98 protein-coding genes, 4 tRNA genes, 3 rRNA genes and 1 pseudogene (1 of these 106 cut by a window edge) are annotated in these 115,343 nt (G+C 44.9%); 56 read left to right on the plus strand and 50 right to left on the minus strand.

Annotated elements, in window-relative coordinates; all coding sequences use genetic code 11:
- From RBI_RS00475 to RBI_RS00490, 4 genes are all read right to left on the minus strand, one after another.
- Positions 1-2,097: the 5' portion of a beta-propeller domain-containing protein gene (locus tag RBI_RS00475; RefSeq protein WP_038670260.1), read on the minus strand. It extends 372 nt beyond the left edge of the window; 2,097 of the gene's 2,469 nt are visible here — the first part of the coding sequence; it begins with the start codon at positions 2,095-2,097; the stop codon falls past the left edge of the window.
- Positions 2,097-2,630: an RNA polymerase sigma factor gene (locus RBI_RS00480; RefSeq protein ID WP_022288710.1), complete on the minus strand. Its 534-nt coding sequence runs from the start codon at positions 2,628-2,630 to the stop codon at positions 2,097-2,099. Before RBI_RS00480 ends, RBI_RS00475 begins: the two co-directional genes overlap by 1 nt.
- 389 nt (positions 2,631-3,019) lie before the next feature.
- Positions 3,020-4,507: a PH domain-containing protein gene (locus RBI_RS00485; protein WP_148303535.1), complete on the minus strand. Its 1,488-nt coding sequence runs from the start codon at positions 4,505-4,507 to the stop codon at positions 3,020-3,022.
- Positions 4,508-4,531: 24 nt separating this feature from the next.
- Positions 4,532-4,987 (minus strand): hypothetical protein, encoded by a 456-nt coding sequence (locus RBI_RS00490; protein ID WP_038672833.1) that lies wholly within the window; start codon positions 4,985-4,987, stop codon positions 4,532-4,534.
- 142 nt (positions 4,988-5,129) lie between these two features.
- On the opposite strand from RBI_RS00490, the gene RBI_RS00495 reads away from it, so the two are divergent.
- Positions 5,130-6,422, plus strand: a complete 1,293-nt coding sequence (locus RBI_RS00495) for an alanine/glycine:cation symporter family protein (protein ID WP_038670262.1) — start codon at positions 5,130-5,132, stop codon at positions 6,420-6,422.
- A gap of 426 nt (positions 6,423-6,848) precedes the next feature.
- On the opposite strand, the gene RBI_RS00500 is transcribed toward RBI_RS00495, so the two are convergent.
- The 10 genes from RBI_RS00500 to zapA form a co-directional block, all read right to left on the minus strand.
- Positions 6,849-7,691, minus strand: coding sequence for a fumarate hydratase (locus tag RBI_RS00500; protein ID WP_038670264.1), 843 nt, complete (start codon positions 7,689-7,691; stop codon positions 6,849-6,851).
- A gap of 2 nt (positions 7,692-7,693) precedes the next feature.
- Positions 7,694-8,158, minus strand: coding sequence for a chemotaxis protein CheW (locus RBI_RS00505; RefSeq protein ID WP_022288705.1), 465 nt, complete (start codon positions 8,156-8,158; stop codon positions 7,694-7,696).
- A gap of 25 nt (positions 8,159-8,183) precedes the next feature.
- Positions 8,184-9,173, minus strand: a complete 990-nt coding sequence (locus RBI_RS00510) for a CheB methylesterase domain-containing protein (RefSeq protein ID WP_051706218.1) — start codon at positions 9,171-9,173, stop codon at positions 8,184-8,186.
- The gene (locus RBI_RS00515; protein WP_038670266.1) at positions 9,170-10,006 is read right to left on the minus strand and encodes a CheR family methyltransferase; all 837 of its coding nucleotides are present in this window, start codon (positions 10,004-10,006) and stop codon (positions 9,170-9,172) included. Before RBI_RS00515 ends, RBI_RS00510 begins: the two co-directional genes overlap by 4 nt.
- Positions 10,007-10,031: 25 nt before the next feature.
- Positions 10,032-10,475, minus strand: coding sequence for a chemotaxis protein CheW (locus RBI_RS00520; protein WP_022288702.1), 444 nt, complete (start codon positions 10,473-10,475; stop codon positions 10,032-10,034).
- A gap of 2 nt (positions 10,476-10,477) precedes the next feature.
- Positions 10,478-12,541 carry a chemotaxis protein CheA gene (locus RBI_RS00525; protein WP_038672837.1) on the minus strand — a complete coding sequence of 688 codons (2,064 nt, stop codon included), beginning with the start codon at positions 12,539-12,541 and terminating at the stop codon, positions 10,478-10,480.
- 723 nt (positions 12,542-13,264) lie between these two features.
- Positions 13,265-14,413 carry an amidohydrolase gene (locus RBI_RS00530; protein ID WP_038670269.1) on the minus strand — a complete coding sequence of 383 codons (1,149 nt, stop codon included), beginning with the start codon at positions 14,411-14,413 and terminating at the stop codon, positions 13,265-13,267.
- An 18-nt stretch (positions 14,414-14,431) separates the two neighbouring features.
- Positions 14,432-14,872, minus strand: a complete 441-nt coding sequence (dut, locus tag RBI_RS00535) for a dUTP diphosphatase (RefSeq protein WP_022288698.1) — start codon at positions 14,870-14,872, stop codon at positions 14,432-14,434.
- A 1-nt stretch (position 14,873) separates the two neighbouring features.
- Positions 14,874-16,946 carry a U32 family peptidase gene (locus tag RBI_RS00540; protein ID WP_038670271.1) on the minus strand — a complete coding sequence of 691 codons (2,073 nt, stop codon included), beginning with the start codon at positions 16,944-16,946 and terminating at the stop codon, positions 14,874-14,876.
- A complete protein-coding gene (zapA, locus tag RBI_RS00545) occupies positions 16,946-17,452 on the minus strand; it encodes a cell division protein ZapA (RefSeq protein ID WP_022288696.1) in 507 nt (168 codons plus the stop codon). The genes RBI_RS00540 and zapA overlap by 1 nt, the downstream gene beginning before the upstream one ends.
- Positions 17,453-17,656: 204 nt before the next feature.
- On the opposite strand from zapA, the gene RBI_RS00550 reads away from it, so the two are divergent.
- Together RBI_RS00550 and RBI_RS00555 are read left to right on the plus strand one after the other, a co-directional pair.
- The gene (locus RBI_RS00550; protein WP_038670273.1) at positions 17,657-18,091 is read left to right on the plus strand and encodes an RrF2 family transcriptional regulator; all 435 of its coding nucleotides are present in this window, start codon (positions 17,657-17,659) and stop codon (positions 18,089-18,091) included.
- A 358-nt stretch (positions 18,092-18,449) separates the two neighbouring features.
- Positions 18,450-19,001 carry a TIGR04002 family protein gene (locus RBI_RS00555; RefSeq protein WP_051706220.1) on the plus strand — a complete coding sequence of 184 codons (552 nt, stop codon included), beginning with the start codon at positions 18,450-18,452 and terminating at the stop codon, positions 18,999-19,001.
- Positions 19,002-19,134: 133 nt separating this feature from the next.
- On the opposite strand, the gene RBI_RS00560 is transcribed toward RBI_RS00555, so the two are convergent.
- Complete coding sequence (locus RBI_RS00560) at positions 19,135-19,764, minus strand: phosphoribosyltransferase (protein WP_022288693.1); 630 nt, start codon at positions 19,762-19,764, stop codon at positions 19,135-19,137.
- Positions 19,765-20,100: 336 nt separating this feature from the next.
- On the opposite strand from RBI_RS00560, the gene RBI_RS00565 reads away from it, so the two are divergent.
- The 5 genes from RBI_RS00565 (at position 20,101) to RBI_RS00585 (ending at position 26,071) form a co-directional block, all read left to right on the plus strand.
- On the plus strand, positions 20,101-20,376 hold the full coding sequence (locus RBI_RS00565) for a hypothetical protein (RefSeq protein ID WP_038670275.1): 276 nt from the start codon (positions 20,101-20,103) through the stop codon (positions 20,374-20,376).
- A 416-nt stretch (positions 20,377-20,792) separates the two neighbouring features.
- Positions 20,793-22,238: an efflux RND transporter periplasmic adaptor subunit gene (locus tag RBI_RS00570; RefSeq protein ID WP_051706223.1), complete on the plus strand. Its 1,446-nt coding sequence runs from the start codon at positions 20,793-20,795 to the stop codon at positions 22,236-22,238.
- A gap of 12 nt (positions 22,239-22,250) precedes the next feature.
- Positions 22,251-22,937, plus strand: a complete 687-nt coding sequence (locus tag RBI_RS00575) for an ABC transporter ATP-binding protein (protein ID WP_022288690.1) — start codon at positions 22,251-22,253, stop codon at positions 22,935-22,937.
- Positions 22,934-24,781 carry a biotin/lipoyl-binding protein gene (locus tag RBI_RS00580; RefSeq protein WP_038670277.1) on the plus strand — a complete coding sequence of 616 codons (1,848 nt, stop codon included), beginning with the start codon at positions 22,934-22,936 and terminating at the stop codon, positions 24,779-24,781. The genes RBI_RS00575 and RBI_RS00580 overlap by 4 nt, the downstream gene beginning before the upstream one ends.
- Before the next feature lie 15 nt (positions 24,782-24,796).
- A complete protein-coding gene (locus RBI_RS00585) occupies positions 24,797-26,071 on the plus strand; it encodes an ABC transporter permease (protein WP_038670279.1) in 1,275 nt (424 codons plus the stop codon).
- A gap of 271 nt (positions 26,072-26,342) precedes the next feature.
- Here RBI_RS00585 and metF read toward each other — a convergent pair whose 3' ends face one another.
- The gene (gene metF, locus RBI_RS00590) at positions 26,343-27,197 is read right to left on the minus strand and encodes a methylenetetrahydrofolate reductase [NAD(P)H] (RefSeq protein ID WP_022288686.1); all 855 of its coding nucleotides are present in this window, start codon (positions 27,195-27,197) and stop codon (positions 26,343-26,345) included.
- A gap of 280 nt (positions 27,198-27,477) precedes the next feature.
- Between metF and RBI_RS00595 the strand changes: the two genes are divergently transcribed.
- Positions 27,478-28,893: a sugar transferase gene (locus RBI_RS00595; RefSeq protein ID WP_051706787.1), complete on the plus strand. Its 1,416-nt coding sequence runs from the start codon at positions 27,478-27,480 to the stop codon at positions 28,891-28,893.
- A gap of 249 nt (positions 28,894-29,142) precedes the next feature.
- On the opposite strand, the gene spo0A is transcribed toward RBI_RS00595, so the two are convergent.
- Both spo0A and spoIVB read right to left on the minus strand, forming a co-directional pair.
- A complete protein-coding gene (spo0A, locus tag RBI_RS00600) occupies positions 29,143-29,925 on the minus strand; it encodes a sporulation transcription factor Spo0A (protein WP_022288684.1) in 783 nt (260 codons plus the stop codon).
- 270 nt (positions 29,926-30,195) lie between these two features.
- Positions 30,196-31,422 (minus strand): SpoIVB peptidase, encoded by a 1,227-nt coding sequence (gene spoIVB / locus RBI_RS00605; protein ID WP_022288683.1) that lies wholly within the window; start codon positions 31,420-31,422, stop codon positions 30,196-30,198.
- A gap of 249 nt (positions 31,423-31,671) precedes the next feature.
- Here spoIVB and RBI_RS00610 point away from each other — a divergent pair, with 249 nt between their 5' ends.
- From RBI_RS00610 to RBI_RS00630, 5 genes are all read left to right on the plus strand, one after another.
- Entirely contained in the window at positions 31,672-32,310 is a 639-nt protein-coding gene (locus RBI_RS00610) for a hypothetical protein (protein WP_038670282.1), read from the plus strand.
- Between the two features lie 138 nt (positions 32,311-32,448).
- The gene (locus RBI_RS00615) at positions 32,449-33,348 is read left to right on the plus strand and encodes a LacI family DNA-binding transcriptional regulator (protein WP_051706225.1); all 900 of its coding nucleotides are present in this window, start codon (positions 32,449-32,451) and stop codon (positions 33,346-33,348) included.
- A 246-nt stretch (positions 33,349-33,594) separates the two neighbouring features.
- Positions 33,595-34,962, plus strand: a complete 1,368-nt coding sequence (locus RBI_RS00620; RefSeq protein ID WP_038670284.1) for an ABC transporter substrate-binding protein — start codon at positions 33,595-33,597, stop codon at positions 34,960-34,962.
- 73 nt (positions 34,963-35,035) lie between these two features.
- Positions 35,036-36,004, plus strand: coding sequence for a carbohydrate ABC transporter permease (locus tag RBI_RS00625; RefSeq protein ID WP_022288679.1), 969 nt, complete (start codon positions 35,036-35,038; stop codon positions 36,002-36,004).
- Positions 36,004-36,867, plus strand: a complete 864-nt coding sequence (locus RBI_RS00630) for a carbohydrate ABC transporter permease (RefSeq protein WP_081855888.1) — start codon at positions 36,004-36,006, stop codon at positions 36,865-36,867. Before RBI_RS00625 ends, RBI_RS00630 begins: the two co-directional genes overlap by 1 nt.
- A gap of 159 nt (positions 36,868-37,026) precedes the next feature.
- On the opposite strand, the gene RBI_RS00635 is transcribed toward RBI_RS00630, so the two are convergent.
- The gene (locus RBI_RS00635; protein WP_038670287.1) at positions 37,027-38,304 is read right to left on the minus strand and encodes an aminotransferase class I/II-fold pyridoxal phosphate-dependent enzyme; all 1,278 of its coding nucleotides are present in this window, start codon (positions 38,302-38,304) and stop codon (positions 37,027-37,029) included.
- Between the two features lie 607 nt (positions 38,305-38,911).
- Between RBI_RS00635 and RBI_RS00640 the strand changes: the two genes are divergently transcribed.
- Complete coding sequence (locus RBI_RS00640; RefSeq protein ID WP_022288676.1) at positions 38,912-39,910, plus strand: glycoside hydrolase family 130 protein; 999 nt, start codon at positions 38,912-38,914, stop codon at positions 39,908-39,910.
- Between the two features lie 168 nt (positions 39,911-40,078).
- Here RBI_RS00640 and RBI_RS00645 read toward each other — a convergent pair whose 3' ends face one another.
- Together RBI_RS00645 and RBI_RS00650 are read right to left on the minus strand one after the other, a co-directional pair.
- Complete coding sequence (locus tag RBI_RS00645) at positions 40,079-40,573, minus strand: hypothetical protein (protein ID WP_038670290.1); 495 nt, start codon at positions 40,571-40,573, stop codon at positions 40,079-40,081.
- 13 nt (positions 40,574-40,586) lie between these two features.
- Positions 40,587-41,405 (minus strand): AraC family transcriptional regulator, encoded by an 819-nt coding sequence (locus tag RBI_RS00650; protein WP_038670292.1) that lies wholly within the window; start codon positions 41,403-41,405, stop codon positions 40,587-40,589.
- A gap of 225 nt (positions 41,406-41,630) precedes the next feature.
- Here RBI_RS00650 and glmU point away from each other — a divergent pair, with 225 nt between their 5' ends.
- Positions 41,631-43,058: a bifunctional UDP-N-acetylglucosamine diphosphorylase/glucosamine-1-phosphate N-acetyltransferase GlmU gene (glmU, locus tag RBI_RS00655; RefSeq protein WP_038670295.1), complete on the plus strand. Its 1,428-nt coding sequence runs from the start codon at positions 41,631-41,633 to the stop codon at positions 43,056-43,058.
- 47 nt (positions 43,059-43,105) lie between these two features.
- Here glmU and RBI_RS00660 read toward each other — a convergent pair whose 3' ends face one another.
- Positions 43,106-43,321 (minus strand): helix-turn-helix domain-containing protein, encoded by a 216-nt coding sequence (locus tag RBI_RS00660; RefSeq protein WP_022288672.1) that lies wholly within the window; start codon positions 43,319-43,321, stop codon positions 43,106-43,108.
- Between the two features lie 138 nt (positions 43,322-43,459).
- Between RBI_RS00660 and RBI_RS00665 the strand changes: the two genes are divergently transcribed.
- The 10 genes from RBI_RS00665 to RBI_RS00715 all read left to right on the plus strand — a co-directional run bounded on the left by RBI_RS00665 (position 43,460) and on the right by RBI_RS00715 (position 54,723).
- On the plus strand, positions 43,460-44,020 hold the full coding sequence (locus RBI_RS00665) for a DUF6591 domain-containing protein (protein WP_038670297.1): 561 nt from the start codon (positions 43,460-43,462) through the stop codon (positions 44,018-44,020).
- Between the two features lie 31 nt (positions 44,021-44,051).
- Positions 44,052-44,606: a hypothetical protein gene (locus RBI_RS00670; RefSeq protein WP_038670298.1), complete on the plus strand. Its 555-nt coding sequence runs from the start codon at positions 44,052-44,054 to the stop codon at positions 44,604-44,606.
- Between the two features lie 138 nt (positions 44,607-44,744).
- Complete coding sequence (gene pth, locus RBI_RS00675; protein WP_038670301.1) at positions 44,745-45,368, plus strand: aminoacyl-tRNA hydrolase; 624 nt, start codon at positions 44,745-44,747, stop codon at positions 45,366-45,368.
- A gap of 25 nt (positions 45,369-45,393) precedes the next feature.
- Positions 45,394-48,849 (plus strand): transcription-repair coupling factor, encoded by a 3,456-nt coding sequence (mfd, locus tag RBI_RS00680; protein ID WP_038670302.1) that lies wholly within the window; start codon positions 45,394-45,396, stop codon positions 48,847-48,849.
- A gap of 706 nt (positions 48,850-49,555) precedes the next feature.
- Positions 49,556-51,067: ribosomal RNA gene (locus RBI_RS00690) — 16S ribosomal RNA — on the plus strand.
- Positions 51,068-51,213: 146 nt separating this feature from the next.
- Positions 51,214-51,289, plus strand: a tRNA-Ala gene (locus RBI_RS00695).
- A 49-nt stretch (positions 51,290-51,338) separates the two neighbouring features.
- Positions 51,339-51,415: transfer RNA gene (locus tag RBI_RS00700), tRNA-Ile, on the plus strand.
- A 159-nt stretch (positions 51,416-51,574) separates the two neighbouring features.
- Positions 51,575-54,411 (plus strand): 23S ribosomal RNA (locus tag RBI_RS00705).
- Positions 54,412-54,485: 74 nt separating this feature from the next.
- Positions 54,486-54,602: ribosomal RNA gene (rrf, locus tag RBI_RS00710) — 5S ribosomal RNA — on the plus strand.
- Together the 16S, 23S and 5S rRNA genes with 3 tRNA genes alongside form the textbook arrangement of a ribosomal RNA operon.
- Positions 54,603-54,647: 45 nt before the next feature.
- Positions 54,648-54,723, plus strand: a tRNA-Asn gene (locus tag RBI_RS00715).
- A gap of 265 nt (positions 54,724-54,988) precedes the next feature.
- On the opposite strand, the gene RBI_RS00720 is transcribed toward RBI_RS00715, so the two are convergent.
- Together RBI_RS00720 and RBI_RS00725 are read right to left on the minus strand one after the other, a co-directional pair.
- Positions 54,989-55,735: a GNAT family N-acetyltransferase gene (locus tag RBI_RS00720; RefSeq protein WP_242843650.1), complete on the minus strand. Its 747-nt coding sequence runs from the start codon at positions 55,733-55,735 to the stop codon at positions 54,989-54,991.
- Complete coding sequence (locus RBI_RS00725; RefSeq protein ID WP_022287125.1) at positions 55,698-56,453, minus strand: tRNA threonylcarbamoyladenosine dehydratase; 756 nt, start codon at positions 56,451-56,453, stop codon at positions 55,698-55,700. The genes RBI_RS00720 and RBI_RS00725 overlap by 38 nt, the downstream gene beginning before the upstream one ends.
- A gap of 226 nt (positions 56,454-56,679) precedes the next feature.
- On the opposite strand from RBI_RS00725, the gene RBI_RS00730 reads away from it, so the two are divergent.
- Positions 56,680-58,830 carry a Tex family protein gene (locus RBI_RS00730; RefSeq protein WP_038670307.1) on the plus strand — a complete coding sequence of 717 codons (2,151 nt, stop codon included), beginning with the start codon at positions 56,680-56,682 and terminating at the stop codon, positions 58,828-58,830.
- Positions 58,831-59,050: 220 nt separating this feature from the next.
- The gene (locus tag RBI_RS00735; protein WP_038670309.1) at positions 59,051-59,776 is read left to right on the plus strand and encodes a LytR/AlgR family response regulator transcription factor; all 726 of its coding nucleotides are present in this window, start codon (positions 59,051-59,053) and stop codon (positions 59,774-59,776) included.
- A gap of 166 nt (positions 59,777-59,942) precedes the next feature.
- Here the strand turns inward: RBI_RS00735 and RBI_RS14860 are convergent, their stop codons facing one another.
- Positions 59,943-60,200: a hypothetical protein gene (locus RBI_RS14860; protein ID WP_147343129.1), complete on the minus strand. Its 258-nt coding sequence runs from the start codon at positions 60,198-60,200 to the stop codon at positions 59,943-59,945.
- Positions 60,201-60,219: 19 nt separating this feature from the next.
- Between RBI_RS14860 and RBI_RS00740 the strand changes: the two genes are divergently transcribed.
- The 3 genes from RBI_RS00740 to RBI_RS15325 all read left to right on the plus strand — a co-directional run bounded on the left by RBI_RS00740 (position 60,220) and on the right by RBI_RS15325 (position 61,941).
- Positions 60,220-61,101 carry a sensor histidine kinase gene (locus RBI_RS00740; protein WP_158455018.1) on the plus strand — a complete coding sequence of 294 codons (882 nt, stop codon included), beginning with the start codon at positions 60,220-60,222 and terminating at the stop codon, positions 61,099-61,101.
- Between the two features lie 155 nt (positions 61,102-61,256).
- Complete coding sequence (locus RBI_RS00745) at positions 61,257-61,820, plus strand: accessory gene regulator B family protein (protein ID WP_158455021.1); 564 nt, start codon at positions 61,257-61,259, stop codon at positions 61,818-61,820.
- Positions 61,807-61,941: a hypothetical protein gene (locus RBI_RS15325; protein ID WP_256320430.1), complete on the plus strand. Its 135-nt coding sequence runs from the start codon at positions 61,807-61,809 to the stop codon at positions 61,939-61,941. Before RBI_RS00745 ends, RBI_RS15325 begins: the two co-directional genes overlap by 14 nt.
- Positions 61,942-62,480: 539 nt before the next feature.
- On the opposite strand, the gene RBI_RS15060 is transcribed toward RBI_RS15325, so the two are convergent.
- Positions 62,481-64,814: an InlB B-repeat-containing protein gene (locus RBI_RS15060; RefSeq protein WP_178086257.1), complete on the minus strand. Its 2,334-nt coding sequence runs from the start codon at positions 64,812-64,814 to the stop codon at positions 62,481-62,483.
- A 344-nt stretch (positions 64,815-65,158) separates the two neighbouring features.
- Here RBI_RS15060 and RBI_RS00755 point away from each other — a divergent pair, with 344 nt between their 5' ends.
- The 7 genes from RBI_RS00755 to RBI_RS00775 all read left to right on the plus strand — a co-directional run bounded on the left by RBI_RS00755 (position 65,159) and on the right by RBI_RS00775 (position 72,399).
- Positions 65,159-65,854: a LytR/AlgR family response regulator transcription factor gene (locus tag RBI_RS00755; protein ID WP_015558963.1), complete on the plus strand. Its 696-nt coding sequence runs from the start codon at positions 65,159-65,161 to the stop codon at positions 65,852-65,854.
- Positions 65,855-65,859: 5 nt separating this feature from the next.
- A complete protein-coding gene (locus RBI_RS00760) occupies positions 65,860-67,149 on the plus strand; it encodes a sensor histidine kinase (protein ID WP_157864625.1) in 1,290 nt (429 codons plus the stop codon).
- A 118-nt stretch (positions 67,150-67,267) separates the two neighbouring features.
- The gene (locus tag RBI_RS00765) at positions 67,268-67,858 is read left to right on the plus strand and encodes an accessory gene regulator ArgB-like protein (RefSeq protein ID WP_022127259.1); all 591 of its coding nucleotides are present in this window, start codon (positions 67,268-67,270) and stop codon (positions 67,856-67,858) included.
- On the plus strand, positions 67,839-68,012 hold the full coding sequence (locus RBI_RS15480; protein ID WP_353681360.1) for a cyclic lactone autoinducer peptide: 174 nt from the start codon (positions 67,839-67,841) through the stop codon (positions 68,010-68,012). Before RBI_RS00765 ends, RBI_RS15480 begins: the two co-directional genes overlap by 20 nt.
- The gene (locus RBI_RS14380; protein WP_022127260.1) at positions 68,012-68,167 is read left to right on the plus strand and encodes an AgrD family cyclic lactone autoinducer peptide; all 156 of its coding nucleotides are present in this window, start codon (positions 68,012-68,014) and stop codon (positions 68,165-68,167) included. Before RBI_RS15480 ends, RBI_RS14380 begins: the two co-directional genes overlap by 1 nt.
- A 34-nt stretch (positions 68,168-68,201) precedes the next feature.
- On the plus strand, positions 68,202-71,519 hold the full coding sequence (locus RBI_RS00770; protein ID WP_022127261.1) for a lecithin--cholesterol acyltransferase: 3,318 nt from the start codon (positions 68,202-68,204) through the stop codon (positions 71,517-71,519).
- A 16-nt stretch (positions 71,520-71,535) separates the two neighbouring features.
- Positions 71,536-72,399: a hypothetical protein gene (locus tag RBI_RS00775; protein WP_022127262.1), complete on the plus strand. Its 864-nt coding sequence runs from the start codon at positions 71,536-71,538 to the stop codon at positions 72,397-72,399.
- Positions 72,400-72,636: 237 nt separating this feature from the next.
- On the opposite strand, the gene RBI_RS00780 is transcribed toward RBI_RS00775, so the two are convergent.
- The 3 genes and pseudogenes from RBI_RS00780 to RBI_RS15485 form a co-directional block, all read right to left on the minus strand.
- The gene (locus RBI_RS00780) at positions 72,637-73,230 is read right to left on the minus strand and encodes a recombinase family protein (RefSeq protein ID WP_015558960.1); all 594 of its coding nucleotides are present in this window, start codon (positions 73,228-73,230) and stop codon (positions 72,637-72,639) included.
- A gap of 18 nt (positions 73,231-73,248) precedes the next feature.
- A pseudogene (locus RBI_RS00785) lies at positions 73,249-74,820 on the minus strand (relaxase/mobilization nuclease domain-containing protein); the annotation flags it as partial.
- Positions 74,736-75,407 carry a plasmid mobilization protein gene (locus RBI_RS15485; RefSeq protein ID WP_015558958.1) on the minus strand — a complete coding sequence of 224 codons (672 nt, stop codon included), beginning with the start codon at positions 75,405-75,407 and terminating at the stop codon, positions 74,736-74,738. The pseudogene RBI_RS00785 and the gene RBI_RS15485, both read right to left, overlap by 85 nt.
- Positions 75,408-76,354: 947 nt before the next feature.
- On the opposite strand from RBI_RS15485, the gene RBI_RS00795 reads away from it, so the two are divergent.
- From RBI_RS00795 to RBI_RS00805, 3 genes are all read left to right on the plus strand, one after another.
- The gene (locus tag RBI_RS00795; RefSeq protein ID WP_015558956.1) at positions 76,355-76,753 is read left to right on the plus strand and encodes a hypothetical protein; all 399 of its coding nucleotides are present in this window, start codon (positions 76,355-76,357) and stop codon (positions 76,751-76,753) included.
- A gap of 138 nt (positions 76,754-76,891) precedes the next feature.
- Positions 76,892-77,089, plus strand: a complete 198-nt coding sequence (locus RBI_RS00800; RefSeq protein ID WP_038670326.1) for a hypothetical protein — start codon at positions 76,892-76,894, stop codon at positions 77,087-77,089.
- A gap of 93 nt (positions 77,090-77,182) precedes the next feature.
- Positions 77,183-78,847 carry a recombinase family protein gene (locus tag RBI_RS00805; RefSeq protein WP_015558955.1) on the plus strand — a complete coding sequence of 555 codons (1,665 nt, stop codon included), beginning with the start codon at positions 77,183-77,185 and terminating at the stop codon, positions 78,845-78,847.
- Here the strand turns inward: RBI_RS00805 and RBI_RS00810 are convergent.
- The 6 genes from RBI_RS00810 to RBI_RS00835 form a co-directional block, all read right to left on the minus strand.
- On the minus strand, positions 78,781-80,466 hold the full coding sequence (locus RBI_RS00810; RefSeq protein WP_038670328.1) for a hypothetical protein: 1,686 nt from the start codon (positions 80,464-80,466) through the stop codon (positions 78,781-78,783). The genes RBI_RS00805 and RBI_RS00810 overlap by 67 nt on opposite strands.
- Before the next feature lie 59 nt (positions 80,467-80,525).
- Positions 80,526-80,912: a hypothetical protein gene (locus RBI_RS00815; RefSeq protein WP_051706227.1), complete on the minus strand. Its 387-nt coding sequence runs from the start codon at positions 80,910-80,912 to the stop codon at positions 80,526-80,528.
- Between the two features lie 178 nt (positions 80,913-81,090).
- Complete coding sequence (locus RBI_RS00820; protein WP_038670329.1) at positions 81,091-81,720, minus strand: response regulator transcription factor; 630 nt, start codon at positions 81,718-81,720, stop codon at positions 81,091-81,093.
- Complete coding sequence (locus RBI_RS00825; protein WP_038670331.1) at positions 81,717-82,967, minus strand: sensor histidine kinase; 1,251 nt, start codon at positions 82,965-82,967, stop codon at positions 81,717-81,719. Before RBI_RS00825 ends, RBI_RS00820 begins: the two co-directional genes overlap by 4 nt.
- A complete protein-coding gene (locus tag RBI_RS00830) occupies positions 82,964-84,625 on the minus strand; it encodes a hypothetical protein (RefSeq protein ID WP_148303603.1) in 1,662 nt (553 codons plus the stop codon). The genes RBI_RS00825 and RBI_RS00830 overlap by 4 nt, the downstream gene beginning before the upstream one ends.
- Before the next feature lie 107 nt (positions 84,626-84,732).
- Positions 84,733-84,809 (minus strand) — tRNA-Arg (locus RBI_RS00835).
- A gap of 17 nt (positions 84,810-84,826) precedes the next feature.
- On the opposite strand from RBI_RS00835, the gene RBI_RS15330 reads away from it, so the two are divergent.
- On the plus strand, positions 84,827-84,970 hold the full coding sequence (locus tag RBI_RS15330; RefSeq protein ID WP_272481044.1) for a manganese efflux pump: 144 nt from the start codon (positions 84,827-84,829) through the stop codon (positions 84,968-84,970).
- Positions 84,971-85,022: 52 nt separating this feature from the next.
- On the opposite strand, the gene RBI_RS00840 is transcribed toward RBI_RS15330, so the two are convergent.
- From RBI_RS00840 to RBI_RS00855, 5 genes are all read right to left on the minus strand, one after another.
- Positions 85,023-86,909 carry a diguanylate cyclase domain-containing protein gene (locus RBI_RS00840; RefSeq protein ID WP_051706229.1) on the minus strand — a complete coding sequence of 629 codons (1,887 nt, stop codon included), beginning with the start codon at positions 86,907-86,909 and terminating at the stop codon, positions 85,023-85,025.
- A gap of 317 nt (positions 86,910-87,226) precedes the next feature.
- Positions 87,227-88,156 (minus strand): acyl-CoA thioester hydrolase/BAAT C-terminal domain-containing protein, encoded by a 930-nt coding sequence (locus RBI_RS00845; RefSeq protein WP_038670335.1) that lies wholly within the window; start codon positions 88,154-88,156, stop codon positions 87,227-87,229.
- A 234-nt stretch (positions 88,157-88,390) separates the two neighbouring features.
- Complete coding sequence (locus RBI_RS14395) at positions 88,391-88,537, minus strand: FeoB-associated Cys-rich membrane protein (protein WP_158455027.1); 147 nt, start codon at positions 88,535-88,537, stop codon at positions 88,391-88,393.
- On the minus strand, positions 88,534-90,540 hold the full coding sequence (feoB, locus tag RBI_RS00850; RefSeq protein WP_038670337.1) for a ferrous iron transport protein B: 2,007 nt from the start codon (positions 90,538-90,540) through the stop codon (positions 88,534-88,536). The genes RBI_RS14395 and feoB overlap by 4 nt, the downstream gene beginning before the upstream one ends.
- Positions 90,537-90,779 (minus strand): FeoA family protein, encoded by a 243-nt coding sequence (locus RBI_RS00855; RefSeq protein ID WP_022287113.1) that lies wholly within the window; start codon positions 90,777-90,779, stop codon positions 90,537-90,539. Before RBI_RS00855 ends, feoB begins: the two co-directional genes overlap by 4 nt.
- Before the next feature lie 226 nt (positions 90,780-91,005).
- Here RBI_RS00855 and RBI_RS00860 point away from each other — a divergent pair, with 226 nt between their 5' ends.
- From RBI_RS00860 to hypE, 14 genes are all read left to right on the plus strand, one after another.
- A complete protein-coding gene (locus RBI_RS00860) occupies positions 91,006-91,251 on the plus strand; it encodes a TM1266 family iron-only hydrogenase system putative regulator (protein WP_022287112.1) in 246 nt (81 codons plus the stop codon).
- Between the two features lie 235 nt (positions 91,252-91,486).
- Positions 91,487-92,710, plus strand: coding sequence for a [FeFe] hydrogenase H-cluster maturation GTPase HydF (gene hydF / locus RBI_RS00865; RefSeq protein ID WP_038670340.1), 1,224 nt, complete (start codon positions 91,487-91,489; stop codon positions 92,708-92,710).
- Entirely contained in the window at positions 92,688-93,728 is a 1,041-nt protein-coding gene (gene hydE, locus RBI_RS00870; protein ID WP_038670341.1) for a [FeFe] hydrogenase H-cluster radical SAM maturase HydE, read from the plus strand. Before hydF ends, hydE begins: the two co-directional genes overlap by 23 nt.
- A complete protein-coding gene (locus tag RBI_RS00875; RefSeq protein WP_038670343.1) occupies positions 93,728-94,492 on the plus strand; it encodes a nitrogenase iron protein NifH in 765 nt (254 codons plus the stop codon). Before hydE ends, RBI_RS00875 begins: the two co-directional genes overlap by 1 nt.
- The gene (locus tag RBI_RS00880; RefSeq protein WP_038670345.1) at positions 94,489-95,781 is read left to right on the plus strand and encodes a nitrogenase component 1; all 1,293 of its coding nucleotides are present in this window, start codon (positions 94,489-94,491) and stop codon (positions 95,779-95,781) included. The genes RBI_RS00875 and RBI_RS00880 overlap by 4 nt, the downstream gene beginning before the upstream one ends.
- A complete protein-coding gene (locus RBI_RS00885; RefSeq protein WP_038670347.1) occupies positions 95,778-96,896 on the plus strand; it encodes a nitrogenase component 1 in 1,119 nt (372 codons plus the stop codon). Before RBI_RS00880 ends, RBI_RS00885 begins: the two co-directional genes overlap by 4 nt.
- Positions 96,897-96,929: 33 nt before the next feature.
- Positions 96,930-97,691 (plus strand): AAA family ATPase, encoded by a 762-nt coding sequence (locus RBI_RS00890; protein ID WP_038670349.1) that lies wholly within the window; start codon positions 96,930-96,932, stop codon positions 97,689-97,691.
- The gene (locus tag RBI_RS00895; RefSeq protein ID WP_038670351.1) at positions 97,684-98,985 is read left to right on the plus strand and encodes a nitrogenase component 1; all 1,302 of its coding nucleotides are present in this window, start codon (positions 97,684-97,686) and stop codon (positions 98,983-98,985) included. The genes RBI_RS00890 and RBI_RS00895 overlap by 8 nt, the downstream gene beginning before the upstream one ends.
- The gene (locus RBI_RS00900; RefSeq protein WP_038670354.1) at positions 98,982-100,049 is read left to right on the plus strand and encodes a nitrogenase component 1; all 1,068 of its coding nucleotides are present in this window, start codon (positions 98,982-98,984) and stop codon (positions 100,047-100,049) included. The genes RBI_RS00895 and RBI_RS00900 overlap by 4 nt, the downstream gene beginning before the upstream one ends.
- Positions 100,046-100,447 carry a hypothetical protein gene (locus RBI_RS00905; protein WP_022287103.1) on the plus strand — a complete coding sequence of 134 codons (402 nt, stop codon included), beginning with the start codon at positions 100,046-100,048 and terminating at the stop codon, positions 100,445-100,447. The genes RBI_RS00900 and RBI_RS00905 overlap by 4 nt, the downstream gene beginning before the upstream one ends.
- A complete protein-coding gene (hypF, locus tag RBI_RS00910; protein WP_038670356.1) occupies positions 100,447-102,726 on the plus strand; it encodes a carbamoyltransferase HypF in 2,280 nt (759 codons plus the stop codon). The genes RBI_RS00905 and hypF overlap by 1 nt, the downstream gene beginning before the upstream one ends.
- A 274-nt stretch (positions 102,727-103,000) precedes the next feature.
- A complete protein-coding gene (locus RBI_RS00915) occupies positions 103,001-103,210 on the plus strand; it encodes a HypC/HybG/HupF family hydrogenase formation chaperone (RefSeq protein WP_022287101.1) in 210 nt (69 codons plus the stop codon).
- The gene (gene hypD, locus RBI_RS00920; protein WP_038670358.1) at positions 103,207-104,259 is read left to right on the plus strand and encodes a hydrogenase formation protein HypD; all 1,053 of its coding nucleotides are present in this window, start codon (positions 103,207-103,209) and stop codon (positions 104,257-104,259) included. Before RBI_RS00915 ends, hypD begins: the two co-directional genes overlap by 4 nt.
- Before the next feature lie 28 nt (positions 104,260-104,287).
- Complete coding sequence (gene hypE / locus RBI_RS00925; RefSeq protein ID WP_038670360.1) at positions 104,288-105,295, plus strand: hydrogenase expression/formation protein HypE; 1,008 nt, start codon at positions 104,288-104,290, stop codon at positions 105,293-105,295.
- Between the two features lie 234 nt (positions 105,296-105,529).
- Here the strand turns inward: hypE and hemL are convergent, their stop codons facing one another.
- The 10 genes from hemL to RBI_RS00975 all read right to left on the minus strand — a co-directional run bounded on the left by hemL (position 105,530) and on the right by RBI_RS00975 (position 115,123).
- Positions 105,530-106,789, minus strand: coding sequence for a glutamate-1-semialdehyde 2,1-aminomutase (gene hemL / locus RBI_RS00930; protein WP_038670362.1), 1,260 nt, complete (start codon positions 106,787-106,789; stop codon positions 105,530-105,532).
- The gene (gene hemB / locus RBI_RS00935; RefSeq protein ID WP_038670364.1) at positions 106,789-107,757 is read right to left on the minus strand and encodes a porphobilinogen synthase; all 969 of its coding nucleotides are present in this window, start codon (positions 107,755-107,757) and stop codon (positions 106,789-106,791) included. Before hemB ends, hemL begins: the two co-directional genes overlap by 1 nt.
- A gap of 13 nt (positions 107,758-107,770) precedes the next feature.
- Positions 107,771-109,231 (minus strand): uroporphyrinogen-III C-methyltransferase, encoded by a 1,461-nt coding sequence (gene cobA, locus RBI_RS00940; RefSeq protein ID WP_038670366.1) that lies wholly within the window; start codon positions 109,229-109,231, stop codon positions 107,771-107,773.
- Positions 109,228-110,088 carry a hydroxymethylbilane synthase gene (gene hemC / locus RBI_RS00945; protein WP_038670368.1) on the minus strand — a complete coding sequence of 287 codons (861 nt, stop codon included), beginning with the start codon at positions 110,086-110,088 and terminating at the stop codon, positions 109,228-109,230. The genes cobA and hemC overlap by 4 nt, the downstream gene beginning before the upstream one ends.
- A complete protein-coding gene (locus RBI_RS00950; protein WP_038670369.1) occupies positions 110,085-110,705 on the minus strand; it encodes a precorrin-2 dehydrogenase/sirohydrochlorin ferrochelatase family protein in 621 nt (206 codons plus the stop codon). Before RBI_RS00950 ends, hemC begins: the two co-directional genes overlap by 4 nt.
- Before the next feature lie 2 nt (positions 110,706-110,707).
- Complete coding sequence (hemA, locus tag RBI_RS00955) at positions 110,708-111,820, minus strand: glutamyl-tRNA reductase (protein WP_038670371.1); 1,113 nt, start codon at positions 111,818-111,820, stop codon at positions 110,708-110,710.
- Positions 111,817-112,368, minus strand: a complete 552-nt coding sequence (locus RBI_RS00960; protein ID WP_038670373.1) for a DUF3877 family protein — start codon at positions 112,366-112,368, stop codon at positions 111,817-111,819. The genes hemA and RBI_RS00960 overlap by 4 nt, the downstream gene beginning before the upstream one ends.
- A 63-nt stretch (positions 112,369-112,431) precedes the next feature.
- A complete protein-coding gene (locus RBI_RS00965) occupies positions 112,432-113,352 on the minus strand; it encodes a LysR family transcriptional regulator (protein WP_022287091.1) in 921 nt (306 codons plus the stop codon).
- A gap of 131 nt (positions 113,353-113,483) precedes the next feature.
- A complete protein-coding gene (locus RBI_RS00970) occupies positions 113,484-114,053 on the minus strand; it encodes a restriction endonuclease subunit S (RefSeq protein WP_038670375.1) in 570 nt (189 codons plus the stop codon).
- A 5-nt stretch (positions 114,054-114,058) separates the two neighbouring features.
- On the minus strand, positions 114,059-115,123 hold the full coding sequence (locus RBI_RS00975) for a helix-turn-helix transcriptional regulator (protein WP_038670378.1): 1,065 nt from the start codon (positions 115,121-115,123) through the stop codon (positions 114,059-114,061).
- Positions 115,124-115,343: the final 220 nt, after the last annotated feature.

Consider the following 115,343-nt stretch of genomic DNA (forward strand, 5'->3'; position numbering starts at 1 on the left):
GTTTTCGTTGTCTGTTATTATTGAATTTGAAAAAACAGTGCTGGCGGATCTTTGGGTCATATCCTTTCCGTCAACTGTTGTTCCCATTTCTTTCTCGTGATATTTGTATTCCTGTATAGTCTTGAAGAAGTTGAATTTCTTTACTACCTCTGTGTCATAGACCTGCACCTGATCCACTGTGCCGTTAGCATTCGCTATGCCCTTGCCGCTTGAGCCGTATAAAAGCGTTTCTTGCTTTTCTGTTTTGCTCTTGTCGAGTATCTTTACGCTGAAAGAGTCAAATGACGTGCTGTCGGTGCGCACTGCAATATCATCGTTATAGTTCGTCAGGCTGTATTGAAAAGATACTCTTGACGCTGAGTCTGACACTGCTATAATTTGATCGTCAGTTTTCACCTGAGTTATCTTGTTAGGGTCTGAGAAATCGTATGTTTCTTCAAGCTGGATATCGTTCGCTGCCTGATAAGTGTCATCCATGCTGTATGCAAATGAATATTCTCTGTAAACATACAGCATGGAATGATAGAATGTGCTATACCTTGCGCTTTCGAAGTCGATATCCTCGTATGTGAGGGTCTTTTTCACAGGGACGCCAAGGTCATTGTCAAAAAGCCACAGGGTGCAGATATTAATGCCGCTATAATAGGTATTGTGTGTGCTGATATCGTAAATGTTTGCAGAGTCGTTTGAGAACAGCGACAATCTGCCGTTATACTCATCTCCTGATATGGCGTGGCTTATATGCTCGGCGTCTGCGCCTGTGACGGTCTGGGTTTTGTTAAGCTCCATGTCGCCGCCACCGTAGTTTATTCTTGTAATAAGCGCTCTTGTTGGCACTGTGCTGTAATCATCGTCTGTTTTTTCAAAGCCATATGCTCTTAAAATATAAATGTTGTCTGTTCCCATTAAGATGCTGCTTTCACCGCAGGCGATAAGCTTTGAAGCCATGTATGAGCCTTGATTTTTTCCGTCAAAGGACGAAAGCAGGATCATGGACGGTGTATTATCTCTGGCTGTGATATACATTTCACTTTCTTCAAAAAGCTGTTTTTCACCATTGATGTATCGCACTGGTGCGATATCCTCGGGCTTTTGGTCATCTAAGAGCAGTGAAGCCGCTCGGGTGTAGCGTGACACGATGAAAAATTTTCCGTCAACTTTTCTTATGCTCTCCAGCACGCCGGGCTGTTCAAACTCGCTTATGAGCTTGATATTCTCAGGGTCGCTCACGTCAAACATGCACATTCCGCAGTATTCGATATCGAGGTTTTTCTTTCCTGCCTTCACGGGTAAGATAAAGTCGAAGAAAGCGTAAAGCTCGTTATTATCCAAATACATTGCAACAACGCTTGGAGCAAACTTACAGCCGTACTGTTCGTATTCGGCAATGTCAACAAGACCTTTTTTAAGGAAGGTTTCCGCAAAGATATCCTGTTCTGACTTTGTGATATTTCCGTTTTGGGTAATATAAACGTCGATACCGCCATTGTCAGTAATGAAATGGGCATTTCCGTAGGTTATGTTTGTTTCCAGCTCATCTATGCTGGTTGTGGGGGTGATATCCACGCCTGAGCGAGTGAGCTGTATATCAGCGGGGTTAGGGGTGAGCTGGTGATCTCTAAGTGCCTGCTTATACAAAGCCACATGGTCATCGTCATCAACAGTCAAAGTGTCGATGTTTTTGAATATATAGCTATTGTCAACTATAAAGTCCTCTATGTTTTTGCTGTTGCTATTTATATAGTTGTAAAGACCCTTATAGGTCGTTCCACGGAGGCCGTCAAGACCTGAGGCGTCAGCGGACTGTGAAGAAGCGGAATTGGGGTATTTTTTGACGAACTGGGTATTGCTGAACCTAAGCACAGCAAATCCGCCTACCACAAGGACGAAAGCCGCCACCACAGCCAGACATCTCAGGGCGTTGCTTCTGCCGCTGTTTATTTTTATCTCTGCACTATTTGGAGTATTTTCGATAACGGGTCTGAAGCCTGCCACGTCCAGCATATCTTTTATTTCCTGGGGCATGAGCTTATCAGGAATTTTGTTTGCCTGTTCCATTTGTCTGATAAGCTTTCTGCGTTTTCTTAAATTTCTCATCATGTCACCTCCTTTCCAAACAGCTTACTGCGTATTTTTGCTTTACCTCTGGATATATGGGAACGGACTGTCGTATCTTTAATACCTGTTATCTCCATTATCTCCCTGCCTTTGTAGCCTGCTATACAGTGAAGTGATATACAGAGTCTTTCCGCTTCACTGAGATCAGCAAACTCTTCTAAGATCTCGCACCGCTCGAATCCGTTTTCGTCCTTGATTATTGCGTCGCTTTCATTAATATAATCGAGGTTAGAGCGTCTTTGGGCGTATTCCTTTTGTTTTTGTTTGATCTTGGCGACCAGAATTTTGAACATCCAGCTATCGAAAGCTTCGCTTTTCCGCAGCGAGGAGATGCTCATATAGCCGTCCAGCACAGCGTCCTGCACTGCATCGGCGGCGTCCTCGGCATTTTGCAGGTTAGCGAGGGCGTAATAATAAAGCTCCTTATATATCTCTCCATAGAGCTTAGAAAAGGCGTCCGTATCGCCGTTCACCGCAAGTTCTGCGAGCTTTTTTCTTCCCTTTTTGTCCAATCTGATCCCCCCTGTCGTCCGTCATAATATAAGTGTATATTTTTCACTGAAATGTTGCAGTGAAAAAAATTTTTTGAATAAAAAAATCGGGGACGAGGTGGTCGTCCCTGATGATATTTGTTTATTAAACTGTGTAGGTGCTGGCGTCCTCGACAGCCCATTTCCTATTTGCCTGTACGAGCTTGCGTTATCCGCACAAAGTTCGGCGCAACAATTCACAACATTGTCTGCTTCTTTTCATTCGTGAAAATTCCAAGCTTAGCCGCTTCGATATCGGGCTGTCGAGGGCGCCAGCCCCTACACCAAAGTTCTACCGCTGCAAAATCGCTTAGCTCGGTGCTGAGGGGGTAACTTTGGTCTGCTATGCTAATTCCTCATTCCTCATTTTTTCACACCGCATACCCATTCCTGTTCAACAATTTTATGACCTTATCATAATTAAGTCCCTTTACAGTATGATAGTCTGTACTCTCCGAATTGGTATAAACTCTCACGGCACAAGTATGGCTTATCTTCTGAAACGGATTTTGCATGACAGTTACCATTGACACTCTGTCAAGTGCGGCTATTGATTTATGAAAGCTATACCATTTACAATATGACAATGTACAATACCCGTTTTCAAAGCCTATTGACGTTGTGAACGCTGCCGCCGCCTTGACCATCACGAGCCACAGCAATGGTATGGTAGTTAGTATAACAAGTATGGTTATTTCTCTTTTCCAGTTAGGAAAAAAGTAAAGCGTTCCTCTTCCTGATACGATAGGTATAAACGTGCATATGAGCGGTATCGTTATAAATCTGCCAAGGTCGGCTTTTCCTGTGGAGATGTCGCTTTTCACCGGCGGTATTTTCGGCATGAGCATCTTCAGGGAGCGGTCAACCTGTCCGTTTGTCGTTATCGGTATAAGTGCTGATATTTCAAGCCGTCTTTTTCCGTATCCTGTACAGTGGGCAGACACAGAGGTTATTTTGCATATCTTCATAAGCAATGATTGTCTTAGGTCGATATAGTTTACTCTATCTCTATAGAGGACGTGTCTGCGTCTTGTGCCTATCCCGCTTCTGATTATGAAAAGGTCGGCACAGCGTGTGCAGGAAAAATTCCAGTGGCGCATTAGATTCGACAGAAATGATATGAGCCAGCCTCCTGCCAGCACACCGCCTGCGATAAGGATATATTCAGGCACTTCTGCAAGCACCGGAACTTTTGCTATCTCCGTATTCACTCTGCGGAGTATTTGTTCCTCCGCCTCTCGTCCTACTATCCTATATGCTTCGTAAAGTACCGACAGAACGATTATCATGCCTGACAGAGTTGATGAAAAGATAAGAGAGAATATAACGAGCAGGCTTTTCTTTGAGTTGTAGACATATTTAGGTTTGTTTTTGCATTTGGCAGTGGCAAAATGATAAAGCTCAAAGGCTCGTTTTTTTGTAAGGGTGAGCATTATATCTGCATTTTGCAGTGATTTTGCATCGGTGTCTATGTATACGGCACAGGAATGTATAAGTCTGGAAATATATCCTTGTGACAGTGACAATGAGCTTATCTCGGCAAAATAGACCTTAGTTCGTGTTATGCCGAAATAGCCTGTGTGGGCTATGATGCAATCTTCTTCAAGCTCATAGTAGACAAATATCCAACGCAGGAAAGCGTAGCCGAAGATAAATGTGATAGTGAGGATATCGACCCAATGTGCCTGAAACCAGCTTTGAAAGTTGAATTTTGCGGCTATGAGATACTTGGCAAGAGGGATAGCAAGAAGCCACATATATTTAGTTGTATAAGATAATATCATTATAGGGTGCTGGCGGTGGGTGAAGAAATTCTTCAGCCAGCTTCTTTTTTCCTTGATAGTTTCTCTGCGGCTCATTTAAACCTTTCCTGTCTTTGGTATCTAGTCTTCTTTGCGTTCTCTGTTTCGTATGGAGCTGTTTACTATGGCGGATATTTCCATGGCATCACGGCGGCTCATAAAAGGTATAAGAAGTCTTGCGCCCAAGGCGTTTAAGACAACGAAGTTAAGTCCTGTTATACTGCCCAGTGGGGTTATGATAGTTGTGACGGATTTTATTGCCGAGGTGGGCATAAAATGCCGCATGGTAAAGAAAAGCCCTGTAAAGGCGGTGACTTCTTTTGAGCTGACGGTGAAATAAGATCTGATGAAGTAAAAGGGAAGCACCAGCAGGCAAAAAAGTGCGGCGATTATCCACAGTGGCATAAGGATATAATTCACGGAAAATGGGATAAGTTTTTCTATGAGATTGACCGCATAGCGGATAAGAAACAATATTACCGCAAGGATAGCCCAGAAGATAAAAAGCGGTATTTTTGAGGGCTTATATCTGTGCATTTGAGGACGTTCACCTCGCTGTTTGTTTTTTTGCGTATTTGTATGTATGGTTATCTCAGTTTTCAAGAATTAATCTCCCTTTTATATCATATCATTTATAAGGCAATTATTTGCACGAAAAAAGTGTTTTCGGGGGAAAGCTATGGAACTTACGGCTATAATAAACAAGATAAATTCGTTTTTGTGGGGCGTTCCGCTTTTGATACTTTTGCTTGGGGGCGGAATATATCTGAGCATAAAGCTTGGATTTCCACAGATACACATTTTAAAAATAATGAAGAAAACGGTTTTTACGCTGTTTAAAAAAGAAAGCTCCGAAAGCGATTCTCTCTCGCAGTTTCAGACATTTTCCACGGCGCTTGCGGCAACTGTAGGAACAGGCTCGGTGGTGGGCGTGGGGGAATGTATCAGGATAGGGGGCGCAGGCTCGGTATTCTGGATGTGGGTGTCTGCATTTTTCGGAATGGGGCTTGCTTACTGCGAAAACTATCTGGGAGTGAGATGCTCTGACGGAAAGCTTTGCGGTGCGGCGTCTTATCTCGAAAAGATAGGCAGAACGAAGCTCACGGCTGTTTTGTTTGCAGTTTTTACGGTGGGTGCGTCCCTTGGAATGGGCAACATGGTGCAGACGGGTTCGGCGGCTGCGGCTGCCCGAGAGGGGTTTGGGATACCCTCATATATATTTGCACTTGTGGTGCTTATTTTCGTATTTTTAGTAGCTGTGGGAAAAAACTCAGCAGCTTGTCTTTGCGAAAAGCTTGTGCCGATAATGGCGGTGCTTTTCATAGGCGGCAGTTTGGGAGTGATAATATTTCACCCATTAAAAGCCGCAGGAGCGATAGCAATGATAGTAAAAAACGCCTTTTGCCCCACAGCCTGCATAACAGGCTCGGTGGCAGGGACGATAATATTTTCCATGGTGGAGGGGTTAAAGCGTGGAGCGTTTTCAAACGAAGCAGGCTTAGGCTCGACGGTGGCAGTACACAGCTCGTGCAGGATAAAGTCGCCTGAATTGCAGGGAACATGGGCAATGGCTGAGGTTTTTATAGATACCTTTGTCATATGCACTTTGACGGCTGTGGTGATAATAATAAGCGGCACTGACCTCACGGGGGAGGACATGGCAGTGCGGGCTTACAATGCTGCTCTTTGTGGAGCGGGGAAGTATTTCATGTCAGGTTCGCTGATACTTTTTGCATTAGCGACAGTGGCAGGGTGGTTTTTCATTGGAGAGAGGGCTTGGAGATACCTTTTCCCTCGAAGTGATATGATCTATAGGATCATGGCGATAGCTTGTGGGTGCATTGGAACGATGTGGAGCATGGAGCTTGTGTGGGGAGTGTCGGATATTTTCAATGGACTTATGGCAGTGCCGAATGTTATCGGGGTGTTGGTGTTGTGGAGAAAAGAGGTAGGAATGAGGAATGAGGAGTGAGGAATGAGGAGTGAGGAATGAGGAGTGAGGAGTGAGGAATTGGCAAAGCTGACCAGAGTGGGATATCCAACATCGAGCGGAGCGAGAGGTAAAACGCAGGCTCAAGCCCGGCGTAAGAGGGCTTGCAGGGTCAAGGGACAGAGTCCCTTGCGGAGTTTGAGGCAGAGCCTCATTCGGCGTAAGCCGACTAGGTGCAGATTTAATGAGAAAAAAGCATATGAAAGTCCGATATTAAACAAATGTGATATCGGAGCAAAAATCTGCACCGTTTTCCCTATCCCTTAGCAAATGTAAATCCGCAAAGAGCGGAGCGATTTTGCGGCGGAAGAACTTGCCCGAATAAGATGTAGGAGCTTGTTTGATAAATAATAAGATGTGCGTGCTGTGGAAAAGGCGGGTGAACACTGTTCGCCCCACATTATGCCCTTATATCTCTCCGCTTGCGTGTCTTGTCACATGACAGCCTACGTTCACTGACACCGGCAGGCCTGCGATATGGGTCGGTGCTTCTTCTATATTTACTGCAAGACAGGTCTGTGTGCCGCCAAAGCCTTGTGGTCCTATGCCAAGGAGGTTTATCTTCTCCAGCATTTTCGCTTCAAGCTTTGCATAACGTTCCTTTGGATTTCTCTTTGATACGCTTCTGCACAGTGCTTTCTTTGCAAGGTATGCGCACTTCTCAAAGTCGCCGCCTATGCCTACGCCTATGACTATTGGCGGACATGGGTTAGAACCTGCTTTTGCACACACTGACACTACCCAATCCACTATCTCGTCCTCGGTAACTGACGGGGTCATCATTTTAAGCTGTGACATATTTTCGCTGCCAAAGCCCTTTGGTGCCACCATTATTTCTACCTTTTCGCCCTCTGCTATTTTAAGATGCACAACAGGCGGTGTATTATCCCCTGTGTTTACTCTTTCCAATGGGTCGGATACTATGGAACAGCGCAGTCTGCCCTCGGTGTAGCCCCTTGCTACACCTTTATTTATGGCTTCATTCAGCGAACCGCCTACAAAATGCACGTCCTGTCCTATGGTCATGAAGATAACTGCCATGCCTGTGTCCTGACAGATAGGGATAGTTTCTTCTCTTGCTACTCTCATATTGTCAAGGATATCAGCAAAGACGTTCTTTCCCACCGGGGACTGCTCTTTCTTGGCGTTGCACTCTATACAGCTTTCCATATCCTCAGGAAGATACAGATTGGCTTTTATGCACAGATCTCTTACAAGTTCTTCTACTTCTGAAACGTTTATCTCTCTCATTTTTATTTATCCTTTCGCTCTGTATTTGCTACCTTTTCACGGTCGCTGAGCTTTATTACTTTTTCGCTGTCAAGGACATAGCATGGCTTGCCCTCCAGAAGAAATTCTCCTTTTAGAAAATCTGCGCAGGCTTCTTCGTTGACGTTTGGGGCTTTACACAGCTTATCCTCGGGAATATCCGTGAAGCCTGCTACGTTGTCGCACAAAAGCCCTACGGAAACTTCTTCGCCCATTGTGATTATTATGCAATCTCTGTCGGAGATCTCTTTTGGCTCATAGTGGAAACGTCTGCGCAGGTCTATGACAGGCACTACCTCGCCCTCGTTCACCACTGTTCCCGGCACATAGTCGGGAAAATCAGGCACGGGAGTTGGGGTCTGCGCCGCTATGATTATTTTTATATCCTCAAAGGGCAGTGAAAAGCTTCGCCCTGCTGAGGTGAAAATGAGATATCTGCTGTTTTCCACAGCTATCCCTCCTTGTTATATTTTATCATAAGCCGTTGTCGATGCGATAATGTATCTCCTGTGCTATCTTGTCAAGGGGACACTGCTTTGACACTGAGCCGTTTTCATATGCGGCTTTGGGCATACCATAGACTATGGAGCTTTCTGCGTCCTGTCCGATATTATATGCTCCCATTTTCTTCATGTTGAGCATACCCTTTGCACCGTCACAGCCCATGCCGGTGAGGATAACGCCTATAGCGTTACGCTTTGCGCTGTATGCTACAGAGTCAAAAAGCACGTCAACTGACGGACAGTGACCTGAAACCTTTACACCTGCTTCAGAGGTGACAAAATAGCCTTTTTTATCCCTGAACAATCTAAGGTGCTGACCGCCCTGCGCTATTACCACCATGCCTTGGCTGAGATACAGACCGCTTTTGGCTTCCACAACGTTGTGACCGGTTTCAGTGCATAGCTGTTCGGCATATATCCTTGTATAGCCCGCAGGCATATGCAGGACTGCCACTATAGGGGGCAGGTCGTGGCGGAGGTCTTTAAGGATAGCTTTCAGGGCTTCCGTTGAGCCTGTTGAACCGCCTATGGCTATTATTCCGGAGGTATTTATGGCAGGTATATGCACAACAGAATTAACTCTTGCTTTTTCAAGGCGCTGTATGCTTTCGGCAAAGCGTTTCTGAAAACGCTCGTTATCAGACGGAGTGCCGTCAGGTTTATATACGACGTCTATGGCACCTGCCTGCATCATGGGATATTTATTGTTGTGCTGAATGGTAAGATAGATTATAGGCACAGAATATCGTGGGGCAAGGCTTATGATGTAGTCGTCCATATTGTTTTGGCAATCACCGTCGAGAAGAACATAGTCGGGAGAAAGGGCAGTGACGCTTTTTCTGCCGTTGCTAAGGCAGGCTGAGGCAAGCTTTGAGCTTTGGAAGCCTGCGTTTGTAAGGGATTTTCTGCAAAGCTGTGCAAAGGCTTTGTTTTCGGTTATCACAAGAAAGAGAGGCGTCATTTTTTATCCCCTCCCAGCTTGCGGTATATTGCAGGGGCAACTTTTACAAAAGGCATATACTTCGGCACTGATTCTGCGTGACCGATATAGAAATAGCCGCCATCCTCCATTGCGTCATAGAATTTTCTGCATATCTCGGCTTTTGTATCGTCGTCAAAATATATCATGACGTTACGGCAGACGATAAGGTCGAATTTCTTTTTGAAAGTGAAATCATCCATAAGATTGTGGTAACGAAACTCAACATTCTGCCTTATTGTATCGCTGACCTGCCAGAGATCCTTTGTGTTTGAATATGGGTGAAAATATTTTTTACGCCAATCTTCGGGGATATTCTTTATGGACATACTGGTATAAATGCCGTTTTTGGCAGAACGCAGTGCGTTAAGGGAGATATCCGTGGCAAGTATTTTCAAGTCCCAGAAACGGCGGTCAAAGCCGAAATAATCGTCCATACACATGGCAAGATTATATGGCTCGTTGCCGAATGAGCAGCCTGCACTCCATATACGCATATCATGATCGAGGACGTTTTTTTCGGCATAGGGGAGAAATTTCTCCATGAAGTGTTGGAAATGGTCCGTTTCACGCATGAAATATGTATGGTTGGTAGTAAGGCGGTTTATAAGGTTGGCAGTTTCTCTGCCTGTTTCATCGCTGTAGACGGCGCTGAGATATTCTGAAAAGCTGTTGAAGCCGCAGTCCAACACATAGTTGCTCAGCCTGCTTTCAACGATAGACTTTTTCCTTGCAAGGTCAAGACCGTATTTTTCTTTTATGAATGCAGTAAGCTCGTCAAAGTCTGACTGAGAGATCTCAAGACGTGACAGCATTCCTCTTCCTCCTTGTTATTATGTTTTACCTGTTTGTTCTGACCAGAATATCAGGGTCAAGCAGGGATATGTTTTTGTTGTTTGCGTTTATAAAGCATTTTACAAGGCTGTTTTTTACGGGCGACACGGCGGTCTGCTGGGGGAGGATATCCTCAACGTCCAAGACCTTATCGCATATTATGCCAGCCTGATTTGAGCCGACTTCTATCACTATGGTACTGCTTCTGTTGTCATACTCTCCTTCGGGTAGTCCAAGGCGCAGGCGGAGATCTATCACGGGAACGGCTTTTCCTCGCAGATTTATAACGCCTTTTATGAACTTTGGTGTTTTCGGGAGCCTTGTGACGGGGAGAAGCCCTATTATATCGGTGACATCTTTTACCTCAAAGGCGTAATATTTTTCATCAGAAACAAAGGAGAGTATTTTTCCACCCTTCTGACAAAATTCGTTTATATCCTGTTCTGACATCTTTATTCACCCTTTCGGAAGTCATAATTGCCGAGAAATTCTTTCATATCCAGTATTATGGTTATACTGCCGTCACCGAGGACCGAACAGCCTGCCATGCCTGATTCTTTGAGGGGATAGGCGTCAAGGAGTGGTGAGAACGGTTTTACTACCACCTGCTGGTCAACTGTTATCCTGTCTGCCATGAGGACGGCTTCCTTGCCACCGTCTTTACAACAGAGCATTATGCCCTTTGTTACGTCCTTTTCGGCATTTGGTATATCAAAATGGTCGCTCATTCTGATAAGAGGCAGACATTTTTCACGGAGCATTATAAACTCGTTGCCCTCGGGGTCGGTGATAAAGCTTTCGGCTTTGCAGGAGAAAGCTTCGGAAACTGCGGAAACAGGCAGAGAGAAATTCTCGCCCCCTACGTCAACGCTTAAAACGTCAAGGATAGACAGAGAGAGTGGTATCCTTATAGTAAAGACAGAGCCTTCGCCAAACTTGGAGTCAACATAGAGCTTTCCGCCGACTTTCTCAAGGTTTTTCTTTACAACGTCCATTCCCACGCCTCTGCCTGAATATTCGGTTATTTTATCATTGGTGGAAAAGCCTGCGGCCACAACAAAATTGAATATCTCTTTGTCGGTATATTCATTCTCAGGCTTTGTGAGCATACCATTTTTCTTGGCTTTCGCCATAAGCTTTGCGGTATCCATTCCTGCACCGTTGTCACGGCAGGAGATAACCACTTCGTTGGAGTCATAGCCTGCGCTTAGAGTAACTGTGGCAGGTTCGGTCTTGCCTGCTTTTGCACGGACTTCGGGGTCTTCTATGCCGTGGTCAACTGCGTTTCTCACAATGTGCATAAGGGGGTCATTGAGGATATCTACGATAGATTTATCCACTTCCGTTTCCTGCCCTTCGAACACAAGAGTAACGTTCTTTTTGAGCTTTTGGTTCATATCCCTGACAACACGGTTCATCTTCTGAAATGCTGTGGAAACAGGCACCATTCGTATGGACATTACAACGTCCTGAAGCTCATCGGTAAGCTTTTTCAGCTCACGGGAGGATTTATTGAAGCGGTCAAGGTTTATCTCGGCTTTTTTCAGGTCGGGAGAGGAGATAACAGAGCCTTCGGTTATAACGATCTCAGCCACAAGGTCAAGAAGTCTGTTGAGCTTATCGAGCTTGACGGATATCATGGACTGCTCATGCTTTTCGGCAGGCTTTTTGGGGACTGCATTTGCAGGCTGAGCAGGCTTTGGGGCTGACTTTTCCGGAGCAGACTTTTGGGCAGGCTGAGGTTTTTTGGCTGCGTTAGCAGGTTGCTCAGGCTTTTTCGCCTGCTCGGCTTTGTCAACGTTCACGGCGTTTTTCATAAGGTCAAGAACGCCATTCGGGTCATCGGTGATAAGCTTTATGTAAAGTCCCTTTTTGGATATCTCGTCCCCTGCATTGTCGGCGTCAAGATCCTCAGGGAAAGTTTTTATTACCTCGCACATTTTACCTAAGGCACGCAAAAGCACCAATGCACGCATATCAGGCATTGCACAGCTTTCGGAATATGTGACCTTATAGGTGAGAACGCCTTCTTTTTCATCATCAGGGAAAAGCCCCTCATAGGTGTTGGTATCGGCTGAGGAAGTATCGGAACTGTCTGTGGCAGGCTGACCTTTCATGGTGGCAGCAAAGGCGTGTATCTTATTTTCAAGCTCTGAAAAATCGGTGAGCGGAGCGTCGTCATAGAGTGAATCAAGCTCTGATTTAAGGTTATCGGAGGCTGAGAAAAGAAGCTCATAGAGAGCAGGCTTGTCATATTTCACAGTAGGGTCTTCACGGATAATGTAGAAGAGATCCTCAACTGAGTGGGCAAGGGTAGACATATTGTGCATACTCATCATGGCGGCAGAGCCTTTAATAGTGTGCATGGTACGGAATATCTCGTTGATATCATCGGAGGAGATAGAGTCTTCCTGCTCGGTGCGCATAAGGATCTCGTCCAACTTTTCCAGAAGGTCGCCTGTTTCAAAGACGAACATATCCGCCATATTTTCCATACCGCTTTCAAATTTCGGCAAAAAAGTCACTCCCTTTCGGTGCTGTTGAAGCATACGGATATAATCAATAATATTATAGCAAATTTTTTGATATTTTTCAAGCATTTTTGTGCATTTTAAGTAAAAGAAACGATCAAGTGAGGAGTTAGGAATTAGGAATGAGGAATGAGCAAAGCTGCCCCCAAGCACCGAGCGAAGCGATAGATAAAGCGCACGCTCAAGCTCGGCGCTGGAGGGCTTGTGGGGTCTAGGGGCAAAGCCCCTAGCGGAGTATGAGGCAGAGCCTCATTCGGCGATAGCCGACTAGGTGCAGATTGTAGTATTAAAAGCATATAGAAATAAGATATCAGACAAAAGAAATATCGGAGTAACACAATCTGCACCGCTATTCTATCCCAAAGCAAAACGTATATCCGCAAAGAGCGGAGCGATTTTGCGGCGCAGAAACTTGCCAGAATACCTGTAGGGGAGCAGCGCAATTTCTGCTTTGCAGAAATACGACGTCCCGTTTCGAGGAGTTGCGGGGGGGTGAATTTGTACAAACCATGTAGGCGAATAAAGGCGGGCGAACGCTGTTCGCCCCTACCGCCATTTGTGGGGTTATCGCAGGATTGAGCAGGCAAACAGGTGCGGGCTGTCGAGGACGCCAGCCCCTACATGGTTTGTAAAGTGCATAACAAAGTGCGGCTAACACAATTGCAAATAAAAAATGCGAAACGAAAACCGTTCCGCATTGGTATCATATCAAATTATTTTTCCGCCGCATATCACCATGTCAGGTGATACCATTACATCAAGGGGGTCGCCGCTGAATAGGGTGAGGTCTGCGTCAAGCCCTGTCTTTACAGAGCCTACCCGGTCGGATATGCCTGCTATCTCTGCCGCTGTGCAGGTGATAGCTTCAATGCCCTTTTCATAGTCAAGACCGTTTTTTACTGCAATAGCCGCTGACAAGGGCAGATATTCTATCGGCACTTCTGCGTGGTCGGTGCAGATTGCTACCTTTATGCCGTGAGAAGAAAGTATGCCGGCATTGGCTGGGGTAAGATTTGCCATTTCAGGCTTGCACCTGTCGCATATTACAGGACCTATCACACAGCTTGCTTCTTCCTCTGCAAGCTCGTCAGCTATGATATGACCGTCAGTGCAGTGTATAAGCACATAGTCAAGCTCAAATTCTTTCGCTATCCTTATGGCGGTGAAAATATCGTCCGCCCTGTGACAGTGAAAATGCGCCTTGACTTCGCCTCTGAGAACAGGGAGCAGAGCCTCCGACTTCATGTCAAACTCCGGCATATCCTCCTCGCTTCCCATTGCACGCTCGACCGCTTCACCGTATTTCTGCGCCTTTATAAGTGCTTCTCTTATTATGCCTGCCACTGCCATTCGGGTGTAGGGGGCGTCCTCTTTGTCAGAATAGGTGAGTTTAGGGTTTTCACCCATTGAGAATTTCATTCCAACTGTGCCTACAAGCATTTTATCTATTCGCTTGCCATAGGTTTTTACTGCCGCAATACTGCCTGCAACAGGATTTGCTGAGCCTGGGGATACAAGACAGCATGTTACGCCTGCTTTTCTTGCAAGCTCAAAGGAATAGTCGATGGGGTTTATGCCGTCAACAATGCGGATATGTGCTGTGCATGGTTCAGATTCCTCGTTGAAATCTTCGCCCTCCATGCCTACGCCGCTTGTGGATAGTCCAAGATGTGTGTGAATGTCGATAAAACCAGGGTAAACTGTTCTGCCGTTGCCGTTTATGTCCTCGGCTGTGACAGCTTCGGGAGAGCCGCTTTCTACAGCGGAAATAATGCCGTCTGTTATCTCCACCCAGCCGTTTTCAATAACACGTCTGTCGCTGTCCATGGTCTTTATTTTAACGTTGTAAATTTTCATATGCAGTTTTCACCATTCTTATTTGCCTGTTGAGCCAAAGCCGCCTGCGCCACGCTCTGTATCGGAAAGCTCTGTCACTTCCTCTACTTCGGGAGTGAAAACAGGGGTTATCACAAGCTGTGCGATCCTGTCGCCACTGTTTATGGTGTAGTCCTTGTCTGAACTGTTGTGGAGAGCGCAGATTATCTCACCTCTGTAGTCCCAATCGACAACGCCAACGCAGTTTGCAGGGGCAATGCCGAACTTTGATGCGAGTGAGCTTCTTGCATAGATAAGAAGAACACAGTTTTTCTCACCCTGAACCTCGGCTGATATGCCTGTGTGTATTTTCTCGGTCTGACCTGCTTTTATGGTTACAGGTGCGTCTGTGCAGGCACAAAGGTCATAGCCTGCGCTAAATTCTGTTTGTCTTGCAGGGATAACTGCATTTTCCTTAAGCTTTTTTATAAGTAATCTCATTTTATAAAACTCCTCTGTAGTATAGGCCATTGGTGGCGTTTTCGGGCTTTGCACCCCTTTCGCCATGGTAAGCCTTTATTATTTCGTTTATCCTGTGGGCATTCTCCTCATAGAAGTGAAGCTCCATATAGTCGGCATTATCAAAATCGTCGAGCTTGTCTGCAAGATACAAAATATCGGAATTTAGTATCTCTGCGCAATCTCTGCCCTTTGGACATCTCACCGTAAACTCTCTGCCTGTGCGGTCAAAAAGCTTGCCCTTGCAGTTTTTACAGCCCATATCGTTTCTTATAGGACAGTTTGCAGTGAGCATAAGGGGAAGTCTGCCGTATGCCACAAAGCCTATCTCAATGGGCTTCTTTAACTTTTCTATCTGCGACGCTTTAAGCTCAAAGGAAACTGTGCAGTCTTTTGCACCAAGTTTTTTTACCTCGTCCAATGCGGCTGAGTTGCAGAGATTGAATGAATAGCCTGAGTGAAGCTCAAAGCCAAGGTCATTCGCAATAAGGCAGTGGCCGATATTCATGGCGAGCATTTTTGTTATGCCTGCTTCTTTTGCGGCTGAAAGCTTTTCACATAGGGCTTTCTCGTCGAATGTGAAGCGTGGCATTATTATCATAAGCTTGCTTTTGTCTGACACGATCTTTGCCGCTTCTGACGCTATCTCTATTGGCACGCCAACAAGCTCTACATTGTCAAGGTCAACACCCTCAAGCTGAGAAAGTTTTGAGAGCATTATGCGTATTTTTTTGCGCTCATAAGCTTTTGGCAAGGCAGAGAAATCAGCAAGTGATTTGTCGGTAAAATCGGCGGTATGGGTGAAAAAGTCTATACGCTTCTGGTCAAGCTTTTCTACCGCCTGCCGTCTTAGGTCATTAAGTGCGGAAGCTGGATAGGCAAGGTCTTTGCCTATGGCGGCTTCAAGTCCTCCGAACTCGTATATGGTGTCCCCAAGCTTGGAGAGCTGTTTTTTTACATAGTCGCTGTCGCAGGCCTTTTTCAAGGCTTTTTGTGGTATATCGCCGTAAACGGTCACGGTGTTTCCCTCGCTGTCACGGAGAGAAAGCTCCGCCTGAGAACTTTCCTGAAGCTTTATGGTGAAAAAGGCTTTTGTGCGCTTTTCACATCTGCGGTAAAGCTCATGAAGCTCGGGAAGAATTCTGGCGGTGGCGGAAACGTCCTCTTTCTGCCTTGTGCCGAACATTTCTCTGCCTAATCTGCCATTGTAATAGCCGTCTGTAAAGCCACCGCGGGAAAAGACCGCTTCAAGGGCTTTTAGGTCATAAGGCTTGTTTTCGAGAGAATTTTTACAGCAGTTCACTGCCGCCGCAACATATTCGGGGCGCTTCATTCTGCCCTCTATTTTAAGAGAGGAAACTCCGTCCTTTTCGAGCCTTTGGAGCTTATCAACATAGGACATATCTTTCAGAGAGAGGGCGTAACGCTCCTGTCCCTTTGTTATCTTATCCCCTTGTGCAGGCAGTCTGCAAGCCTGAGCACAAAGTCCCCTGTTGGCACTTCTCGAACCTATCAACGCACTCATATAGCACTGACCTGACACGGACATACAAAGTGCGCCGTGGACAAAGACTTCTGTTTCGATGCCAAGGTTGGTGAGGTCTTTTATGGTATGCTCGGGAAGCTCTCTTGACAGGACGGCTCTTGAAAAACCGAGGTTTTTAGCCATTTTCACACCGCTTTCGCTGTGGATGGTCATTTGGGTGGAGGCGTGATATTCAAGGTCGGGGCAACATTCACGGCATATTTTCACAAGGGTCAGGTCTTGGGTGATAAGTCCGTCAACGCCAATTTCTGCGGCAAATTTGACGGCTTTTTTGCACTCTTCGAGCTGTTCGTCAAAGACAACAGTGTTTATCGCCTGATAGACCTTTACACCTCGCAGGTGACAGAGCCTTACGGCTTCTTTTAGCTGTTCATCTGTGAAATTGGCGGCATTTTGTCTGGCGGAGAATTTCTCTCCCCCGAGATAAACTGCGTCACAGCCGCTTCTAAGGGCGGCTTCGAGAGTTTCAAAAGAACCGCAGGGGGCAAGTATCTCAGCTTTGTGAGCCATTAATGGCTTCCTCCCTCGGGTCTGTAATTTACTGTGCCGACAAAATTGCCGTTGTTAGGCTGATTAGGGTGGACAGGTCTTTCGATAGCGTTCTTTATCTCCTGCGAAAGAAGCTCGTTTGCGTTTATAACTTCGTCCTCAGGCTCTCTTTTTACAACTGTGCGTGCTTCGAGCTGTTCTTCAAGGTCATGGACTTTTGCCTGAAGCTCTCTTATTTCTTTCTGAGCTTCGTCAGCCTGACTTCTTGCTCTGCCTGCGTCGTCAACATAGTCCTTTATCTGGGTGCGGATATTCTCAATATTTTGATTTGCCTTGCTAAGCTCGTCAAGACAATCAAGTGCTGTCAGCACTGCGGCGTCCTGAACGGAAAGGCTCGGGATAGCTTTCATCATGCCTTTTATCTTTGAATTTATCACCAACGCAAGTTTATTGGTATACTCCTGCGATTCTTCGGAAAGCAGATTGTATGTACGGTTATAAATATTTACTTTAAGCTTGTTTTTCATAGCTTTTGACCTCCCTTTATTTTCTTTGCTGTGAACTTGTATACTTAATTGTATTATACACTACTTTTTGAGAAAAATAAAGAGGGTAAAAAGAAGTTTTTTGTAAATACGCCCTTTGCGGTGGTTTTTGCTTGACATTTTTACAAATATGATATATAATTAATCATAGATTTTCTATAGGATTTATGAAAGGATCTGACGCTGATGAAAATATCCACAAAGGGAAGATATGCACTGAGGCTTATGCTTGACCTTGCTTTACATGAGCAGAGCGGATATGTGCCTATCAAAGCGATCGCTGAAAGACAAGACATCAGCGACAAGTATCTTGAACAGATAATATCCATTCTTGCAAGAGCGGGCTTTGTAAAGAGCGTTCGTGGTGCAGGTGGCGGATACAAGCTGGCAAAAACGCCTGCGGAATACACTGTGGGAATGATACTTCGGCTCACAGAGGGAAGTCTTGCTCCTGTGGCTTGTCTGGAGGGGGAAGAAAATACCTGTCCACGTCAGGACAGCTGTGCAACGCTGACGGTATGGAAAAAGCTTTACGGTGCTATAAATGATGTTGTTGACGGCATTACTTTGCAGGACCTTGTAAATCAGGAAAATGCAAGGATAGATGATTACGTTATTTGATATTTTGTAGGGGCGGGCTTTGCTCGCCCGTTTTTTGTGCGATTTTAAGCTGTCTGTTTGCAGAATGGAGTGGTCTTGCCCATGACCGCTCTTTTTTTACGCCTTTTTATCTTCTACCTATAGCACAAAAGAAAGCCTATATGACAGCTTGGTTTTGTGCATAATTGATTTTGTCATGTTCTTGTAAAATTATTGTGGGATATGGTATTGCTTTGATGCACAAATGTGATGTTCGGATAGGACTTTTGGATTGTGCAAAAGATACAATTTGCGGTGGAAAAAGTGTGAAACTGAGGCATTTGCAAATCATAGTCTGGAGGTATAAAATAAGGATAGAAATTAAATTGGAGTGATAATAATGAGTACAACAGTTCAGGTAAAAAATTCAACAAAGCATATTCAGCTTATTTGTGTGACAGGTCTTTTTGCGGCAATGATATATGTTCTTACGGCATGGCTGCACATTCCTACGGGTGCAGGCTACACACACGCAGGTGACGGACTTATTTATCTTGCGGCTTCAATGCTTCCTACACCTTATGCAATGGCGGCAGGCGCTATCGGAGCAGGTCTTGCAGACGGACTTTCGGGATTTGTGGTATGGCTCCCTGGAACTATCGTTATAAAGGCGATAACTGCTCTTTGCTTTTCAAGAAAGACAGAGAAGATAATCTGCGTGAGAAATCTTCTCGGCATTATCCCTGCACTTGTTATATGCGTGGTATGCTACAGTCTTTATGAGGGAATTTTTATGGCAGGCGGTTTCTCAAAGAGCGCAATAATTTCGGCTTTCGGTCAGACTCCTGCTTACTGCATACAGGTGCTTGCAAGCTCGATACTTTATATAGTGCTTGGTCTTGGTTTTGACAAGGCTGGGCTTAAAAAGAAATTTTCACATTTGTTTGGATAATTTATTGGCATAAAAGCGTGATAAGCAAAGTGGACGACATCAGGTCGTCCCTACGCATTTTGGCAAAAGAAAAAGGGGCGGAAGTCAAATTCCGTCCCTTTAACGTTATTTTTATGGAGAATGAAGTTACAAGCTATATCTTTGAATAGCCGAAGCTGTTTACCAAAGCGTCGACCTTCTGTCCTGATTTGCACATTGGGCATTCTGATGATGTATATGTCATGTAATCAGGCAGATCCTTTTCTGTGAAAAGGGCGTGGATAGCAGTGCCGTTGTTCTCTTTGATAGCGGAGAATATGGAAGCTATTCCTACAAGGTTGCCGTTATAGTATTTCAGACAGTCCATTGCTCTGTTTATGCTCTTTCCAGTTGAAACGGAAGCGATAAGCAGAAGCACCTGCTTGCCCCATATCTTCTTCTGAGTGTTATCTCTGAATATCATCTGATTTACAGCGTTTAGCTCAGGTGTTACTACATTTACGTCTGCACCGCTGTTTATGCCGCTTTCGCCAAGGCTTTCAGCGAGAAAGGCACCGATGATCTCTGTGCCTTCAAGACATATGATAGTGTCGATATGTGTTGAAACATAGGTGGCTGCCAATGCCTTTGCGGCTTCCTTTGCCATTTTATAACCAGTTTTAAGAGATGTTATATCTACATAATAATTGATATGCGAGTGGTTAGTTGCATAGTGACCCGGTATAACGCCTATCTGTATCTTGCTGTTGCCTGCTGCCTGTATAATTTGCATACGTTCTTCCAAAATAAAGACCTCCTTACAAGTAAAGTGTGAACAGTATGTTGCTATTCGTTATTATATCACATATGAACAAGATTTTCAATGCTATTTTTGATGAATTTTGCTATATATTTTTGTGACAATACACAATTAATAAACTGATAAATCAAAATTTACAGCGATTTATTTGTAATCCGTGAGGTGTTGTGTATATTGTTGTGTAAACTAATGTATGATTTGTACAAAATTCTGCTTGTAATTTTATTGGAAAATGTGTATAATTGAATGAGGAAAACTTTAAGCAGCTCTGTGATAAAGCTTTGCTGTTGATAAATGGCGTATCGGAGGAGGTCTTTTTATATGAGGACGAGAAAGCTTTTGTCGGGGCTTGGGGCGACTGTGATGTCGCTTATGATGATAATACCGTGGGCGGTGTATGCGGACAGCCCTCAGGTGGAGGACAGCTCCATTGTGACGGAAAGCTCTGCGGCGGAGGCTATGGCGGAGCAGGAGGTTATCAAGGCGCAGAAAAACTCCACCCAGAACACTGAGACCGATTGGGTGCTTTTCGGCTGTATCGGCGGCGGTGCGGTGGTAGTGCTTATAATGATAGGGCTTATGGCTAAGAAAAAATAATACATATTAGGGCGGCGTGGGCTGCCCTTTTTTTGTTGGGGTGATTTGTTACAATCTGTATTGGTGAATGCTGTTTGCACCGAGAGTGTTTAAAAACATCAGGTGCCTCTGCGGGATAGTACGAGAAATTTTTTTTGTTTGCAACTTTTTTTGTTATTGCACGTCTTTATAGATGAGGGAAATTCTTATGAGTTTCTTAAAACAACGTCTTTTTTTATTGACTTGTATTCTTTTTATGGTATAATGTATACATAAAAACAGATAAGAACAAAAGACAACAGGACAGCAAGATAACAAAGAATAATACGCTCATGCTATACCCTTATGGGGAGAGTGGGGCTGTTTTATCCGTCTGGCTGCTGTCAGGCGGATTTTTTTTATGCTGTTTTGAAAAAATCACAAACGGAGGTATTGCAATGACCACGAAAAAAAGGATATGCACTGTTATAATAGTGCTTGTTATCGTCTGCGCAGTGTGTGTGGGAGGCTTTTTCGTATGGAAAAAGACCGGCAAGGGAGGCTCAAAAAGCTCACAGAAGGTATATGTGCAGAAGGTATCGTCGCTTAACACAGTGTCGGACTTCAAGCTTTCTAATTGCTCGTTTTTGGGCGTTGTTGAGGCGCAGGAGTCTGTGGACGTAAAGTATGACAGCTCAAAGACGGTGGACGAGATACTTGTTAAGGACGGTGACTCTGTTAAAAAGGGTGACAAGCTTCTTACATATGACGTTGAGGCTATAAACCTTCAGCTTGAGCAGGCTAAGCTTGAGGTCGAGAGGCTTCAGAACGAGATAACCTCAAACAAGAGCCAGATAGCTGAGCTTGAAAAGGAAAAGAAAAACGTTGATCAGGACGCCGCTGTGTCATACACGACACAGATACTTTCTTTGCAGAGCGACATCGCCAAGAACGAATATGACATAAAGGCTAAAAACGTTGAGATCAAAAAGCTGGAGGTTTCCACAAAGAACGCATACGTCACCGCTTCTATTGACGGAACTGTTAAGAACGTCAAGACGGTGGACAAGCTTCAGGAGGACGGCGGTGACGTTATAATGCAGATAACAGAAGAGGGCGACTACAGAATAAAGGGCAGATTCAACGAGCAGAACAGCACTGACATCATGCAGGGCGTTTCTGTTATCGTAAAGTCAAGGCTTGATGATTCCACTTGGAAGGGCGAGATAACTTCTGTTGACACAAGTCCGCAGAAAAATTCTGACGATATGTACATGTACAGCTACGGTTCAAGCGATGAGATGAGCCAGTCTTCAAACTATGCTTTCTATGTTAAGCCTGAGAGCTTTGACGGACTTATGCTCGGTCAGCACGTTCTTATCGAGATAGACAACGGACAGGACACTTCTATAAACAAGACGGGCATATGGCTCTATTCCGACTTTATCTGCAAGGACGGCAAAAAGAACTACGTCTGGGCTAAGAACGAGGACGGAAAGATAGAAAAGAGATATGTTGAAATAGGTCAGAAGGACGAGGATAACGGTGACTGCGAGATAAAATCAGGTCTTGAAAAAGGCGATTATATCGCATACCCTGACAAGTCTATCGAGGAGGGCATGACGGCTACCACAAATGAGGCTGACGTGTCTGTTCCGCCTAATGACCTTGACCCGAACGACAACACGGACGGTGACGATAATATCGAGGGCGGTGACGAGGACATCGTTTATGACGGAAGCGATGAGGACGGCATGGCTATAGACGAGGATATGCTTGCAAGCATGACGGACGAGGAGATAGAAGAATACTTCAACAAGCTTTACGGTGAAGAGGAAAATGCAGAAAATGCAGACGGTGAGAATGCCGACGCTGCTGATGCTGACGCAGCTTTCGCTGAATAAGGAGGGCTTGCAATGGTATTTGAACTGAAAAATATCTACAAGGATTATTTGCAGGGCAAGGAAGCTGTGCCTGTGCTTAAGGATATTTCCCTTGAGGTCTCAGAGGGGGAATATGTGGCGATAATGGGTCCGTCAGGCTCGGGAAAGTCTACGCTCATGAACATTATAGGCTGTCTTGACAAGCAGACAAAGGGAAGCTTTGTTTTTGACGGCTGTGACATTATGCAGGCAAAGGATAGAAAGCTTTCGGAGATAAGAAACAAGAAGATAGGTTTTGTATTTCAGAACTTTAATCTGCTCCCAAGACAATCAGCACTTGAAAATGTGGAGCTTCCGCTGCTTTATGCGGGGGTAGGCAAAAGAGAAAGACGTCAGAGAGCAAAGGCGGCTCTTGAAAAGGTGGGGCTTGCACAGAGAATGATGTTCAAGCCTACTCAGCTTTCAGGCGGTCAGAAGCAGAGGGTGGCTATTGCAAGGGCGATAGTCAACAATCCAAAGCTTCTTCTTGCAGACGAACCCACAGGCGCTCTTGACACAAAGTCGGGCGATCAGGTAATGGAGCTTTTCAAGGAGCTTAATGACGACGGTGTTACTATCGTTATGATAACACACGAGCCTGACATTGCAAGATGTGCAAAGAGGATAATGTATATTCGTGACGGCGAGCTTCATGGAGAAAAGGCAGGTGAGCAGGAATGAAAAAGGTAATAATAACACTCCTGTGCATAGCTATCCTCGGCGGAGGCGGATATGCGGGAGCAATGAAATATAAGAAAAATCAGGACAAGAAAACTGTTGTGGCGGTAGTTCCTGTTGACCTTATGGCGGAAACTGCGGATGCGTACGAGTGGGACAGCTCGGCGAACATGGATGGGCAGATAGTTTCTGCCAACGCTCAGAGAATTACTCTTGACAACGAGAAGCTTGTTAAAAAGGTGTTTGTGAAAAAGGGCGACACTGTGAAAAAGGGCGACACTATACTTGAATATGACATGACGGTGGTGGAGCTGGAGCTTTCACAGAAAGAAAATCAGGTAAAGGTCTGCGAGCAGAACATCAAAATGGCTGAAAAGGAGCTTGCTAAATATAAGCTTTTAAAGCCTTCTGAGGACGCACCGCAAGAGCCTGACGATCCAGAGCCTGAGCCGGAACCAGAGCCGGAACCAGACCCAGAGCCAACTCCAGATCCTGAGCCAACTCCTGAGCCTATGGAAACTGTGGACGTTGTAAAGGCTGTTTTCCAGACGAAAAATGCAGGCACAAAGGACGATCCTTACATTATAAACTGCAACAGGAACACAAAGGTATCCAGAGCGTTTCTTGATAGGATAAAGACAACGGGGGCTTATGCGGAGCTTTGCGTTTATGATGATAACTCAAACTTTATATACAAGTGGATAGTCAACCGTGAAACAATTGGCAAAAAGGCTCTTGCAGACTGGACAGTTTCACAGGGGATAACTGAGGATAAGGAAAGCGGTACGCTTTCTCTTGACACTTCTGTGGAGCAGTTCGGCAAGTTCTCTATCGTTGTGCCTGCAGGCTCAGACCGCAGTGATGACAGTGCTGACGACAGCGATGATACTGATGATACCGACAATGGCGGTGATGTGGATATATCTGATAACGGTGATCATGATGATAATGACGCTGGCATAGATGTCACTCCTGCTGACCCGTCACAGACGGACGGTACAAATTCAGGCTCTGAGGACTATATGCACAGCCGTGCAGAGATAAAGAAAATGATATCAGAAAAAGAGGACGAGATAAAGAGCTTAAAGCTTAACCTTAAGTCTGCAAAGCTTGACTACAATGACGCTTTGAAGAAAAAGACAGACGGCAAGGTAGTGGCTAATATCGACGGAGTCGTTAAGAAGATAGGCACTGTAGGCGACGCTGCCGCAGAGGGTGATAATTCGGACGATGGTGACGACAAAGACGATATGGACATTACGGACAGCAGCATGGACTACAGTGGTGACAGCTCTGATGATGACGTTTTCGCAATAATCGAGGGCGAGGGCGGAGTTTCCGTTACTTTTAGTGTGGGCGAGCTTAATCTTGACAGAGCGGCTGTGGGAAACACTGTTATGGTGAACTCATACAACACGGGAATGAGCATTGACGCTGAGATAACAAAGATAAGCAGCGAGCCTACGTCATACTCGACAAACAACTGGGGTGACAATCCTAACAGCTCCACCTACACTATAGAAGCTAAGCTCAGCGACAGCACGGATTTCAACGTGGGCGACTGGGTAGGCGTTTCATTTGTGAATGACACCACGACCAGTGATAGCGTTTATCTGCCTATACATTATGTAAGGCAGGAAAACGGAAACTACTATATAATGAAAGCCGACAAGGACGGCAGACTTGTGAAAAGCTACATAAAAACAGGCAAGATAATGTATGGCACTAATATCGAGGTCAAGGGCGGACTTTCTATGAAAGATAAGATATGCTTCCCATACGGCAAGGACGTCAAAGAGGGCGTAAGGACAAAGGAGACCGACAAAGTCCTTTATCCTGAGTATTAAAAGGGGGCGGATAATATGATAGAAAATATCAGACTTTCATTTAAGGGAATACTTTCACATAAGATACGCTCGTTTCTTACTATGCTTGGTATCATTATCGGTATTGCGGCTATCATTGCTATAGTTTCCACTATCAAGGGTACAAATGAGCAGATAAAGAACAATCTTATCGGTGCAGGAAACAACACTGTGAAGATCCAGCTTTCAAATGGCGACACTGTTTGCGACTTTTCTTATGAAGCGCCACCGTCTAATGTGGCAATGTTCACACCGGACACTAAAAAACGTATCAACGAGCTTAAAGAGGTGGAGTCAAGCACTTTTTACCGCACAAGAAACAATCCTGACAATCTGTTTTATCTTAACAACAAAATGGATTCGTCAACTATATACGGAGTAGACAAGGATTATTTTGATACTGTTGGATACGAGATAGTTGAGGGAAAGGGCTTTGCGGAGAGAAACTTTACCAAATTTGACAAGGTGGCAGTGGTAGACAAGACGCTTGCAGAGGGTCTTTTCCAGGGTGAAAGCCCTGTGGGAAAGGTCATAGACATAAGTGGCGAGCCGTTCACTGTGATAGGCGTGGCTGTGAAAAATTCAAACTTTGAGCCTGTTATAAGCTCAGTGGAGGACTACTACACATACAATCAGACATCAAGCGGACTTGTCTTTATCCCCACAAACGATTGGGGGATAGTTTTCCGCTATGACGAACCAGAAAACTGTATCGTAAAGGCTGTGGACACGGACTCGATGACGAATGCGGGCAAAAAGTCGGCGGATATTCTTAACGAGAACGTTTCGGCTGTAAAGGGCGGAAGTAAGGAAACCAGCGCTTCTGTGGAATACAAGAGCGATAGCCTGCTGGAGCAGGCGAAGTCATTGCAGGATCTGAGTTCATCGACTAATAAGATGCTTATATGGATAGCTAGCATCTCTCTGCTGGTAGGCGGTATAGGCGTAATGAATATTATGCTCGTGTCGGTAACAGAGAGAACGAGAGAGATAGGACTGAAAAAAGCACTGGGAGCAAGGAAAAAGAGAATTCTTGCACAGTTTTTGACAGAAGCGGCAGTGCTTACGAGCATAGGCGGAATAATCGGTGTGCTGACGGGCATAGGGCTTTCGCAGGTAATAGCGAAGGTAGCGGAAGTGCCTGTGGCGATATCCTCGGCGTCAATAGTAGTGTCGGTGGTATTTTCAATGGTAGTTGGAATAGTATTTGGACTTATTCCGTCCATAAAGGCGGCGAAGCTCAATCCTATCGACGCTTTGAGATATGAATAATAAGCTATAATAAAGCGGTGTCGGAGTGTAAAGCTCTGACCCGCTTTTGTTTGCCTACACAGCTTTATGATAAATCAAACCTTAACGCTTCGATGTGGGGACGTCGGGGGCGCCGTCCCCTACATTTGGGTGCAGTGTTTATACAATGTAATAATCAGTAGGATCGTGAAAAAATGAAACGGGCGAACACTGTTCGCCCCTACAGTTGGTCTGTGCGGAAAACAAAAAAGCAGGCGGAGATCAATTCTCCGCCTGCTTGCGTTTGTGTAGATCAGAAAAGCGACTTCACCGCTTCACATATCTTCTCCGCTATATATGGATTGTTCATGGTGTAAAGGTGTATGCCGTCTACATCATTGGCGATGAGATCTACTATCTGCGATACCGCATAGGCTATGCCTGCATCTCTCATTGCTATTGGGTCGTTCTCGTATTTGTCCATTATCTTTAGAAACTTCTTCGGCAGGGTCGCATGACAAAGAGTTGTCATTCTAAGTATCTGCTTTTTGTTGGTCACAGGCATTATTCCTGCTTCGATAGGCACGTTTATCCCTGCTATGGCTGTTTTTTCTCTGAAATCGTAAAATGTGCTGTTGTCAAAGAAAAGCTGGGTGATAAGCTGTGAACAGCCTGCGTCTACTTTATCCTTCAGGTGCTTTATATCATCTACTATGCTGTCGCACTCCGGGTGACATTCAGGATAGCATGCGCCTATTACGTTCATGTCGCTGTGTTCTTTTATGAAAGATACAAGGTCGGAAGCGTAGTGAAAATCACCTGCCGGCTCAAAATCAGGGTTTCTGTCACCTCTCAAAGCAAGTATGTTCTCAATATTCGCAGACTTCATCTCTTCAAGTTGCTCTAATACTCGTTCCTTTGTCTGATAAAGGCATGGAAGATGTGCCACCGACTCTATCTTGTGGTGATTTTTTATAGCCGAGCATATGTCGATAGTTGCATTGTTCGTGCTTCCGCCTGCTCCGTATGTTACGCTGATAAAATCAGGGTTAAGTGGCTGGAGCTGTGATATTGTGCTGTATATGCTCTCAACAGGCGTTGAACTCTTTGGTGGGAACACCTCAAAGGATAATGTTGTCTTTTTCTTGAAAAGCTCGCAGGTCTTCATTTATTTTCCTCTTTTCTGTTATCTATATAAAAATATATTTTTTATTTTTTGTAAAGTATATTATAACACAAAATTCCTAGTAAATCAATAATTTTTATTTTATGGTCTTCCATAGCTTAAAACTATATCGAATGGAGATACAGGTATTATCTTGAAAAATCAGGCTGAAAAAGGTGGCAGTCGGTGAAAATTGTGTGTAATGCTTGATTATTGGCGAAAAGTATGCTATACTTTACTCATTGAGCAGATAACAAAAACAGCAGAGAAAGGCGGTTTTTTGTTGAATAACAGAGATCAGTTCAAAAAGATACTTAACTATCTCAGTGCACTTGTTATAATCTGTGCCTTTATGAAGTGCTTCGACACGGTTTGGAACAACTTTTACAACAAGGCGATGCGTGACCCGTTCTGGCATAATGGTAACATTCTTATGGTGGCTATCTATGCGGTGCTCTATATATCCATGGCAAAGACCTTTAACGGCTTCCGTCTTGGATATGATAAATTCACGGGGCTTTTTGGCTCGCAGGTGCTGGGTGTGCTGGGTGCGAATTTTATAGAATTTATACTCGTTTCTCTTATCGGACGAGGCAGGCTCAACATAGCGCCCATACTTGTTATGACGGTAATTCAGGTGGTCATAGCCTTTGCGTGGAGCTATGTTTTCACTTGGATATATCAGGCGGTATACCCTCCACGGCGAATGATAATCGTTTATGGAAACAAGAACGCTAAGTACCTTGTTTCAAAAATGAGCGTAAGAAATGACAAATACAGGATATGCGCTTCTATAAGCTGTGAGGAGAGCCTTGAGGATATCGAGCGTGAGATATTAAAACACGAGGCTGTTATAATCTCGGATATCCCAAATGACCTGAGAAACAAGCTTTTGAAATTTACTTTTGAAAATTCTATCAGGACTTATATAAACCCTAAGCTGTCAGATATTATCGTAAGGGGTGCGGAGGATTTCCACCTTTTCGATACGCCCCTTTTGCTGGCGAGAAATGACGGCTTGCGCTGGGAACAGCGTGCGATAAAGAGAATACTTGACATTGTGCTGTCGGCTGCCGCACTGGTGGTGGCGTCACCGTTTATGCTAGTGACGGCTATTGCAATAAAGGCTTATGATGGCGGTCCTGTGCTTTATTCTCAGAAAAGGCTCACAACGGGGGGCAGGGTGTTCAAGGTATACAAGTTCAGAAGCATGATAGTTGACGCTGAAAAGAAAAGCGGTGCGACCCTTGCAAAGAAAAATGACAGCCGTATCACTCCTATAGGTAAGTTTATAAGAAAAGTAAGGATAGACGAGCTTCCACAGCTTATAAACATACTAAAGGGCGATATGTCGTTTGTAGGGCCTAGACCTGAGCGGCCTGAGATCGCGCAGAAGTATGAAAAAACAATGCCTGAGTTCAAATACAGGCTGAAAGTCAAGGCTGGACTTACGGGCTATGCGCAGGTAATGGGAAAGTATAACACTACGCCTTATGACAAGCTGAAGCTTGACCTTATGTACATAGAGCATCAGTCGCTTATGCTTGATCTTAGAATATTCTTTATGACGGTAAAGACCTGCTTTATACCAGAAGCCACTGAGGGCGTAAAGGATTCGGCTCCTCTTGAAACTCACCGTGACAGGATAGAGCATGACAACAGCAAGGACGAAAAGAACAGCGAAGAGATAAAGCTGTGATAATATGAAAATGCAGAGGGCGGATCATTTTCGCCCTCTTTTTTGTATTTTGTGTGTAGGGGCGACCTGAGGTCGCCTGTGTTCGGAAATGCAACGTCACACCCAAAGCGAAAAAGTTTGTCTTATTGCAAATTTAGCAGGCGAACAAAGACGGACGAACACTGTTCGCCCCTACATTTATCAACAAGTAACAAAAGAGCAGAACGTGAAAATGCGTTCTGCTCTTTTTGCATATATGACTTATGACCCCTAGACCGCCATGGTGGTCTTGAATTTAAGGCTTATTTTGTCTGCGATAAGTGCGATAAATTCGCTGTTTGTGGGCTTGCCCTTGCCTGTGTTTATGGTGTAGCCGAAGAAGCTGTTGAGGGTGTCGATATCTCCTCTGTCCCATGCTATCTCAATGGCATGGCGTATGGCTCTTTCCACTCTGGAGGGCGTAGTTGCGAATTTTTTTGCCACTGCAGGATATAATAGCTTTGTAACGCTTTCAAGCATTTCCTTATCGTTCACGGACTGTATGATAGCTTCCCTGAGATAGTGATAGCCCTTGATGTGGGCAGGTACGCCTATCTGATGGATTATGTCTGTGACGATTATCTCAAGGTTTATGCTCTGCTTGTTTTTCGTATAGCTTGAGTCGGAGGATATATCGGTGTCGATATCCAGCATGGACTTTATCCTCTCGCCAAGTATCTTTATGTCGAATGGTTTGAGCATGAAATATGATGCTCCCGCGTTCATGACCTGTGTTTCTATAAATGAGTTCTCATAGGCGCTTGTGATTATAAAAAGCGGTTTCTGATAGGACGAGTTCTGTATCTTTCTGATAAGCTCGATTGCGTCAAGGCTCGGCATCACTGCGTCTGCGATAACAACGTCCGGCTGTTCGTTTTTGATAGCGTCATAGATAGTAAGTCCGTCCTTGGGACGTGTTATCACGAAAAAGCCCATTGCTCTCAGTGAGGAAGCACACGCTACCCCGTACTGTGCCGAATCGTCGCCAATAAGAATTTTGATCTTGTTTGTCATTGTCATTTCCTCCGTCGTATAATCTGTCATTTTTGTTTGAGAGCGTTTGTTTTAACTCTCTTTCACAAGATAAATGATAACACATTTATTTGTTAAATGCAATAGTTTTTTAGAAAAATCGTCAACAAATTATCGACTTATTAATGCAAAGTGTACAAATATCAGTGCGTGAATATGCCAAAACAAGATAATTAAGCATTGTTCGACTGTAGATGATATTTTTCTCTATGCAAAGCCTTTTCATAAATCGACAGCGATCGGCAAAGGTCGCTAACCTGCGTTTTCTATGGTGCTTTCGGCAAGCTCTGAGGTCTTTGAATACATTTCGTCAGCGAAGATACCGTAGCCTTTGGCGGTGTCCTCGATAAAAACATGGGTCACTGCGCCCACGAGTCTTCCGTCCTGAATGATAGGCGAGCCGCTCATGCCCTGCAAAATGCCCCCTGTTTTTTCAAGAAGCGTCTTGTCAGTTATTTTGATAACAAGGTCATGCTCGGCAGAATCTGAGAGATTTATTTGCTCGATAGAAATTTCGTACTCTTTTGGTCCGTCATTGTCAATAGAGGAGAGTATTTTGGCTTTGCCGGGGTGTATTTCCTGACGGAAGCCGAGAGGAAACTCTTTTGCATTTGGGCAAGGGTTTGCATTCAGTGTGCCGAACACGCCGCTTTCGCAGTTTTTCAGGATATCACCTGTGGAGGCGGAGTTTGCAAACTCGCCTAAAAGCTGTCCCGGACAGCCTGAGCGTGACTTGTTGAAGCCTGTGAGGTTTATTTCGCCAACTGTGCCTGCGGAGAGGGGGAGGGGTTCTTTTGTGTCTGCGTCACATACGGGGTGACCAAGGCCTCCGAAAGTTCCGTTTTCAGGGTCATAGAATGTGAGAGTGCCTATGCCTGCGGAGGAGTCACGCACCCACATTCCTGCTTTGTAGCTTCCGTTCTCAAGGCGTGGGCAGAGCTTGAAGGTCAGGTCGTTGCTTCCACGCTTTATGCGCACTGAGCAGGCTTCACCGTTTGAGCTTCTGATTATCTTTGCAACGTCTGCGTTGCTTTTGACTTTTTCTCCGTCGATAGATACTATAACATCGCCCTCTCTTATACCGCAATCTTTGGCAGGGCTTGAAGAATCCACCTTTTGCAGATCGACTACCATTACGCCCTCTGTGAGAAGCTTTATGCCGAATGGCTGTCCGCAAGGATAAAGCATTGGTCTTTCCATTGTCTTTGATTCAACCTCCTTGACTGGCACTGCCCCAAAAAGCATGAGCATATTTTTTGTGTATCGTGATGCTCCTGACGAACCGCCTGACACCGCCACTGTCACCTTGCTTTCGCAGGGCTTTGAGGATATGGTGAAAAAGGAGTTCACGCTAAGCTCGCTGCCCTTTGAAACAAGGTAGAAATCGGGGAGCGTTGTGGAATAAAATCCTATAAGACCAAACAGCCCCAGCAGTATTATCCCTGTGACGCAGGCTGTTTTTTTGAAAAATGACGACATTTTTTCACGTTCCTTTCTGTTTTTCTTTTCGCTTTTATTGTTGACCTGCTGAGAAATTTAATTCAGCCGTCGGCATAAGTATTATTTGTCTTGGAAAGCCTTTTTCAATTTTATTCTGCCTTCTTAACAGTGCAAAGGAAGAAAATTTCATTTGTATGTGTTGAATTTCGTGGCATACTATGATATAATAAAATATCTGATGAGAACACTATGATACGATAATATTTTAATACATAAAAGAGGTACATTATGTCAAAAAAAGACAGACTTAAAGCACAGAAAGAAAAGCAGGACAGGCTCAGAAAAGAAGAGGAGCTTGAAGAACAGAGAGAGCGTGAGGAAGCCAGAGAAAGGCAGAGCCGCTCGGCGAAAAAGATGATGAAAAAGGCGAAACGCACAAAACCGAACGGTGAGCCTGTTTATTATCTTATTTTGAAGCTTCTTATGATAGTGCCGTTTGCGTATTCGGGATTTTTCTACGGCGGTGTAACTATCGTGGGCATCATGGGCAAGTATATAGAACCCGTTCCGCCAAAGTGGGTGCTGTGGGCAATGGCGGCAGGCGTTGTTGTTATGTTTGCAGGAATATTGTTTGCGTTTTTCAAAAAATATATCGTTTCCTTTATACTTAGCCTTGGGGGCATGATATCGTTTCTTAAAGCGGGCGGATATCTTATAAAAAGGATACAGGACAAGCTGAGCAATTCGGCTGTAGATCAGTCTTTGCAGAATATGGATAAGGAATATATGTGGAGATTTTATCCTATAATAGGCGTTGCTGTTATATCAGCGACTCTGCTCATCTGCACTATAATAAGAAAACTCATTGAGCGAAAAAGACTGCAAAGAGAGAGGGATAACGCTCCTGTTGAGAGCATTATCAACTGATTTTGGTCTGCGTTTTTGTGTAAATGTGAGATTTTGCAATATTCTATTGACTTTATGTCATAAAATGATATAATTGAATGAGAATGTTATCAGAGTTTATTTTAAGGAGTTCATTAAGAAGAAAAAGCGGTGAGAATTTTGAAGAAAGCAGTTACACTTATAGATATAGCCAAAGCCTGTGACACAAGTAATGTCACTGTGTCAAAAGCCCTTGCAGGAAAAAGCGGAGTTAGCGATGCTCTCAGAGAGAAGATAAAGCAGGTCGCTGACGAAATGGGTTATGTGGGCGTTAAAAGCACTCAGAACAGGGGAGGAAATACTATCGGTGTGCTTATCCCATCAAAATTCATCAATCCTAACGGTTCATTTTATTGGGCATTGTATAACGCTCTTGTAACAAGGCTCAAAAAAGAGAATATGTTCTGCATAATGGAAAATTTAGATCAGGAGGACGAGGACAGGCTCATGCTCCCGCATTGTATCGAGGACAAGCAGGTTTCAGCACTTATTTCACTGGGACAGCTTTCAAAGAATTATGCAAAGCTTCTTAATGACAATGTGAAAGATCTTGTACTGCTTGATTATTATGTGCCGTCCTTAGACTTGGACGCTGTTGTGACAAATGGCTACAGCGGAGGCTACAAGCTTACTTCATATCTTATAAAAATGGGTCACAAGAAGATAGGATACATAGGAAGTAAATTTGCCACAACGAGTATTTTTGACAGATATATGGGCTATGTAAAGGCTATGATAGAGCATGGCTATGAGGTCAACGAAAAGTGGCGTATCGACGATCGTTACAAGCGTGATTTTATCACTATGACTTTCCCTGAGGACGATATGCCAACGGCTTTCGTATGCAACTGCGACGAGGCGGCTTACCGTGCAATAAGACAGCTCCGTGGCATGGGATATAACGTGCCTGAGGATATTTCCATCGTGGGATATGATAACTATTTGATCTCCGAAGTTTCAGACCCGACTATCACGACTATAAACGTTGACGCAGATTATATGGCGGACCTTGCGGCATGACCCCGTTGGTTGTGTCGGTTGTCTGATCTTGGCGACAGTCTTTGTTAAGACTGTCGCTATTTTTTTTGTGCATATTGCTAAAATTCAAGTCCTTAAGTTTATATTTGTTCACAAATTTGCGATTAAAAAGATATTAATTTCTAAAAAGATATTGACTTAATATTATTTAGGATGTATACTTAATATTGTCGTTGAAGACAAATTAATTTACTTAATAAAATTAAGCTAATTCGGAGGTTATCAAGTATGAAAGCAAAGAAGATATGTGCCGGTGCAATGGCACTGGTTTTGTCAATGGGAACAATGAGTGCGTTCACAGGCTGCGGAAGCTCTACAGATTCAAGCAGCAAGGCTGTTACACCTGAAGTATCGCAGGCTGATATCAAAGACTCATTCGACGCAAAGGGTGCAAAACTGGAAGTTCTTACGAACAGAACTGACAGAAAAGAGGACGGCAAGCTCGACGCTCTCACAGACAAGTTTGAGGAAGCTTACAACTGCACAGTTGAATACACTGCATACAAGGATTACGATACAGATGTAGCAACAAGAATGGGTACAGATGATTACGGCGATGTTCTTTGTATACCTTCAAGCCTTAAGCTTGAGGAACTTCCTACATATTTCGTATCTCTCGGAACTTATGACGAGTTCAAGGACACATATCGCTGGTCAGACAAGAAGATGACGGCTGACGGCAATGTTTACGGACTTGCAGTAGGCGGAACAGCTACAGGCGTTCTTTACAACAAGAAGATATGGGAGCAGGCTGGTATCACAGAAACTCCTAAGACTCCTGACGAGTTCCTTGCAGATCTTCAGCTCATCAAGGATAACACAGACGCTATCCCTTACTACACAAACTTCAAGGACGCAAGCTGGACTATTACTCAGTGGCAGAACCTTGTTCTTTCAGCAGCAGGCGGTGCTGAAGCTGAAAACAAGCTTCTTCAGGATAAGAGCGACCTCTTTGTAGAGGGCAACGGCTATTATGAAGTATACAAGCTGATGTATGATCTGTTCTCAAAGCCTGACCTTCTTGAAGAAGACCACGCTAACACAGAGTGGGAATCATCAAAGGTATGGTTCGGTGAGGGCAAGATCGCTACAATGGTAATGGGTTCATGGGCAGTTTCACAGTTCATGGAACAGGCTGAGAACCCTGACGATATCGGTTATATGCCTGTTCCTGTCACAGCGGCTGACGGAAAGGTATACGCAGAGGAAGGTCCTGACTATACTCTCGGCGTAAGTGCAAACTCCAAGAATCAGGATCTTGCAAAGGCATATGTTGAGTGGTTCGTTTCTGATTCAGGTTTCTCTGAGCAGGAGGGTATGATCTCAACAGTTCAGAACAAGGAGCTTCCAAGCACACTGTCAGGATTCAAGGACGCTGTATTCTTCGAGAAGGCTGTTTGTCCGGATGACCTCGTTGGTAAGTTCGACGAGATCGACAAGGAGTCAGGCGTTGGCGTATGGCAGGGCGACGAGGACAACTTCAAGATCAAGCTTGCTGAGGCAGCATTCGCAGGCAAGGGCGACGACGGTTTCAACGAGATCATCGCTGATGTAAACAAGAAGTGGGCTGCTGCAAGAGATAAAGTTCTCGGCTAAGACTTAAGATAAATCCCTTATCAGGTACAGGCATTGTTCCTGTGCCTGATAATTGTGTTCAGGAGGACCTCAAATGCAAAACGGCAATAGAAAAGGCATTGCACAGTGGTCAAAGACTTATGCGGGTAAAAAGTTCTATACTTCTATACTGTTTCTTGCACTGCCGATAATCCTGCTTGTAACGTTTACCTTTATCCCTGCTCTGGATATGGTCATATTCAGTTTTCAGAACAGAGACCCATACGGCACTAACCCTACATATGCAGGCTTTTCAAATTATGTAACGATATTCACCGACAAGGACTATCTTGAAACTTTCAAGAACAGCCTTTATTATCTTGTTGGTTCATTCATTCAGCAGGCACTGGCTTTGCTGCTGGCGTCTATCCTCTGCTCAAAGATAAGAGCAAAGGGACTTTTCAAGGGAATACTTTTCTTCCCTTATCTTATGAACGGTGTTGCGGTATCTATCATATTCCAAAGATTTTTCCTCAAAGGTCAAAAGGGTCTTACCCCTGACGGAACGCTCAACACTATCCTTACCACACTGGGCCTTGACCCGATACTGTGGTTCGATGTTGACAGGCCGTTTCTTGCAAACTGCTGCTTGGTGTTCATTTCCATATGGAAATACATAGGCTTTGATATCATCATGTATATCGGTGCTATCCAGTCTATTAGCCCTGACCTTTACGAGGCGGCTGACCTTGACGGTGCGAACCCATGGCAGAACTTCAGATATATCGTATTTCCAAGCATAAAGCCTATCATCTCATTGCAGCTTATCCTTGCTGTAAAGGGTGCTATCTCAGTATTCGAGATACCATATATCACAACAAAGGGCATGATGGGCACTACCACATTCGTTATCAAGACTATCAACACGGCGTTCTCGCTGAAAAAGGTGGGTCTTGCTTCGGCAATGGGTATCGTGCTGCTTATCATAACGATAATCGTAACGTTTATACAAAAATACTTCTTCCGTGAGGACGACAAGACCCCTAAGGAGAACAAAAGGAGCAGAAAGGGGGCTGTGAAATAATGGCACAGAATGAAAACAAAGATTCAAAGCCGCTTTATATCGGCTCAAGGGTACTGAACATTTTCAAGTATGCTTTTCTTATACTCTGCTGTCTTATAGTAATAGTACCGATACTTGTTGTGCTCATAGGCTCGCTGAAAACTTACAAAGAGCTTTCAAACACCACGGTGTTCACTCTTCCGGAAGTGCCTCAGTGGGAGAACTTCAAGACAGCGTTTTTTACACAGAACATTCTTCTTGCATTCAAAAACACGGCTATAATCATTGTTGTATCCTGCGTTGGTTCGATAATAACAGGTACGATGACGGCTTATGTCGTTCAGCGCTTCAACACCTATTTTTCAAGAACAGTAAAGACAGCGTTCCTTATTGCAACGCTTCTGCCTAATATCACAATGCAGGTAACGGTATTCCAGATAGTTTACAAGCTTGGTCTTTACAGATCTATGCTTGCACCTATCATTTTGAATATCGGTACTGATATTATTTCTATCTATATTTTCATTCAGTTTTTGGGGCAGATATCATATTCCCTGGACGAAAGTGCTATTATGGACGGCGCTTCTTATCCAAGGGTTTATTTCAGCATAATTCTCCCTAACCTTAAGCCTGCAATAGCAACAGTGCTTATCATCAAGTTCGTTGGTATCTACAACGATTTCTACACTCCAAAGCTTTATATGCCTGATGATGACCACGTTGTTATCTCAACTGTGCTTTACAATCTTATGAACGCCACTTCTGTACAGTGGGAGGTAGTTTTTGCGGGAATCGTAATTTGTATCATTCCGACTCTTATTATATTCCTCTTACTGCAAAAGTACATCTACAGCGGACTTGTTTCGGGAGCTGTAAAAGAATAAGCTTTATTCCCATTTTAATTTCCTTACCATAGCGGGCGGTATGACCTTTTAGGAGGTCGATACCGCTTTTGCTTTATAGGCAAACAAAAAAAGCGATGAACCTTTTGCAAGGTCATCGCTTTTTTATATAGAGAGTATTGTTATCTTGACTTAGTTGAATTATTTTGCAAGAAGCTTTTCTACACTTGCAAGCTTAACTGCTGTAGCGAACACGTCGGCTGCAATTTTAAGCTCGTTCTCAGGCGGGAATGTAGGAGCAATTCTGATGTTTGAATCATCAGGGTCCTTTCCGTAAGGGTATGTCGCACCTGCACCTGTGAGGACTACGCCTGCCTCTTTGCAAAGCTGACAAATTCTCTTTGCACAGCCGTTAAGAGCGTTGAAGCTTATAAAGTAACCGCCGTTTGGCTTCTCCCAGCTTCCGATTCCCAGAGGTGCTATCTCCTTTTCGAGAGTGTCAAGAACTATCTTGAACTTAGGTTCGATTATAGCTCTGTGCTTCTTCATATGCTCCATAAGGTTTTCATATGTGCCGAAGAACTTAACGTGGCGGAGCTGATTTATCTTGTCATAACCGATAGTCTGAACTGTCATCATAGATTTGAGGTACTTGATGTTCTTTTCAGATGACGCTATCATTGCAACGCCTGCACCAGGGAATGTTACCTTTGAAGTGGAGGCAAGCATATAAACTCTGTCAGGGTTGCCTGCCTTTTCGCACTCGTCAAGAATGTTGAGAAGTTTGTCAGGCGTATCAGAAAGGTGGTGGATACAATATGCGTTATCCCAGAATATCTTGAAATCCTTAGCCTTTGTCTTCATGGCTGCAAGACGTTTTACTACTTCGTCAGAGTATGTTGTGCCTGTAGGGTTAGCATACATTGGAACACACCATATACCCTTTATAGTATCGTCTTCGGCAACGAGCTTTTCTACCATATCCATGTCAGGACCGTTTTTGTCCATTGGAATGTTTACAAGCTCAAAGCCCATTTTTTCTGTTATAAGAAAATGTCTGTCATATCCAGGAACAGGGCAGAGCCACTTGACTTTTGTGTCCTTCCAAGGCTTCTCACCATCGCCTGTGCCAAAAAGCACGAACTTTGCGATAGTATCATACATGATGTTAAGGCTTGAGTTTCCGCAAATGATAAGCTCATCAGGTGTTACGCCGAGCATAGGAGCAAAAAGTGCCTTAGCCTCAGGCAGACCGTCAAGACCGCCGTAGTTTCTACAATCTGTGCCGTCCTCAGCGAAACAATCCTCGCTGCTCTTTACTGCTGTGAGCAGACCCTCTGTCAGGTCGAGCTGTTCGGCAGACGGCTTTCCTCTTGCCATGTTCAGCGAAAGTCCCTGAGCCTTGAAATCGTCATATTTTTTCTGGACTTCTGCTTTGAATGATGCCAGTTCCTCTGCAGACATTTCTGTTAGTTTCATATCAATGTCCTCCACTTGTAAATTATAAATTATAGTACACTATTATACAGAACAATTCGGCAAATCCCGACTTGCGCCGCACTCTGCCGAACGTATCCGATATCCTTACTTATATTGTATACCCTTTTCACTGTTTTTGCAAGTGCTTTTTTCTATTCTTGCAAAAAATCAGAAACTTGCACGAATATGCTTATGCTAATATGACCATTATGGGCAACTTTTATAATTTACATTCAAAATACTGCCTGATATTTCATTTTTATCATGGACTTGGCGGAGAACGGACGTGCAGGCGGATAAAGTCGCATATTTTTAGTGCGATGCAAAAATATGAAACCAAGCAAATTGTTAATAAAATGTTAAATTTAAGAAGAATACGTTTACATATAAATTTTAAACGTTTTCAGCAAAAATAGGGGCTTGAATTTTTTCTGAAAGTGTGTTTTAATAATAACAGCGGCATTTTACCGATAAGGTAAGCCGAATGATATCGCCTTGAATAAGCGGGAAAAGTTTCGCATTTCTATTCGGGGGAAGAATAAAAACAAGGGCATGACCTGACGGTCAGCCTCAGTATTTTTTTATATTATGAAAGGTGGATTTTAACATGAGCGTTAAAGTAATCAACGGACAGGCTATCCCAAATATGCCTTGGCAGGATAAGCCGGCTGACTGCAATGAAGTGATCTGGAGAGATAACAGAAACCCTATCATTCCTAGAAATCTTCTTCCTACATCAAACTCTATCTTCAACAGTGCGGTAGTTCCTTTCGAGGGCAAGTTCGCAGGCGTATTCCGTGTTGACGATAAGGAAAGAAACATGGCTCTCCATGCTGGTTTCTCTGAGGACGGTATTCACTGGAACATCAACCCTACAAGAATTATGTTCGAGCAGGCTGAAAAGTCTACAGAAGAAGTAAATCAGTGGGGCTACGGCTATGACCCAAGAGTATGCTTCATCGAAGACAGATATTGGGTAACATGGTGTAATGCATACGGCTGGAAGCCAACTATCGGCGTAGGCTATACATATGATTTCAAGACATTCTATCAGTGCGAGAACGCATTCCTCCCATTCAACAGAAACGGCGTACTCTTCCCAAGAAAGATCGACGGCAAGTATGTAATGTTCTCAAGACCTTCTGACTCAGGTCACACACCATTCGGTGATATGTACATTTCACAGTCACCTGACATGAAGTACTGGGGCGAGCACAGACACGTTATGGGACCTCTCAAGGGCTGGGAGTCCAAGAAGATCGGTGCAGGTCCTATTCCAATAGAGACAGACGAGGGCTGGCTCTGCTTCTATCACGGTGTTCTTGAGTCTTGCAACGGCTTTGTATACAGCTTCTCAGCTTGCATCCTTGACAAGGAGCAGCCATGGAAAGTTAAGTACAGATGCGGCGAGTATCTCATCAACCCAAGAGAGATCTATGAGTGCGTAGGCGATGTTCAGAACGTAACATTCCCATGCGCAACACTTTGCGACGCTGAGACAGGCAGAATTGCTATTTACTACGGCTGTGCTGACACTTGCGTAGGTCTTGCTTACACAACTGTTGACGCTGTTGTTGACTATGTAAAGAGCCATTCTTCTATCTAATTTGGTGATTTGATAGACTAACAGAATAGTTTACAAAAGAGCAGAACTTCGGTTTTGCTCTTTTTTGTTGTTAGGACATAAAAAAGACGGCTTTGAAAGCCGTCTTTTGAATTATAACAAATAGATGCGTAGTACATATAGACGATGTATTTGTGCAGTGGCAATGGTCTATATTTTTTCAGGTGCGTCCTTTTCGTATTCGGCGAATTGCTTTTCCATATCGGCTTCGCTTTCGCCAACTGAGCGCAGTATCTCCTTGAGAAATACTCTGTCCTCAGGCTCTCCTGAAAGCTTTGCACTGTGCTTTTCATAGAAGTATCTCATTTTAAGCACGCTGATAGGGGAAAGCTCCTGCTTTTCTGCGGCTTCGTATGCAGAGTTCACGTCTGTGATGAAAAAGCCCATGCTGTATTCAGGAGCCTCCTCGCATGTAGCTTTAAGCATATCTGCTATAAGATCTTCACGGACGTACACCACTCTGCCTGCAGAGTGGAGCATTCGCATTGTGCTGTTGTAGTCTGATACCCTGAGTGTTTTAAGCTCATCACGGCTCAGACCCAGCCATGAAAGGGCAACGGCTGCTGCAGCCTCAGTATTGGTTTCATGCAAAGCTTTGACCTTATCCTCTATCTGAGAAAAGGAATAGATATATTTTTGTTTCATATTTATCGCCACCTTACGCCTTTATCTTCCTGTATTCAGCAGGCGAAATATTCTCGTGCTTTTTGAATACAACATAAAAATACGAGCTGTCGCTGAAGCCTGTTTCCGAAGCTATCTCCGCAACTGTCTTTGAGGAGTAGGTAAGAAGCTCCTTTGCGTGGCTTATGCGCACTGTGTTTAAATATTCCATTGGTCTTATGCTGAAATTTTTCTTGAAAAGTCTGCAAAGGTGCTGTTCTGATACCCCTGCCACAGCCGCCATATCTGCGAGCTTTATAGGCTTTGAATAATTCTCCTCAGTGTATTTCATGACCTTTGCGACGGCTTCGGAATTTACACGGCTCTTGTATGGGAACTTATCGTCCGAAAGCTTGCGGTATTCAAGAAGCATATCGTAAAGCTGTGCAGAGGCATAATAGTTGCCGTATGCCTTGTCGCTTTTTATGGTGTAATATGCGCTGTCAAAAAGCTTGTGCATACGCTCTGCGCCGCAGTTTAAGAAAACATGAAATTTGTTAAGATCCCATTCTTTCAGCAGTTCGAGAGCCTGTTTGCCGTCAAAGCAAACCCAGTCAAGATACCATGAATGAGTCGTGGCTCTATATTCGTGGGGACAGTGCGGTGGTATATAGAAAATGCTGTCAGGCATTATTTTTACGGTCTTGCCGTCTACCGTTACCTCACCCTCGCCCTCAAGACAGACGAAAAGCTGAGGATAATCATAGCCCTCCGGTCTGCTGACAGGAAACTGCCAGCAGCTCACGCCTATGCCGATGATATAAAATGGCAGAGCTTTTTCAGTTCCTATAACAGGATAGAATTGTTTCTGCATATATTTTCCCCCATATCTGAAGCAGAAAAAACTGCAATATATGAACATGATAACTACACATTTTATTATAGCAGTGTCGCAATATGTTGTCAAGCAAAAGAATAAATTGCGATAAAATATGAACCAACTGTTGACTTTTTATCCCAACCGTATTATAATAATAAGGAAATGGTGCGAAAGTGCCAAGTCTTATTTTGTGGGACGTATCTGAAAGGAATTTGTATTATGGAGAACAATGTTATTATTCTTGCCGGCGGACAGGGCAAGAGAATGAAGACCAATATGCCAAAGGCTTTGTGCAATGTTATCGGTGAGCCTATGCTGGAGTGGGTGCTGACAGCCTGCGAAAATGCAGAGCTTGACGATATCTGCGTTGTAAAAGGCTACGAGGGTCAGCAGATAGAGGATTATCTTGCAGCGAGAAAGTCAAAGGCTAAAATCTGCACTGTTATGCAGGAAGAGCGACTTGGCACAGGTCATGCTGTTATGCAGGCGGCTGATTTCCTTAAAGCTCACGCTGAGGGAAACACACTTATACTTTGCGGCGACGCTCCTTTTATCGACGCAGAAACTATCAAGGGTGCGCTGGAGCTTCATACTGAAAAGGACTGCGGCGTAACTGTTGTTACATCAAGAGTTGAGAACCCTACAGGCTACGGCAGAATAATCCGCACTGAGAATGGCATTTCAGGAATAGTTGAGCACAAGGACTGCACACCTATGCAGCTTGCTATCACTGAGATAAACTCAGGCTGTTACTGGTTCAAGACGGCTGATCTGCTGGAAGTTCTTTTCGACATCAAGCCAGAGAACGCTCAGGGCGAGTATTATCTTACAGACTGCATCGAGCTGCTTATTGCAAAGGGCAAAAAGGCTGACGCATTTATTTCGGCAAATCCTCATGTTGCGCTTGGTGCAAATGACAGACGTGGTCTGCTTGCACTCAATGATATCGCAAGATATGAGATAATAGGAAAGTGGCTTGACGAGGGTATCGAGTTCTGCTGCACAGACGGTGTTTCTATCGGAAACAATGTTACTATCGGTCATGGAACAAAGATACACAGCGGAGTTATCCTCAGAGGAAACACCACTATCGGTGAAAACTGCAATATCGGCAACAACTGCATAATAGAGAACACAACTGTAGGAAACGGCGTAAACCTCAACAATGTTCAGGCTTACGAGTCTGTTATCGAGGACGACGTTAAGATAGGGCCTTATGTTCAGCTCAGACCTAATTCACACATCAAAAAGGGTGCGAAGATAGGCGACTTTGTGGAGATAAAGAACTCAACTATCGGTGAATACACAGCGGTGGCACATCTTACATACATCGGCGATTCTGACGTCGGCTCAAATGTAAACTTCGGCTGTGGCGTTGTAACAGTAAACTACAACGGCGACAAGAAGTTCAGAACTGTTATCGAGGACAATGCTTTTATCGGCTGTAACACAAACCTTGTTGCACCTGTAAGAGTTGGCAAGGGCGCATACACAGCGGCAGGCTCAACTATCACAACTGATATCCCTGACAACGCACTTGCTATCGAGCGTGGCAGAGAGACTATCAAAGAGGGCTACGCTGAGAAGAAGCTCAAGGCGAGAACAGAAAAGTTCGAGGCTATCCACGGCAAGTCTGAGGAGAAGTAATATACCCAAATATAAGCAAGACCCTGTCTTTTGTAAGGCAGGGTCTTTTATTTGTTTAGCTTTTTGTTGTTTGTCCTGCCGAGGATATAGTCGGTGGAAACGCCATAGAAGTCTGCTAGGATAAGGAGGTGTTCCACGGGGATAGTTCTTGCACCACGCTCATATCTTGAATACACTGTCTGACTTGTAAAAAGTATTTCGGCTATTTGCGTTTGGTTCATGTCGCTATCTTCTCTTAGATCCCTTAATCTCTGGAAATACATAAAAATACTCCTTGCTTTTTGTATAAATTGTAGAAAGTGATTTTAGTACCTATTGGTACTATTGACTTTACCATATTTTTGTGCTATGCTATACATATTAAAACCGAATGGTCTTAAAAGTGCGGAGGTATAATAATCATGAGAAAAAAAGAGAAAAAAGGCATTGGCTGTGGAGGCATTATAATTATCATTATTGGGTTGGCTATCTTAGCGGCTTTGATAGTTCTAATTACAGACAAAGATGATAACAAGAATAATTCTGAGAGTTCAAATAATTCGTATTTTGCAGATGAAAATATTACAGATAGTTTTGACAACAGTATAATTTCCAAATCAGAAGATGATATTGAAAGCAAGGCAACAGATGATAAGAATGATTTGAAAATTGGGTCTGATGAGGAAAAGGATAGTAAGTCTGAAAAAACAGATTTAATAAGACCTGAGTTCAAGGAAGCCATTGATAGTTATGTTGAATTTTTTGATGAGTATGCTGAATTTATGAAAAAATACAATAATTCTAATGACGCTATATCTATGCTTAATGATTACACGGATTATATGAAAAAATATTCTGAAACAATGGAAAAGTTCAGTAAACTTGAATCAGAAGAAATGAACGATGCAGAAACAGCGTATTATATTGATGCGTCTGCAAAAATATCAAAGAAATTACTTGAAGTATCACAATCAATATCATAAAAAGTTCAGAACGAAAAATTGAGGGTTTATTATGAAAGAAAAAAACAAACTGTTTATACCATATGTTATAACTTTGATAGGCACAATAATGATGATTTTGTTGCTTGTATTGCCTTTTACTACAGCTACTGACGAATATGCTGAAAGGCTTGATAGGTTTGCTGATACAGAAGTATATAAAGGTCTTAGCTTGACTTGTGCAGATGTAAAAAATGTAAGCCTTGTTGATTATGCAAGAATATACGTTGCTGTCGGGGAAAACTTTTGGAAAAATGAGTATGCTGGTTGGATTTATGCAGGTCTAATTGCTGCTATATGCTTATTTTCTTTGATAGCGGTAATAAAAGCTATTCGAAAAAAGCCTATAGGTATCATAATATCAACGATTTTTACGGTGATAACCGTTGCTATTTTTAATTGGGATCTTAGTGCAAGACACGTTGTGCAGAATGAAAATTATGTTTGGGGCGTTGCACATTATTGTTATTATATTATTCCAATTATAATAATTGTAGGTTCAATATGGCTTTTTATAAAGAAAAGACAGCTAAATAAAGATATAAGCAATTCTCCCTTGCAATCCTGAAAAAATTATGCTATAATAAAGCCGACAGTAAAATGTCGGCTTTTGTTTATACCCCGTCTTGCATAAAGACGGGGTTATTGTGCGTGGATAGAATAAGCTGTCGGGGCTGACATATTATAAAAGATAGGAGAATTTACAATGGATATATTTGAGAAATTAAAGAAATTGTCTGCCGAGAGGGAAACGGCTATGGGCAAGCCTGAGTATATTATCGTGGGTCTTGGAAACCCCGGTGTGGCTTATGAGAATACACGCCATAACGCAGGCTTTCTGGCGGTGGCGGCTATGGAAAAGAAATACGGATTTACGGTGAATACGCATAAGTTCAAGGCTCTTGTGGGACGTGCCGTTATAGGCGGAAAAAGCTGTCTTGTCATGAAGCCTGAAACTTTCATGAACAATAGCGGTGAGGCTGTCAGCGACGCTATGGATTTTTATGATATACCGCTTGAAAATGTTGTCGTGGTCTATGACGATATTTCACTTGACGTGGGCAAAATGAGGATATGCAGAAATGGTTCGGCTGGCGGTCATAACGGCATAAAAAGCATTATTGCACTGTGCGGCGGTCAGGATTTCCCAAGGGTAAAAATAGGCGTGGGCAAAAAGCCTCACCCTGATTACAACTTGGCTGACTGGGTGCTTTCAAGATTCACTGACGAGGAAATGAAAAAGCTTTCTGATGTGGATAAAAACACCTGCGAGGCTGTGGAGCTTATGGTGCAGGGCAAGATAAACGAGGCTATGAACAAGTTCAATTAAGCATATTTTTTCGGAGAACAGCAAGATGAATATTTTTTACGAAATGGCGAGCCGTCTTGGCTTTTATAAAGATGTGAAAAACTGCCTGCTCAAAGGGTTTACCCCTTGTGCGGTCACGGGCGTTTCAAATATACACAAGGCTCAGACCGCAATGGCTCTAAGCAGGCTTTCCCCTTGCCTTGTTATATGCGACGATGAAGCGTCAGCCATTAGAATGACAGGGGATATAAACGAAATGGCTGGGGAACAGCTTGCCTGCGTTTTTCCTGCAAAGGATCTGAACTTTGCATACATGGAGGGCGTTTCAAGAGAATATGAGCATAAAAGGCTGGAGGCTCTTTCTCTCATCACTCAGGGCAAGTGCAAGATAATCGCCGCAAGTATGGAAGCTTGCTTGCAGGGAACTATTCCGCAGGATAAGCTGAAAGAGTTTTCCTTTGAGATAAAAACAGGGGGCGAACTGAGTCTTGAGGAGCTTACAAGCAAGCTTCTTGCAGGCGGTTATACAAGAACAGATCAGGTGGAGGGTCAGGCGCAGTTTTCTGTGAGAGGCTCTATCGCCGATATATTTCCTGTGCAGGAGTCACGCCCTGTGAGAATAGAGCTTTGGGGCGACGAGGTTGACTCTATATCATATTTTGACCCCGAAAGCCAAAGACGTACCGACCCTATAGACGAGATAACGGTTTTCCCTGCCTTGGAGATAATTTTCCCTGACACTGATGACCTTGTGGCAAAGCTTGAAGCCTTGTCGAAGTCTGTCCGTGGAAGCCGTACCGATAAGATAAGAACGAATATTTCAAGGGATATAGAAACGGCTCAGAGCGGTATCACGCTCACAAATCTTGATAAGTATTATACTGTGTGCTATGACAAACTCACAACAGTGTTTGATTACTTTGAGAGCGGTGTTTGCCTTGTGTCGGAGTATACGAACTGTATCGAAAAGGGCAAGGCGGCTCTTGCTCAGCTTTCAGAGGATATGAAGCTTCTTTATGAGGACGGCATACTTTTCAGAAAGTTGGAGGGCTTTTATCTTGATATACCACAAGCGGAACTAAAAATAACACAAATGAAGTCGGTGTTTCTTGACAGTTTTATGCGTTCAAATAACGGTGTGAAGTTCAAAAAGCTTATCAATACCGACTGCCGACAAACGGCGGCTTGGGGCGGTAATATCATCAATCTTGAAGAAGAACTGAAAAATCTCTGCTCTCAGGGGTATTGTACTGTTGTGCTGGCAGGCTCGGAAAAGACGCTTCCTATTATAAATAAAGACCTTAATGATGCTGGCATCTCTGCGGAGATCCTCACTGAGGACAGCGAGATAATAAAGGGTAAAGTATACCTGCGCACGGGCTGTCTGTCAGGTGGCTTTGATTATCCTGACATAGGCTGTGCGGCTATCACTCAGATGAAAGCCATGAGTGCAAAGAAGCGTAAATCCCATCACAAGGCAGGAGAAGAGATAAAAAGCCTGTCGGATATACAGACAGGCGATCTTGTTGTTCACGCTATGTACGGAATAGGCAGATTTTCAGGAATAAAAAATATAGAAACGAACGGTGTAACAAAGGATTATATCACCATAAAATATGCAGGTACGGACGTGCTTTATGTGCCTGTTACTCAGCTTGACCTTGTGTCAAGATATATAGGTCCTAGAGATGACGGGGCAGTGAAGCTTAATAAGCTCAACTCTATGGAGTGGACTAAGACACGAAACAAGGTAAAGTCTGCCGTAAAGGATATGGCGGAGGAGCTTACAAAGCTTTATGCTCAAAGACAAATGGCAAAGGGTTTTGCTTTTTCCCCTGACAACGATTGGCAGGCGGATTTTGAGGAGCGTTTCGACTATCAGGAAACCGACGATCAGTTAAGATCTATACAGGAGATAAAGACGGATATGGAAAAGCCGTCCCCAATGGACAGACTTCTTTGCGGAGATGTGGGCTTCGGCAAAACGGAGGTGGCTCTCCGTGCGGCGTTCAAGTGTATGCTCGATAACAAGCAGGTGGCTATACTTGTGCCAACAACTGTTCTTGCATGGCAGCATTATCAGACGGCGATAAAAAGATTTGAGCATTTCCCCGTGAAGGTGGAGCTTTTGTCGAGGTTTAGAAAACCAAAGGAGCAACAGCAGATAATAAGAGAGCTGAACCGTGGCACTATCGACCTTATCATAGGCACGCACAGGCTTGTGCAGAAAGACGTTAAGTTCAAGGACTTGGGTCTTGTTATCATAGACGAGGAACAGCGTTTTGGTGTTGCCCATAAGGAAAAGTTCAAGGAAACTTTCAAGGGCGTTGATGTGCTTACACTTTCGGCTACCCCGATACCAAGAACGCTTAACATGGCAATGAGCGGTATCAGAGATATGTCGGTCATAGAGGAGCCACCTATGGACAGACACCCTGTTCAGACCTATGTTATAGAGCATAATATGGGCGTTATAGCGCAGGCCATAAGCAAGGAGCTGCGACGTGGCGGTCAGGTGTATTATATCCACAACAGGGTGGAAACTATCATGATGACCGCAAATAAGCTTCAGGAAATGCTACCTGACGCAAGGATAGCGTTCGCACACGGACAAATGCCCGAGGAGGAGTTGTCGGAAATATGGCGGCAGCTTTGCGACAGAGAAATAGATATCCTTGTCTGCACCACCATAATCGAAACGGGTGTTGACGTGCCGAATGTAAATACACTTATAATAGAGGACGCTGACAGATTGGGACTTTCACAGCTTTATCAGCTCCGTGGACGTGTGGGAAGATCAAACCGCCGTGCTTTTGCGTACTTCACTTTCAGACGTGGCAAGGTACTCACGGAGGTAGCGGCAAAAAGGCTAGACGCAATAAGAGAGTTCACGCAGTTCGGTTCAGGCTTCAGGATAGCGTTGCGTGACCTTGAGATAAGAGGTGCAGGCTCGATACTCAGCGGTAAACAGCATGGACATATGGAAGCTGTGGGATATGATATGTATCTGCGACTTCTAAATGAGGCTATAGCTGAACAAAAGGGCGAGGCTCTGCCACCGTCACCTGAGGATTGTTTGGTGGATATATCCATAGACGCATTTATACCTGACCATTATATAGAAAATCTGTCACAGAGGATAGACTGCTATAGGAAGATAGCTTCCATAGGCAATGAGGAGGATTCCAGGGACGTTATCGACGAGCTTATAGATAGATACGGTGACCCACCGAAATCAGTGCTGGGATTGGTGAACGTTGCACTTACGAGAAATACTGCTTCAAAGCTTGGCATAAAAGAAATAACACAAAGAGGTGATAAGGTGCTGTTCTTTGTTAAAACCGCAGAGGTGGAGCAGATACAAGCGTTGTATGGAGCTTATAAGAATAGGATCAGGTTTTTTGACGGAGATAAGCCGTATTTTGCAGTGACATTGGAGAAAAAGCAGAAAGCTGCAGAATTAATGGCGGAAACGGTAAGATTAATGAGGAATGAGAAGTGAGGAATGGCGGAGCCATACCGAGTAAATCATTAACACAAAATAGAGGAAACACCGAGCAAAGTGACAACTGAGCGACGCTCAGTTGTCACTTTTTGTATCAAAAGAACAAAAGAGCAAAGCAAAATGGACAAAAAGAGATAAGAAAAGGGAAATAAAGTGTAAAAAAAGCAGAAAGCGAAAAAAGGGGTTGACAAAATGGCATAAAAGTGATAAAATAAACAAGTCGCCTCGAGAGAGAGCGATAAAGGAAGAAGCGAAACGAAGGTAAAAGGTTCGGGAGAACAGCAGAGACCGAAGGAGTAGCTCAAAAAGAACTCAACAAAAGAGTTCAAACGAATTCATAAAGAATTCACAAAGAAAAGTCTTGACAAAGCTTAGCTAATATGATATAATAGATAAGCTGATTTAAGACAGCACATTAGAAAACACGAAAAGATCGAAAGTCAAAAAACTTTTTTGAAAAAACTTCAGAAAAGGGGTTGACAAAAGATAAAAAGTGTGATATAATGTAAAAGTTGCACGACACAAAAGAGTGTAACGAAACAGCATCTTGAAAATTGAACAAAGACGAATAGTACGAAACCCTTGAGAGATTCTTTTGAGAAAAAGAATTAAAGGTCTAACATAAAGACGTAAAAGAAATGTACGTTCAGTGAAGTGAACTGAAACAGGATAACAAGAGCAGAGATGCTTTTGATATACAACTTTGATTAAGAGTTTGATCCTGGCTCAGGACGAACGCTGGCGGCACGCTTAACACATGCAAGTCGAACGAGAGAAGAGGAGCTTGCTTTTCTGATCTAGTGGCGGACGGGTGAGTAACACGTGAGCAATCTGCCTTTCAGAGGGGGATACCGATTGGAAACGATCGTTAATACCGCATAACATAATTGAACCGCATGATTTGATTATCAAAGATTTATCGCTGAAAGATGAGCTCGCGTCTGATTAGCTAGTTGGTAAGGTAACGGCTTACCAAGGCGACGATCAGTAGCCGGACTGAGAGGTTGATCGGCCACATTGGGACTGAGACACGGCCCAGACTCCTACGGGAGGCAGCAGTGGGGAATATTGCACAATGGAGGAAACTCTGATGCAGCGATGCCGCGTGAGGGAAGAAGGTTTTAGGATTGTAAACCTCTGTCTTCAGGGACGAAAAAAGACGGTACCTGAGGAGGAAGCTCCGGCTAACTACGTGCCAGCAGCCGCGGTAATACGTAGGGAGCGAGCGTTGTCCGGAATTACTGGGTGTAAAGGGAGCGTAGGCGGGATCGCAAGTCAGATGTGAAAACTATGGGCTTAACCCATAAACTGCATTTGAAACTGTGGTTCTTGAGTGAAGTAGAGGTAAGCGGAATTCCTAGTGTAGCGGTGAAATGCGTAGATATTAGGAGGAACATCAGTGGCGAAGGCGGCTTACTGGGCTTTAACTGACGCTGAGGCTCGAAAGCGTGGGGAGCAAACAGGATTAGATACCCTGGTAGTCCACGCCGTAAACGATGATTACTAGGTGTGGGGGGACTGACCCCTTCCGTGCCGCAGCAAACGCAATAAGTAATCCACCTGGGGAGTACGACCGCAAGGTTGAAACTCAAAGGAATTGACGGGGGCCCGCACAAGCAGTGGAGTATGTGGATTAATTCGAAGCAACGCGAAGAACCTTACCAGGTCTTGACATCGTATGCATAGCTCAGAGATGAGTGAAATCTCTTCGGAGACATATAGACAGGTGGTGCATGGTTGTCGTCAGCTCGTGTCGTGAGATGTTGGGTTAAGTCCCGCAACGAGCGCAACCCTTACTGTTAGTTGCTACGCAAGAGCACTCTAGCAGGACTGCCGTTGACAAAACGGAGGAAGGTGGGGATGACGTCAAATCATCATGCCCCTTATGACCTGGGCCTCACACGTACTACAATGGCTGTCAACAGAGGGAAGCAAAGCCGCGAGGTGGAGCGAACCCCTAAAAGCAGTCTTAGTTCGGATTGTAGGCTGCAACCCGCCTACATGAAGTCGGAATTGCTAGTAATCGCAGATCAGCATGCTGCGGTGAATACGTTCCCGGGCCTTGTACACACCGCCCGTCACGCCATGGGAGTCGGTAACACCCGAAGCCTGTAGTCTAACCGCAAGGAGGACGCAGTCGAAGGTGGGATTGATGACTGGGGTGAAGTCGTAACAAGGTAGCCGTATCGGAAGGTGCGGCTGGATCACCTCCTTTCTATGGAGAACGGAGAAGTAAAAAAACTTCTCATAAACAAATTCTCCGGTCAGCAAAGGTTTAAGAAAGTAGTTTTTGTTCAATTTTGAGGATGCTGGAAACAGTATCTTTAAAACAGCACAATGGAGTACCTAGTCCCTGCATATGGGGGTGTAGCTCAGCTGGGAGAGCACCTGCTTTGCAAGCAGGGGGTCAGGAGTTCGATTCTCCTCATCTCCACCAAGGGACGAAGGAAGACGAACAGCTTGAGTGCCGTTATGTAAAGCATAATGGGCGCATAGCTCAGGTGGTTAGAGCGCACGCCTGATAAGCGTGAGGTCGGTGGTTCGAGTCCACTTGTGCCCACCAGCAAGAGAGATCTTGCAAGGAACGAAACTTGAAAATTGAATAATGAAAAGCAAAAGTAATGCAAATGAGGAAAAATGAACGACAATAACGAAAGTTAAAGTCGGGTAAAAAACCTGCAATTAGCATAAAAATTAAGAGGATTAGACATAATTCAAAAATGGTTAAGCTAAGAAGAGCGTAGGGAGAATGCCTTGGCATTAGGAGCCGATGAAGGACGTGATAAGCTGCGATAAGCTGCGGGGATCAGCAAGTATGAATTGATCCGCAGATTTCCGAATGGAGCAATCCGTATGTGTATGCACATACATCATATACTGAATCAAATAGGTATATGAGGGGAACCGCCTGAACTGAAACATCTAAGTAGGGCGAGGAAAAGAAATCAACCGAGATTCTGTGAGTAGTGGCGAGCGAAAGCGGAAGAGGCTAAACCATAGGTAGCAATACTTATGGGGTTTCGGACAGCATTTAGCATTGATAATTTCTAGTTGAAACGTGTGGGAAAACGTACCGAAGAGTGTGAGAGTCACGTAAGCGAAAGAGAAAGTCAGCGAGCTGTATCCAAAGTACCGCGGGACACGTGAAACCCCGTGGGAAGATGGGGGGACCATCCTCCAAGCCTAAATACTACCTAATGACCGATAGCGAATAGTACTGTGAAGGAACGGTGAAAAGAACCCCGGGAGGGGAGTGAAAAAGAACCTGAAACCCTATGCTTACAAGCACCGAGAGCACGTCAAAGTGTGATCGGGTACCTTTTGTAGAATGGTCCGGCGAGTTATTGTATGCGGCAAGGTTAAGTGCTTAAGGCACGGAGCCGAAGCGAGAGCAAGTCTGAATAGGGCGAAAAAGTCGTATGCAATAGACCCGAAACCGAGTGACCTATCCATGTCCAGGCTGAAGTGGAGGTAAAACTCCATGGAGGGCCGAACACACGTCCGTTGAAAAGGCCGGTGATGAGGTGTGGATAGCGGAGAAATTCCAATCGAACTCGGATATAGCTGGTTCTCTCCGAAATAGCTTTAGGGCTAGCCTCGTGAAAGATTACTGGAGGTAAAGCACTGAATGGGCTAGGGGTCGAAAGATTACTGAACCCTATCAAACTAAGAATGCCAGATAATTGATTCACGGGAGTCAGACAATGTGAGATAAGTCTCATTGTCAAAAGGGAAACAGCCCAGACCCACAGCTAAGGTCCCTAAACATTGTTAAGTGGAAAAGGATGTGGGGTTGCATAAACAACCAGGATGTTGGCTTAGAAGCAGCCACTCATTAAAAGAGTGCGTAATAGCTCACTGGTCGAGTGACCCTGCGCCGAAAATTCAACGGGGCTAAACAATGTACCGAAGCTTGGGATTCTAAAGTAATTTAGAGTGGTAGGAGAGCGTCGAATAAGGGGTGAAGTCAGAGCGGAAGCGCTGGTGGACTTTATTCGAGTGAGAATGCCGGAATGAGTAGCGAGAATTATGTGAGAATCATAATGGCCGAAAATCTAAGGTTTCCTGAGGAAGGTTCGTCCGCTCAGGGTAAGCCGGGGGCTAAGGCGAGGCGGAGACGCGTAGCCGATGCACATACGGTTGAAATTCCGTAGCCACCGAAAGATTTAAGTACAGGGACGCTTTAGAAGTGATGTTGCCGGGCGATGGTTGACCCGGTCGTAAGGGATCGAAAATGAGTAGAGAAGTCATCATGGAAAGAGACAAGAAAAGCTGTATGAATATCTTAGGTGCCCGTACCGCAAACCGACACAGGTAGATAGGAAGAAGATTCTAAGGCCAACGGGAGAAGGGTTGTTAAGGAACTCGGCAAGTTGACCCCGTAACTTAGGGATAAGGGGTGCTCAAGTGATTGAGCCGCAGAGAATAGGCCCAGGCGACTGTTTAGCAAAAACACAGGTCTCTGCTAAATCGAAAGATGACGTATAGGGGCTGACACCTGCCCGGTGCCGGAAGGTTAAGAGGAGATGTGAGAGCATTGAATTGAAGCCCCGGTAAACGGCGGCCGTAACTATAACGGTCCTAAGGTAGCGAAATTCCTTGTCAGGTAAGTTCTGACCCGCACGAAAGGTGTAACGATCTGGGCACTGTCTCAACAACCCGCCCGGCGAAATTGTAGTACCGGTGAAGATGCCGGTTACCCGCGACTAGACGGAAAGACCCCATGGAGCTTTACTGTAGCCTAATATTGGATTTCGGTATTTCACGTACAGGATAGGTGGGAGACTGGGAAGCACAGGCGTCAGCTTGTGTGGAGTCGACCTTGGGATACCACTCTTGGAGTGCTGGAATTCTAACCTGCGGCTTTGAAGCAAGTCGGGGGACATTGTTAGGTGGGCAGTTTGACTGGGGCGGTCGCCTCCTAAAGAGTAACGGAGGCGCTCAAAGGTTCGCTCTGCATGGATGGAAACCATGCGTCAGAGTGTAAACGCAAAAGCGAGCCTAACTGCGAGAATGACGGTTCGAGCAGTAACGAAAGTTGGAGTTAGTGATCCGGCGGTATGTGAATGGAAATGCCGTCGCTCAACGGATAAAAGCTACCCTGGGGATAACAGGCTGATCTCCCCCAAGAGTCCACATCGACGGGGAGGTTTGGCACCTCGATGTCGGCTCATCGCATCCTGGGGCTGAATTCGGTCCCAAGGGTTTGGCTGTTCGCCAATTAAAGCGGTACGCGAGCTGGGTTCAGAACGTCGTGAGACAGTTCGGTCCCTATCTGTCGTGGGCGTAGGATATTTGCAAGGAGCTGTCCCTAGTACGAGAGGACCGGGATGGACGCACCTCTGGTGCACCAGTTGTCACGCCAGTGGCACAGCTGGGCAGCTATGTGCGGAACGGATAAACGCTGAAGGCATCTAAGCGTGAAGCCGCCCTTAAGATAAGATATCCCTTCTGTTTACAGAGTAAGACCCCTTGAAGACTACAAGGTTGATAGGCTCAAAGTGTAAGCACGGTGACGTGTTTAGCTAGCGAGTACTAATCGGTCGAGGGCTTAACCTTATTGGTTATGACTACTCCTTTTAACCAACAGCTTTTTCATTATTCAATTTTGAGGATTCGTTCCTCTTCACTTAGTCGGTGGCGTTTGAGTTGAGGTCACACCTGTTCCCATGCCGAACACAGTAGTTAAGCTCTTCTTCGCCGAAAATACTTGGATGGTAACGTCCCGGTAAGATAGGGTGCTGCCGACACCTTACTAAACAGAGAAGATAATATTCTTCTCTGTTTAGTCATATTCCTCCTTAGCTCAGTCGGTAGAGCATTCGGCTGTTAACCGAAGGGTCGTTGGTTCGAGTCCAACAGGGGGAGCCAGAGAGCTGTAGCTTTTGCTATGGCTCTTTTTTGTATATATGTTTTTGTGTCAACGAAAGCAGTTAGAGTGTAATGTTCGCCTTTAATCGTTTATTTATGCCTTTTCTCGGCTTAACTACAAGAGTAGTTTATATATGTATGGAAGTAGGGCTTCCGTATGCTTACTTTGATGTAAGTGTACGAAAGCACTGTTTGTCTAAAAAAACACAGCACACGTTATGAGTGCTGCGATAAATAATCTGCTCGATAAATTGGAATTTAACGTTTATTCGAAGATTAAAGTTTCCCGATGAGAAAAAACCAATTTGATATTTTTCTTTGAATTCATCAACAACATTAAAGTACCTTGTTCTTTTGTTCCCATTTGTGTTGTCATAGCCAAAGAACGATATGGTTTAAAGCCGCATTTTTCCTGAACTCTTTTAGAGCGTTCATTAAAGTTATAATAACCGCAAAGCAGAAAATCATAATCCAATTCATTGAACAAATAATCTATTACTGCATTTACAGCTTCGGGTACAAGCCCGTTTCCCCAATAGTCTTTACTCAAAACATAACCTAATTCTCTGCCGTAGTAATCCTTGAATTCTGTTAAAGCATCTTCTAACCCATACTTTTCTATGCCAACAGTACCGATTACTTTATTGTTTTCCTTCAAGCAAATTGCAAATACTTTATCATTGCTGATAAATGAATTCATAATACTCTGAGATTCGGCAATACTTTCATGGTGTTTCCAGCCTGCCATCTCACCAACGCCTTCGACGGACGCATATTCATAAAAATCTTCCAAATCGGTTTGTCTGAATGGTCTAAGAATGAGCCTTTCTGTTTCTATCACTTTTCCGTTTATTCTGAAATCAGCGTTCATATTTTCACCTACTACATTAAATTCCGATTTGTCGAGCAGATCACCCGACCAAATTCCAAAACCATTATACCACAGCTGATCAATGGTTCGTCCCTTGTTTGTATTATTTCTTAGCCAGATCTTTAATAACTTCTCCTGCAACGATAAGCCCCACCACTGACGGAACAAATGCCGTTGAGCCTGGAATATCACGGCGCACTGTGCATTTTCTTGCCGTACCAGGAGGACAAATACAGTCCTGACGGCATGAAATAGCCATATCTTCTATCGGTCTGATAGGCTGTTCCTCTGAGTAAACAACTTTAAGCGACTTTATGCCTGCCTTTTTAAGCTCTCGTCGCATGACTTTTGCAAGTGGGCAGACCTTTGTCTGATAAATGTCCGCCACACGGAATGCTGTAGGGTCAAGCTTGTTGCCTGCACCCATTGAGGATATAACAGGTACTCCTGCGACGTCTGCTCGCTTTATTATCTCCAGCTTGCCTGTAACAGTGTCAATGGCATCGATAATGTAATCATACTGAGTAAAATCAAACTGATCCGCTGTGTCAGGCATATAAAAACACTTGTATGTGTTTACCTTTATGTCAGGGCAGATGTCGTGAACACGCTCCTCCGCCACGTCTACCTTGTATTTTCCTACTGTTTTTCTTGTGGCAATTATCTGACGATTGATGTTGGTCAGACACACTTTGTCATCATCTATAAGGTCAAGCTCGCCTACACCGCTTCGTGCAAGGGCTTCAACTGCATATCCGCCTACACCGCCTATGCCGAAAATCGCAACCCTGCTGTTGCTGAGCTTTTCCATTGCTTCTTTGCCGAATAAAAGCTCGGTTCTTGAAAACTGATTTAGCATATAAACACTCCTGAATACTGTTTTATTCTTCTATGATATCATATCTATGCCCTTTTTTCAAGTGCATTTTTGTCTGCTTTTATTAATTTTCTGATTGATCCTATATGTATTATATAATATCTTTGTTTCGGTTTTCGACCGCATTTTCGTTGCGTTTTTATCAAAAATGTGCTATAATATTATATGTGATAATACGCAAAAAGTAATAAAAAGGATTGGTAAAAACATGGACATTAACAAGACCCTTGCGGAAGAATTTAAGCTCAGACAGGAGCAGATAGACAACACTGTTGCACTCCTTGATGACGATAAAACTATACCGTTTATTGCACGATACAGAAAAGAGCTTACAGGCTCGTTGGACGATCAGGTGCTTAGAGAGATCGCTGACAGGCTCACTTACCTGAGAAATCTCGAAAAACGTAAAGGCGAGATAATCTCTTCTATCACTGAGCAGGAGAAAATGACAGACGAGATAATGTCTGCTATCGAAAATGCAAAGACCCTTGTGGAGGTGGAGGATATCTACAGACCTTTCAAGCCGAAACGTAAAACAAGGGCTTCGGTGGCAAGAGAAAAGGGGCTTGAACCACTGGCTGAACTTATCCTGACCCAGGATAAGAAATGCGACCCGCAGGTCGAGGGGTCAAAATTTATCAACGAGGACAAGGGCGTAAAGTCTGCGGACGAAGCTTTGCAGGGTGCAATGGACATAATCGCAGAGGATATCTCTGATGACGCTGACCTGAGAAAATACATAAGAACGCTGTTTTCGCAGATAGGCGTGATAAGCTCAAAAGCGTCTGACGAGAATGCCGAGTCGGTGTATGAGAATTATTACGACTATGCCGAGGCTGTGGGAAAGATAGCAGGTCACAGAGTTTTGGCTTTGGATAGAGGCGAAAAAGAGGGCGTTCTGAAAGTATCAGTGAATGTCCCAGAGGGCGCAGGGGAGAGAGCCTGCGTGTCAAGATATGTGAAAAATAAGTCAGAGTGCGGACAGCTTGTTACGGCTGCTTGTGAGGACGGCTATAAAAGACTTATTTATCCGTCCATAGAGCGTGAGATAAGGGCGGAGCTTTCGGCAAACGCTCAGGAGGGGGCAATAAAGGTGTTCTCCTCAAATCTCAGACAGCTTCTTATGCAGCCGCCTGTTAAAGACACTGTTACCCTTGGTCTTGACCCAGGATATGCTCACGGTTGTAAGACCGCTGTAGTGGACGCTACGGGCAAGGTGCTTGACACTGCGATAATCTACATTACTCCGCCAAGAAAGGATACAGAGCGTGCTAAGCGTATTCTGACGGGCTTTATAAAGAAATATGGCGTTACGACTATCTCCATAGGCAATGGCACAGCTTCAAGAGAAACGGAGCAGTTCACAGCGGAGCTTATCAAAGAAATTCCGCAGAAAGTTTCTTACATGGTGGTGTCTGAGGCAGGCGCTTCCGTTTACTCCGCTTCCAAGCTTGCGGCTGAGGAGTTTCCTGAGTATGACGTTTCACTTCGTTCGGCAGTATCAATAGCACGCCGTTTGCAGGACCCTCTTGCAGAGCTTGTAAAGATAGACCCAAAGGCAATAGGTGTTGGACAGTATCAGCATGATATGCCAAAGGCGAGAATGGACGAGGCTTTAAAGGGCGTTGTTGAGGACTGCGTAAACTCAGTAGGCGTTGACCTTAATACGGCTTCATACTCATTGTTGTCATACATATCGGGCATAAATATGACAGTTGCAAAGAATATTGTTTCCTACCGTGAGGAAAACGGTGCTTTCACAGAGAGAAAGCAGCTTATGAAAGTGCCAAAGCTTGGAGCAAAGGCATTTGAGCAGTGCGCAGGCTTTTTGAGAGTGCGTGGCGGAAAAAATCCGCTGGATAACACGGCTGTTCACCCTGAGTCATACAAGGCAGCACAGGCGCTTATTGACAGGTGCGGGCTGAGCCTTGCGGACATGGGCGATGTAAAGCAGATAGCTGAGAAAGTCAATGCAATGGGCATGAAGAAGCTTGCCACAGATATCGGCATTGGTGCTCCGACGTTAAAGGACATAGTAGGGGAGCTTGAAAAGCCGGGTCGTGACCCTCGTGACGAGCTTCCTCCACCGCTTATGAGAAGCGGCGACATCATGGAGCTTAAAGACCTGAAACCGGGCATGGAGCTTATGGGCACTGTAAGAAACGTTATAGACTTCGGAGCGTTCGTTGATATCGGTGTTCATGAGGACGGACTTGTACACATTTCTCAGATGTGCGACAGATATATAAAGCACCCTCTTGAGGTCGTAAAGGTCGGTGAGGTAGTTAAGGTTTGGGTACTTAACGTTGACCTGAAGAAAAAGCGTATTTCGCTTACTATGAAAAAGCCTAAGGTGTAGGGATCCAAAACGAAATAAGTTGGAAAAGTCCTAAATAAGTGGGACGTTGGTCTTACACTTTTGCGGCAGACTGAAGGGCTGTTAGAACAGCCCTTTTTTGTTTGCCACCGGGTGTGGTCTTGACGCAGGGAGCTGTGAAACGCCTTATGGCTTGACCTTACGGTATAATTATGGTAATATAAAATCGTACATAGACTATGTTATAAAAGGACGTGAAAAAATGCGGATCGCAGTTTGTGATGATAATGCTGTTTTTCTTCAGTTTTTTAAATCTATGCTGGCAAATGAACTTGAATCAAGGTCGGTCAAGGCTGAAATAGAAACGTTTACCAAAGCTGAGAGCTTTTTTTACTGCCATGGTAAAAAGCCTTTTGCGGCTATATTTCTTGACCTTGATATGCCTGAAATGACCGGTTTTGAAGTCGCGCGGCAGCTAGGTCAGAATGGTAATTGCTTTGTGATCTTTGTGACAAGTCATCAGGAACTGGTTTATGGCAGCTTTAATTTCAGACCGCTGAATTTTATCTGCAAAGATCCTGACGCTGATGTTATGAAGGATAGGCTCCATATGGTAGCAGGACAGTTGACGGACGCACTGAAGCAGGAAAAGACAGTGGTTTTGGAGAATAGGGAGCAGGGAAGGATCTCTGTAAAGCTTCGAGATGTAACTTATATAGAGAGCAATAGCCACAGCATCATATATCATTTTGCAAATAATAAGGATACTATTGCAGTCAGAGATAGCATTGGCGAGATAGAAGAAGCTTATCGTAAATTTGATTTTATACGGGTGCATAAAAAATATATCGTCAATCTGAAATATGTTTTTAACATAAGCCGTTCAAATGAAACAGTGATCTTCAAAAGCGGTTCAGAGCTTCCCATGAGCCGAGGATATAAGAATGCAGTTGACGACGCTTTGACTGAATATCTGAGGAGAAAGTGATGACTATTACATTGTGGACGATATTTGAGATCTTGATAAACTTTTATCAGGGCGGTCTGGAAACATGGTTTATATATAAATTTCTTACGCCAAGATCTTATGAAAGGGCTAAGATATGGGCTGTTATATTTGCCGTTTGTGAAGGCTGTCTGGTCACTGCTTTTAATTATTTCACTGTATTTGAGGGCTTTGGAAGTGCTTTGTACTGGGCAAGTCTGCTTGTTTTTGCGTTTTGCTTTTTTAGTGACAATGCAGTAAAGAAATTTCTTTCCATATCCCTCTCGCAGGTTGCGATCTTGTTGATAACGTCATTGGAACTAAATGCTGTATCGTCATTTTTTAAAATATCCCTCAGGAAGCTTGTGGTCGAACAAAGCTTGCTTAGATCTGTGACGCTTATAATGATCCAGATCTCTATATTCATTGTATTTAGATTAATACTGATGGCCTTTAAACATACAGATGATTATACGGCTTCAGATTGGGTTACGATAATTGCAGTGCTTATTATTTCGTTTTTCCTCGTTATGGTAATACATGAACTGTCCCTTTCGGCAGACGATGGCCATAGGCTGTATATAAATCTGTCATATATGCTTGTCTTTGTTCTTAATATACTTATATTCTGGATAATAAATTCTTTGATAAAAAAGAATCGGAAGCTCAAGGAAATGGAGATAGTCAAACTAAGAGAGCAGTATCTTGAGCAGTTTATCGGAAATGCCGAGTCGCAATATGACGCCATGAGAAAACTAAGGCATGATATAAAAGACAAATATGAAACGGTCAATGAACTGTTGAAAGTCCAAAAAATAGATGAAACGAGAAAATTTATCTCAGAAAGCTTTGACCTTATCGAGAAGTCGGAGTCCTATGTTAAAACGAAAAATAATATTGTAAATGCTATCGTTAACGCAAAGCTTACGATGGCTTCTTCCTTGGGGATAAAAATATCATGTATAACAGTTTCAGATTTTGAGGGAATAAAGGGAACTGACCTTTGCGATCTGTTGAGCAACACGTTGGAGAATGCTATAACGGCATGCAAGGAAATAGCCGACGACGCAAATAAATTTCTGTATCTGAAGATCGACCGAGAAACGGATACATATACGTTTTTGATAAAAAATTCAATAGATCATTCTGTTATGGATAGTAATCCAAGGCTTACGACCACAAAGGCTGATAAAAAACAGCATGGTCTGGGGACCTCAATAATCAGAGAGATAGCAAGAAAATATAATGGCAGATGCGATTTCTATGAGTCGGAGGGAATGTTTTGCTGTCAGGTAACACTGATGGCAGATACAACGGTCCTGAACTAATTGTTCTGGACCGTTGCTGCATTTCGTGACAAAAACCTGCAACTCATTCCAAAAAGCTTGACATATTGCTGTTATTCTAGTAAAATTCAAATTAGGGTAAGACAAAAGCGAGGCGGTAGTTTATGGATCTTGTTGTATCGGGTATACTTAATTTTTTGACCGAGCAGGAAGCTATCGGCAAAGCAGATGAGGTACAGGATTTTTATCGGTATGGCATAGAAATAACTATTTCATCAATGTTAAACATTGTGCTTGTATTGCTTATGGGAGCATTGACAGGGCATTTGCTGGAAAGCGTAATATATTTGGCAGTGTTTATTGCTGTCAGGGTTATTACCGGAGGGTATCATGCAGATACATATTTCAGATGCAATCTGCTGATGTGTTCAACATTTATTGCTACAGCTTTTCTTAATGACAAGGTATGCGGATATATAAATATATGGGTGATAGCTGCCTTTGTGGTGTTTGAAGAGATAATAGCTTTTGTATTCTGCCCTGTGGAGAACAAAAATAAGCCTATAGAAAAAGATAAAAAGCCAAAGTTCAAAGCGATGGGAATGATAGTTTTTCTGTTGCTTGATCTGTTTGGCGGGGCGATTATCAATAGATATCAGATGGTTGGATCTATGATCCTGTTAACAAATCTATTAATTGCAGTTTTAATAATATCAGCGAAGATCAAAGAAAAGAGGTGTGATAAGAATGAGATCATTTAAGAAATTGCTTGCCAGCCTTATTGCCAGAGCAACTAAGAGAATGGGTATAGCTGCCTGCGGATGTGCATCAATGTATGGTGGCTATCAAACTAAAGAGCCAAAAAACATTTACAAGAATTAAGCGTAAAGCTACAAGAATTACGATAAGCATTACAAAGTCTTTATCATTTCCCCTTTAAATCTTGTGATACTTGTAAATGAGGTAACATTGGCAGGAAAATAACTTCCTGCTGGTGTTACCGTTTTTTTATTTGTAGTGAGTTCAAGCTTTTGACAGTGAGTAGATTTGCTTTTAGACACAAAAAAATTACGCCCTACAAAAGGATGCGCTGTACTATTCGGTTTTCAAAGAACGGGCGGAGGCTATAGAGAAAGCCCCCTCACTTTCCATGTTGAAAAGTTGAGGGGGCTACAACCAAGTTTTTTAATTTTCTAAAAGATTTTTGAGCTTTGCTCTGATTTTTGTCGAAGGCATAAAGAAAGAGCGCCGGAGATTGCCGTCCCCGTTCGGCTGGGGATACATGGTCAGAATGTGGGTGTCGCTTGCCGCCTTTCGGAAAGGGACTTGCTGGCAAGCTCGCTTTCAGGAAAATAGGCGGTGGCGGAATGATCCGTCACCGCCTATTGTGTTTAGGCTATTTTGATTTCGGAAGCGTCGGCTTATTTAACCTCGGATTCCTTTCTCTTTTTGCCGCTTACGCCCAGCAGAGTCAGAACGCCGCACAGAGCAGCCAGCCAACCGATGTGGTTGCTGCTGTCACCGGTCTGAGGACACTTGGTGGAGTCGTCATTTCCTGGCTTATTGGTGTTATTACCACTGCTGCCTGTATTGCTTGTGTTGCCGCCGTCGGGAAGCTTGTCGATGACCGTATTCTCGCTGCGCTTGGCGCTGCAAACGGTGCATTCCTCGTGCTTGATGCCGGTGGCCTCCTTGGTAGCGGCCTTGTCGATCATCCACTGGAAGCTGTGTGCTGCCGTGTCGGCCTTGTCGCCGCACTCGCACTCATGCCAGTGGTTGGTGCCGTCATACTTCCACTCTGTACTGTAGCTGTGGGTATGATTGCTGCCTGTTGCGGGGATCGGTGCGGTTTCAAGAACCTTCTTGCAGACGGTGCATTCCTTATGCTTAGTGCCGTCGGCGGTTTCGGTAGCTGCTGTGTCAACGATCCACTCGCTGGCGCTGTGAGCCGCAATATTGGCCTTATCGCCGCACTCGCACTCATGCCAGTGATCGGTGTCGTCATACTTCCACTCGGTGCCGTAGCTGTGGGTATGGCTTGGAGGCGCATCCTTATAGGTGGCCTCGAGCTTCACATCATTGCCGGGCATGGTGAAGGTGGTAGTCGCCTTGGTGGCGTCTGCCAGAGTGACATTGCCTTCCAGCACGACCCACTTGTCAAAGACCTTGCCTGCCTCCGGTGCGTCCGCCGTAACGGTCACAACGGTGTTCTGCGCGATCTTGTCCGTGATGAGTGTTCCTGCGGCAACGGAGGCCGTGCCCTTGATGACCGTGACCGTGAACTCGGTCGCAGCGGAGCTTCTGACGAACCTTGTCTCGCCGCAGTCGGCGCGCTGGCAGGTGTAGAGAATTCCTTCGCTCTTGCCCTGTTTTGCAGGTTTGCCGCCGTCCCAGTCGTGGCTGAGCTTATTAACGACATGACCGTAGCGGATAATCTGTCCGCAGCCGGCTGTGCACTGCTGGTCGCCGCTATAGCCTGAGGTGGTGCATCCTGGCTTAACCTCATTGATCAGCTTGTAGTTATCGGCAATTTCGTGGAGGGACGGGGTTGAGACGCCCTTCTGCGCGATCCTGTCGCACGATGTGCAGTACTGGCTGCCGGAATAGCCCCTCTCTGTACAGGTCGCCGTTCTTACATCCCGCAGTTCAAGGGGACCGCTATGCTTGAAGTCGCCGGTCTCGCCCTTTACGGTGCCGCCGCAAGCCGTGCAGCGGTAGTCGCCCTCATAGGCGCGGTGCCGACAGTCGCCCGATTTGGCGTTATAGCGTTTTCCACCATGGCTCGCGTCTGTGGTTGCCGAGTTGGCCGTGCCGTAGTAGTACAGCGGCTGCAGTGGACCGGTATGACCGGCGTTTGCAGGTGGGTAGATATCCGAACCGGCACTGATGACATGGCCGCAGTCTGCGCAGGCGGTGTCGCCGGTGTAGCCCTTACGGTCGCAGATCTGCTCCTTCGCATTGAGCACCGTGGTGCCGCCGCTGTGGTCACAGCCTGCATAGACAGGCTCAAAGAAGAAACTGCCGCCGCCGGGGGCACCCATGGCGCTGAACTCTGGGATCGTGCAGCCCCACTCAAGGGCGGAGCCGTTGGTCACCAGTTTGAACTGGGACTTCGCCTCGTTGGCACTCCAATTTTTATGAACCGGTGCAGTGCTGTCAGACACGTTGTATTCGCGGAGATACTCCACCTTCCAGCCGATGGCTTTCTGACCGGTTCTCTCCTCGGGATAAAGCTTGATCTTGTCGCCGGGCTTGACGATCATACGGGTTGCCCGACCGTTTTTCACCGTCACAAGGGCGGTGTCCTTTGTCCAATGATCGGTTCCTTCGTCATCATCCTTGTCGATTTTTGTCTTTGTGTACTCGCAAATGCTGCATTCAGCCTCCATGCCGCCATTGCTGCCTGTGGTATCGGGGTTTTCGACCACATTCCAGCGGCCCCAACTATGTGGAACCATGATGAATTCCTCGCAGCCGGGAACCTTGCACTTTTCGGGGTGGGCATAGTCAGATTCAATGATGAGCTCCTCCACCGTCTTGGTCGAGCCGCCGATGTTGAAGGTATACTCATAGATACTGTCGAAGCCGGTGCAGTCCCAGTTCCAGCCGTAATCATGGACATGGCTCTTCACAGGAACTATATAGTCGCAGACGGAACATCTGAGCACATCGACTCTGCCGCCGCCCACTGCGTCATAGCTTCTGTCAAACACAAAGGTATGCGGGAAGATGCGCTCCTTGGAGCCGGTGGTCATATAATGCGCTTCGTAAGAGCCTGCTTCAAACAGGCACGGGAGCTTGTGACCGTCGCATTTCGGGTCGCCGCCCACGACACCGTTATGGGTATTCCCATGCTTATCGACCCAAGTGACCTTGTATTCCGGCGTTCTCTCGCTGTCTTCTGTGAAGCACTTATAAGTACACCCACTCTTAAATCAGGCAATAGACCATATTCGATGAATATAAAATAACGCAACATGAGGCTATGTCTCCGAAACTATTAATGGAGGCATAGCTATTTTTTCTCTTGAAATAATCTCTCCGATGTGGTATAATGATAACTGATACATAAAGCATGACCAATTGTGAGGTGATTGCTATGAATATTGCTATCGTTGATGATGAACCTGTATTCTTAAAACAACTTCATAACAGATTAAGAGAAATGAAACTCCCCGACTGCGAAATACACGAATTTACAAGCGGGAGAGACTTATTGAGTTTCTATGTCAAGGGAATGTATGAAGTCATCATACTCGATGTTGAAATGCCCGATCTGACCGGATTGCAGACCGCTGAAAGAATCAGACAGATAGATGGTTCAGTTATTATTTCTTTCCTGACGAATTATGCCGAATTTGCCGTTAAGGGCTACGATGTGGGAGCGTTTCGCTATATATTGAAAAATCAGCCAGACTATGTATATACCAAACAGCTAAATTCTATCATTGCTGAGTGCCAGCAGCGATTTAGAACTTTCACTTTCAATAATAAAAATCTGTCATTCAAGTTCAGGCTGACAGATATTCTTTACTTTGAGGGACATAGAAGAAAGGTATCACTATTCACAGTTAATGGTGAATTGGAGTACGGCGGCGATTTTTCAACTGTGTGTGGCGAGTTGTTAAAGTACAATTTCGCTATTATAAACCGTGGAATACTTGTAAATCTTGACCATATACAGAATATTACCAAGTACGATATTATTCTAAGCAACGGCAGAAAAATCCCCATAGGCAAAACATATAAAGATGAGATAGTTGCTCGCTATCTTAACTATGCAACAGGGAGATGATCGAGTTGCCCGTATTGATTGAAAATATCATTGAGATTGTCAATGTAGCAATTGAAATGATGTTGGTATTCTTATACTTTTCCTTGTTGAGTAAGGCAAAAGTTAATAAAGCAGTTCTTTATCTGTCGTATCTTCTTTCTACTGTAATACTGTCAGCGACAGTTTTGTTGACAGATAATATTTTAGTGTATCTGATTACAACCATTATTCTTATTAGCTCCATGTCCTTTATTTGTTATGATGATTCAATCCGTCATAAAATATTTTGGAACATATTGTTTTTACTGATTATATCTATATCTGAACCTATTGTGATTGGATTACTTTGCATTGCTAATATGGGAACACCAGATGAATTCTTAGAGTCTGGTTTAGGACGTTATCTCGGAATGGTAGGCACAAATATAATTTATTTATGGCTTATAGGATTGATGCACCGCATAATAAACAAAAAAATTCGTGAACTGCCGATAAAATATTGGATATTGATAATAGTTATTCCAATCATAAGTATTTTTCTTTTACAAACAATGCTTGATGGATTTGTTGGCAGCAACACTTATAGTTATGTTTCTTTGGGCGTTTCTCTTGCAGGAATTATCTTTATAAACCTTGCTATGTTTAATTTCTTTGAAAGTTTTGAAGATAAGATAAAGTTAAAATACCTTGAAACAATAAAGCAACAGGAACAGGAAAACTATAAGCTGCTTACCCTGTCATACAAGCAAGTACGAGAGTTTAAACACGATATTGAAAATCAATTTTTAGTTCTGAATGATATGTTGGAAAACAATGATACTGATTCTGCTAAGGAATATCTTGTCAAGCTAAGCTCATTTGTAAGGCTTGCTAACAGACTCTGCTATACTGGTAATAATGCCGTCGATTCTATTGTGAACATCAAGGGTTCTCTTGCTCAGACATACGGTATAGAGTTTATTTGCAAGGTCAATATCATAACAAATATCAAGGCAGACGAATTGGAGTTGTGCCGTATCATCGGAAACGCTCTTGACAATGCAATAGAAGGTTGCCAGAGAGCTGGTGTATCACATAAGCATATTTGGATAAGCCTAATGGAAGAACGAGAGAAGCTATTTATTGTCATTACAAATACATCAGATAAGGTAGATACATCTGTTTTAACATCAACAAAGAAAGAACAAGGGCTTCACGGCATAGGGATAAACAGTATCAAATCCTCCGTTGATAGATTGGGTGGGTTAGTAAGTTTCGATTATGATGACGGAATTTTTAAGCTGAACATTATGGTTCGTAATTGTTTACAAATTTAACTATTTGCATTTCGGGACAAGAAGACGACATTTGGGGACACTTTGAGACCTTTTTTCTCAAAACCTATTGAAAAAATTTGCAACTTGTGTTATGATTTTTGCAGGAAGTGATTCAGAAATGATTTCAAAACTTGCAAAAAGCATAGCACACTTTTTTGTGGTTCAGAACATAACGGAAGAATCCAAAGAGGTGATCTACGCATATGGAATGGAGCTGCTGATCTCTGATGTGCTGAATACCATTATCGTCCTGCTGATTGCTCTGTTTTCCCATACGCTGCCTGCGGTTGTTGTATTCATAGCCGTATTTATGGGGTTGAGACAGTTTGTAGGTGGGTTTCACGCTAACAGTCATCTTAGTTGTATGTTCACGCTTGTCATGGTGATGATGGTTTTCTCTTACGGCATTTGCAATGTAAGCGGACATATTACGCCAATATTCAGCATCAGTTTCATAATGATAGCATTACCAATCATTCTATGTATTGCTCCCGTTCCGCATCCGAATAAACCGATGTCAGAGGAAAAGAGTGTCAAGCTAAGGAAAAGAAGCTGCATCTTAGCTGTTACCCTATCCGTTGTCACGATTGCACTGCTTGTATTCCAATATCAAAAACTAAGCCTTTATGTATCAAGCGGAATGCTGCTGTCAGCAATCATGGCACTGCTCGGTCACTTTTTGAATCGGGGTGATAACAGTAAACGATGATAAGGAAAGAGAAAAACGGAGTATTTTGGCGATTGTAATTCTTGCTCTTGTAAGGCTGGTGCTGTATATCTCAAATGGCAGCGTTTGCGGTATTACGTTTTATCAACCGAAAGAGCCTGACTTATCTGAACTGTTTGAAAGGATGGATTTGTAATGAAAAAGCTGATGAGCATAGCAAAGAAGGCTTCTACGGCACTGGCGGCTCTTGCGCTGGTGGTAGCTACCACATCAGTTCCGAGTGCTTGCTTCCATTGGTTCGCACAACCTGTAGAGCCAGAAGAGCTGAGAAACTATGTAAACAAGAAATAATTGGCAACTGTGTGTTGCAGAAAGGTGGTATGAAATGGTTAAGAATAAGATTTTGAAACGTATCGTGGCAGGTCTTAGCTGTATTGCGTTATCTACAACTATGCTTACGAGTTTACCTGCTTTTGCCGATGATTATGTTGACGAATATCAATATTACTCAACGTTAGATCCTAATGGTGAAGAGTACCAAGAATGGAAATCAAATCTGGCAAGTTCTGCTGTAAGTGTTCCCCAAAATAGAATGCTTAAAAGTATTCTCAAAAATAATACTTTAATAGCAAATGACTACATTGAGTTCAACACTGCAAGTAATGGTCACTATACTATTGGTACAATAGGAGGAAACCCTAACAGTTCAACTGATGATAATAAAAAGATGCTTTTCGGTCATCCGGGTGGAGGAACATCAAAAACAACAATTGTTGTTGGTGAAAGCATAAATGAGTTTACATCATCAAATGTAACTTATGATGCTGATGGTTCTAAAAGTGTTTCCAAAGCTTCTTATGATGGTGTTGATGTCACACAAGAACTATCTATTATTGAGAATTCGGCGACTGGACGAGATGATGTTGTTAAGATTAAGTATATCGTCAAAAATGATACAGAATACGCCAAACAAGTGGGCATAAGAATTATGATGGACACTATGCTCGGTGGTAATGATGCTGCGCCATTCAGAGTAAACGGATCTGATGTAACAACTGAAACCGTATATTCAGGTTCTAATATTCCGCAAATATGGCAAGCCTTTGATTCCGCAACTAATCCCGGTGTAGTAGCACAAGGTACATTCTACAAATCGGGAGACAGAAAACCTGATAAAGTACAATTTACTAATTGGGGAAATGTAACAAGTACGCTATGGGATTATGTGACTCAGCCAGGACGATCTAATGGAGATAGTGCAGTATCCATCACATGGAACAAAGATACTTTCACCAGTGGTGAAACACGAGAATTTGTTACCTATTATGGATTGAGTGAGTTAGAACAGAATTTAATTCCTCCGTTAGCATTAAGTGTATACGCTGATAATAAGGTTAGTATTTCCAATTTTAATTATGATGATATAAATGCAAATGTATATTTGGATAATATTGGAGATGGCGATGCGACAGATGTATCGATAAAAATCACTGCTGATAACCTTGAACCAAAGTATGGAACCTCACTTACACACAATTATTCGGTAATAAAGCCAAGTAAAAGCTATTCAATTCCTTTGAAATTTATAGTTCCAACAGATTCAAAACATAATTCTGATATAAATGCAAAATTGGATTTTGAATTATCATACAAAGTTGCCAAGACCGGTGATACAGAAGTAAAGCGAATAACCAAAAACATAACAATTCCTAAATTGAAAAGAGCCGTTGTAGTAGTACCGGGAATAATGGGAATAGATCTTGCAAAAACATCAAATGATGAAAGTGTATGGGGATCTTGGATTGAACAGCCAAGTAACTTTGATGATGTTAAAAAAATTCACAATGCGTTCCAGTCGCTCAAATGCGATTACTACGGTAATAGTAATATTGAATTATATCCTGTTAATAATTATGGATATGATGATACTTATAAAGGAATAATTGAATCACTAAATAATGATACTGATATTTCTGATAAGTATGATATCTTATTTTTCCCGTATGATTGGAGAATGGGAGCGCAAATAACGGCTAATAATCTTCATGATCTTATTAGTGATTATAATGAGGTAGTTTTTGTTGCACATAGTATGGGTGGTATTGTTACAGAAAAATACATTTCGGAATATGGTGCTGATAATATTTCTAAACAAATAACTGCCGGAACACCATTTTGGGGTGCGCCAACGATGCTTTGCGTTTTAAGCACTGGTGATTTATCATATATCATAGGAGGACTCGGGGTAGCAGAATCATTATTTACTTCATTTGAACTTCCAAGTGTTTTGGTGAATTTAGGCAGTTGTTATGATTTGTTGCCAAATAAAGATTATACAGATGACTGGCAGTGGATATATTCATATAAACGAACTTATGATCATTGGTATGATTATTTTATAGATAACGGCAATTTTACGTATTTTACATTTGACGAATTTGATGAGCTGATTTCTGATGATTATAATAATTATCTTTGGATAGATGGAAAATATAACCATAGCCGCATAAAAATATCCCAAAACAATACTAATAATCTGAAAAGAATAGCATTAGTAGGAAGTAATAGAAATACCATTTCAACTATTCAACATTGTCCTGGCGATAGAGGATTGCAATTCGTTCCAGAATATGGTATTGGCGATAGTGTAGTTCCAATTGAAAGTGCAACAATGAATTTTAATCACGATCTTTTGGATATAAAAATCTTTGATCAAGATCATATGGGGTTAATACAGAGTCAGGAATGCATAGATGAGATATTAAAAAACATAAAAGATACAAAATCATTTATGAAGCTGCCCATGAGAACAAAAATGGCAAATAACAATCTTACATCTAATGCCATAGAAGAAACCAAGACACTTTCAAATAAGCTTGCTATTTCAGGTTATTTTGATTTATTCTTTTCAAACGAAACCTGTTCATATTATTACACAAATTCAGAGGTTCATGAAGGGAATAATTTTAAATTTGACCCTTTAACATCAGTTGGCAATCCGATTTTACTGGCTCAATTTGCTGATGATAATTATGATTGTAAAATCAATTCACTTGCTGATCAAAACACTGATATTATGTGCAATATTGATGGAAACATCTATTTGTATACCAATATCTCTGTGAATAGTGGATCTGTATTATTCTTAAATTTATCAGATGGTTCATTTTTTATTAACATTGATCTTGATAATGATGGTGAAATAGATACAACTGTTACGCCAACTATCAATCCAGGGGTAATTCAAGATGATGAGAAATCACCTGAAATAACAGTAGAATCTTGCAATGCAGGTATTAGTAACTCAAATACTATAAATCCCAATATAGTTATAACTAACAACTCTGACAAGCCTTTAAAAATGAGTGATATAACTATAAATTATGTATTTAATGCAGACAATAAAGAAAACCTTGAATACCATTGCGACTGGCTTGCTGTAGATAATCAATACTTAGGTAATACTTCGGTTTGTGAATTTGTTAATGACGATTACGGAAATACATATGCAAAAATCAAATTTAATACCGATGTTGAACTTCAACCTAATAAACAGTTTGTAATCCATTTTAGACTAAATGCAGCAGATTGGTCTAATTGGGATACATCGAATGATTATTCAATGGGAACAGAACAGCTATTGCCAAATGATAAAATAATTGTTTTTTATAATGAACAGCTTATAAGCGGTGTCCAGCCTTGAAGTAGAGGTTGAAGCAATGAAAAAAACAATTATAATTATAATTATATCATTATTAGTTACGGCAGGCACTTTTGTTTTATCTAAGTATCACAACAGAGATAAAATGATGACTCAAATGAATAAAGATATACAAGATTATTATTATATAAGCTGTCCAAATGGAAATGAGCTTGACATCAAGCAAAAGAGCAGTAATGAATATCAATACTCTATTCTTAGTTATCCTTTTAGCACAACAGAATACACTAACAAATTTACATTCAGATTAAAAGTGAGTCTTGATCAGAAATTCATATTTGAAAAAATCGGCTTATTGACAGGCACAAGCGGAGTAAACGCAAATACAGACTTTCCTAATTGTCTTATTAAAGAAAATGATTCTTCTCAATATCAACGTTTTTTTCTCCCCACGCCAGAAGAAGATAATGATGTTTCAACAATCCTTGGCGAAGGCAAAATATATGTATCATTCAAGAATGCAATCAATTCATCAGATATATCATCTGTAATAGATGAATATAGTGAATACGGAACAGTGACATGGCTTTGGGTCGATACTTACAATGATTCTGATTCAACACTACCAACGATTCAAAATCCTCAAAATGACGAAAGAGGAGTGTATGGTATCCCGTTGTTCTATGCTGGCGAAAAGCTCATTTCACCATTAGATAAGTTTGTTAATATAATAAATGATAAACACGCTTATTTGGAAGACGAATTTGAAAACATAAGAAACGGTATTAATACAGGTAAAGATACTATTAAGCAATCTGATATTAATATTATAGGTATTGTTTTATTGTCCCAAAAAGATTTGAACCGTAGTGCCATAATAAACGAAATCGCCATAAAGGGAAATGTCTATGTAGTTAACTAAACTATAAATTTATTGTTATCTTGTTTTATTGCCAAATACTATATTTTTCGTTCCACACAAGTCTGAATAGGCATTGTGGGGCACACCACAACAGGCACAAACTCTATTGGAACTGAATAACCGCAAGCCCTCGGAAATGCTCTTGTAAGCGTTTCTGAGGGCTTTTTCTTTTCAGCGGTTAGAATTCCGCTCCGCAGGCTCGGATAGTGATGTGTGGCATTTCCGTTCGCCTGACGGTCAAGCTGAGGTCGGCTCGGTGATGCCGTGACGGAGTTCATACTCACGCACACGGCGGTAGAAAGTATTTGCTGACATATTCATTCTCCGCATAAAGTCCCTGCCCGTGATGTGCTTGGCTCTCCATTCCCCATAGAGCTGACCGAACCTCGTCCAGTCGGTGGGGATAGGCTTTCGCCCGGTGTACTTGCCCTGAGCCTTAGCGATCTCGATGCCCTCACGCTGTCGCTGTTTGAGCTGCTCACGCTCCAACTGTGAGAGTGCAGCGAACACGGTGAGCATAAATTTGCCCGCAGGAGTGTCGGTGTCAATTTTCTCCTTGTGGCTGATGAGCGTTACTCCCTTGTCTGTGAGGGTGTCGATGATGTTCAGCAAGTCCTTTGTGGAGCGTCCCAGACGGCTGATACTCTCGATGTAGAGGGTGTCACCCTCACGCACATAGTCAAGCATTGCCCTGAGCTGAGGGCGGTCGGTGTTCGCTCCTGACAGCTTCTCGGAGAAGATGCGGTCAACCTGATAACTGCACATGATCTCCTGCTGTCTCGCTGTTTCCTGATGCTCCGTAGAAACACGGATATAACCTATTTTGCTCATAGTTGTTGTTTCCTTTCTTTATTCAAGTGTATTTTTATTTCTATGTTTAGCCTGTGTCCTCTGACGGCTTTTCTCACGCTCACGCTTCATCTGCTGTTCGTTGATGTACTGGCGCACCTGTCGGGTGTACTTCTTCGCCGTTTCACGCTTGGTGAGGAATGCGGTATGCTCGACATTAAGCCTGTTCCACTTCGATTTCAGCTTGTTGGACTTCTCCAAAAGGTCAAGCATCGTCGGCGGTTTGCCGTCAACAGCATACTTCTTGATATGCTCCTTGATGTACTTGACCGTCTGCTCGTAGTCCTCGATAGTGGCGGCATTTTTCTTCTTGAAACGGCTCTGCGACCAGCCCGATTTGCCCTGATACTCCTTGTAAACAGGCTCCAGCTCGTCACGGTGCTTCATCTTTGCAATGAGCGTGTCGATAGCTGTAAACTTCTTTTTCAGATCGGCACGCTCAGTTGTGTGGTCATCGGAGTGAGGTGTATTGAAGAAGAATCCAGACAGCTCGCTGAATGACATAACGCCACCAGCTTCAAGGTCTGCGATGATTTCGTTTGCTCTGCCCATACCTCTGATAGCTTTCCACGGATCTTCTTTCTTTTCAGGTGCTTTACTCTCCGTAGGTGTGGGCTGTGGTGTCCGGGCAGACGGTTCAGGCTTCGGATTGATAGCAGTTGCGTTAAGCATATCAAGCTGTGCCTGCCGTCTTGCTCGTCGGGCTGCAAAGAACTTCTCCACCTGTTCCGCAGCAGCTTTTCTCTTTGCGGTTTCACTTGTTTCGGTGATAGTTTCAGGCTCGGCAGATTGTTTCGGCTTTGTCGGTGCGGTGACTGTCTGTGTCGGCTTCGGCTCGGTCTTTGGAACAACAGGCTTCGGCGCTTCGATAAGCATATCGGGAGTGACATTCGCCGCTGACAGCTTTTCCTGTATCTCCGCTATCTGCTCGGCTATGCGTTCGGGGGTGAAGTCTGCGCCCAGGGTGTCGGCTCTTGTAAACTTCTGTTGACCGTCACCTGATAAACGGAATTTCAGCTTGACCTTATTGCTTGGCTTGTAAACATATTCGATACTGCACTCCGAACATTTTTCAAGAAAATCCTTGAAGTCACGGCTGTAAAGCATGACCTCCGCAATCCTGACACGGAGCTTATCTTTCCACGACTTGCCCTCTTTCTGCATATTCCTCTCAAAGTGAGATACCCCATGTCCCTTTTCAGGCTCGGAGATAACAGATATACCGTGTTCAGCACATATCTCGTCCGAAATCTCACGCAACTCTGCCCACGCTCTTTCAGACTTTCTGCCTTGATTATGCTCGGTGGTAAAGCTCAGACCGTTATACAGATTTGTGTTGTTGAAAATGATGTGGCAATGCAGGTGCGACTTGTCATGATGAACAGCAATGACATACTGATAATCGCCTTTCAGATAACGGTCGCACAGCTCCTCTCCGATCTGCATAGCTTGTTCGGGCGTGACTTCACCGGGGGCAAAGCTCTGTATCATGTGGTAGGCAAGGATTTGGGTGCGTCCTGTTCCTGTGTTTCGGACGGCTCGGAAGTCCTCGCTTGCTCCTGCGCTATCGGCTCGGCAAGCATAAGAGTTGACATATAAACCGTCGATGGTCTTATCATCTCTTGTGATGTAAGCGATCGCTGCGCTGACTGTTGCCCTGATCGTATGGATAGAAGTGTATGCCAAATTTCGTTTACCCCTTTCTTTATCTCGGTAATATCCTCGGCATAGATGTGACCTGTGCTGTAAAGTCGGACAAGTATCTGGTTGATGTTTGCTCCGATGCGTTTCATCAGACGGTTACACTCGGCAATTTCGGAACGGTCGGGCGTGAGATCAACCCTCGCCCGAACACAATCACGGATATACTCGGTCTTGTTCTTGTAACCGTACTGCTCACACTTGGAAAGAATGTCCTGCATTTCCGATTCGGTGAAACGAACATTGAGGGTGTAGGACTTCTTCTCCTTCTTGCGTTTCAGGTACTTGCGTTCATCGTCGGTAAGCTGGCTCTCGTCCTTGTCGGCAAGGCACTTGTCAAGGTCGGCTCTGACCTCTTTGTCAAGTGCGTGATTGATTGCTCCCTCGTAGGTCATACCCTCAAACTCCATAGCCTTGTGTTTGGGCGGTCTTCCACGCTTCTTTTTCTCGGTTTTCATAGTGGTGTCTCCTTTGTTTGTATTTCGGCGTTAGCCGATTTTCTTGACCGCTGTGCGGTCGTTTTGGGGCTTGGGGTGTCCCTAACAAGCATTTGGTATTTTCGCTCGCTGTGCGGCGCAAAATACAATGCTTGTTATTTTTGTTGCGCTGTAGCGCTATTTTCCAGCCTGTGGGATTTTCATATCACTCAGGCTTTCGATGCTCCGTCAGCGAATTTGGAGCTATGCGACTTAAACTCTCCGCCGCTTAGGTCGGCGGTCATACTCGCTCACGCTCCTGCGTGATGCACTCAATATCATCACTCTTGAAATTGTAAACTGGCTCAGCGCAGTTATTGCGCAGTCTGGGCGGCAGTCCTATGAAATATGCTCCCATAAGTTAATACCAAATTATTGACCGCTTCGTTAAGTATACCGCAGAAAAATTTTATGATGAAAATGATATGCAGGGGTGCGTGTGATCGTCACAACGTCAAAGCCCTTCACTTTTCTACCGGTGTTTTTGAGAAAATGGCGTTGTTTTTCAGAAAAGTTTACACTTTGTTCATGACGGTTCTCCCTTGTGCCTAAATTCAACAGCATATTTCTATACAGAATGTGAATAGGTCACGGCGGCACTCGGATAAAACCCCCTCTATATATACAAGCACGTTCAATCAGGAAACGGGCATGATTTTTATAAAAATAGTTGCTCCGTGATAATAATTCTCCGTATTGAATAAATCAGAAATGGTGACCTATGCAGTATGCAGTCAATGTGATATGGCTCGGATTTGCAATGCTCGGTCTGCTTTCTGCAAAATTCCCCATAACAATTTCACGAATGAAGAAGTTTTATGGCGCACTCAACTTCTTGCGCAATGCGAATAGACTTTTGCTGTCCGAGAATGCTATAATATTAGCATAGGGTATTATCCCTAAATCCAATACATTGGGAGGTGATGAGAATGAGTAAGAAAGCTAAGACCGAGGTTGATGAGAAGTCCGCTGTTATCATTACGGATGCTGTTCTTGCGGAGAATCAGGCAAAGCTCGACAGCTACGAAAAGTCTATCAAAGCTGTGCAGGAGCGCAGGCGCAAGGTCATCATTGATAGCAAGCTCTACACCTACGATAAGCTCTCACAGCTTTACGGCGGTGCGGAGGGACAGGCACTTCTCGATGCTGTGACTGCGGAGCATACGCTGATCGGCAAGCTGACAGCAAGCGGTATGACCTATGAGCAGATTGGTGAGCTGGCTGACGATAGTTCTGCCGATGCTGACAACAGCTCGGACGAAAGCTATTCCGAAAAGTACGCTAAGCAGATGAGCTTTTCAGAAACAGATCATTCCTATTCGGAGTAACATATATTCCGACAACAAAACGATTGCTGTGTAAGGGACGGCTCTGCCGTTCCGTACAGCACCTGTGCAGGCGTAACGCCCCTGCAACAAAAAGCCATTGCGTGTAGAGATAGATAATCGCAGGCGGAAAGGAGACACTTGCCAAGAAAAGATACAGGATTTACTTTGGCTGAGCTGAATGAGAGATATAAAGATAAGCCGACCAGCAAAGCCGTGTACGAAGTGGACGGTCAGCGTTATGCTGTGACAAGTCATTTCGTGGGTGAAAAAGACCTTGATAAGGTGCTTTATGAACTTGCTTTCAAAAGAGCGTTTCAGAAAACCGAAAAGAACTAAAAAGTTTTGAAAAAAGACTTGCCATATTCGGTTTTCTGCGCTATAATAGTTGTATCATCGAATATGGTTTGCTTTGATTGGAAAGGAGTTATTATGGCAAAGCAAACTACTTACAATGTCGGGATCTATGTGCGTTTGTCGCAGGAGGACGAACGTGCGGGCGAATCCCTTTCGATTGAAAATCAGAAGAAGATGCTGACGGAATATGTCAGCAAGCAGGAGGGGTGGAATCTTATCGAGATATGCGAGGACGATGGCTATTCGGGAACAAGTTTCGATAGACCAGGTATCAAGCAGATTCTTGATGATGCAAAGTCGGGAAAGATAAATCTTATCCTCTGTAAAGACCTTTCACGTTTCGGAAGAAATTATATCGAGGTCGGTCAGTATATAGATTACATTTTTCCTTCATTCAATATCCGCTTCATCGCCCTGAGCGACAATGTAGACACGCTTGACAGAAACAGTTCGGCAATGGATCTTATGCCTGTGATGAATTTATTCAACGAATGGCACGCCGCCAACACGTCAAAGAAGGTACGCAGTGTCATGGCAGCAAATTCTCGGCAGGGCAAGTATCTGGCGGCTTCAGCTTCTTATGGTTACATCAAGGCAGATGATGAAAAGCATACGCCCTTGATTGATGAAGATGCCGCCGTTATCGTAAGACGTATATTTGAGCAGAGGGCAAGAGGGTTAAGTCCGAAGCAGATCGCTATACAGCTTAACAAGGACGGCATCGCAACTCCCTCGGATCATCGTTATCAGCTTAAAGGCAAAGATAATCCCCTTGTGACTTCACATCTGTGGAATGATTGTATGGTGCGTGGCATTCTTAACAATGAGATTTATATCGGAAATCTCGCACAGCAGAGAGTGACAACGGTATCCTACAAAAATCACAAGCAGATACGCAAGGACAGGTCGGAATGGATAGTGATTGAAAATAATCATGAACCTATCATTTCAAGAGAGCTGTGGGACAAGGTTAGAGAGGTTGACGCATCGGTGAGTATCGGCAAGACAACAAAAGAAGGCGTGATTCTTCCGCTGTCAGGATTTATGTACTGCCCAGACTGCGGTTACAAGATGAAAATGAACAGAACCATGCACACCTCTAAGAAGCGTGGAACATATGAGACTGTCAGCTATCGCTGTGGTACTTATGTTAGAAGCGGAATGGACGGCTGCACTCCTCATTCCATTTTGGAAAGAGTAATTTCACAGATTGTTGTTGACGATATTAGAGCAAAGGCACGACTTGCCGTTGAGGACGAGGACGCACTCCGTGAAGCCGTTAGAAAACGCAGACAGGCTACTGCCGATGCGGAGAGCCAGCATAACAGCAAGGAACTCCATGAGGGTGAGAAAAGGCTTGCACAGCTCGAAACGCTTATCAGTAAGACCTATGAAGAAAAGCTCCTCGGTACTGTACCCGAAGAACTCTGCGTGAAAATGCTGAATCAGTATCTTGATGAGCAGAAGATGCTGAGAGAGAAAGTCGCTGTACTGAAAGAAAAGTGCGAAACCGCTGAACAGGCTGAAAAGGATATTGACAGATACATTGAAAATATCAAGAAGTATGTCGATATTCAGGAGCTTACCCGTGAGACTTGTTTGGAGCTTATCGAGTACATCGTGATTGGTGATCGTCCCGAAAGCAAGGACGAGGACAGGCAGATTCACATCTTTTACAAGTTCCTTGACAAAGGGCTTACGGAGAAAAGAAACATTCTGCTTCCGCAGAATGTGGAGTAAATAATATTTGGGTGTACTTTTATGGGGTTCTCCTCCGTGGGCACACGCACACCCGCCTGCTTATGGCTGTAAGCATGGGTGGCAGTCAGCTTTGCCTCCGCCGTTTTCATGGTGTCCGAAGGGTCGCCCTTTCTGCCGATGACGCAGTAGTAGGAGTAGTCCTCTATGCAGGCCTGGGTGGAAACCGGCATCTTCAGTGTGGAGGTCGTCACACCCGTGTAAAACCTACCCTCCGGCAGCTTGTAGGGCGCCGCCGTAGGATTCTCATTATCCTTCCGATACCACTGATAGGTCAGCTCGTCGCCCTTCAGGCTTTTTGCCGAGACAGAGAAGGTGACCGGGTTATTTTCATAGAACAGCAGGCCGTTTTCCGGCTCTTCGTTATAATCGTCGTAGATAGAGGTCTTACACTTGACGTCCCTCGGCTGGCGGTTGATGACGATGGAGCTGCCGCTTATGTAGCCGCAGACCTTGCACACGCCCTTGGCGTCAAATTCATGGTTGGCGGCATTCAGCTTTTTATCGTCACAATAGCGGCAGGGGTGCCAGTGCTGCGTTCCGTCAGCCTCCCAGGTGGCGGAGGCTATGTGGGTATGCCCAGCACCGGAATGCTCCGTCTTCAAATGATCCTCAAAATCAGAGTCGCTGAAGCACCAGTCGTCATGATCGCAGCCCATAGCGCTCACGGCATCTCGGCAACAGTCCTTGCAGCGCTGATCGCAGCCGTCCTCGCAGGGATCGCTGTCGTGGAAGCACAGGCCGCAGTCCTCACAGAAGTGATCCGCATAGTCAGTGTCCATTGCGCACATTCCCTCAGAGCAGTCGGAGTTACCCTCGCAGCACTCCTTGCACATCTCGCAGGTTTCGCAGAATTCGTCCTCGTCCTCCTTATCTGTGACCCAGCCGTCACAGCCCTGACAGATGTGCTCGTCCCACTCGGCGCTTTCCACGCAGGTCTCGCCGTCCGGACAGCCGCCGCTCTCGGAGTTATCTCGGCAGCACTCAAGGCACAAGCCGCAGTCCTCGCAGGACTCCTGATTCAGCAGGCATTCCTCACACTGCTCGCAGGCCGTGTGGCAATCGATGCAGTGGATGACGCCGGTATCATCGTCGTCCACGCACTCGTCCACCGAACCGAAGCAGGCGTTACACAGCGAGCAGTGCATCGGGTCGCTGTCATCGTTTGCACAGTCATCGCAGAAGCCGCAGGTGTCGCAGATGGTTATGGAGCAGCATGGACCCTTATGGCATTCGCCGCACAGCTGGTCATCCTCGCCGATGTAGCATTTGCCGCAGGTCGAGCAGTGCGTTTCCTCCATGCAGTCGGCGCACTTGTAGCATTGATCGCACCAATAGGGCGTATTGAACAGACACTCACCACAATCGTTGCAGTGGAATTCAGCGAAGCAGTCGGAGTTGCAGTCAACAGTGCAGAACCCGCAACCGTCGCACATATTCTCACCCCAGTGGTAGTGGTCGCAGTAGATACAATCTGTGCCTTGGTCGTAGTCCTCCCAAAAGGCGTGGGCGGGAAGCTCCAGACCCGGCATCAGTGAGAGCAGCATCACAAGCGCCAACAGGACGCTGGCGACGCGCCTTCGTTTGTTCGTTTTTGTCATACTATTATTCCTCCCTCATAATTATTTTGAAGATTTTTATGCTTTTTGTGTTGCCTGATTTAAACACTGTCGATGACCGAAGCAAAGTAGTTTTCGGATACCGAACCGAAGAGAAAAGCGTCTATCAGACCCTCGCGCTTTGCCTGCCGTACCTTTTCGGTCAAATCTTCATCTGTATCATCATCCACAAAGAGAATGACACGACAGTTTTCCGTGTTCCGTTTTACCTTGTCACGGATCGCCATTCGTTCTTTGAACATCCATGGCGAATACGCCTTGACCTCCATTAAAAGCACATCCGGTCGATGCGTTTTGCACCACTCGGCGGTTGCGTCCGGCGACTCGGAAATCACAACTTGGCAATCGTCCAATTTTTGCATCAGCATTCGCTCCATGGTGTGCGCATGGATATCGCTTTGAATGTCCAGAACGATTTTTTTCATCATTCATCACCACCTTCTAAAAGCACAATCCTAATCTTACACTATCTATTATACTGATTTTTTGGCGTTTGTCACTGGCACTTGTGCCAGTAACAGAAGAAAAATCTCGATTTTTTCAAAGATTTTTGCCTTTTGGGCGCGAAAAACCCCTTGACCGTACAGCCAAGGGGTTCAGTTTTGCTTATTCGTCTTTTAAGGTGATCACCATGAGCTTGTTTTCAATGGCGGTTGCAACCAGCGCTTCTCTGCTTTCAAAGCCGCTCTTTTCCACCATATCGTCCAGATTCCAGCGAACGCCGTTTTTGGAGATGCCCAGCTTATCGGCAATTTCCTGATAGGTAAAGCCCTTTATATAAAGGCGTAGGATGTCTAACTGCCGGGGCGAGAATACATCGGACATCGTACCCTCCATCTCAATGGCAGGAGCGGTATCGGGGAATACCTTTTCCCCTGCCAGAGTGCGCTTTACCACGCTCATCAGCTCCTCTGTTCCGTGGTCCTTATACCACAGGCTGTCGGCAGCACCCATTTTGGCTCTTTGCAAAACTTCGGGATCGACAAGCGAGGTAGCCACAACGATCTTGATTTGCGGAAAAGCCTTTTTGATGCGCTTTGCGGCGGCAAGACCGGAATGTTTATGCTGCGTCTGCACATCCATAAGGACGAGCTTTACGGTGGCGTCGCAGTGCTTTTCCGCTTCAAAGGCGTCACGGAAAACGCCGACAAGATGAAACTCGCCGTCTGCCGAAAGACGATCGACAAAGTGCTTTTGGATGTATAGATCATCTTCTACAAGTATGGTGTTTATCATAGGCTCATCTCCTTTGCGGGAATCGTAATCAGAAGAGCAAAGCGTGGATTGTGCGAAATATGCATTTCACCGCCGGAGCTTTCAATACTGCGGCGAAGCGTTGACAGGCCGCTGCCTTCCTTTATCGGTTCTTTGGGTATTTTGCCGTTGTTGGTTATGGTAACATCATAGCGTTCGCCGCGCTGGGCAATGCGGATATATACCTCATTCCCGTCTGCGTGCTTGATGCAGTTGGTCACGCACTCCTTGGCGGCAGCAACGGTCAGCTCCTCGGCTGCGGTATCACGGGGCAGGTAGCCGTCGATTTTTACAGCCACGCCAAGCTGCTGTGCGGTTCTTTTTACCTCGTCCATTGTGCTGACAGAGGTGACACGGTTGCTTGCCAGCATACCGATGGCATTTTGCAGCGCCTCAAGCTTTCGCTCGGTATCCTCTCCGCTGTCTATGATGTCACGGATGGTCAGGAGGCTTCGCCCGATGGTATCGTGAATATAGACCTTTAGATCAAGGCTTTCCTTCTCTTTGACATCGTTCTCCATGCGAGCGTACATCTTCCTGAGCTTTCGATTGACTTCTGCCAGTTCTTCATTTATTTCCTCTTGCTTTTGGCAGCCGTTATACAGCTCGGTTACATTGTGCGCCGTTATCTGCTGCCAGCGGTCATCGCTGTCCACGGTGATATTTTGTGTGCGAAACTGCCAGACGGTCTTGTCGGGCAGGATGTAGCAATCATCCTTGACGGTTACGGATCTGTCCGGCGCGCTCAGGGCATTTTCCATATCGCTTTTGATTTGCAGCTCGTGGCCACAAAGGGCAAAGGAGAGCCTGCGCATACGGTTGTTGCACAGGATGATCCTGCCGTTCGGGTCGGCAAAGCAGATGCCCATAGGCAGCTTATCCGTTGCTTCCTTAATGGAGAACGGTGAGAGCTCGTTCTTTTTTCGGCGGTATTCCTGCGGCAGAGCAATGGCAAAGTGAACTGCCGCAAGGAAAATGGCAGCGGCAAATATCAGCCACGGTGCGTCCAGCAGAAATGCGTCCCCTATATTATCGGGATCTGCCTGAGAAACGGAGAATAGCAGCGGGATCATCACCGCCATGACCGCCAGACTCAGCAGGCTGCGCACAGGCTTATTGCTGCGAAGAAGCTGATACATAAACAGCCCGATCTCAAGGACGATCTCCACAAGCATGATAAACGGCAGCATGGTCTGCCAAAATTCAGAAAGGGAAGAAAATGCACTCATTTTCTGTCACCTTCTTTCGCTTCAAATACAAGGTGCTGGTATTCCTCGTCGTCCTCTTTTTCACAGCGGATATTGTCTCCGCTTACCAAAGCGGAAAGGTCGGCTTTGCAGCACACATTCAGTGACAAGCGCAAGCCGTTTGCCTTTATGAGGCTTACCTGTATGCCTGTTAAATTCAAAATGTCGGCTTCAATAACCGATTCATAAAAATCAAATACAGCAGTCGCTGTTTTGCCGGAGAGCATGGAAAGAGACTCGTCCACATAGAGCGAGCTGCGGACGCCCAACAGCTTCAGCGTTTGGAGGGACTCATTGAAGGCACGGTGGAGTTCCGTTTCCGCTATTTTAATATCACGGTCGGTAAGGAGCGTCAGATGCTTGCGGCGTTTAATATAGCTGCACAGCACGGCGATCTCGGCAAGGAGCGTTTTGGCACTGTCGGGATCGGTGCTTGATATTCGGCGGTATTCCTTAGTGAGCTCTGCAATGCGGTCGATCTGCGTCTGCGTAGCGGAACGCAGGAGATCATACAGGCGGTTTTGCTCCTCCACCTTGCGGCGCTTGGCTTCACGCTTGTATTCATAACGGAGCATTTCGTTCCTGTCGGCAAGCTCGTCTGCAAGAAGCTCGGAGTCCTCCTTGATGTCACGCAAAGCCGACACATCCTCTGTCCATACGGCATAGCCGCCATCAATGGGCATGGTGTGAACGGTCAAGCCGCCCCTCGTGACCGGGCTTTGCTCGGCTTTTTTCATCGTTTCCTTTGAGATAGGCGCAGTGTTTACAGCTGCATACCGAACGGTAAAGTCCTTGTCGGTGATCTCTGCCGATGTGCCGACAGAGGAGGCAAACAAGTCCACATAACGGCTGTTTGAATGTATATATCCACAGGCGATGCAAAACTCAAAAGTCAGAATATACATCACACTTTGGAATGCGGCAATATCGCCGAACAAGTGGAGCAGCCAATCCGCACCCGCATAGTAAAGCACGCTGTAAACGATCGTCAGCAGCATAGGAACAATGGGCAGAAAGTGGAGCCTTCCTTTTTGCACACGGCATTTGAAAACCATAATTACGAGTGCGGCAAAGGCACACAGCACCTGCCAGCCTACAATAATGAAGTAGCCTATCGAGTAGCCGTTGTTTTTGTCTGTCCACACGGCGGCGTCCTTCGGAAAGGTAAACACGAATTGGTGCAGGTCATTTGTGAGCACGAGCAGAAGCAATGTGCCGGAGATGATCCACAGAATCGACATTCCCTTGGGGAATTTGTATTCGTCCGGCTTTCCCAATGACATGGCGATCAGCAGCGCCAGCATAGGCACAAACAGCATGGGCAGATAGAACAGATACCACAGGTAACGGACGGCATCCGGCTGCCAGAATATAAAATACTTTGCCGAACGGACTACCATCCATATGATGAGCAGTACTGCGGTGACCGTCATAAACCTGCACACCTGCTTTTGCACGATCCGCTGACGGACGGAGAGCCCCCAGGCGGCGAACAGACCGATATAGATAAAGCTGCGCAGATAGGAAAACAGCATCGGGTAGAAGCTGCCCCTGCCCACAATTCGTAAGCAATATGCCAGTATCACGGCAAGTACAGCGATGCCGCTTGTTATGATAGTATTCTTTTTCTGTTCGGTCATAAACAGACCCCATTTCGCCTTCATTCGTGTTTGTTTACCTTTGGGTAGCAAAAAAGCCCGATATATTCGGGCTTTTCGCAGGAGACATCTTTTTTGTCTCCACATTATGGCGTTCCCGAGGTGATTCGAACACCCGACCTACCGCTTAGGAGGCGGTCGCTCTATCCAGCTGAGCTACGGAAACACATTACAATCGTTATTATATCACAGTTTTGCAATTTTGTCAAATGTTTATTTGACAAAAAAAGTTGGCTCGCCATAGCAACAAGTATCGACGCACTTGCAGTCGGAATAACGTTCGCTTTCCTGAATATCTTTCTTGAGGGAGTTGGCATACTCAAATAGCATAAAAACAAGGGCGGAAGTTTTCAAACTATCCGCCCTCTTGTTATGACTGTTAGTCCCGCCGACTATGATGTTTACGCTTTTGCGTGTACATCTCACGATCTGACGCTTTCATAAGATCGTCGATCTCTTTCAGTGTTTTCGGCTTTCCAGCTTTGTAGCCACAGCTTATCGACACATCATATGGCGACTTGCTTCTGCGATTGTATTCTGCAATGCTGCGGGATACCTTTTCGTAAAAGCTGTCTGCACCGTCTGTTTCAGCGATAACAGCCACAAATTCATCACCGCCGAAGCGTGAGCATATCCCACCTTCTGCAGTGCATTTTGTCATCAGCGACGCCACTGCCTTTATCGCCTTGTCACCCTCGTTGTGACCATAGAGGTCATTTATCTTTTTAAGGTTGTCCATGTCAATGGAGAATACCCATACGCCTACGCCCTGTTTCTCAGCCTTTGAAATAAGCTTTCTTACGTTCTTGTAAAAGCCCCTGCGGTTATATATCCCCGTCATGGGGTCAAGCATATGTATCCTTGCAAGCTCCGCATTTGCCCTTTCAAGCCGCTGGCGGTTTTTAAAGCTCTCCATTATCTGATTGGTGTTGTTTATAAAACGTCTTGTGTTCTGGAAAAGAAAATATATAGGACTAAATGAATTTGCCGCATAGCCTATGACCTCGTCCTGAAAATGAAGCGGCGAGAACATTAAGCAGTTATGGCGTCCAAGGACTTGCTCCATATCAGGCAAAAGATCCTTGGTGTCAAATACTTCACCGGTCTTGTATTTGTTGTCAAAAGTCTGCATGAAAACTCTCATCTGCTTTGTAAAGCTGTTATTAAAGCGTTCTCTCTGCCTCGTGTTTGACAGAAAATCAGAGTTTGTGCATACCCAGCTATAATAATCTCCCGAACGTGCCATTACCTTTGCCATTTCTTCTACGGTGTGACATTCCACTGATTTTGCAAGATAAGAGAACATATGCTGTTCGTGACCATCAGAATTGTTCATTCTATGGTAAAGCTCAAGGATCTTGTCGCCTACTTCTCTCGGGTCTATTTTCTTACAGCCGCAAGACTGGGATATCCTCATGGTGTAGCTGACCTCTATTTTTTCAGGAAGAGGAACTCCGTTCATCATATGGTCTATGGCGTTTATTATCTTTTCGCCAAGCACATCATTGTCTACAGCCGCCGTTGTAAGACGAGGGCTGTTATACTGTTCAAGCTCGATGCCGTCAAAGCCCGTTACAATAACGTCTTCAGGCACTTTTATGCCGCGTTCTCTCAGTATGCTGCAAGCTGCTATCGCCATAGCGTCGTTTGCACATATTATCGCCTGCGGAAATTCCAAACTGCTTTCTAAAAATTTCTCCAATACTCCTTTTGTTGGCATATCCCAGAAGTCACCATAGCCAAGACGCTCAGGCTCAAATTCTATGCCGTTTTCCGCAAGCACCTTTTTGTATGCTTCTATACGCTCTTCTGAGAAAGCATTGCCCTTTACGCCAGCAATGAAATTAACTCTTCTGCAGCCGTGAAATTCGATCACATGGCGAACTATCTTTTCAAAAACGTCAGAGTAATTGAATGTCACACTGCAGCAATTATCCATTGTACTGTCAACGCATATGACAGGAACACCGTGTTCATGGGCACGCTTGCTTATCTCGTTGGAAATGCTGTCTCTTTTTATTGCCTCGGGCATTATTATAAGTACGTCAAGAATGTCATAATTTATAAGATCAAAAATGCTTGCTTCACCATGGTTGTAGGAAATGTTGTGATAAAGGTCGCAAAAGGTGTTAAAAAGAAGCACCTTGTAGCCCTCTTTTACACCCTTTCGGCTTATGGAAGATACTATATCTCTCACATAGTCAGATTGTACGCATGAAGTGCAGATACCTATTATTTTATATTTCGCTGTATCGCTTGTAAACATAGCTTGCTCCTTCGTCAGGGTCATGACGACCCACCACTATCTATATAAAATAATTGCTTTTTTGCTTTGATATGTGACTGCTATTAGAAAATATTCACATATCGTTAATTTTACCATATCCGCACTCTAATGTCAATAGAAAACTCACAAAATTCACAAAAATCTTCTTTTTGAAAGCATTTATTCTGTTGCAAAAAATAACAGACCGACTTTCAGCTTTTTTCGCTGGAAGTCGGTCTTTGTTTATCGTAAAACATATCGAGCAAGGGGCGACCAGAGGTCGCCCCTACACAAAATAGCGTATTTTATGGGCTTTTTTATTCAGCTACCCACTGTTTTAAAGCCGTAGAAAGCCGTCTGTCGATATCCTTTCTTGTCTGCTCGCACTCCTTAGGATAGTCCTTTGCAGCCTTGAAAATAAATTTCATTACGAATTTAAGTCCCACAGGAAGTGCTTTTCTGAGCATTGTCTCAGGGAGCACAAAGTGCGTTCCATGCTCGTAAGTCAGGGCTTCGTAATCGCACTCGTGAGGGCGTTCTTTCAAGCGCTTATCCATGCGGCGGACGTATTTTCCTGCCTCCCAGAAGCTGTCGTCATCAGCACCCACCATTATAAGCTTGCCCTTGATGTTCTCAACCTTTATCATTTCTTCCTCTGTATGTTCTCTTGCCTTTTCAGAGTCGATAAAAAGGTGCGTGCTTCGTGTTATATCTCCCGAGCCTTTGGTTTCTTCTTCTATTTTGTGATAGTATTCAGGGTGGGCATAAACGAACGGCATATAGGCAAGCGGCTTGCCCTGCCATGAAAGTGTGGAAGCGTCAGGGATAGGCCATTCCTTGCAGCCGTCTTTTTCGCCCTGCTCAAAGCCCTGCCATACAAAGTCACTTGGCGTAAGACCGAAAGTGAGTGTTATGTCAGGGAAATATGAAGCTGCCACAAGGGAATCCATTCCTGCCGTACTCATTCCCATTATGCCTATCTTCTTGTTTCCATGGCTTTTGAGCCACTTTATAGAGGTCTCTATCCTTTCAAGCGGGAAGTTCACATGGCCGTAGTTCTTCACGTCAGGTGACATACACATAACGTTCACGCCATTTTTGTGAAGCCATTTTGCTCCGCACTTTGCCATAAAGTCATTAGGATCGTCGCCGAACAGACCTATCATTGCGCAGTTTGCACCCTTTGGATTTTCATAATATGTACCATAAAAACCGTCTTTCTCATTGCTAAAAAATTGTTTCTTCATAATACCGACCTTTCTAAGTTGGTTTTCTTTATAAAGTTAGATTAAGCTAACCGTATTTCAAAAAAACAGGGTGGATAACTTCGCCCTAAGCTATATTATATCACATTTTTGCTTATTTGTCAGGTGCATTAACGAAAAAAGCCAGATGTATTGTAAATTTTTGATTTTCTTAGTGTTGCTTATATATTAATAAAATGGCGGAGAACGCATTTTATTTGCAGTTCTCCGCTACTTTTATGCCTTATTTTTTTCGCATCTGCTGTGACAGTGTGAGCAACAGCCACAGCATTTACCTTTTTTCTTTTGCTTTGATATACTTATTGCCGCCGCCACTGCCCATAAAAGCAGAAGTATCACCACTATCCAGTCGGCTGTATTCATAATAACGCTCCTATCTGATATACCGCACAGCCGCAAAGCCATGCCACCATGCACTGCATTATCACAACGCCTACTGTCTGTATCCTTGAATCAAGCTCTCTCTTTATGGTCGCCACAGCCGCAACACATGGGGTGTAAAGCAGGGTGAATACGAGAAAGCTCAGTGCGGAAAGGGTGGAGAATGATCCCGAAAGAGCAGTGCCAAGATTTGCAGTGCTGGTGTTCATCAGTACCGCCATTGTGCTTACTACCGCCTCTTTTGCAGTGAAGCCCGAAATAAGCGAGGTAGTCACTCTCCAATCTGCAAAGCCCAAAGGCTTGAATATTGGCGATATAGCCTGACCGATAAGAGCGAGCAGGCTGTCGGAGGAGTCTTTTACAACGTTGAGCTTTGCATCAAAGGTTTCAAGAAACCATATTATGATAGTCGCAAAGAATATAACTGTGAAAGCTCTTTGTATAAAGTCCTTTGCCTTGTCCCAAAGAAGAAGTCCTACGCTTTTTGCCGAAGGAAGACGATAGTTTGGAAGCTCCATTACAAACGGCACAGGCTTGCCACGGAAAGCTGTATTTTTCAGTATCAGTGCAATTATTATCCCAAGCACTATGCCCGTTATGTATAAGCCTATCATCACAAGCGCCTGATATTTCTTGAAAAATGCTGCACAGAAAACTGCGTAAATAGGTATCTTTGCCGAACAGCTCATGTAAGGGGTAAGAAGTATGGTCATTTTTCTGTCACGGTCTGATACAAGCGTTCTCGTCGCCATTATGGCAGGCACTGAACAGCCGAAGCCTATGAGCATAGGCACAAAGCTTCGTCCCGAAAGACCGATCTTTCTAAGAAGCTTGTCCATTACGAATGCCACTCGTGCCATGTAGCCCGTGTCCTCCAGTATGGAAAGGAAAAAGAACAGCGTCACTATTATAGGCAGAAAGCTTAGAACGCTTCCAACGCCTGCAAAAACTCCGTCTATTATAAGGCTGTGTACAACAGGGTTTATGCCGTAGGCTGTAAGCCCTTTGTCTGCTAGGTCGGTGAGCTTGTCGATACCAAGGGAAAGCCAGTCGGAAAGCGTCGAGCCGATAACATTGAATGTGAGGAAAAATACAAGAAACATTATCCCGAAAAATACAGGCAGTGCAGTGTATTTTCCCGTTAAAATGCGGTCTATTTTTACGCTCCGCTTGTGTTCTCGGCTCTCGTGGCATTTCACAACGCTTATGGCAACGACTTTCTCGATAAAGTCGTATCGCATATCTGCAAGCGCCGCATTTCTGTCAAGCTTTGATTCGTCCTCCATTTCCACTATGCAGTGTTCGAGAAGCTCCAGCTCGTTTTGATTAAGCTCAAGCTGATCCTCGATATTCTTATCACCCTCAATAAGCTTTGAAGCACAAAATCTCGGCGGTATGCCTGCACGGTTTGCGTGATCCATGATAAGATGCACAACTGCGTGTATACATCTGTGCACAGCGGAATCGTCTGAGCAAAAGTCTGTGACAACAGGCTTTGTCTTGTTTCGGGCAGTTTCTACAGCCTTGTCGATAAGGTCTGAGATACCCTCGCCCTTTGCCGCACTTACCGGTATAACAGGTATGCCAAGTGCGTCGCTCATCATTTTTACGTCTATCGTTCCACCGTTGGCTCTTACCTCGTCCATCATGTTTAAGGCAAGCACCATTGGCACACGCAGTTCAAGAAGCTGTAAAGTGAGATACAGATTTCGCTCTATATTGGTGGCGTCAACAATGTTTATAATGCCGTCAGGCTTTTCATTTATTATGTAGTCACGGGTGACGATCTCTTCCTGCGTGTAAGGACGCAGTGAGTATATTCCCGGCAGATCCACCACAGTGCAGTTTTTCTGCCCCTTTATGTCACCGACCTTCTGCTCGACTGTTACACCGGGAAAGTTTCCAACGTGCTGATTGGACCCTGTAAGGGCGTTAAAAAGCGTGGTCTTTCCGCAGTTCTGATTTCCTGCAAGGGCAAATCTCATATATGGTCATTCTCCTCTGTTTTTTCTATCTCTATGTTTTTTGCGTCCTCTATCCTGAGCGTCAGCTCATAGCCTCTCAGTACTATATCAAGAGGGTCGCCCATTGGCGCACGCTTTAGCATTTTCACCTTTGTTTTGGGTATAAGTCCCATGTCGAGAAAACGCAGCCTAAGCGCACCCTCGCCGCCTACCGCTTTTATCACGGCAGACTCACCCGTTTTAAGCTTATCAAGAGTCATTGTCTTTTCCTCCATAGCTATATTTTATTCTTATGTTTTATCTAAAAGAACTCCACAAAATAAGTTTACCATGGCTAACTCTACTTGTCAATAGTATATGTCGTATATTTTAGTCAAATGTTATCTAAAAATTTTATTCAAATAGATAACTTCCAATTGACAACGCCAACAAATCGTGCTATCATAAAGTAAGATAAAGTACACTTTTACATTACGGGGGTGTTTTATGGATACCCGTGTGGCAATACTTGCAATAATCGCACACGATAACGGCTCTGCGCAGGAGATAAACGCAATTCTTCATGAGCATGCCGAGTATATAATAGGACGAATGGGTCTGCCATACCGAGAACGTGGCATGAACATAATAAGTGTGGCAGTTGACGCTCCGCAGGACGTTATAAATTCTCTTGCAGGCAAGATAGGCAGGCTTGAGGGAGTGACCGCCAAGACCCTTTATTCGCCACAGTAAAAATCTAATAAATATTTGTGACCCTGACGCCGAAAACGAGTTTTCTCCTTTAAGGCGAAAGAATACACATCAAGCAGAAAAAGTAAAAAGCAGATAGAAAGCCCTATCTCTACTCATGTAGGGGCGAACAGCGTTCGCCCGTGGATTAGGTTTTTTATGAGCAAGCATAGCCTTTTTTGTTATCAAAGCTGTATCCTCAGGGGTATGGCTTATTTTTTTGAGAGGAGCTTTTGCAATGGGACTTAATGACGCACCAAGCGGAGAACGTATACATATAGGTTTTTTCGGCAGACGAAACGCAGGAAAATCAAGCGTTGTGAATGCAGTAACAAATCAGGATCTTGCAGTGGTATCCGATACGAAAGGCACTACCACCGACCCTGTTACAAAGGCAATGGAGCTTTTGCCCCTTGGCCCTGTTGTGATAATAGATACCCCTGGCTTTGACGACGAGGGCGAGCTTGGAGAGCTTCGTGTGAAGAAAACTAAGCAGATACTAAACAGAACAGATTGCGCCGTTCTTGTTACCGATTGCATCTTGCCCCTTGGCGACTGCGAAAAACAGCTTATCTCAATATTCAAAGAGAAAAACATACCCTTTATTATAGCCAAAAACAAAGCCGACCTGCTCACTGATATCCCAAAAGAGGAGGGCGCAGTGTACGTCAGCGCAAAAGAGAAAACAGGCATAGAGGAGCTTAAAAACGCCGTTGCAAAGCTTACTGAAACAGACACCATGACAATGAAGCTTGTGGGCGACCTTATAAAGCCTGACGATATGGTGGTGCTTGTCACCCCTATCGATAGCGCTGCACCAAAGGGCAGGCTTATCCTGCCACAACAGCAGGCGATAAGAGATGTTCTTGAAGCAAACGCCTGTGCAGTGGTGGTAAGAGAAACTGAGCTTTCAGGAGTGCTTGGCAGGATAGAGAAGCCTGCACTTGTTATAACGGATAGTCAGGCTTTCGCAAGAGTTTCAAAGGATACTCCCGAGGATATCCCTCTCACCTCGTTTTCTATCCTTATGGCTAGATATAAGGGCTTTCTTGACGCCGCAGTAAAGGGCGTGAAAGCTATCGACGATCTTAAAGACGGTGACAAGGTGCTTATTTCAGAGGGCTGTACACATCACAGACAGTGCGGTGATATAGGCTCTGTGAAGCTTCCAAACTGGCTGAAAGAATACACAGGCAAGGAACTTGATATAACATTGTCCTCAGGTCACGGCTTCCCAGAGGAGCTTTCAGACTTTGCGCTTTGTATACATTGTGGCGGCTGTATGTTAGGCTCAAAAGAGCTTACCTACAGAATGAAATGTGCTTGTGACGCAGACGTGCCGTTCACAAATTACGGCATTGCAATTGCCTATATGAAGGGTATTCTCAAACGGAGCATAGAAGTGTTTCCGCATCTTGTAAAGGAGCTTGAAGATCACAATGGCGGTCAGAGAACTTATTGATAAACTAAACTGCGAGAAAAAGCTTTCCCATGAAGAGTGGGTGAAGCTTATAAAAGAATATGACGAGAGCGACAGAGCCTATGCCGCAGAGCTTGCAAGGTGCATTTCGCAGGAAATATTCGGCAGGGATATCTACATAAGGGGCATAGTGGAGTTTTCAAACATCTGCAAAAACGATTGCCTTTACTGCGGAATAAGGCGCTCAAACGGCAACGTGAGCAGATACAGGCTCACCGCCGAGGAGATCTTGCAGTGCTGTGACGAGGGCTACGGCTATGGCTTCCGTACCTTTGTGCTTCAAAGCGGTGAGGACGCTTTCTATGACAGAGAAATGCTCTGTGGTATCGTCAGCGAGATAAAAAAACGTCACCCTGATTGTGCAGTAACATTATCCCTAGGCGAGAAAAGCCGTGAGGACTATGAGGCATTTTTTAAGGCAGGTGCAGACCGGTATCTGCTCAGGCACGAAACTGCCGACGAGGAGCATTACAAAAAGCTACACCCAGCCGAAATGTCTTGGAAAAACCGAATGGAGTGTCTTTCAGATCTTAAAGAGATAGGCTATCAGACAGGCTGTGGAATGATGATAGGCTCACCTTATCAGACGGTGGAGTGCCTTGCTGAGGATATGGAGTTTATGTGCGGTTTCAAGCCCGAAATGATAGGCATTGGACCTTTTCTCCCACATAAGGACACGCCTTTCAGAAGCTGTCCACAAGGCTCATATGAGCTTACTCTCTTTCTGCTGAGCATTTGCAGGATAATGCTCCCCGACGTTCTTTTGCCTGCCACCACAGCCCTTGGCACTATTGATCCCAAAGGGAGAGAACAAGGGGTGCTGTCAGGTGCGAACGTTATAATGCCGAATCTGTCCCCTGTGGCAGTGAGAAAAAAATATATGCTCTATGACAACAAGATATGCACAGGTGACGAGTCAGCACAGTGCAGGGCTTGCCTTGAAAGACGAATGGAGTCCATAGGCTATAAAATAAAGATATCAAGAGGAGATCACAGATAATGATAAAGCTTGCTTTTTACGGAAAAGGCGGAATAGGAAAGTCAACGGCGGCATCAAACGTCAGTGCTGCACTTGCACAAAAAGGGCTGAAGGTCATGCAGATAGGCTGTGACCCAAAGGCTGACTCCACCATATTTCTCCATGGGGGAGAGAGGATACCCACCGTTCTTGACCTTGTGCGAAAAGGCGAAAGCTTTGACCTTGAAGATATGGTAAGGGTAGGCTATAACGGTGTTGTGTGCGTTGAAGCAGGCGGTCCGGTGCCGGGGCTTGGCTGTGCAGGCAGAGGTATAATCGCCGCTTTGGAGGAGCTTGAAAAAAAGGGCGCATATGAAAAATATCAGCCTGACGTTGTTATCTATGACGTTCTCGGAGATGTGGTGTGCGGAGGCTTTTCAATGCCAATGCGAAAGGGCTATGCCGATAAGGTGTTTATCATCACATCAGGCGAGAGTATGTCTGTATATGCCGCCGCAAACATCGCAATGGCGGTGGAAAATTTCAAAAGCCGTGGATATGCTTCACTTGGCGGTTTTATCCTTAATAAACGCAACGTAAAAAACGAGGAGGAAAAAGCGGCAGAGCTTGCGGCTGATTTTCACAGCTCTGTGATAGCCGAGATAGATAGAAGTGAACTTGTGAGCGAAGCGGAGGATATACGCAAAACTGTCATGGAAGCTTTTCCTGACAGCACTGCGGCAGAGCAGTATAGAGCATTGGCGGATAAGATAGCCGAGCTTTGCGGTATGGGAGAAGAAAAATGATAAAAGAGAGCGGCATAAATATAACGAAGGCGGCTTTTCCTGCGCCTTTTGAAAGCGGTCTTGAATATAATCCCCCCACAAGGGGAGTGTGGAATATCGTCCATACCGGTATGCTTATCCCTGAGTCAAGGCAGATATTTGTCTGCGCACAGGGCTGTCTAAGGGGCGTTATCCTCACGGCGGCAGAAATGAACGCCATGGACAGAATGTCATGGGTGACTGTTTCTGAGCAGGATCTGTATGACGGCACAATGGAGCAGGACGTTATAGACGGAGTGAGGGATATAATAAACAGGCTTGAGGAAAAGCCAAAATGCGTTTTGATTTTTCTAAGCTGTGTTCACCTTTTTGCAGGCTGTGACTTCAAAATGATAATAGACGAGCTTTCGGCATTGTTTCCGCAGGTGCATTTTATAGATTGCTACATGACGCCAACCATGAGAAAATCTATCTCTCCTGACAGCCTTATGAGAAAACAGCTTTACGAGCCACTTGAAAAGTGCGAAAAGAAGCCTAAAACGGCGGCTATAATAGGCTGTGACAGAGCCACGGACGAAGCCTCCGAGCTTGTAAAAATAATAAATTCAGCAGGCTTTGAGCTTCTTGACATAACAAAGTGCAAGACCTATGAGGAGTATCTCTCCATGGCGGAAAGCTCTTTGAATATCACCTATATTCCCACGGCAAAGCCGTCAGGAGAGGAACTTGAAAAGCGACTTGGCACAAAGCATTTGTATCTGCCCTTGTGCTATGGCTATGATGAGATAGAGGGAAATTACAGCAGGCTTTGCACCCAGCTTGGTGTGAAAACGCCTGACTTTTCTGCTGACAGAGAAGCCGCCGACAAGGCTCTTGCAAATGCCCTTGAGATAGTGGAGAATATGCCTATAGCCGTGGATTATACTGCTCTGCCAAGACCCCTTGACTTTTGCAGACTTCTTGCAGAGAAAGGCTTCAATGTGAAGCGTTGCTATGCCGACAGCTTTTCAGAGGAGGAAAGGGCAGATTTTGAGTGGCTGAAAGCCCATTGCCATGACCTTGAAATTCTCCCTACTGTGAATGTGAAAATGGAGTTTTCACAGTGCGAAGAAAAATATCTTGCCATAGGTCAGAAAGCGGCGTTTTTCTGCCAGACTGATAACTTCGTTGATATTGTCGCAGGGGGCGGTGGATACGGCTTCGAGGGCATAAAAAGGCTTGCAGAGCTTATGGCTGAGGGAGCAGTAAACAAAAAGGACAGACGTAAGGTGATACAACACAAGGGCTGGGGGTGTGAAAGCTGTCTATGAATGCAAAAGTGATATCCATATATGCGGCGGATACTTCGGGAGTATGCTCGGCACTTTATGAGCTTGGTGGAATGACCGTCGTCCATGACGCTTCGGGCTGTAACTCCACCTACGCCACCCATGACGAGCCACGCTGGTATGACCGCAAAAGCATGATATATATTTCTGCACTAACAGAAGCGGACGCCGTTATGGGCAATGACAGCAAGTTCATTCGTGATGTGGCAAAAGCGGCAGGTGAGCTTTCACCCAAATTCATAGCCATTTGCGGTTCGCCAATGCCTGCAATGACAGGCTTTGACTACAGTGCGGCCGCCGAGGAGATAGAGCGTGAAACGGGTCTGACCACATTTTTCGTTGATACCAACGGCACTCATTCCTATCTTCAAGGAGCAGAGGGAGCTTTCCTTAATATTGCAAAGCTTTTCTGCCGTGAGGGAAAAGAAAAGCAGGCAAATTCAGTGAATATTATTGGTGCAACGCCCCTTGACTTTTCGGTGAATACAAGCGTAAGCTCCATAAAAAAGTGGCTTTTGGATAACGGCTTTTCAGTGCAAAGCTGTTTTGCTATGGACAGCAGTCTTGATGAGATCTCTACCGCACCACAGGCGGCTGTAAGCCTTGTTATATCATCAGACGGGATAGCTGTGGCAAAGTATCTTTTTGATACCTATGGAGTGCCATATGTAGTGGGCGTGCCTGTGGGGAAAAGCTTTTCCAAAAAGCTTTCCGCTGACCTGAAAAGAGCAGTGTCAGAGGGCGTTTGTATAAATTCCTGCGGTGAAAAAGCTGTAGAGAATGCTCATATGATAGTTGCGGGGGAAAGCGTTTTTGCTTCTTCCCTAGGGGCTGAACTTGGCGCAAAAACTGTGGCGACAGTTGGCATAAGAAACAGCGAGGTGCTGTCAGGGACGGACATTTTCTGCGAGGAAGAAGCAGAGCTTGAAAAGCTTTTTTCACAGCATAAGACCGTCATAGCAGACCCGCTTTTCAGACCTATATGCAAAGTGGCAAGCTTTGTTTCACTGCCACACGTTGCTTTTTCGGGAAGATGTTTTCTTAAAGATATTCCCGATCTGATAGATAAAGATGTAAGCAAAAAACTTAACCTATAAAAAGGAGGAACGTGCTTTCGCACGGATACTTTTATGATAAAAATAGCCGTTTACGGAAAGGGCGGAATAGGAAAATCCACAGTTACGGGAAACCTTGCCGCCGCATTTGCAAGTCTTGGAAAAAGAGTTATACAAATTGGCTGTGACCCAAAGGCTGACTCCACCATAAATCTTCTTGGTGGCGAGCCTGTTATGCCTGTGATGAATTATCTCAGAGAGCATGACGATGAGCCTGAGAGCATAGAGGAGATATCAAAAGAGGGCTATGGCGGAGTGCTTTGTATAGAAACAGGCGGTCCTACCCCCGGACTTGGCTGTGCAGGCAGAGGTATAATCACCACCTTCAGCCTGCTTGAAGACTTGAAGCTTTTTGAAAAATATAAGCCTGACGTTGTGCTTTATGACGTTCTCGGAGACGTTGTGTGCGGAGGTTTCGCCGCACCTATCAGAGAGGGCTACGCTTCAAAGGTGCTTATCGTCACCTCAGGCGAGAAAATGGCATTGTATGCCGCAAATAATATAAACAGTGCGGTGAAAAACTTTGCCGACAGAAGCTATGCAAAAGTTCGTGGTATCGTCATGAACAGGCGAAACGTTGAGGACGAGGAAGAAAAGGTCAGAGCCTTTGCAGAAAGTGCAGGGCTTGATATCGTTGCGGATATACCAAGAAGCGACGATATCATCAGATGTGAGGATAAGGGCATGACCGTCATAGAGGGCGAGCCTGACTGTCAGGCGGCAAAATGCTTTTTGAAGCTTGCCCAGACCCTTATGCAGGAGGACAACGATGACTAAAGCGTTTTACATAACGGCGGCGGAGCTTGCCCAAAAGGGAAAAGATAATATCCCTGACGAGCTTCTTTCGGCAAAGCACCTTATCTACAGCTCCCCTGCAACATTGGCGTTCAATTCACCGGGAGCGCAGGGCTTTGGTGTAAAAAGAGCAGGACTTGCAGTGCCAAATTCGGTTATGCTTCTTGTGGCTCCTGCCTGCTGTGGGCGAAACACCACTATGCTCAGTGCGGAAAGCGGCTACGGCGACAGATTTTTCTACCTGCTTCTTGACGATACCGATATCGTCACAGGCAGGCACCTTACAAAGATACCGAAAGCCGTGGAGGAGGTATGTCAAAGCCTTGATTACACTCCCTCGGCGGTGATGATATGTATAACCTGCGTTGACGCTCTCCTCGGCACTGATATGGACAGAGTGTGCAGAAAATCCAGCGACCGAGCAGGCGTGCCTGTTGTGCCATGCTATATGTATGCCCTCACAAGGGAAAAGCGTCTGCCCCCTATGGCTTCAGTGCGAAAATCGGTGTATTCCCTTTTGAAACCTCGCAAGAGAAAGTCTGACGAGGTGAATATCCTCGGTTATTTCTCACCCTTGCAGGAAGATTGCGAGCTTTACAGCCTGCTGAAAAGTGCAGGCGTAAAGACCATAAGAGAGCTTTCAAGGTGTGATACCTTCGAGGAATATGAAAAAATGTCGCAGGCAAATTTTTCTCTTGTACTCAATGCGGAAGCAAGATATGCCGCCCAGCAAATGGAGCAGGAGCTTAACATACCTTTTATAGAGCTTGCGAGAGTTTTTCAGGCTGATAAGATATCTACGCAGTATCGTCTGCTGGGTCAGGCGATAGGAACGGAGCTTTGCGATAAAGAGTATTATGAGCAGACAATGGCTCTTATAGATGATTTCAGAGAAAAGCATAAAGGGCTGTGCTTTGCAGTGGGCGAGTTTTCCAACTGCGACCCTATAGAAATGGCATTGGCTCTTATAAGATACGGCTTCAAGGTGGCGGAGATATTCGGCACTGTGGGGGAGCGAAATTTCGGCTTTGTGAAAAAGATAGCACAGCTTTCCCCTGAAACAAAAATATATTCAAACCTCTCGCCAACAATGCTCTTTTATGAGCCTGACGAGAGGGTGAACGTTTATATCGGCAAGGATTGTGCCTATTATCACCCTGACATAGCAGGAGCAGACTTCAATGACGAGATCCAGCCTTTTGGCTATGCAGGTGTAAAAAAGCTGTTTTGCGACCTTGAAAAGGCGCTTGATTGGAAAGGAGCGGAGGATAAATGAAAAATCTTTTGAAGCTTTTGTCACCCTTTGCCCCTGACCAATCAGGTGCATCGGCAGTGCTTTACGAGCTTGGAGGACTAATGGTAATATGCGACGCAGGCGGCTGTGCAGGCAACGTCTGTGGCTTTGACGAGCCAAGGTGGTTTACCAAAAAGAGCGCAGTTTTCAGCGCGGGGCTTCGTGATATGGACGCAATTTTAGGACGTGACGACAGGCTTATCGAAAAGCTCTCCAAAGCCTGTGAGCAGATATCACCTGCTTTCACCGCCATAATAGGCACACCTGTGCCTGCTGTCATCGCAACAGATATGAGAGCGTTGAAACGAATGACAGAGAAGAAAACAGGACTTCCTTGCATAACAGCCGAGTGTACAGGCACGAACTATTACGACAGCGGCTCAGAGCCGGTGTGGATAGAGCTTTTCAAGACCTTTGCCACTGAGAGCAAGCCTGTTCAGAAAGGCAGGCTTGGCATTATAGGTGCAACACCTTTGGAGCTTAGTATCATAAGCCCCGAGAGGATAGTGGCGGAATATAAGGCAAAGGGTTGGGAGAATGTTATATGCTACGGCATGGGAAGCACCCTTGATGATGTGAAAAATGCGGCTGCGGCAGAGATGAACATAGTCTGTTCAGCGTCGGCAATAAAGGCGGCGGAGTATCTCAAAGAAAAGTTCGGCACGCCTTATGAGATAGAATATCCACGAAGCTGTCTGCCTGAGGAGATAGTGCAAAAAGCTGATAAATTTACGGATAAAAACGTCCTTGTGATACATAACCAAACAGCGGCTGACACTGTGAGAAAGCTTATCACAGAAAAAAGCGGCAAGTGTCATTGCACATCGGCAACGTTTTTTATGCAGAAAAAGGGGCTTTCACAGCAGAGTGATTTTTTCCTTGCAGACGAAAGCGACCTTTGCGACAATGTTGGTGATAACTATGACGTTGTTATCGCAGACAAGACCCTCAGACGTGTTATGAAAAATTTCAGCGGCGAGTTTATAGACTTTCCGCATTTCGGACTTTCAGGCAGACTTTTGCAGGGAGAGAGTGAAAAGATATGACAGAAGAAATTATAGAGCGTCTTGAAGAATATCTCGGCTCAGAGGAGTTTGAATATGAAGCCGAAAACTGCATGGAGGAGCTTGACGAAAGTGGCGAGGGCATAAACGCAGTTTTGCCTTTGCTTAGGTTTCTCGAAAGACACCCCATGGCTGATATAAGCATGACAAGTGCCGTGGTGAGATATATGGAGCAGTTTTACGGCAGAGGTTATGAGAACATTCTCATGGACTCCGTTCGTCGCAGACCTACTGTGCATACTGTGAGAATGTTAGGCAGGCTCAGAAATGCCGCCATAGATGAGGGTCAGGACGGTGAGGAGTTTGAGGACGTGCTTATAGACGTTCTCAGCAGTGAAGCAGAGGACGAGATAAAGGATACCGTCAGGGAGCTTATCTGATGAAAACTGAGATGATTCGTGTTTATGGTATCGTTCAGGGCGTGGGCTTCCGACCTTTTGTCAGCCGTGAAGCGTCAGACCTTGGACTTTGCGGCACTGTGGCAAACAAAGGCTCTTATGTTGAGATACACGCACAGGGCAGTGAAAAGGCTGTGGACGAGCTGAAAAAAGCCCTTGAAAGCCGTCCCCCTGAGCGTTCGGTGATAATGGAGATAATTTCCGCCCATTTGGACGAGCCACCATTTGACAGCTTTGAGATAATCGACAGCGAAAAAGAAAAAGGTGATATTTTCGTATCCCCTGACATCGCTGTGTGCGAAAAATGCAAGGGAGAGCTTTTTGATAAAACGAACAGAAGATATCTCCACCCTTTTATAAACTGCACCCAGTGCGGCCCAAGGCTCACTATTATGGACTCTATGCCCTATGACAGAGTTCGCACCACAATGGCTGACTTTCCAATGTGCAAAGACTGCGAGGAGGAGTACACCGACCCTGCCACAAGGCGTTATGACGCCCAGCCTGTGTGCTGTAACAAATGCGGTCCGGAGGTCTATATCATAGGCAGTGAAAAGAAAGGCGCTGAGGCTATCACCGCCACAAGAGAAGCCGTCATGGCAGGGAAGATAATCGCTGTCAAAGGCATAGGCGGTTTTCACCTTTGCTGTGACGCAAAAAACGAGAGCGCAGTAAAAAGGCTCAGAGAGCTTAAAAACCGCCCTGCAAAGCCACTTGCCGTTATGCTGAAGGATATTTCTGCCGCAAGGCGTGAGTGCGATTTTGGCGAAGTGCAGGAAAAGCTTCTCACAGGCTGGCAAAAGCCTATCGTGCTTCTTGATAAAAAAACTAGTGGAAGCCTTTGCGAAAGCGTTGCACCCGATAATCCTACAGTGGGAGTAATGCTTCCCTATGCCCCTTTGCACCTGCTTCTTTTTGATTACGATGACGGTGTGGAAATGACCGACAGCCTTGTTATGACCAGCGGAAACGTCCGTGGCGCACCTATTTGTCGAAGCGACGAGGACGCACTCAGCGAGATTTCAGGCTTCTGCGACCTGATATTATCCCACAACAGACGTATCTTGATACGCTCAGACGATACTGTCATGGACACATTTGAGGGCAAGCCTTACATAATAAGGCGTTCAAGAGGATATGCACCATTGCCTGTTATGACATCATGCAGTGATAAAGGTCAGACCCTTGCCATAGGCGGTGAACTTAAAAATACGTTCTGTATCAGAAAGGGAAGCCTTTATTATCTCTCTTCCTATGTGGGGGATATGGCTGATATCCGCACTGTAAAGGCGCTTGAGGAGTCAGTAAAGCGTATGTGCGAACTTCTGGAAGCAACACCGCAAAACGTAGTCTGCGATATGCACCCTAAATACAATACAGTTGCATTTGCCGAGGGGCTTGACCTGCCTCTGAAAAAAGTCCAGCACCACTATGCTCATATCCTATCCTGCATGGCAGAAAACGACTATAGTGAAAAGGTCATAGGCGTATCATATGACGGCACAGGCTTTGGCACAGACGGCACCATATGGGGAGGAGAGCTACTTCTCTGCGACCGCACAGGCTTTGAGCGTATGGGAAGCATAAAGCCCTTCATGCAGGTGGGTGGCGATCTTTCCTCTAAAGAGGGCTGGCGTATCGCCGCAATGATTGCAGGCTCAGCCTATGGGGAAAGGGGCGGAGAGATCTGTGAAAAGCTTGGTATTTGTACAGCGAAAGAGTACAAGCTTCTGTCCATAATGGCAGAGAAAAAAGTAAACGCAGTAAGCTCCACAAGCGCAGGACGGCTTTTTGACGCCGCTTCTGCAGTGCTTGGCATAAGGCGTTCTTCTACCTTTGAGGGTGAAGCTTCCATGGCGTTGCAGTTTGCGGCAGAAAAATTCAGCCGTGAGCCGTTCGGTATTTACGAGCCTATGGAAAAGCTCACTGCCGAAAAAGAGGGCAGGATAATGCTCTGCACTCAGGCTCTTATCAAGCGTCTTTGCCAGGGTATGCAAAATGGTGAGGATAAAAACCGCCTTGCCTATGAGTTTCACTCACTTCTTGCGGATATGACGGTGCAGGCGTGCAGGACCATAAGCAAGAGAACAGGCGTAAAGGTCTGTGCCCTGAGCGGGGGAGTTTTTCAGAACAAGCTTCTGCTTAAAATGGTGAAGTGCCGCCTTGAAAAAATGGGGCTTAGAGTACTTATCCACAGCCTTGTGCCTGCCAATGACGGTGGTATAGCTTTGGGACAAGCGTTTTATCTGAATGAGGAATGAGGAGTGAGGAATTAAGGTATCGCCTGCGGCGATGATTTTCTTATTCTGTAGGGGCGACCTTTGGTCACCTGAGGCTGTTTAAAAATACCAAAATAACAGGCGAACGCTATTCGCCCCTACATATAAACAGCGTATTTACGCCAATTGTAGGGGACGGCGCCCTCGACGTCCCGCTTTTGTCGAACTTTTTCAATAAGCTGGGGCGACCTTTGGTCGCCTGTGTATCTCATTTCTGATTTTGTTATATAGATTAAATTTTTTTGGAGGTATTGATATGTGTGTAGGTTTATCTGCAAAGGTTGTAAGTGTAAACGAGGGCACTGCTGTTATTGACGCAAGCGGTGCAAAAAGAGAGGTATCTGCTGACCTTATCGACGATCTCGAAGTAGGGGATTATGTCATGGTACACGCAGGGGTGGCTATCGCAAAGATAACCTCTGACGATAGCGAAGAAACTGACGAGATAATGGAGAGTATCCAATGAACACTATAGAAAATGCAAAGGAGATAATAAGCTCCTACAAACGTGAGGACGGCAAAAAGCTTCGCATAATGGAGGTCTGCGGCACTCACACCCACGAGATTTTCAGGCTTGGCATAAGAAAGCTCCTTCCTGAGAGCGTTGAGCTTATCTCAGGTCCTGGCTGTCCTGTGTGCGTTACTCCCATTGGCTTCATCGACGAGGCTTGTATGCTCGCTCTTGAAAAAGGTGCGGAGATATGCACTTTCGGTGACCTTATAAGAGTACCCGGTACAGAAATGAGCCTTGCAGGAGCAAGGTCAAAGGGTGCTGTAATAAAGACAGTCTATTCGCCCCTTGACGCAGTTTCATATGCCGAAAGCCATAGAGATGAGCAGGTGGTATTTCTCGCCGTTGGCTTTGAGACCACCACCCCATCAGCCTGCCTTGCAGTAGAAAAAGCGAAAAAGCTGGGGCTTGAAAACTTCTCTATTCTTGGTGCAAACAAGACCATGCCAAATGCTTATAAGGCTTTGGAGGGAAGTGCAGACGCATTTTTGTACCCTGGCCATGTCAACGCTATCACAGGCACAGCCGTGTGCGAGGAGCTTGTGAAAAAGGGCGTTTCAGGCGTTGTTACGGGCTTCACGGCCGCTGAACTTCTTACGGCTCTTGCTGTTACCATAGAGCTTTCTCAGCGTGGCGAGCCGTTTTTCAGAAACTGCTATCCTAGAGTAGTAAAGCCCGAGGGCAACCCAGCCGCCATAAAGCTTATGGAAAAGGTCATGACCCCCTGCGACAGCGAGTGGCGTGGACTTGGTATTATCCCAATGTCAGGCATGATACTCCGTGACGAGTATGCTGACTTTGACGCACGAAAGAAATTCGCTCTGCCGAAAATAACAGGCAAGCCAAACCCAGCCTGCCGCTGCGGAGATGTTTTGCAGGGCAAGTGCAAGCCCTCGGATTGTAAAGTTTTCGGCAAGGTCTGTACACCGCTGCACCCTATAGGTGCGTGCATGGTGTCAAACGAGGGCGCTTGCTCAGCATATTATCAGTATGGCAATTTGTAAAATAAACTATCCGAAAAGAGGAATAATTATGACAGATAAATTTGTTACCCTTGCCCACGGCGCAGGAGGAAAGCAGACTTCCGAGCTTATCGACCGTGTTTTTAAGGAGCATTTCGCTAACCCTGACCTGACCGCCGACGATGCCGCCGTGCTTTCCATGGAAAAGGGCAAGATAGCATTCACCACAGACGGCTTTATAGTTTCTCCATACGAATTCGCAGGGGGAAATATCGGCAAGCTAAGTATTTGCGGCACTGTGAACGACCTTTCCTGCATGGGCGCAAAGCCTTTGTATCTCTCATGTGCTTTCGTTATCGAGGAGGGCTTTCCAATGGATAAGCTTGAGGAGATAGCCGCCGCCATGGCAAAGACCGCCAAGGAAGCAGGTGTCGAGATATGTGCAGGTGATACCAAGGTGGCAGGAAAAGGTCAGGTAGACGGCGTTTTCATTACCACTACGGGCATAGGCAGGATAATGGACAACGCCAACACCTCAGGCAAGCTTGCCAAAGCAGGCGACGCCGTTATAGTGTCAGGTGATATCGGCAGACACGGCTGTACCATACTTTTAGCTCGTGACGAGTTCGGCATAGAGGCAGACGTAACAAGCGATTGTGCACCCCTCTGGGCAAACGTAAAAGCAATGTTCGACGTTACAAACGATATCCACGTTATCCGTGACGCAACAAGAGGCGGTGTAGGCACTGTTCTTTACGAGATAGCAGGTCAAAGCGGTGTGGGAATAACCCTTGACGCTGAGAAAATACCGGTGGCAGACGAGGTGAAAGGCGTGTGCGGTATGCTGGGCTTAGAACCATTGTATCTCGCCTGCGAGGGCAGACTTGTTATATTCGCACCAAAGGACAAAGCGGAGGATATCGTTTCTGCTCTTAGAAAGTGCAAAAACTCAGAGAACGCCGCTGTCATAGGCGAGGTCACAGAGGATAACGCAGGCAGAGTTGTAATGAAAACAGAGATAGGCTCACAGACCCTTCTTCCACAGCCGGGCGGAGAGCTTCTCCCTAGAATTTGCTGATATAAAAAATATTCTGCATAACACGTTGGCACATTGTAGGGGCGAACAGCGTTCGCCCGCCTGATTTTCTCGCAAACTTATGTTGAAAGCCGCATTTGGGAATATTGAGCCAAAAATTGCGTGGATATCATGAGTTTGTCAGGCAAACAAAACGGGCGAACACTGTTCGCCCCTACATATATGGAATATAAAAAACGGAACTGTTCAGCTTGATTTGAACAGCTCCGTTTTTTGTTATCTGTAAGACTCTATCGCCTCAATAGTCTTTGCTATATCCTCGTCACTGTGAGCATAGGAAACGAACATCGCCTCGAATTGCGACGGTGCAGTGTAAATGCCGCTTTGAAGCATATGACGGTAGTATCTGCCGTAGCTTTCCGTGTCGCAAGCCCTTGCCTCATCATAGCTTTTCACTCTCTCGTCATTGAAAAATACCGTCATAAGCGAACCACAGCGATTCACGTTCAGACCCTTTTCTCTTATGGCATTCTCTATCATAGCCGACTTTTTGTCAAGCTCCTCATAGAAGTTTGGTATGCTTTCTATCTGCCTGATAGTTTCTATTCCTGCCGCTACTGCGCATGGGTTTCCAGACAGCGTGCCTGCCTGATAAACAGAGCCTAGTGGTGCAACGCACTGCATTATCTCAAGCTTTCCCCCATAGCAGGCAAGGGGCATTCCTCCGCCCACTATCTTGCCAAGGGTAGTCATGTCAGGGGTAACTCCGAAATATTTTGAAGCTCCCCCATCTGAAAGCCTGAAGCCCGTTATAACTTCGTCAAATATAAGCACAGTGCCGTGCTTTTTCGTTATCTCTCTTAGAAATTCAAGAAAGCCATTTTCAGGCGGAACAACGCCCATGTTTGCGGCGCATGGTTCAACGATAAGTGCGGCTATCTCGCTGCCGTATTCCTCAAAAAGCTTTTCTACCGACGCCGTGTCATTGTATTTCGCAAGAAGCGTGTCCTTTGTGCAGCCCTCTGTCACTCCTGCACCCGATGGGATAGACTGCGTCATAAGTCCAGAGCCTGCCTTTACAAGCAATCCGTCCGAGTGACCATGATAACAGCCCTCGAATTTTATTATCTTGTCCCTGCCAGTATATCCTCTTGCGGCTCTTATTGCGCTCATGACAGCTTCCGTGCCTGAGTTTACGAGCCTGAGCATTTCCATAGACGGAAAGTGCTTTTTAATAAGCTCCGCCAAGGTTATCTCGCCCTTGTGGCAAGCACCGAAGGTAAGCCCCTTGTCGCAGGCGGCTTTCACAGCATTTATCACAGGCTCACAGCAGTGACCAAGAATGTTCGGCCCCCATGAGCATACATAGTCGATGAACTCGTTTCCGTCCTCGTCCCATATCCTTGACCCTTTCGCATGGTCGATAAAAAGCGGAACAGTGCCAACCGCCTTGCAGGCTCTAACAGGGCTGTTCACTCCACCGGGCATAAAACCGCAGGCAGTTTTGTAAAGCTGTTCAGACCTTGAAGTGTTCATTACTTGTCCTCCTTTATCCATTTTGCGGCGTCAAGAGCATGGTATGTTATGATAATGTCCGCACCTGCTCGCTTTATAGCAGTGAGATTTTCAAGAACGATACGCTTCTCGTCTATCCAGCCAAGCTGTGCCGCCGCTTTTACCATAGAGAACTCACCGCTTACGTTGTATGCCGCAATCGGCAGATCATATCTGTCCCTGGCGGCTCTGAGGATATCAAGATAACAAAGCGCAGGCTTCACCATTACCATGTCAGCCCCCTCCTCGATATCGTCCTCTATCTCACGGAGAGCCTCACGTCCGTTGCAAGGATCCATCTGATATGACTTTCTGTCGCCAAAGCATGGTGCAGATTCTGCGGCGTCACGAAACGGAGAATAATATCCCGAAGCAAATTTTGCACTGTATGACATTATAGGGATATCAGTAAGAGCATTCTCGTCAAGCGCCGCCCTTATTGCCGCAACTCTGCCGTCCATCATGTCGGAGGGTGCGATAATGTCAGCGCCGGCCTTTGCAAGGCTCACCGCCATTTTGCACAGAAGCGGCAAAGTGCTGTCATTGAGTATCTTGTCGCCCTTTACAACTCCGCAGTGTCCATGGCTGGTATATTCGCAAAGACAAACGTCTGCAATAATAAGCAGGTCAGGATAATGCTCTTTGATGTATCTTATTGCCTGTTGTGTAACGCCCTTGTCATTGTAAGCCTCCGTTGCAAGCTCGTCCTTTTTCTCTGGTATGCCGAAAATAAGCAAGCCCGATATCCCACTGTCTGCTATCTGCGGCAATATCTGCTCCAGATTGTCGATAGAATACTGATAAACTGTTGGCATAGAGTCAACAGGCTTCATGATGTCATTGCCCTCTGCCACAAAAATCGGGTAGATAAAGTCTGCCGCATTTAATCTTGTTTCGCAAACCATTCTTCTCATTGCTGGGTTTGCCCTTAATCTTCTGAATCTTCGCATTTTTATCTTCCTCTCACTTATCTGAAAGTATCTTTTGTATTATTCCCTCTGCCGTGCTTTCCGTTGGAAGCAGAGGACCATTTATACCGTATTTTTTTAGCTCTGCCGCCGTCACTTCGCCTATGGAGATACACTTTGTATTCTCTGATAAGCTTCCTCCGCCACTGAAAAAGCTCCTCACTCCGCCTGCACTGGCAAACACAGCGTAGTCATCATCTATCTTCTCGCCTGTGCTGTAAACAGGCTCGTAAATATGCACATCATCAAAGTTCAGCCATTTTTCAGACAATGGCTTAACAAGCTCCGCTGACCCCTCCGAGGAGCGTACTATAAGAAGCCTGTCCTCAGGGGTAAGAGTGTCCGAGAGCATATTTCCAAGAGCCACGCTGTTGAATTTTTCAGGCATTATGTCTGCATAAAGCCCAGCCTTTTCAAGCTTCGCCCCAGTGCCTTTGCCTATGACAGCTATCTTCACTCCGCTTAGCTTTCTTATGTCAATACGGCTTTCTCTGAGCCTTTTCAAAAATATCTCCGCACCATTTGGACTTGTAAGAGCAACATGGCTGTAAAAGCCCTCTGAAAGCCGTGAGAAAGCTTTTTCCGTGACCTCATCGTTCAGCTCCCTAAGCTCAAATCCGCCACAGCGGTGAGCATACGCCCCAAGGGCATTGAGCGACTTTATAAGCCGCCTTGAAAGCCCCTTTGTGGCAGTGACAGCCACAGAAACTCCATACAATGGAGGCAGGTAGGTAGGCGAAAGATCAAGCCCAGCGGTTTCTCCAACTATTATCACCGCAGGCGCAGGCAGATCCTCTCTCTTCACCTTTTCAGCAATGTCGTCAAGACAGCCCTTTACAGCCCTCTGCTCGGGGGTAGCACCCTTTGATATCACCGCCGCAGGAGTATTTTCGCCCATACCGTTTTCAATGAGCCTGCCTGCTATCTCAGGGAGATTTCTAAGCCCCATAAGAAAAATAAGCGTTCCACCGCATTTTGCATAGCTTTCAAAATGCTCAGGGAGCAGGTCGTTCGCAGTGTGACCTGTTATAACATGAAAGCTTCTTGAAAGTCCCCTGTGGCTCACCGGTATACCTGCAAGCTCAGGCACTGCCACCGAGGAAGTCACCCCCGGTATAAGGCTGTGTGGTATGCCTGCGGCTTTGAGTGCAGTTATCTCCTCGCCCCCTCTGCCGAACACAAAAGGGTCGCCGCCTTTTAGCCTGAGAACAACACCGCCCTCTGCGGCTTTTTCCACAAGAAGCGTGTTTATCTCCTCCTGCGTGGAGCTGTGTCTGCCTGCACGCTTTCCAACGCATATTTTCTCCGCACCGTCCTTGCAAAAGTCAAGCAAACGGCTGTCTATAAGGCTGTCATATATCACCACGTCACAGCTTTTCAGAGCCTCATAACCTCTCATTGTGATAAGGTCATAATCTCCACAGCCTGCTCCTGCTATTATAACTCTGCCGCTCATAGCTTATCAGTCAGCTCCTTAACAAGTTCAAATCTTTTTTCTATCTCTTTTTCGCCCTGAGCAAAATGCCCCTTGCCGTCTGAAACAGTGAGAGATATCTTTTCCCCATTTATCTCGCTGTATGCCCCCACAGGCACAGTGCAGTCCGCACCCAGAAGTCTTATCACCTCACGCTCGGTTTCAAACCTGAGCATAGTTTCCTTGTGTGATACCTGCGAAATTATCTCAGCCGCCTTGCTCTCCTTTGCACATTCCACTGCAATTATAGCCTGACAAGGCGCAGGCAAAAGCTCCCAAGGCTCAAACTCTTTTACCTCGTATTCCGAAAGGGAAAGTCCCAAACGCTCCGTTCCTGCCGCACAAAGTATTATGCCGTCATAAAGCCCATCAGAAAGTTTTTTAAGGCGTGTACCAACATTGCCTCTTATATCAGAAAACTTTGCGTTAGGATAAAGCCTTGCAAAGCCCCCACGTCTGCGCTGACTTCCTGTGCCAACAGTGAAAACATCACAATCGTTAAATACAACGCCTTTTTTGGTCACAAGCATATCACGATAGTTCCCACGAGGGCAAACTCCCGATATCTCCAGCCCCTCGCCCAGCGTAACAGGCAAGTCCTTTGCACTGTGTACAGCAAAGTCTATTTCTCCGCTTTGCAAAGCCTGTTCTATCTCCGTGACGAACACACCCTTGCCGCCTATCTTGTCAAGAGGTCTGTCAAGCTGTCTGTCGCCCTTTGTGGTGAAGGTGACTATCTCGGTATCACACTCAGGAAATGCCGCCTTTATCATGTCAAGTACCATATAAGTCTGCGCCATTGCAAGTGGACTTTTTCTTGTGCCTGCTCTCAGTTTCATTTTCGCTCCTTTATCATCTCTATAAGCTGTTCCTCTGTTGGAAGCACGTCACTTTCAAGGCATATTTTCAATGCCTCTGCCATAGCCTTTTTCCTAGCCTGCTCCGTGGATATATTTTCAAGGGCATAGTCACGGACTTTTCCCATGACATTGCATATATCCCCAAGCCTGCCCTCTGTCTGCGATTGGATCGTCTTTCTCAGGTGAGAAGCAAGGGTAGGGCTTTTTCCGCCTGTTGAAATGCCAATGCACACGTCCCCCTCTGTAACAATGGCAGGGAAGAAGAACGTACAGCTCTCAGGGTCATCAACTGCGTTGCATGGAATGTGCCTTTGCCTGCAAAGCTGAGAAATGTGCCTGTTTACGCCTCTGTCCCCTGTGGCAGTTATCACAAATGTACTGCCGTCTATGTCGCTGTCCTTAAAAGCACGCTCAAAAAGTGTTATCATGCCCCGGTCTGCAAGTTCTCTTATCTCACCGCAAGCTTTTAATGCCACCACCTTTATTATAGGCGAAAAGTCAAGAAGCTTTTCGAGCTTTCTCAAAGCTACCTGTCCGCCACCCACCACAAGGCATGGCATATTCTCAATATTCGCAAAAAAAGGAAAGTATGGCATCGTCATTCTCCGTATTCTTTTATTACTTCTATAACCTTGCCGAAAGTCTGTGAATCAAGCTCCGACTTTAGTCTGAAAAAAAGCTCTTTCGCCGAAACCTCACAAAGTCTTCTGTCAAGGCTCTCAAACTGCGGAAGAAAATCATGGAACATAAGCTGCTTTTCAAGCTCGTCAGTTTCCTCGTCAATGATAAGCTTTGACCTCTCCACGCTGTCAAGCTTTTTGAGATTGTTTTCTTTGGCAAGCTCCGTGAAAAAGTCCATGTCAATAAGCCTAGCCCCTGCAAGCTTTTCCACGGCAGGGTCAATATCTCTCGGTACTGCAAGGTCTATAAAAAGCTTGTTTTCATTATCACTGAGCATATCCGCCGTAACAGTGTAGTGGGGGCTTGAAGTCGCCGAAATTGTGCAGTCACATTCGCCAATGCGCTCATATCTCTTTTCGTATGGTATAAACTCAAGCTTTGGATCGTCTGAAATATATTCCAGTGCATTTCTGTGGGAACGTGCCGTCGCAAGCACAGTTACGTTCTTGTATGAAAGAAGATTTTTCAGGACCAGCGAACCTATCTCTCCGCTTGCTCCAAGGAGCATCACCCTGACATTATCTTTATAATGTGCCGCTTCCTTAGCCGCAAGAGTAGCCGTGGAAACGGAAGTCTTTGAAAGCTCCGTCTCCGTCTTTATTTTCTTCGCACAAGCGATAGCCCCTTGAAATATCATGTTCACCTCAGAGGAAAGCCCAATGCGTTCCCTTGAAAGATCATATGCACGGCGAACCTGTCCAAGTATCTCGTCCTCACCTATGACCGCTGATTCTATACCGCATGATACGCTGTAAAGCCTTTTTACTGCCGTCTTGTCTGTGAATATCATGACCTTGCGTTTGAGCTTTGCGATCTCCACTCCGCTTTGTTCACAAAGAAGCCTTATGCCCTCCTCAGGTGTTCCGCAAAAGTAAAGCTCCGTCCTGTTGCAGGTGCAAATAAGCACAGGTGAAAGGTCCTTTACGTCAAAAAGCAGCTTTTCACACTGAGCGCTGTCAAATGTGAAAAGGCTGCGAAAGGCTTGTCCGCAAAGCTTGTGATTTACGCTTATGCAGGTGAAATTTTTCATTTTTCTGTGTTATCTCCTGACTTTTCGGGATAAAGTGCGTCATAGTCAAGCTTGGTGAATCTGTGATATGTTATGCCGCCCAAGTCGTCCTGTAAACAGTATCGGCAGCCGTCAGGCTCTCCGTCTGGAAAGTATGCAAGCAGGTCAAATTCATCGTCAGGTGCAGCAGTTATAACAGCGTTCTTATTGTACTTTCTGAATATCTCAGCCGCTCTTTCAAGAGAACACCCCTCTTTTACCGCTCCGATAAACTCCACAAGAAACGGGCTTGCCTCCACCTTTTCGTGGATAGCCCTCACGCTCTCCTCTGATACCGTAACAGCTATCCTGCCGTCCTGAGCAAGCGAAGCCTTGCATGAAAGTATCTCGCTTTTGTATTCGTCTATGGCTTTTATCATTTCCTCAGTCGTAAGCTCGCCCCCTGTTATGGCATTGAGTGAGTCAAGAGGATAAAAAAGCGTCACCGCATTAGGGGTAAACCCAAGCTTTATCTGCGACTCTTTTATAGTATCGGTTATATTCTGTTCAAGCTTTATAAGCTCTGTCATGAAAATTCTCCTTTGTACATAATTCCTATAGGCTTTGTATGCTTTTATAATATCACATATTTCTCATGTTGTCAACCTTGTTTCCTCGCCTATATATTTTTTCAGTGCATTGATATAAAATTCCGTCAGTGGATTAGAAAGTACCTTTTTGTGAGTAACTATGCCAATGCGCATGGACCCCTCCGCTTCAAGGGGAACAGCTACGATATCACTGCCGTTGAGCTTTTCGTCAATAACGCCGCTGCAAATGGTGTAGCCGTTAAGACCGATAAGAAGATTAAAAAGGGTCGCACGGTCACGGACGCGGATATTCTTTGGTCGTTTTATGGTGCTTAGTATCTCCTCCGAGTAGTAGAAAGAGTTGTATTCCCCCTGCTCAAAGGATAAATAAGGGTAGGGGAGCAGGTCGTCAAGGGTCACCGACTTTTTCTGCGCAAGGGGATTTGCAGAGCCTACAAAAACGTGTGGCTTTGCAGAAAATAGCTCCGTGAATTTAAGCTCTTTGGACTTTATCTCCTTTGAAAGCACAGGCTCGTTGAAATCGTTGAGATAGAGTATGCCAAGCTCGCTTTTCATTCTCGCCACGTCCTCGATTATCTCGTGGGTCTGCGTCTCACGAATGCTGAAATCATATTCATCTCCGCCAAACTCTTTTATAAGGTCAACAAAAGCGTTCACCGCAAAGGAGTAATGCTGAGTGGATATGCAAAACTGCCTTTTGCCGTGTTGCTTTCCGCAGTATTTTTCTTCAAGAAGGCTCGCCTGTTCAAGCACCTGCCTTGCATAGCCCAAAAAGACTTCACCCTCTTTTGATACCGTTATGCCCTTGTTTGTGCGTATGAATATAGTGATATTCATTTCCTTTTCAAGCTCACGGATAGCGTTAGTAAGACTAGGCTGAGAAATAAAAAGCGACTGTGCCGCCTCGCTGACAGTACCTTTCTCCGCCGTAGCCACCACATATTTAAGCTGCTGTAAGGTCATATCTCCACCCCTTTTCAGATATATCCTTATTATATAGCGTATTTATGAAATTTTCAAGTGGAAGAACGCTTCCAAACAATATAAAAGATCCGCACAGCGACACTCTTTTGTACGCAATGCGGATCAATTTTCTATCTCATCATCTCTATATCCTCATAAAGCCCCTCTATATCAGCTTTAAGCCGTCTTATCTCATGAAGACGATGTCGGTATTTTTCGCCGATCTCTCTCTGCTCCTCCATAGTCGGCAAAGGTATCTCACACTCTTTCAACCCCTTTGTGTGCAATATCCTTAGTACCTTTCCGCTGCGACAGCCGTCAAGCATAGCCTTTCCCTCTGCCGATGAAAGATAAGCCGCAATATAGTAAGGGTCAGCCTTCTCCTTGTCAAGTCCTATCCTTATCAGCGTGGGTGAAACAAGAAGCTTTCTGTCCCCCATATCGCCTGCACATATCACCTTGAAATTCTTGTCCGTGGTAGAAAGTATCACATCTCCGTCCTTTATGGCATATTTCTCAAAACGCTTGCTGTCATAAACTATCTCAATGCAGTTTTCCGCAATAACGCCGTCGTCAATGTCCACAAGCCTTAGATATTCGCATGGCTTAGTAAACTCATTGTCCGAAATATAGCTCTCCGCCATAAGTCCATGACTTATCTCCTTTATGATATCTCCGAAATTAACTGTATTTACATTCATTTTAGTCACCTCTCTTGATTTCCATACATCTCAGACAATGCCGAGATCTCTTCTTTTACAATATCCACAGCCCTCTTTGGCGAGGTCAGCTTCACAGCTTTTCTGTTAGCTATCGCCCAGCGTACAGCCGTCTGGATATTTGCCCTGAACGTCACGTCATAGATATCGTCATTATCTATGACCTTATTGCAGGTGAACTCATTCCCGAATGTATCAAGCACAAGACTTATGTCTTTCTTTTTTATGTTGATATGTACACGCTCCACAGTCCCGTCAAGCATATACCTGTTAAGATTTTTGTATTGCACAGGCTTTAGATCCCTCGGAACATTGCTAAGCGTCTTTACATCTCTCATAGAGCCGTCCTCTTCGCAGATACTCGCCTTTAGGATCTTGTCTATCCTGAAATGACGAAGATCATCGTAACGAACATCACTTGCAAGGAGATAGTAAAAGCCGTCTGCCATAACGATGCCATAAGGGCTGAGCATAACACGTTGAAGCTTTATACCGCTCTGTGGGTCGCTCTTAGTGAGGAGCTTGCCGTTCTTGTCATAATCGCTTATGGTAACATCAAGTTTCCTGTTGGTGTTCATAGCCTCTTTGATATTTTCTATCACCAAAAAAACGCTCTTGTTGCCATAGTGAAAGGTCTCTCTGAGATTGGCTTCCTTGCTCTTTGTGTTACCCGTAGATAAGATGTTTATCTTTTTTATCAGATCCCTCACATAGTCCGCAGGGAGCATTGGTGAGTATATGATGCTGTCTGCCAGAAACTCATATTCCTCCGCGGTGATGTCAGAGGCGTAGTAAATATCTGTGATGTATTTTTTATCGCTTTTATCATCATCATCATCGTTGTCATTGTCTGCGATGAAAACATTGCAGCTTTCATCGCCTATTATGCTCTTCAAATGCTGAGCCACCGTCTTGCGGTTAGGCTTTATGCCAAGCTTTTCCTCAAGATAACCGCAGATCTGCTGCTGAGTAAGGGGGTGCTTTTCATCACTGTGTTCTTTGAGTATCTCAATGATCTTGTGCGAAAGCATATCTGTTTTTGTATATGACATTTTTGCCCTCCTGTTCTGTGATATCTTTCTTTCAATATATCACTTTTGCTTTATTTTGTCAATTGTGTGCCGCTAAGTTTTTGTATCATAAAAGGATACACCACCTGCTTTAGCACCCTAACAGGCAGCCTGTGCCCGAAATCCGCTGTCAGCATATTTTCCTCGCCGCCATTTCTGCAGTGTATATCTTGCTCTTATCCATTGTATCAAGTCCTTTCTT

Source organism: Ruminococcus bicirculans (ex Wegman et al. 2014) (assembly GCF_000723465.1).
Taxonomy (GTDB): domain Bacteria; phylum Bacillota; class Clostridia; order Oscillospirales; family Ruminococcaceae; genus Hominimerdicola; species Hominimerdicola aceti.

Bases quoted from the DNA above. Each gene is read 5' to 3' on its own strand.
- RBI_RS00485 (WP_148303535.1), bottom strand. From the start codon at position 4,507: ATGAGCCGCAGAGAAACTATCAAGGAAAAAAGAAGCTGGCTGAAGAAT.
- RBI_RS00490 (WP_038672833.1), bottom strand. From the start codon at position 4,987: ATGCACAGATATAAGCCCTCAAAAATACCGCTTTTTATCTTCTGGGCT.
- RBI_RS00495 (WP_038670262.1), top strand. From the start codon at position 5,130: ATGGAACTTACGGCTATAATAAACAAGATAAATTCGTTTTTGTGGGGC.
- RBI_RS00500 (WP_038670264.1), bottom strand. From the start codon at position 7,691: ATGAGAGAGATAAACGTTTCAGAAGTAGAAGAACTTGTAAGAGATCTG.
- RBI_RS00510 (WP_051706218.1), bottom strand. From the start codon at position 9,173: ATGACGCCTCTCTTTCTTGTGATAACCGAAAACAAAGCCTTTGCACAG.
- RBI_RS00515 (WP_038670266.1), bottom strand. From the start codon at position 10,006: ATGCTGTCACGTCTTGAGATCTCTCAGTCAGACTTTGACGAGCTTACT.
- RBI_RS00520 (WP_022288702.1), bottom strand. From the start codon at position 10,475: ATGTCAGAACAGGATATAAACGAATTTTGTCAGAAGGGTGGAAAAATA.
- RBI_RS00530 (WP_038670269.1), bottom strand. From the start codon at position 14,413: ATGAAAATTTACAACGTTAAAATAAAGACCATGGACAGCGACAGACGT.
- dut (WP_022288698.1), bottom strand. From the start codon at position 14,872: ATGAGATTACTTATAAAAAAGCTTAAGGAAAATGCAGTTATCCCTGCA.
- RBI_RS00540 (WP_038670271.1), bottom strand. From the start codon at position 16,946: ATGGCTCACAAAGCTGAGATACTTGCCCCCTGCGGTTCTTTTGAAACT.
- zapA (WP_022288696.1), bottom strand. From the start codon at position 17,452: ATGAAAAACAAGCTTAAAGTAAATATTTATAACCGTACATACAATCTG.
- RBI_RS00550 (WP_038670273.1), top strand. From the start codon at position 17,657: ATGAAAATATCCACAAAGGGAAGATATGCACTGAGGCTTATGCTTGAC.
- RBI_RS00555 (WP_051706220.1), top strand. From the start codon at position 18,450: ATGAGTACAACAGTTCAGGTAAAAAATTCAACAAAGCATATTCAGCTT.
- RBI_RS00565 (WP_038670275.1), top strand. From the start codon at position 20,101: ATGAGGACGAGAAAGCTTTTGTCGGGGCTTGGGGCGACTGTGATGTCG.
- RBI_RS00570 (WP_051706223.1), top strand. From the start codon at position 20,793: ATGACCACGAAAAAAAGGATATGCACTGTTATAATAGTGCTTGTTATC.
- RBI_RS00575 (WP_022288690.1), top strand. From the start codon at position 22,251: ATGGTATTTGAACTGAAAAATATCTACAAGGATTATTTGCAGGGCAAG.
- RBI_RS00580 (WP_038670277.1), top strand. From the start codon at position 22,934: ATGAAAAAGGTAATAATAACACTCCTGTGCATAGCTATCCTCGGCGGA.
- RBI_RS00585 (WP_038670279.1), top strand. From the start codon at position 24,797: ATGATAGAAAATATCAGACTTTCATTTAAGGGAATACTTTCACATAAG.
- metF (WP_022288686.1), bottom strand. From the start codon at position 27,197: ATGAAGACCTGCGAGCTTTTCAAGAAAAAGACAACATTATCCTTTGAG.
- spo0A (WP_022288684.1), bottom strand. From the start codon at position 29,925: ATGACAAACAAGATCAAAATTCTTATTGGCGACGATTCGGCACAGTAC.
- spoIVB (WP_022288683.1), bottom strand. From the start codon at position 31,422: ATGTCGTCATTTTTCAAAAAAACAGCCTGCGTCACAGGGATAATACTG.
- RBI_RS00610 (WP_038670282.1), top strand. From the start codon at position 31,672: ATGTCAAAAAAAGACAGACTTAAAGCACAGAAAGAAAAGCAGGACAGG.
- RBI_RS00620 (WP_038670284.1), top strand. From the start codon at position 33,595: ATGAAAGCAAAGAAGATATGTGCCGGTGCAATGGCACTGGTTTTGTCA.
- RBI_RS00625 (WP_022288679.1), top strand. From the start codon at position 35,036: ATGCAAAACGGCAATAGAAAAGGCATTGCACAGTGGTCAAAGACTTAT.
- RBI_RS00630 (WP_081855888.1), top strand. From the start codon at position 36,004: ATGGCACAGAATGAAAACAAAGATTCAAAGCCGCTTTATATCGGCTCA.
- RBI_RS00635 (WP_038670287.1), bottom strand. From the start codon at position 38,304: ATGAAACTAACAGAAATGTCTGCAGAGGAACTGGCATCATTCAAAGCA.
- RBI_RS00640 (WP_022288676.1), top strand. From the start codon at position 38,912: ATGAGCGTTAAAGTAATCAACGGACAGGCTATCCCAAATATGCCTTGG.
- RBI_RS00645 (WP_038670290.1), bottom strand. From the start codon at position 40,573: ATGAAACAAAAATATATCTATTCCTTTTCTCAGATAGAGGATAAGGTC.
- RBI_RS00650 (WP_038670292.1), bottom strand. From the start codon at position 41,405: ATGCAGAAACAATTCTATCCTGTTATAGGAACTGAAAAAGCTCTGCCA.
- glmU (WP_038670295.1), top strand. From the start codon at position 41,631: ATGGAGAACAATGTTATTATTCTTGCCGGCGGACAGGGCAAGAGAATG.
- RBI_RS00660 (WP_022288672.1), bottom strand. From the start codon at position 43,321: ATGTATTTCCAGAGATTAAGGGATCTAAGAGAAGATAGCGACATGAAC.
- RBI_RS00665 (WP_038670297.1), top strand. From the start codon at position 43,460: ATGAGAAAAAAAGAGAAAAAAGGCATTGGCTGTGGAGGCATTATAATT.
- RBI_RS00670 (WP_038670298.1), top strand. From the start codon at position 44,052: ATGAAAGAAAAAAACAAACTGTTTATACCATATGTTATAACTTTGATA.
- pth (WP_038670301.1), top strand. From the start codon at position 44,745: ATGGATATATTTGAGAAATTAAAGAAATTGTCTGCCGAGAGGGAAACG.
- mfd (WP_038670302.1), top strand. From the start codon at position 45,394: ATGAATATTTTTTACGAAATGGCGAGCCGTCTTGGCTTTTATAAAGAT.
- RBI_RS00725 (WP_022287125.1), bottom strand. From the start codon at position 56,453: ATGCTAAATCAGTTTTCAAGAACCGAGCTTTTATTCGGCAAAGAAGCA.
- RBI_RS00730 (WP_038670307.1), top strand. From the start codon at position 56,680: ATGGACATTAACAAGACCCTTGCGGAAGAATTTAAGCTCAGACAGGAG.
- RBI_RS00735 (WP_038670309.1), top strand. From the start codon at position 59,051: ATGCGGATCGCAGTTTGTGATGATAATGCTGTTTTTCTTCAGTTTTTT.
- RBI_RS14860 (WP_147343129.1), bottom strand. From the start codon at position 60,200: ATGAATATAGAGATCTGGATCATTATAAGCGTCACAGATCTAAGCAAG.
- RBI_RS00740 (WP_158455018.1), top strand. From the start codon at position 60,220: ATGGCCTTTAAACATACAGATGATTATACGGCTTCAGATTGGGTTACG.
- RBI_RS15325 (WP_256320430.1), top strand. From the start codon at position 61,807: ATGAGATCATTTAAGAAATTGCTTGCCAGCCTTATTGCCAGAGCAACT.
- RBI_RS15060 (WP_178086257.1), bottom strand. From the start codon at position 64,814: ATGACCACCGGCTCCAAGGAGCGCATCTTCCCGCATACCTTTGTGTTT.
- RBI_RS00755 (WP_015558963.1), top strand. From the start codon at position 65,159: ATGAATATTGCTATCGTTGATGATGAACCTGTATTCTTAAAACAACTT.
- RBI_RS00765 (WP_022127259.1), top strand. From the start codon at position 67,268: ATGATTTCAAAACTTGCAAAAAGCATAGCACACTTTTTTGTGGTTCAG.
- RBI_RS14380 (WP_022127260.1), top strand. From the start codon at position 68,012: ATGAAAAAGCTGATGAGCATAGCAAAGAAGGCTTCTACGGCACTGGCG.
- RBI_RS00770 (WP_022127261.1), top strand. From the start codon at position 68,202: ATGGTTAAGAATAAGATTTTGAAACGTATCGTGGCAGGTCTTAGCTGT.
- RBI_RS00775 (WP_022127262.1), top strand. From the start codon at position 71,536: ATGAAAAAAACAATTATAATTATAATTATATCATTATTAGTTACGGCA.
- RBI_RS00780 (WP_015558960.1), bottom strand. From the start codon at position 73,230: ATGAGCAAAATAGGTTATATCCGTGTTTCTACGGAGCATCAGGAAACA.
- RBI_RS15485 (WP_015558958.1), bottom strand. From the start codon at position 75,407: ATGAAAACCGAGAAAAAGAAGCGTGGAAGACCGCCCAAACACAAGGCT.
- RBI_RS00795 (WP_015558956.1), top strand. From the start codon at position 76,355: ATGAGTAAGAAAGCTAAGACCGAGGTTGATGAGAAGTCCGCTGTTATC.
- RBI_RS00805 (WP_015558955.1), top strand. From the start codon at position 77,183: ATGGCAAAGCAAACTACTTACAATGTCGGGATCTATGTGCGTTTGTCG.
- RBI_RS00810 (WP_038670328.1), bottom strand. From the start codon at position 80,466: ATGACAAAAACGAACAAACGAAGGCGCGTCGCCAGCGTCCTGTTGGCG.
- RBI_RS00815 (WP_051706227.1), bottom strand. From the start codon at position 80,912: ATGATGAAAAAAATCGTTCTGGACATTCAAAGCGATATCCATGCGCAC.
- RBI_RS00820 (WP_038670329.1), bottom strand. From the start codon at position 81,720: ATGATAAACACCATACTTGTAGAAGATGATCTATACATCCAAAAGCAC.
- RBI_RS00825 (WP_038670331.1), bottom strand. From the start codon at position 82,967: ATGAGTGCATTTTCTTCCCTTTCTGAATTTTGGCAGACCATGCTGCCG.
- RBI_RS00830 (WP_148303603.1), bottom strand. From the start codon at position 84,625: ATGACCGAACAGAAAAAGAATACTATCATAACAAGCGGCATCGCTGTA.
- RBI_RS00840 (WP_051706229.1), bottom strand. From the start codon at position 86,909: ATGTTTACAAGCGATACAGCGAAATATAAAATAATAGGTATCTGCACT.
- RBI_RS00845 (WP_038670335.1), bottom strand. From the start codon at position 88,156: ATGAAGAAACAATTTTTTAGCAATGAGAAAGACGGTTTTTATGGTACA.
- RBI_RS14395 (WP_158455027.1), bottom strand. From the start codon at position 88,537: ATGAATACAGCCGACTGGATAGTGGTGATACTTCTGCTTTTATGGGCA.
- feoB (WP_038670337.1), bottom strand. From the start codon at position 90,540: ATGAGATTTGCCCTTGCAGGAAATCAGAACTGCGGAAAGACCACGCTT.
- RBI_RS00855 (WP_022287113.1), bottom strand. From the start codon at position 90,779: ATGACTCTTGATAAGCTTAAAACGGGTGAGTCTGCCGTGATAAAAGCG.
- RBI_RS00860 (WP_022287112.1), top strand. From the start codon at position 91,006: ATGGATACCCGTGTGGCAATACTTGCAATAATCGCACACGATAACGGC.
- hydF (WP_038670340.1), top strand. From the start codon at position 91,487: ATGGGACTTAATGACGCACCAAGCGGAGAACGTATACATATAGGTTTT.
- hydE (WP_038670341.1), top strand. From the start codon at position 92,688: ATGGCGGTCAGAGAACTTATTGATAAACTAAACTGCGAGAAAAAGCTT.
- RBI_RS00875 (WP_038670343.1), top strand. From the start codon at position 93,728: ATGATAAAGCTTGCTTTTTACGGAAAAGGCGGAATAGGAAAGTCAACG.
- RBI_RS00880 (WP_038670345.1), top strand. From the start codon at position 94,489: ATGATAAAAGAGAGCGGCATAAATATAACGAAGGCGGCTTTTCCTGCG.
- RBI_RS00885 (WP_038670347.1), top strand. From the start codon at position 95,778: ATGAATGCAAAAGTGATATCCATATATGCGGCGGATACTTCGGGAGTA.
- RBI_RS00890 (WP_038670349.1), top strand. From the start codon at position 96,930: ATGATAAAAATAGCCGTTTACGGAAAGGGCGGAATAGGAAAATCCACA.
- RBI_RS00895 (WP_038670351.1), top strand. From the start codon at position 97,684: ATGACTAAAGCGTTTTACATAACGGCGGCGGAGCTTGCCCAAAAGGGA.
- RBI_RS00900 (WP_038670354.1), top strand. From the start codon at position 98,982: ATGAAAAATCTTTTGAAGCTTTTGTCACCCTTTGCCCCTGACCAATCA.
- RBI_RS00905 (WP_022287103.1), top strand. From the start codon at position 100,046: ATGACAGAAGAAATTATAGAGCGTCTTGAAGAATATCTCGGCTCAGAG.
- hypF (WP_038670356.1), top strand. From the start codon at position 100,447: ATGAAAACTGAGATGATTCGTGTTTATGGTATCGTTCAGGGCGTGGGC.
- RBI_RS00915 (WP_022287101.1), top strand. From the start codon at position 103,001: ATGTGTGTAGGTTTATCTGCAAAGGTTGTAAGTGTAAACGAGGGCACT.
- hypD (WP_038670358.1), top strand. From the start codon at position 103,207: ATGAACACTATAGAAAATGCAAAGGAGATAATAAGCTCCTACAAACGT.
- hypE (WP_038670360.1), top strand. From the start codon at position 104,288: ATGACAGATAAATTTGTTACCCTTGCCCACGGCGCAGGAGGAAAGCAG.
- hemL (WP_038670362.1), bottom strand. From the start codon at position 106,789: ATGAACACTTCAAGGTCTGAACAGCTTTACAAAACTGCCTGCGGTTTT.
- hemB (WP_038670364.1), bottom strand. From the start codon at position 107,757: ATGCGAAGATTCAGAAGATTAAGGGCAAACCCAGCAATGAGAAGAATG.
- cobA (WP_038670366.1), bottom strand. From the start codon at position 109,231: ATGAGCGGCAGAGTTATAATAGCAGGAGCAGGCTGTGGAGATTATGAC.
- hemC (WP_038670368.1), bottom strand. From the start codon at position 110,088: ATGAAACTGAGAGCAGGCACAAGAAAAAGTCCACTTGCAATGGCGCAG.
- RBI_RS00950 (WP_038670369.1), bottom strand. From the start codon at position 110,705: ATGCCATACTTTCCTTTTTTTGCGAATATTGAGAATATGCCATGCCTT.
- hemA (WP_038670371.1), bottom strand. From the start codon at position 111,820: ATGAAAAATTTCACCTGCATAAGCGTAAATCACAAGCTTTGCGGACAA.
- RBI_RS00960 (WP_038670373.1), bottom strand. From the start codon at position 112,368: ATGACAGAGCTTATAAAGCTTGAACAGAATATAACCGATACTATAAAA.
- RBI_RS00965 (WP_022287091.1), bottom strand. From the start codon at position 113,352: ATGACCTTACAGCAGCTTAAATATGTGGTGGCTACGGCGGAGAAAGGT.
- RBI_RS00970 (WP_038670375.1), bottom strand. From the start codon at position 114,053: ATGAATGTAAATACAGTTAATTTCGGAGATATCATAAAGGAGATAAGT.
- RBI_RS00975 (WP_038670378.1), bottom strand. From the start codon at position 115,123: ATGTCATATACAAAAACAGATATGCTTTCGCACAAGATCATTGAGATA.